This is a genomic window from Peteryoungia algae (assembly GCF_030369675.1).
Taxonomy (GTDB): Bacteria; Pseudomonadota; Alphaproteobacteria; order Rhizobiales; family Rhizobiaceae; genus Allorhizobium; species Allorhizobium algae.
On record NZ_CP128477.1, the window covers coordinates 3696001 to 3810177 of the forward strand.

Genomic DNA, 114177 nt, shown 5'->3' on the forward strand with positions numbered 1-114177 from the left:
GAACGGCCGAATACACCGACAGCTATGTTGAAGGCGTCACCAGGGTCGGAGAGGCTCATGCCCGCATCGGGCTGGAGCCTCGCTGGTACATCGGCGGCTATGCGCTGGTCCTGGAACAGCTGGTCCATGCGGTGGTCCGCGAGCGCTGGCCGAGCCGCTTCGGCCGCCAGAATTCCGCGCAGCTTGCCGACGAGATCTCGGTGGTGGTCAAGGCCGCCCTGCTCGACATGGACTATTCAATCTCCGTCTATCTGGACATCCTCGCCGAACAGCGCCAGGCCGCTGAGCATGCCCGCCTCACGGCCGAGGCAGAACAGGCGACCGCACTTGCAGCCCTCTCCGCTGTGCTCGCCAAGCTCTCCGCGGGTGATCTCGATGCCCGACTTCCGGCCGACCTGCCGGACAATTTTGTCCAGATGGCGAGCGACTACAACGCCTCCATCGATGCTCTGCGCTCGACTGTTGTGACGGTCCGCCAGTCGGCCGACGAGATCTTCAAGTCGACCGCTGCCATCTTCGATGCCACCGACGATCTCGCGCAGCGCACCGAGCAACAGGCCGCAGGACTCGAAGAGAGCACGGCGGCACTGCACGAACTCACCCAGAACGTCACCCTGACGGCCGACGGCGCCAAGGAAGCATCACAGGTGGTCGGCGTCGCTCTGTCGGAAGCCCGTGTGTCCGAAGAGGTCGTCGGCCGCGCGGTCAGTGCCATGGGTGCCATTGAGAAGTCTTCGGACGAGATCTCGAAGATCATCGGCGTCATTGACGAGATTGCTTTCCAGACGAACCTCCTGGCCCTCAATGCCGGCGTCGAGGCCGCTCGCGCCGGAGAGGCCGGCCGTGGTTTCGCCGTCGTCGCCCAGGAAGTGCGCGAACTCGCCCAGCGCTGCGCCAATGCCGCCCGCGAGATCAAGAACCTCATTTCGCAGAGCTCCACCCAGGTCGAGGCAGGTGTCGGCCTCGTCAACAATGCCGGCGAAGCACTCGGGAAGATCATCGTCCGCATCGGCGAAATCAATGAGATCGTCGCCAAAATCGCCCTGGCTGCAGCCGACCAGTCCGGCGGCCTGCGTGAGGTCAACACCTCGGTCGCCTCGATGGACCAGATCACTCAGCGCAATGCTGCAATGGTCGAGGAAAGTTCGGCCCAGACCGCCACTCTCCAGGAAGAGGCGGGCCGTCTGGTCCAGGCGCTTCAGGGCTTCAAGACATCAGGAGCCTGGTCGCAAAACGCAAGCCAGTCTGCTGCCGACGGTTTTCGCCGGGCTGCCTGACGACACAATCCCGATGGCGAGCTTCCAGGGAATTCGCCATCGGGCATTTAGAATCTGTTCAGCAAACCGTGACAGTTCTTTTTGTAACCAGTCAATCCCGAGAGTCCGCATCGCATCATGACCACCAAAGCCCAGAACGACCTGTCAGAACGCCTTGAATTTCTTGAGATCGACCAGAAGGCACGCAGCACGCTTGCCGAGCTGCGTCCTTCGATCAAGGAGATCATGGGCGGCGCGCTCGACAAGTTCTACGCCAAGGTGACGAAGACCGGAAAGATCGCCGGACACTTCCGCGACGGCGCCCATATGAATGGCGCGAAGTCTGCCCAGATCGGGCATTGGGACAAGGTTGCAAGCGGTCAGTTCGATGAAAACTACGTGCGAGGCGTCACCGCCGTCGGCAAGGCCCATGCCCGCATCGGGCTGGAGCCACGCTGGTATATCGGTGGCTATTCCATGCTGGTCGGCGAGCTTCTCTCCGGCATCCTCGTTAAGCACTGGCCCTTTCCTTTCGGCAGGCAACATGCGGTCTCGCTGGGCGAAAAGCTCCGTTCTGTGGTCAAGGCCGCCATGCTCGACATGGATTATGCGATCTCGGTCTATCTGGAAGAGCTCGATGCCAGGCGTCGCGCTCTGGAAGAGGAGCGCGCCCGTTTCGAGGCCGATCAGGCCATCGCCATGGAGCATCTTCGCCGCGGCCTGGAAGCGCTGGCCCAGGGAGATTTCGAAGCCCGCATGACGACGGACCTGCCTGACAATTTCAAGGAAATGGCTGGCCATTACAACGAAACCGTCGATCGCCTGAATACGTCCTTCGCCGCGATCCGCCGCGCCTCGGAAGGCATCCTCACCGGCACGGACGCGATCGCCCACGCGTCCGATGAACTCGCCAGCCGCACCACTCGTCAGGCGAGCGGGGTCCAGCAGAGTTCGACGGCCCTCCAGCAACTCTCCGTCAGCGTCAGCCAGACGGCCGCCAATGCCGAGCGCGCTTCGCACGCCGTGCGCGACACGCAACAGCAGGCGAAGACCTCGGGCACTGTGGTCTCGCAAGCCGTTTCCGCCATGGATGCCATTGAAAAGTCTTCGACCGAGATCTCCAAGATCATCGGCGTCATCGACGAAATCGCCTTCCAGACCAACCTTCTCGCCCTGAATGCCGGCGTCGAGGCCGCGCGTGCCGGGGATGCCGGCAAGGGCTTCGCGGTTGTCGCTCAGGAAGTGCGCCAGCTTGCCCAGCGTTCGGCCGATGCAGCCAAGGAAATCAAGCAATTGATCTCCCAGAGCTCAACGCAGGTCAAGGAAGGCGTCGGTCTGGTCACCGGCACGGGCGAGGTGCTGGGCGACATCATTACCCGGATTGATGAGATCGACACCTTCGTCTCCGACATCGCCGCTGCGGCCAAGGACCAGGCGATTGGCCTGAACGAAGTGAACCAGGCGACCCGCAACATGGATCTCCTCACGCACGAGAACAGTGGCATGGTCGATCGCACTTCGGACGAGACGCGCCGCCTGCGTAGCGAGGTCGCAGCCCTCGTCGAGCAGCTCTCGAAGATCCGTACCCGCGTTGACGAGGCGGGATCGCCGACCCGCCGGGCACCCGACCGCCGCGCCGCCTGACAGGACAGGAAACGGCAAAACGGCAGCGTTTTTTCCGTTTCCTCCGCCTGGAACTTGCGCTAATGGAGGCCATGACCATCAAGCCTCTCATCATCCTGCCCGATCCTCTGCTGCGTCAGGTATCCGCGCCCATCGAGCGCGTTGATGCCGAGCTTGAGCAGTTGATCGACGACATGCTCGAAACAATGTACGAGGCCCCCGGCATTGGCCTGGCGGCAATTCAGGTCGGCGTGCCGCGCCGGCTCCTCGTCATTGACCTCGCCAAGGAGGGCGAAGAGCCCGCGCCCCTCATTTACATCAATCCGGAGATCCTCAAGAGCTCCGACGAGCGCTCGGTTTACGAGGAAGGCTGCCTGTCGATCCCGGATTATTATGCCGAAGTCGAGCGTCCGGCATCGATCACGGTCAAATCGCTCGGCCGTGACGGCAAGGAAACGGTGACCGAGGCCGACGGCCTTCTCGCCACTTGCCTTCAGCACGAGATCGACCATTTGAACGGCGTGCTCTTCATCGATCACATCTCCCGCCTCAAGCGCGAGATGGTGATCAAGAGGTTCACCAAGGCCGCCCGTCAGAAGATCTGATCCCGGCCGTCGTTTAACCCGCGCGTGAAGGCAGCACCATGGCACTTCGCATCATATTCATGGGCACGCCGGACTTTTCCGTCGCGACCCTGAAGGCGCTGCATGCGGCAGGCCATCAGATCGTCATGGCCTATTCGCAGCCACCGCGTCCCGGTGGCCGCCGTGGCCTCGATCTGCAGAAGTCACCCGTGCATCTCGCCGCAGAAGACCTCGGCATCGATGTCCGCCATCCCCTGAATTTCCGCGACCTCGCCGATCGCGAAGCTTTCGCTGCCCTGCAAGCCGATGTCGCCGTCGTCGTGGCATACGGCCTGCTGCTGCCTGAAGCCATTCTCACCGGCACGCGTCTCGGCGCCTATAACGGTCATGCCTCGCTTTTGCCGCGCTGGCGTGGGGCAGCCCCCATCCAGCGCGCCATCATGGCCGGCGATGCCGAGACGGGCATGATGGTGATGAAGATGGACAAGGGCCTCGACACAGGCCCCGTGGCGCTTACCCGCAAGGTGACGATCGGTCCCGACGTGACCGCCGGCGAGTTGCACGATGCCTTGAGCGTCGTCGGCGCCGAAGCCATGGTCGAGGCGATGGCCCGGCTCGAGGCCGGCACGCTCGAAACGGTCGCGCAAGTCGAGGAGGGCGTGCTCTACGCCGCCAAGATCGACAAGGCCGAAACCCGCGTCGATTTTACCCGTCCGGCAGTCGAGGTGCATAACCACATCCGCGGCCTCTCGCCCTTTCCGGGTGCCTGGACTGAAATGGATGTCAACGGCAAGCCCGAACGCGTCAAGCTCATCGCGTCGCATCTTGCTGAAAGGGATGGAGCATTGGCTGCTCCCGGTACGGCGCTCGACGACGGCCTGACGATCGCCTGCGGCACGGGCGCCGTCAGCCTCGCGCGCCTGCAGAAGGCCGGCGGCAAGGCACTGAAGGCCGAAGATTTCGTGCGTGGCACGCCTCTGCCCAAGGGCACGGTGATCGCCTGATGCCCCGCTTTCGGATGACTGTCGAATATGATGGCTCGGCCTATGTCGGATGGCAGCGTCAGGAAAACGGTCATTCCATCCAGGCGGCCCTGGAAAAGGCCATCCTGTCGCTCACCAGCGAGACGGTCGTCATTCGCGGCGCCGGCCGCACCGATTCCGGCGTTCATGCCATGGGCCAGGTGGTCCATGCCGATCTTGCGCGTGATTGGGTGCCGCACAAACTCCGCAACGCGCTCAATGCGCATCTGGCGATGGCGTCCGAGCAGGTTGCCGTGCTCGATGTGAAGGCCGTGTCTGACGATTTCGATGCGCGCTTCTCGGCGCTGCGCCGACACTATCTCTACCGCATCATCACCCGACCGGCACGGCTCGCGCTCGAGGACAAGCGCGCCTGGTGGGTGCCGAAGCTGCTCGATCACGAGGCCATGCACGCGGCTGCCCAGCAGCTCATCGGCCATCACGACTTCACCACCTTCCGCTCAGCCCATTGCCAGGCGAAAAGCCCTGTCAGGACGCTCGATCGCCTGGACGTCACGCGCTCAGGCGAACTCATCGAGATCCGCGCCACGGCCCAGAGTTTCCTGCACAACCAGATCCGCTCGTTTGCTGGCACGCTGAAACTGGCGGGTGAGGGCAAGATGACGCCTTCAGATGTCCGGGCAGCCCTCGATGCCCGCGACCGGTCGGCCTGTGGACCAGTGGCTCCGCCGGAAGGGCTCTTCTTCATGGCCGTGGATTATCCCGACGACGAGCCGGCAGAAGGCTGAGGCGCGCTCAGCCCGGATAGACGCCGAGATAGCGTTCCAGCACCTCGGCGATGATCATCGAGGGGATCAGCAGCACCATGATGACGGTCGAGACCATCAGCAATTGATCGCCCACGATCATCCGCATGATGCGGAACAGCACGGCGATCAGTGTGATCATCAGAAGAAGCCACAGGAAGGCGACGACTCCGGAAAGCGCCGGCACGAACATCATCAACAGAACCAGCAGGCCGTACGAGTAGGAAACCGGCAAGGCGAGCCAGTTGGTCACCACCACCATCGACGCGTATTTCTCGCCGATCCCGATCATCCAGCAGAGAATGCCCAGCAGTATCAGCGGAAACAGCCAGTTCGACGCCTCAACCAGCGCGAGCCGGAAGAAGAAGACGGCGCCCGGTCCAGTATCCTCGGGAAGGCCTTGGAGATAGAGCAGACGCCACCAGGCGAAGGAGATCAGGATCGCCGGCAGTGCCCAGAGGATGGCCCAGAAAGAACGCACGGCGCCGCGGTCGGTGAGGTCGAGATAGGAAAAGCCTGATGGATCCTGCTTGAACAGCAGCCAGAGGCCCCTGAGATAGAACTCGACCTCTTTAAGCGTCGGCATGGGCAAACCACTGTTCGATGAAGGTCTGGTAGATCACGGTCAGGGTTTCCAGATCCGACACGGCGACCCTTTCGTCGACCATGTGCATGGTCTGGCCCACGAGGCCGAATTCGACGACCGGGCAATAATCCTTGATGAAACGCGCATCCGAGGTGCCACCCGTGGTCGAGAGCTTGGGTGTCTTGCCGGTGACCGTCTCGATCGCACCCGACAGCGAGGCGATCAGCGCATTGTTGCGCGTCAGGAAAACGTGGCTCGGACGCTCCGACCAGACGATATCATAGCCGATCGCTGCACGCTCCGGACGAAGCTCGGGATCAACAGCGGCTGCATCGAGACGGCGCACGATCTCGGCCTTGACGCTGTCGGCGGTCCAGAGATCGTTGAACCGGATGTTGAACTTGAACCGCGCCGAAGCCGGAATGACGTTCGTTGCGGCATTGCCGACATCGATCGTGGTGACCTCGAGGTTCGACGGCTGAAAGTTCTCCGTGCCCTGGTCGAAAGCCGGATACATCAGGCTTTTTGCCAGCGACAGCGCGCCGCGCACCGGATTGTCGGCCAGATGCGGATAGGCCGCGTGACCCTGCACGCCCTTCACCGTCACCGTGGCCGAGACAGAGCCACGCCTGCCGATCTTGATCATGTCGCCGAGTGTGTCGGGATTGGTCGGTTCGCCGACCAGGCAGGCATCCCAGCACTCGCCGCGCCCGGCCGCCCATTCGAGCAGTTTCACCGTGCCGTTGACGGCAGGGCCTTCCTCGTCGCCGGTGATCAGCAGAGAGACCGAGCCTTTCGGCGCCTTACCGGCTTCGACCAGTCGCGCATAGGCGGCGATGAAGCAGGCGATCCCGCCCTTCATGTCGACAGCACCGCGGCCATAGAGCATTCCGTCGCGGACATCGCCCGAAAATGGCCCGGCGCTCCAGTCGCTCTCGGCACCGACAGGCACGACATCGCTGTGGCCGGCAAACATCAGATGCGGGCCGTCGGATCCGGCACGGGCGTAGAGGTTCTCGATGTCGGGCGTGCCCTCATCTTTCGCAATCATCCGATCGACGTGGAAGCCGAGCGGCGAGAGCAGGCCTTCCAGCACATCAAGCGCACCACCTTCGGCTGGCGTGACGGAAGGGCAGCGAATGAGGGCCTGGAGAACATCGACGGGATTGGTAGCGGTCATGAATACTTTTACGGGCTTGGCCGAGTGCCGGTTCAGCCCGACCGTCGGTACCTTGAGAAGATTTGTGAGACTTAGCCGATCTGCCCGGACCTGTCACCCACCGGTCAGGACGATCGCAAGTCGGGCCCCGGTCCATAACGGTTGTCATCCTCGACGGATGGCCAGACGCAGAGCACGAAGAAGAGGATCAGCGAAAAGGCAGGCAGGAGCAGAAGGACTGAGACCGGCCCCGGCATGCCGATATCGTGCAGTCGCTTGGTGCCGAGCATCAGCAGGGAGACAAGCGACAGGCTTGCAGTCGTCAGGAAAAGCGAGAAGGAACCGGGCGAGATGTCGTCGGCCGATTGCCCGGTGACGAACGCGATCACCGCCGCGTTCGTCATCATCCAGAACAGTGTGCCGAGGATGAAGACGCGTCGCCCGATGCGCCCGTCCCAGAGGAAGAGCGCCCAGCCGACCGATATCTCCCGCCCCGGCAAGGCCATGAGGGCTTAGTCTCTGAGCAGTTCGTTGATGCCGGTCTTCGAGCGGGTCTTTTCATCGACGCGCTTCACGATGACGGCGCAGTAGAGATGCGGCGCCGGCAGACCATTTGCCATCACGGCATTGCCTGACGGCATGGAGCCCGCAACGACGACGGAATAGGGCGGCACTTCGCCATACATCACTTCGCCGGTTGCGCGATCGACGATCTTGGTCGACTTGCCGATGTAAACGCCCATGCCGAGCACGGAGCCTTCGCGGATGATGCAGCCTTCGACAACCTCGGAGCGGGCGCCGATGAAGCAGTTGTCCTCGATGATCGTCGGGCCGGCCTGCAGAGGTTCGAGCACGCCGCCGATGCCGACGCCGCCGGAGAGGTGAACGTTTGCACCGATCTGGGCGCAGGAGCCGACGGTGGCCCAGGTGTCGACCATGGTGTTTTCACCGACATAGGCGCCGAGATTGACGAAGGACGGCATCAGCACGACGCCCTTGGAAACATAGGCCGAGCGGCGCACGACGGCGTTCGGCACGGCGCGGAAACCGGCGGCGCGGAACTCGTCCTCGCCCCAGCCTTCGAACTTCGACGGCACCTTGTCCCACCAGGTGGAGGCACCCGGGCCGCCCTTGACGACTTCCATGTCGTTGAGGCGGAAGGAGAGGAGCACCGCCTTCTTCAGCCACTGCTGTACGGTCCAGTTGCCGTCTTCGCCCCGGGCGGCAACCCGCACCTTGCCGCTGTCGAGCAGGTTAAGTGCCGTTTCGACAGCATCGCGGATCTCGCCCTTTGTCGCCGTCGTGACGGTATCGCGATTGTCGAATGCCGCTTCGATGACGTGTTCGAGCTGGGTGAGATCGGAGGCGCTCATCTGAATTCCTTAAACTTCGTTGTCTACCTTGGGGATTGAAACGATCAGGATCTGATCGAAAATTCGCGCAAAGCTCTAGCGCATAAAGGGCTGGAAGAAAACAGCCGCGGCAGCCCCGCAGGCTGGAAAGGAAGAGGCATGGCACAGTGGAAGAACGGCAAGCACAGGCGCAAGGACGGATCCTGGGATCCGCTGAAGGATAGCTCGACCGACAAGCAGACGGCGCAGGTCGTTCCGCGTACCCCGCAATCGGTGTCTTCGTCCTACACGCTCGCCTATGTCGATGAGGAATTCCTCTGCCGCGAGGAGCTTCGCCCCGTCCGCTTGCAGCTCGAACTTCTGAAGACGGAAATGATCCTTGCCGAGCGCAACATCAAGTCGACGGTGGTGATGTTTGGCGGAGCGCGCATTCCTGCACCGGGTGAAGCTGCCTGGGCCGCCAAGAACGACGTCCAGAAGACGAACCTCGAAAATGCATCGATCTATTACGACGAAGCCCGCAAATTCGCGCAGCTCTGCTCGAAGCGGGCGCTTCTGAGCGATTACCAGGAATTTGTCGTGGTGACCGGCGGCGGGCCGGGGGTGATGGAAGCCGGCAATCGCGGTGCAACCGAGGTCGGCGCGCCCTCGATCGGTCTCAACATCGTCCTGCCGCACGAGCAGGCGCCGAATCCTTACGTCACGCCGGAGCTCAGCTTCAACTTCCACTATTTCGCCATCCGCAAGATGCATTTTTTGATGCGCGCGAAGGCGATAACCATTTTCCCCGGCGGTTTCGGGACGCTGGATGAGTTTTTCGAGACGATCACGCTCATCCAGACCAAGCGCATGGCGCCGATCCCGCTGATCCTCTTCTCCCGCGAATTCTGGGAGGACATCATCAACTTTGAGGCGCTCGCTGCCTTCGGCACGATCGCGCCCGCGGATCTCGACCTCTTCCAGTTTGCCGAAACGGCCGAAGAAGCCTGGAAGATCATCGAGGATTTCTACGACCTGAACGACGAAGCGGCCCCGTGAGGGGCCGCCTGTTTGGTCATCTGGGGCTCTGATCTTCCGATCAGCGCATCATCATCGGCCGCTTCGGCATGTCGTCGGCGCTGATGACGCCGTCATTGTTGCGGTCCATCCGCGTGAACATCTTGTCGACCATGGCGGTTGCTTCCGCCTGGCTGATCTGGCCGTTCTCGTCGGTATCCGCGACCCGCATCATCCGGCCCTCGCCACGCATGCCATCGGGACCACGACGATTTTCACCGCGCTCTGCACGCTCGTTTTGCGCGCCGTGGCGCTTGCCGTGCTGGCCCTTGCCCTCGCCACGAGGACCATCGCCATTCATGGCCTTTTCCTGAGGGGCATCACCCGGAGGCGGTGTCGGGGCGTCGGCCTTGGCCGCTTCCCGTTCTGCCTGGCGCTCGGCCCGCATGGCGTCACGGTTTGCCTTGTGCTCTTCGCGCATCGCTTCACGGTGCTGGCGCATCTCGCCAGGAGTCAGCACGCCGTCCTTGTCGGCGTCGATGGCGGTGAACATGACCGCACCCGCAGCCGTCGCCTCTTCCTTGCTGACCTTGCCGTCCTTGTTCGTGTCGTGCTGCTGCAGCATCTGCACGAACATCGTTTCCGGACCGCCACGGCCGGCGCCACCACGGCGCTCGCTACGGTCCTGCGCAAATGCGCCGCCGGCAGTGGTGCCGATGAGGAGAGAGGCTGCTACTGCCGCCAGCGTCAGGGTCTTGCCGTTCATTTGGTAATCCTTTCGAGTGTCTGCTTCGATGGGATAACCGTAGCGGCGGGAAGGTCCCGGACCTACTTAACTCTCCGTAAGCTGCATGAAACTTTCGTAAGCTTCCGCTCACGTGTCGTCAGCGAGCAGCCTCTGCAGGAAGGTCGTCAGATCATCGGTGAGATAATCGACGATGTCAGCATCGACATGCTCCACACGCTCCCAGGTCTCCAGGATCGCAGTACCCAGATTGCGCGGCACGAGCAGCACGGTTTTCATCCCGAGTGCCTTGGGCACCATCAGATTGCGCGGCAGATCCTCGAACATCACAGCATGTTTCGTGTCGATCCGGTTAAGGCTCGCAAACTTGTCGTATGTGGCTCCGGCCGGCTTCGGCACGTAGTCGGCAGCGACGATGTCGAAGATATCGTCGAAATGGTCGAGGATGCCGAGCGCCCGTGCTGCCGCCTCGGCATGCGCAACGGTTCCATTGGTGAAGATGAACTTCCGTCCCGGAAGCCGCTTGATCGCCGAGCCCAGCGCCTCGTCCGGGATCAGCGCCGAATAGTCAATGGCATGCGCCCGCTCCAGAAACGCGTTCGGATCGACCTTGTGATGCAGCATCAAACCGGCGAGTGTCGTGCCGTGCTCGTGGTAGTAGCGCTTCTGCAGCACCTTCGCCTCGGCCGGCTCCATTTGCAGGATCTCCGCTACGAAGGCGGTCATATTCGAGTCGATCTGCTCGAAAAGGTTGATGTGATGCGGATAAAGCGTGTTGTCGAGGTCGAAGACCCAGTCGCGCACATGGGCGAAATCGGCGGGCGAGGGGATCTTGGCTGGGGTGTTCATCAGGTCCTCTTGGATGGTGCGGATCGCCTGATGACATCAGGCGCGTTGTCCCTAATTAGCATTGGTCGCCGCTTCGGGAAGTGCTATCTGGGAAAGATGGGAAAGAAGATGCCGATTTCGACAATGGAACGCGTCGTGGTCCTTCAGGACCGCAAGCGCTTGCCGTCGCGGTTTCACCCGGTCAGTGCGGGCACCATTCGCCACCGCGCCGGTTGATATACGCGGCCTTGAGCCTCAGGCGCTCTGGCGAATTTCACCACTTCATCGATCTCCCGCCGCAAGCCGGGTAAACCGCGCTGCGGCTCTTCTGGACGCTTTCCCATGGAACTCTGGGCCATCATCACGGTTGGCAGTGCCTTCCTGCAGAACCTGCGCTCGACGCTGCAAAAACACCTCAAAGGCCTGATGGGCACGACAGGCGCCACCTTCGTGCGCTTCGGATTCGGTCTGCCATTCGCCTTTCTTTATCTTGCCATCCTGCATCTTGGCCTCGGCCGCCCACTGCCGGCTCCGGGGCTGACCTTTGCGGTCTGGGCGGTCATCGGCGCGCTCGCCCAGATCAGTGCCACCTTCCTGCTCGTGCACCTCTTCTCCTTCCGCAACTTTGCAGTCGGAACGGCCTATTCGCGCACCGAACCGGCCCAGGCGGCATTGCTGGCACTCATACTCTTCGGCGAAACGATTGGCTTGGGCACCGCAGCGGCAATCCTCGTCTCCATCCTCGGTGTCATGCTGATCTCTGTGGCCCGTACGGCCTTCACGCCCTTGAGCCTCGTCACTTCGGTCACCAGCCGCACCGCGCTGATCGGCCTCGCCTCAGGCTGTTTCTTCGGCGTCTCCGCAATTGCCTACCGCACCGCCTCGCTTTCGCTGGCGCCGAGCCTGCCTGCGCCGGATGCCTTGGTCCAAGCCGGCTACACGCTCTGCGTGGTGATCACCCTCCAGACGCTGTCCATGCTTGCCTGGATGACCTGGCGTGACCGCGCCGAACTCGCCCGCGTCCGTGCCGCCTGGAAGATCAGCGCCCTCGTCGGCTTTGTCGGCGCTACGGCCTCCTTCGGCTGGTTCACGGCGATGACCCTGCAGCAAGTGGCCGTGGTCAAGGCCTTGGCCCAGGTCGAGATGCTCTTCACCTTTGCGTCCTCGGTCCTTTTCTTCAAGGAAAGCATCAACCGGCTGGAGATCGCGGGCTGCGTGCTGATCGTGTTCGGGGTGTTGCTGCTGGTTCTGGTGTGAGCCCTCATGCTGGAGTGCCCAAGCAACGCGGGCCTCGAAGCATGCTTTCGGCTGACACGTCTAAGTCCTCGTAATCCAAGGAGCGCGGTGCGTCCCTCTCAGCATGAGGGAAAAGTTTGCGCTGCCGTTTTCTCCATATGGTTGCGACCCATTCCCCAGCGCGATACACCGGATTCCGCAAGCGTGCCGAAGGCGGGAGACAAGATGATGACCGAGACGCCCGTCGTAAACCGCCCTGCCGATGCACCGCCAATGTCTGCGTCCCATCCCTACCCGAAGCGTTGGACGGCTCTGGCGGTGATGATGCTGGCGAATTTCATGAACCTGCTCGATGTCACCATCGTCAATGTCGCGCTGCCCAGTCTGCAGTCGGAACTCGGGGCAACCTCAAGCCAGATCGAATGGGTGGTGGCCGGTTATGTGCTGGTCTTCGCACTCGGTCTCCTGCCCTTCGGGCGGCTCGGTGACGTCCGGGGAAAGAAGCAGGTGTTTCTCGTCGGGGTCGCGGCCTTCACCTTTGCCTCGCTGCTCTGCGGGCTGGCGCCCGATATCGGCTGGCTTGTGGTGGCACGCCTGCTGCAAGGGGCAGGGGCGGCGGTGATGACGCCGCAGGTGCTGGCGATCGCCCAGATGATGTTTCCGCCGAAGGAGCGGGCCGCGGCCTTTTCGCTGTTTGGCCTGAGTGCGGGACTTGCGGCAGTCTCTGGGCCGATCCTCGGGGGATGGCTGATTGCTCTTGATCTCTTCGAGCTCGGCTGGCGGCCGATTTTCCTGATCAACATCCCGGTTGGCATCGTAACCATCCTGCTCGGCTGGCGGTTGATCCCGGCACTTGCGCCAAAGCCCGGTCTCAGGAACGATTTCGGTGGCATCGTGCTGGCGGCGGCCGCGATCTTCTGCATCATCTTTCCGCTTATCGAGGGGCGTGGCTTCGGCTGGCCCCTCTGGTGTTTCGCCATGCTCGCCATGGCCGTTCCACTAGGTGTCGCCTTCGGTCTCTGGGAGCGGCGCCAACACCGCTTGAAGGCGCCCGAACTCTTGCCGGTCGCGCTGATGAAGAACCGGAACTACGTCATCGGCGCGCTGATGACAGCGACCTTCTTCTCGACGCTGCCCGGCTTCTTCCTGATCTTTGCGATGTTCCTGCAGCAGGGTTATGGCCTGACGCCCCTCCAGTCCGGCATGACGACCGTGCCCTTTTCCGTCGGCATCTTTATCGCCTCGCTGATCTCGGGACGTCTTGGCAATATCGCGCCCCGAATCCGCGTTATCGTCGGCGTGGTGATGGTGGCGATCGGCATGGGCCTGCTGCGGAGCGAGATCCAGACGGTCGGCGAGATCGTTGACCGTATGGCGCTTCTGCCCTGGTTCCTGTTGAGCGGCCTTGGCATGGGCATTGCGATCGCACCGATGTTCCAGCTGGTGCTGGCGGGCGTGCCGCCGCAGGATGCAGGTGGTGGATCGGGCGCGCTTCAAGCGATCCAGCAGGTTGGCAGCGCGCTCGGGATCGCGATCGTCAGCGAGATCTTCTTCTCAGACCTGGCGCGCAATGCGGCTGAAGGACTGAGCGGCAAGGCGGCCTATGCCGAGGGCATGAGCCTCGGCTTGATCTACAACTTCGTCGCATATGCGATCGTGCTGGGCGCGGTCCTCTCCATGCGCACTGTTACGCCCGCGAGCGAGAAACTGGAGCGCCCGCTGCCGATCGAGTGACCGGCGGCAGGCAGAAGCATTGTCGGCTCAAGGGACGAGCAACGTGCCGGCACCGGTTTCGGTGAAGAGCTCGAGAAGCACGGAATGAGCAGTCTTGCCGTTGAGGATGACAACGCCCTGAACGCCGGCCTGGATCGCCTCGATACAGGTTTCGACCTTGGGAATCATGCCACCTGAAATCGTGCCGTCGGCGATCAGCGCATGCGCTTCGGCGACCGAGAGTTCCTTGATCAGCGTGCCGTTCTTGTCGAGCACGCCGGGAACGTCGGTCAGGAAAAGCAGGCGCGAGGCGTTGAGCGCACCCGCAATGGCACCGGCAAAGGTGTCGGCATTGATGTTATAGGTATGTCCATCACGGCCCGGGGCAACGGGGGCAATGACCGGGATCATTTCCGACCGTGCCAAGAGATCGAGCAGGGTGCGGTCGACTTCGACAACCTCGCCGACAAAGCCGAGATCGAGCACGCGCTCGATATTGCTGTCAGGGTCACGGACCTTCTTCTGCGCCTTTTCGGCAAAGACCATATTGCCATCCTTGCCGCAGAGCCCGATCGCCCATTCGCCGGTCTGGTTGATCAGCGCGACGATTTCCTTGTTGATCGAGCCGGCCAAGACCATTTCGACGATCTCGACCGTTTTCTGGTCGGTGACGCGCAAGCCGTTCTCGAAACGCGATTCGATGCCCATCTTGGCGAGCATGGCGCCGATCTGCGGGCCGCCGCCATGCACGACGATCGGGTTGACGCCGGACTGCTTCAGAAGCCCGATGTCGGCGGCGAAAGCCTTGCCGAGCTCGGGATTGCCCATGGCATGACCGCCATATTTGACCACGATGGTCTTGTTCTCGTAGCGCTGCATGAAGGGCAGTGCCTGGACGAGAAGGCGGGCCTGGATTTCGCTTTCGGAAGCTGACATGGAAAACCTCGCTGTGGATCGCGGCCTTTTAGCGCATGTGTCGCCGCGATGGAATAATCGCCCGGCAATATAAGCGGCGCGTGACATGCTTCTTCTTCTCGTTGCATTGTCCGCTGCTGATGATGCGCTATATGATCGGCGGTGGCGTGAGGGGGCTGAATGGAACGCGACGACATCGGCGGATTGCTGGCCCGGGTATCCCTGCGGGACCGGAATGCCTTCTCCTTGCTCTATAGTGGTGTTTCGGCGAAACTTTTCGCCATCTGCATCCGTATGCTCAAAGACAGGGGCGAGGCCGAAGAGGCGCTCCAGGATGTGTTCGTGAAGATCTGGCACAAGGCCGGCAGCTATACGGGCGACGGAGCCAATGCCTATCCATGGCTATGCGCCATCGTCCGCTACCATTGCATCGATCGCCTGAGGGCGCGTCGACCGCAGGGGGAGGATATCGAGGCTGCGGTGGATATCGCTGATCTGGCACCCGATCCGGAGCAGAATGCCGTGCTTCGATCCGAGGGCGGCCGCATTGACACCTGCCTGGAGGCATTGGATCCTGACAGGGCGCTGGCGGTACGCCAGGCCTATGTCGAAGGTCTCTCCTACCAGGAGCTGGCGGATCATTTCGCCGTTCCGCTGAACACGATGCGCACATGGCTGCGGCGAAGCCTTTTGAAACTGAGAGAGTGCATGGATGAGCACGCCTGACCAAAGCAAGGGAGACCGGTCGCGGGATGAAGTTCTCGCGGGCGAATATGTCCTCGGCGTCTTGAGCGGATCAGAACGCCAGAAGGTGGACGCGCGCCTGCGCCACGATTGGCAGTTCGCCGCCATGGTCCGTCGCTGGGAAGAGAACCTTACCCAGTTCAACGACGACTACGCCGAGGTGACGCCGCCGGATCAACTGTTTTCGACGATCGAGGATCGGCTGTTTGCATCTCCGGCCACAACGGCTGGGGTCAGAGGCAGCCTGTGGAATTCGCTGGTGCTCTGGCGCGGGCTGAGCCTCGCCTCGATCGCAGCCCTCGGTCTCGTCTTCGGCCTCGATTATGCGGAGCAGATCCGCCCGAAGCCGCAAGCGGCGCTGATGGCAGATCTCGCCGGAGACAATCAGGCCATCGCGCTCCATGCCCGTTACGACGGAGCATCCGGACGCCTTTCGGTGACGCCGGTGGCCAGTGGCGGTGCAGAGGAGCAGTCTCTGGAACTCTGGCTTGTCGAAGGAGAGCAGGCGCCGATCTCGCTCGGCGTCTTGCCGCAATCGGGGCTGGGGGAACTCGACGTTCCCGAGGATCTGCGCGCCCGCCTGACCGAAGGCGTCGTCCTGGCCGTCAGCCTCGAACCATTTGGCGGGTCGCCGACGGGCAAGGCGACAGGTCCCGTTGTGGCGGTCGGTGAAATACGGCCCTGACGAAGAAATCCCCTCGTAGAATCAATGCAATGAATGCCAGGCGGCCGGATATTTCGAGCCGCCTGAAACTTAGATGACCGCGCCTCCGTCCTTGAAGGTGTTCCCGCTGAGGAACGCCCCCGATGTCCCGCCCGAACCGCAGGGACACGATCGAGAACACCAAGGATAAGAGGAAACCGCAATGTTCAAGACCGCTCTTCGCCCGCTCGCATTCTCCGCAGCCATCCTGGCAGGCGCTGCCGCAGCCTATGCCGCCAATCCGATGGTCGGCGGTGGTGAAATGCTCGAAACCAAGAACATCGTTGAAAACGCCGTTAACTCGAAGGATCACACGACGCTGGTTGCCGCCGTTCAGGCCGCAGGTCTCGTTGAAACCCTTTCGGGCGCCGGCCCGTTCACCGTTTTCGCCCCGACCAATGACGCCTTCGCCAAGCTGCCGGCCGGCACGGTCGACACCCTGCTGAAGCCGGAAAACAAGGACCAGCTCACCAAGGTTCTGACCTGCCACGTGGTTGCAGCCGACGTGATGTCTGATGCCATCGTCAAAATGATTGCTGATGACGGCGGCGAGCACGACGTTACCACCGTTGGCGGTTGCGTGCTGAAGGCCAAGGCCATGGACGGCAAGGTCACGCTGACCGATGAAAATGGCGGTGTCTCCACCGTGACCATCGCCGACGTCAAGCAGTCGAACGGCGTGATCCATGTCGTCGACACGGTCATCCTGCCGAAGATGTAAGGCTAAGGGGGCTTAACCGCCCCTGACGCGACGACAGGCGCCTGAGCGTCAAAGGCCCTGTTTGACGGCCTCGGTGATTGCGCCCCGCAACTCTTCGAGGCCGTCTGCCTTCTCGGACGAAGTCGACAGCACTTCCGGGAAAGCGGCCGGATGCTTCTTGATCTTCTCAAGCGTTTCGGCGATCAGCCGCGGTACGCCGGCTTCCTTGATCTTGTCGGTCTTGGTGAGCACGATCTGGTAGGAAACGGCGGCCTTGTCGAGCAGGGTCAGCACCTCGTCGTCATTCTTCATGATACCGTGGCGGCTGTCGATCAGCACATAAACCCGCTTCAGTGTCGCGCGACCGCGCAGATAATCGAAGACCAGCCTGGTCCAGGCGTCGACCTGTTCTTTCGGCGCCTTGGCATAGCCGTAGCCAGGCATGTCGACGAGCGCCATCGGCGGCAGGTCGCCGGCATTGCCGGAATAGCCGTCGGGCACGAAGTAGTTGAGTTCCTGGGTGCGACCCGGCGTGTTCGAGGTGCGGGCGAGGCCAGCCTGACCGACCAGCGCATTGATCAACGACGACTTTCCGACATTCGAACGACCGGCGAAGGCGACTTCGAGCGGGCCTTCCGGCGGCAGGAAGTCCATCGATGGCACGCCGCGGATGAAGATCCACGGGCGGACGAACAGGGGATAGTCACTTCTCTGATTGGGGTCGCGCATGGCTTGGGTCTCTCTTGAACCCGGTCAAATCAGGGTTTTGCGCGGCAAAGTCAAGCCGCTGCTGCATCTGGGTGCCTCGGCCCCTGCCGTGCGTGGTTGATGAGATAGGTGAAGAGGGCCGCCATGACGAGTGCGCCCCCGATGATTGTGCGGCCGGAAGGGATCTCGTTGTGCAGGATCACCATCCAGACCGGGGCGAGGATCATTTCGGCTGTACCGATCAGGGCGGCGAGCGCCGAGGGGATCATGCGCGCGCCCGTGACATAAAGCGCCATGCCGAGCCCCAGATTGAGTGCGCCGAAGCAGAAGAGAAGTGCGAGGTCGTGTCCGCTGACGGCAAAGGTGCCGGCCTGGCTGGCGGCTATTGCGGACGCGATGAACGAGCCGCCACAGGCCGCGGGCGTCATGCGGATGCCGGGATAGCTGCGGGTGACCACCGTCATGCAGGCAAAGATCGCCGGAATGGCTGCGGCAAGCGCCAGCCCGAGGATTGAGCCGCCGTCGCCGATCGATGATGACACCATGATACCGACGCCAAGGATGACCGCGAAGATGGCGCCCCAGGTGACGGGCGAAATCGGCTCTTTCAGCACGATCCGCGCGAGAAGGGCGGCAAAGAGCGGGATGGAGGCCAAGAACAGCACGACATTCGCGACCGGCGTCATCGTCACTGCCAAGACAAAGAAGGTGGAGACGAGGGCAAAGCCGACGGCGATGAAGAAGCCGGGCCAGCCCATGGAGCGGAAGAGACGGATGGTGCCGTCGAACCGATCGCGCAGCAGCATGAAGGCCAGAAGGAAAAGCCCGGCGAACTGGCAGCGCCAGAAGACGATGGTCCAACCGTCCTCCACACCGATGAAGCGTTGGATTGCACCGCCATAGCTCCAGGCCAGGGCAGAGCCGGCAACGAGCGCGATGCCGAGCCAGGCGCGTGGAGTGGGGGCAGTGATGTCCGTCATTGGCGATCTCGTTCCAAAAAGCAGAAAGCCCCGGCTTGGGCCGGGGCTTTCTGATCGTTATTTGGTCGTTGCGGGCTTTCGCCGGAACATTCGACCAATGTTCTTGAACAGTTCGATCTCGACGCCGTGGCGCTTCATGATCAAGCCCTGCTGCAGGATCGACAGCGTGTTGTTCCAGGCCCAGTAGATCACCAGACCTGCCGGGAAAGTGCCGAGCATGAAGGTGAAGATCACGGGCATCCAGTTGAACAGCATCGCCTGGGTCGGATCCGGCGGCGTCGGGTTCATCCGCATCTGCAGCCACATGGTCACGCCCATGATGATCGGCCAGACGCCGAGATGCAGGAAGGACGGCGCATCGAAGGGCAACAGGCCGAAGAGGTTGATGAAGGTCGTCGGATCGGGCGCCGAGAGATCCTGGATCCAGCCGAAGAACGGCGCATGACGCATTTCGATCGTGACGTAGATGACCTTGTAGAGGGCGAAGAAGACCGGGATCTGCAGGAGAACCGGCCAGCAGCCGGCAACCGGATTGATCTTCTCTTCCTTGTAGAGCGCCATCATCGCCTGCTGCAGGCCCATGCGGTCGTCGGCGAACTTGGTCTTCAGCTCTTCAAGCTTCGGCTGCACGCGCTTCATGTTGGCCATGGAGGCGTATTGCTTGCTGGCGAGCGGGAAGAACAGGAGCTTCACGACGATGGTGGTGAGCAGGATGGCCACGCCGAAATTGCCAACGAGATGGAAGAAGTAGTCCATCAGGTGGAACATCGGCTTGGTGATGAAATAGAACCAGCCCCAGTCGATCATCAGGTCGAACTTCGGAATGCCCAGGCTTTCCTGATAGCTGTCAATGACCGGAACCTGCTTGGCGCCGGCGAAGAGAAGTGTCTTCACCGAGGTGCTCTGGCCGGCGGGAATGCTGACGGCGTCGTTCTTGTAGTCGGCCTGGAAACGGGCCTGGCCATCAGTGAAGTACGAGAAGCGCGATTCGTAAGGGAGCGTCTGCTGCGGGATGAGCGACGTTGCCCAGTACTTGTCGGTGATGCCGATCCAGCCGCCGGTCGCCTTGGCATTGGCGATCGCCTCTTCCTCGACATCCGTGTAGTCGTGTTCGGCGAGGCTGCCTTCGGTTCCAAGGACGCCGAGGAAACCTTCATGCAGGACGAAGATCGAGGGCGTTGCGGGCTTGTTATAGCGCGTGACACGGCCATAGGGCGCAAGGCTTGCGGCAGCCGTGCCATTGTTGACGATCTCGTCTTCGATGGTGAACATGTAATGTTCGTCGACGGTGATCTTGCGGGAGAAGGTCAGACCGGCTTCGTTCGTGAAAGTCAGCGTGACAGGCGTCGTCTCGGTAAGCTTGGAGCCGTCCGCTGCGGTCCAGACGGTGTTCGGACCCGGAACGGACCCGGCATTTTCCCCGGCGATGAAGCCGAGTTCGGCAAAATAGGCGTCGCGGGTTTCAGCCGGATTGAACAGGGTGACGATCGGGCTCGCCGGATCCACGGTCTCGCGATATTGGCGCAGCTTCAGATCGTCGAGGCGGCCGCCGGTCAGGTTGATCGAACCAACCAGGTCCTGCGTCTCGATCGCAACACGCGCCGTCTTTGCGACGGCTGCTTCGCGGCTGGCTTCCGCAGTGGCGACACCACCGGCCGGAAGGCTGCCATCGACGGTCGCGGCCGGTGTGGTGACCTGCTGCTCGGTCTGAGCCTGCTGCTGTTCGATCTGGGCTTCCTGGACCTTGCGCTGGGCTTCGATCCGCGGGTTCATGTAGAAGAACTGCCAGGCGAGGACGATCACCACCGATAAGGCAATCGCGATGAAATAGTTGCGGTTGTTCTGCATCACTCTTTCCTGGGAGCGGTCTTGTCGGACCGGCTTTTGTTCGACGGGCGGTTTTCGATGCGGTGGACCAATTGCCGGGACAATTGATCAAAGGGAATACCCAGCACCTCGCGCCGGGCGACAATGACATAGTCGTGTCCCGGCTGCATTGCAAACGCCGCATTCAGTCGCACGGCTTCCTTCAACCTGCGCCGCATGCGGTTTCGCTCTACTGCATTGCCGTGTTTCTTGGTGACGGTGAAGCCCACACGGGGCGGCGCGTCGTCCTTGCGGTCGAGCACTTCGAGAAGGAAGATGCGACCCTTGCGCGCTTCGCCGTGTCTCACGGCGAGAAACTGGGGCCGGCTTTTCAGCCGGCCGACAGGATTTTTGGAGTCCGTGGACGTCATGGGCCCGTCATCTCGTCGGGCTCATCTGGCCGTTAGGCCGAAAGCTTGGCGCGACCGCGACCGCGGCGAGCGTTCAAGACCAGGCGGCCGCCCTTGGTGGCCATACGCGCACGGAAGCCGTGGCGGCGCTTGCGAACAAGCTTGGAAGGTTGGAAAGTACGCTTCGACATTTATTTAATACCGCGGTGTGCGGCCCTTCTTGGATGTGCAAATTGCAACAGCGTTTTAGTTCTTCGCACGGGTACGCGCCGCCGGGCGCATGTTTCCGAACGTGCGCGGCTTATAGTGTCAGGGGGCCTAGGAGTCAATCAGCCGGGCAAGAACCGTCTCCAGTCTTGCGAATTCGTGATATATGGCGGCTTTGCCGACGTCCGTCATGCAATCTCTCTCCTTAACATGAACGAAGTTTCATGTTTCTTCGCGACTTACACATGGCATGTGCGATCGCGCTGCATTAGTCTTGTGACGCTGCCTTGATGTTTGTGAAGCTCGGGCAGTGGACAGGGCGATAGGAACCAGGGCTGATGTTCGACCGGCAGGACAGTGATCTGCAGGACAGTGATCTGCAGGCAGACCTCTCCGGAGGTTACGCCATGCCGTCCCGCATCCGCGGTTTGTCGGGCAAGCTGCTCTGGCTGACGATCGCCTTTGTCATGCTGGCCGAAATTCTCATCTTTGCGCCTTCTGTGGCGACCATGCGCCAGCGCTGGCTGCAGGACCGTCTCAACACGGCGGCGGCCGCAAGCGTCGTGATCGACGGCCTGCAACCGCTGGAATTGCCCCGTGGCGTGCAGGACCTTACTCTTGCGACGACAGGGACCAAGGCGATCGTTCTGCGTAAGGACGGCACGTCTCAGTTGCTCGCTGTCACGGAGATGCCGAGCGAAGTGGATGCCGCCTTCGATCTCGCTGACTATTCCGAATTCGGCTCCATCCGCGATGCCCTCTACACGCTTTTCTTCGGCGGCGATCGGCTGCTCCGGGTTTATGGCCCGATTGCCGAGACGAGCGAAGTGACCGTCGAAATCGTCATCGACGAGGCGCCGCTGCGCAAGGCTATGCTGGGTTATGCGCGCAACATCCTCGTCGTATCCCTGATCATTTCGGTCATCACGGCCTTCCTGATGTTCCTCGCCATCAACCGGGTGATGATCATGCCGGTCCGACGGCTCGCCCGCAGCATGCAATTCTTCGCGGAAGCCCCCGAGGATCCGACCCGTGTGCTGCCGACGCCCGAAGGCAAGGATGAGATTGCCGTTGCGGGGCGCCATCTGTCGCGCATGCAGGTCCAGTTGCAGAAGACGCTGCGCCAGCAGAAGACGCTCGCCGACCTCGGTCTCGCAGTCTCGAAGATCAATCATGACATGCGCAACATTCTGGCTTCGGCCCAGCTGATGTCCGACCGGCTGGTGGATGTGGACGATCCGCTGGTGAAGAGCTTTGCACCGAAGTTGTTGCGGACCATTGACCGTGCTGTCGGGTATACGAGCGAAGTTCTGTCCTATGGGCAGACATCGGAGGCCGCGCCGCGCCGGCGGCGATTTCTCCTGGCGGAGCTCTGCCAGGAAGTGCGCGACCTCCTGCATCTAAGTCCGGAAACCGGCATTGAATTTGTCGACAGCGTCGGCACGGATATCGAAGTGGACGCCGACAGCGAGCAATTGTTCCGCGTGGTTCACAACATCTGCCGCAATGCGGTTCAGGCCCTGGCCGGCTTCTCGACCGACGATCCCGATCATGTCCGGCGCATCACCATCTCGGCGCAGCGCACCGGCTCTGTCGTCGGCATCGTCATCGACGACACGGGGCCAGGCATGCCGCGCAAGGCCCGCGAAAACCTGTTTGCCGCCTTCCGCGGCTCTGCCCGCTCCGGCGGCACGGGGCTCGGCCTCGCCATTGCCCGCGAACTCGTGATCGCCCATGGCGGCACCATCGCGCTGGTCGAAAAACCCGGCCCGGGCACTATGTTCCGGGTCGAGATCCCTGACAGGCCAGTGGCTCTCGACGATTGGCGCGCCCGCGCCTGAGCGAAGCCTGGCCGGGACGTGACAGGAAAAAGACTCTTTTTCGAAATGGACGCTTGCATTCCGGATCGTCCCGTTTTAGAGGATCGCCACACGCCGACGAACAGTCGGTTGGCACGCACCCGTAGCTCAGCTGGATAGAGCACCAGACTACGAATCTGGGGGTCAGGAGTTCGAATCTCTTCGGGTGCGCCATTCTTTCTCTGATTATATTATTGCACCAACCTGACACTGTACGTGTCCTGGCTGCATCTATGCAGACAGCGGCGCTTGCCCGTAGTGGCGGGCTCGCTGGGTGAGACTGCACAGTCCAGGGAGATGCGGTTCTCAGTTCCGCAACGGCTTCTGTGCGAGCACATATAGAAAATGCAGGCTGCTGGGCCACTGATGCCCAAGGACGCTTCCGTCCCTGTCCATGAGTAGCGGATCGCTTGCAAAGCCCGCCTGTGCGAGTTGATCCAGAAGATGTCGGCGCGTGGTCGCATGCACCATGATGCCGAAATCATGCGCGCCATGCATCAGGATCGCATGGTCCTCTGCGCGCAGCTCGAGCGTTCGATGCTTCCTGAGGCGAATGGCCTTGAGGATGCCACCCTCGACATAGCGATAGAGCCTGAACCCCAGCCGTAGCGGATCCATAGTCCATGCCACCCGCCTGTAGTCGGGCAGGGCCTCGAATCCCTGCCAGTCCTTGTGAAAGGTCGAGAAGACGAAGTGCCCGCCGGGGGAAAGCACCCGGGAGACTTCTTCCAGCACCCGCACTCGACCAGCCGGATCGACCGAATCGATGCCGTTGAAGCTGAAGACGACCAGATCGAACGATGCGTCGGCAAAGGCGCTTAGATCGCGCGCATCCATATGCTCGAACCGCAATGCCGGGTGGTTGGCCCTTGCCCGCTCCACCATGGGCGCCGTGTAGTCGATGCCGATATAGTCCCGACCGTTCGCGAGCAGGCCTGCGGTCCGGCCGCCACCGACCCCGATATCGAGAACGCGCCTGCCGACCTGTGCCGTCCCAAGGTCGAATGCTGTTCGCTCCCCTTCGTCGAGGAAGCCTTCGCTGCGACTGTATTCGCGGATCGACCAGGCGTTTTCCCAGGTCTTGCGATTGATCGTCTCCATCCGGTGCATGGCGGTCTCCAGTCTAGATCTGGACGAAAGCTAACACTTATGGCGGTCCGCTTCGGGAGAGAGTTAATAAAGGGTTAATTTCAGGATCGGGCTTCAGTGATGCGTTAAGCAAAAGAAGACCAGACGGCGCTCCCTCTCGACTCCCCATTGGCCCTCCGCCCCCTTGATTGTCTGTCGAACTGTTCAACAAAAGCACTTGGATGTGACACAGTGCTGATTTACAGGATGCTGCAACGTTGCAGATCGAGAACCGTTAGGCGGCCTCTTGAGCTCTCAGGTGTCCTTGTGATCTTGAATGGCAACGCTCCGCTTCGGGGCGGTGAATTCGACCGAGTGTGGGATAGAAGACATGAGATGGAAGCGCACACTTCAACTGCTCGATGTGCATGCCGAGGGTGAAATCGGCAGGGTCGCCACCGGTGGCGTCCCGAAGATCCCGGGTGAGACCGTGGCGGATCAGTTGCTCTGGCTAAACACGGACCCGAAGGGTGAGGCGCTCCGGCGCATGCTCGTGCTGGAACCTCGCGGTGCGCCGATTGGCTCCGTCAACCTGCTGTTGCCGCCGAAGAACCCGGCGGCCGATGCGGCCTTCGTCATCCTACAGCCGGACCAGGCCCATGCGAGCTCGGGCTCCAATTCCATCTGCGTCACGACAGCACTTCTCGAAAGTGGCATGGTCGAGATGCAGGAGCCGGAGACGATCGTGATGCTGGAAACAGCGGCCGGACTCGTCAAGGCGACGGCCACCTGTCGCGACGGGCGCTGCGAGCGGGTGAAACTCACCATGGTCCCCTCCTTCGTCCACGACCTGGATGTTTCGCTCGAGACCGAGCAATGGGGTCGCATCACCTTCGACCTGAGCTATGGCGGCATTTTTTATGCGCTGGTCGATGTCGATCAGGTGGGACTGACCATCGAAAAGGGCAATGCAAGGGCGCTGGTCGAAGCCGGCATGATCCTCAAGGAGGAAATCAACCGGAAGATCCCGGTGGTTCATCCCGAAATCCCGGCAATCTCGGGCGTGGCCTATGTGATGTTCCGCGATGTCGATCCCGATGGCGCGATCCGCACATGCACGACCATGTGGCCGGGACGTGTCGATCGTTCCCCCTGCGGCACAGGCAATTCAGCCAATCTCGCGACACTTCATGCGCGTGGCAAGGTCAAGGTCGGCGACGTGATGCTGTCCCGCTCGATCATCGGTTCAGAGTTCGAGGTCGGTCTCGCCGCCGTTTCGGAGGTCGCCGGACGCCCGGCCGTCATTCCGACGATCAGCGGCCGCGGTTTCACCTTCGGCCTGCATCAGGTGGCGCTGGACCCCTTCGACCCCTTCGAGCACGGTTTCGCCCTGACCGATGTCTGGGGCCCGTCGTCAGGTTCGATTGGTTGACTGTCTCAACTTGGTTTCCGCGTTGTTCCAAATTGAATGAAATTCAATGATATCTGGTAGCCGAATTATAAGGGTCTTGTTTTTCGGCATCTTGCTATCGATCGACGCGACCGAATAAGTAAGATTCATAGACATGAATGCGACAAGTAATCCGTAAATGAAAGCTAACCCTTCGACAGGTTCTTCCGTGCCGCTCCCGGCAAACACGCTTCCGACACTGCGCGGATGCGCGATATTTGCTGGGTTGACCCCGGAGGAAGACCGCGAGTGGCTGGCTCGCTGCCATTCGCGCACCTTGAGTGCCGGCGAAAGTCTCGTCGATTTCGAAGACATGTCCAAGGATGTCTTTATCGTGCTGACCGGGGAGATCCGCGCCGTACTGCGGTTTTCGGTCGGCAAGGAAGCCATTCTCGGTAGCTTCAAGCGCGGCGACATCCTGGGCGAACAGTCCGCCATCGACGACATGGCCCGCTCGGCGAGCTTGATGGCCGTCAGCGACGCCACGGTGACCGTGATCCCCTGCATCGTCTTTCACGATATCCTGCAGCAGAGAGCCGACGTGGCGCTGGCACTGCTCCAGCTCCTGTCCAAGCGCATCCGCGCCATGAACGACCGCCTGTCGGAACTCTCCTTCCTGGACACAAAGCACCGGCTCTACAACACCCTGCTCAGGCTTTCGCGCGTGCGCAACGACGGTGGCCGCGAACGCATCATTTCACCGCCGCTCGTGCATGCGGAACTGGCGGAGCATATCGGCGCAAGCCGTGAAACGGTATCGCGCGAAATGTCGAGGCTGGCGCGCGAGCAGCTGGTGGAGCGCACCAGCCGCGCCATTGTTCTCAAGAACCCTGTCGAGTTGTCCCGGCGTATCTCCCGCGCCCTCGAAGGGTAGAGCTTACGGGTAGATCACGCCCTTGCGCAGGATGACATTGGCGTAGAGGCGCGGCTCTCCGGTCTGTACGACCGTATGGGCGGCCTTCACCCGGTTGTAGAAATCAGCGCCGATCAGGTTCGTGACGGGTACTGACGGCTCATGGCTTGCGCAGCAATCGATGATTTCCCGATGGACGGGGTCAACCTGGTCCGGCTTGCCGCCCACGACGGAGCGGAAGATCGCTTCCGGTACAAAGTCGTCGATTGGCATCACGCTCAGGATCGCATTCAGCACGGGAACGAGCGCATGGCCATCAAGCCGCACGAGCCGTCTGGCGTGCTCCAGCGCCGGATAGTTGCCGTCGACGATGGCGATTTCGTCGCCGTGGCCCATGGCGCGCAGAGTGGCGAGAAGCTCGGGGCTCAGGAGGGGATCAATTCCCTTCAGCATGGGTGGTATCCTTGAACAGCACGGTTTGATCGATCAGGTAGCGGTCGAAGATCGGCAGGCTGGCGCCGCCGATGGCGCGGGCCTGGGCGCCGACTTCGCCCTCGACGATGTCGGGAATGACGACGCCCTGCAGATCGAGACGGTTCATCGCCTCGATGGTCGCCCTGACCAGCCGATGGCGCACCCAGGCGGGGAAGCCGCCGTCGATGATGGCTGCGGCAAAATCGATGATCGAGGCGGCGGCGATGATTGCCTGAGCAAGTGCGGCTGCCGTATCCTGCAGCCAGATCTCCAGCGGTTCACCGAAGTCGATCCAGTCCTCAGCCGCATACCACAGCGGCTGCGGATCGATGCCACGCTCGCGAAGCAGGTTTTCCAGCACGAAGATCGAGGCGATGTCGAGCAGCTGGCGCGTCTCGCCATGCTTGTCGCGAACGGGGAGGGGGCCGATGGCACCCGCCGTTCCCGTGCGCCCGACGAAGAGCGCCGAATTCACGACGATGCCGCCGCCGATGAAGGAGCCGATGTAGAAATAAACGAAGTCGGGATAGCGCTGGCCGGCCCCGAAGACGAGTTCCGCACCGCAGGCGCTGGTGGCGTCGTTGCGCAGATAGACGGGATGCGACATCCGGGTCTGAACCTGGACCTGCAGGTCGACTTGTCGCCAGATGTCCATCGCGCCCTCGGGCGCGCCGACTTCTTCCGCCCAGTTCCACAATTCGAAGGGCGCAGCGATGCCGATACCGGCAATCCGCGTGCGCAAGGTCGTGTCCATGTCCGCTTCCATCTCGGCAATGCCGTCGCAGATGAAGGGCAGCAGATGATCCGGATGGGGGTAGCGATAGGTCCGGTGCCGCTGCTTGCGTATCTTGCCGGCAAAATCCATGAGCACGACGTCCGCGCTGCGGCGGCCGATCTTGACCCCGAAGGAAAAGGCGGCGTCCGGATTGATGAACATCGGCACGGAGGGTTGCCCGACCCGGCCACGGATCGGTTCGCCGCGCATCAGCAGTTCGTCGCTTTCGAGCGAGCGCATGATGACCGAGACCGTCTGAGCGGAAAGTCCCGTCAGGCGGGCGATGTCGGCCTTGGAGCATCCCGGATTCTGCCGAACGAGCGACAGCACCAGCCGCTCGTTATAGGCGCGCACACGCACCTGGTTCGAGCCGCCGCCGGCACTCACCCGGGGCGCCGGATCCGCCAGTCTTCCTTGATCATCTTGTGGCACTGAGGTCGCTCCTCCCGACCGCTTCCTTTTACGAAAGCCTCTGCAGGATGTCACACTGATTTAATAATTCAACTGGATTTATTTATTGACAGCCGAAATGTTCTGATGTTCTAAATGGGGGCGTGGAGGAATGGGGGCCGACAGGCACCCGATCGGATTGCTAGGAGGCGATCCGTGCCGAAGCATTGCGGCCGGAGGAGCTGGCCGACACCATTCGGGAGGATACCAAATGAAAAAGTCTCTGATTACTGCTGCTCTCTCGGCCCTGGCCCTCGGCGTTGTCTTCGCCGCGCCGGTACAGGCCGCCGACGTTTCTGCATGCCTCATCACCAAGACCGACACCAACCCCTTCTTCGTCAAGATGAAGGAAGGCGCGACTGCCAAGGCCGCCGAACTCGGCGTGACCCTGAAGGCCTATGCCGGCAAGGTCGACGGAGACTCGGAGAGCCAGGTTGCGGCGATTGAAACCTGCATCGCCGACGGCGCCAAGGGCATCCTGCTCACCGCATCCGACACCAAGGGTATCGTTCCAGCCGTCCAGAAGGCCCGCGACGCAGGTCTGCTCGTCATCGCCCTCGACACGCCGCTGGAGCCGATTGACTCCGCTGACATGACCTTTGCCACCGACAACCTTCTCGCTGGCGAACTGATCGGCAAATGGGCGGCAGCAACCCTCGGCGATGCCGCCAAGGACGCCAAGATCGCCTTCCTGAACCTCACGCCGTCGCAGCCGTCGGTCGACGTCCTGCGCAACCAGGGCTTCATGAAGGGCTTCGGCATCGACACGGTCGACATCAACAAGATCGGCGACGAAACCGATCCGCGCATCGTCGGCCACGATGTCACCAACGGCAACGAAGAAGGCGGCCGGACCGCCATGGAAAACCTTCTCCAGAAGGATCCCTCCGTCAACGTTGTGCACACCATCAACGAACCGGCTGCTGCTGGCGCCTACGAAGCGCTGAAGGCTGTCGGCAAGGAAGGTGACGTGCTGATCGTCTCCGTCGACGGCGGTTGCCCGGGCGTCAAGAATGTCGCCGAAGGCGTCATCGGTGCGACCTCGCAGCAGTATCCGCTGCTGATGGCATCGCTCGGCATCGAAGCGATCAAGAAGTTCGCAGACACCGGTGAAAAGCCCGCGGCCTCCGAAGGCAAGAACTTCTTCGACACGGGCGTCGCGCTCGTCACCGACAAGCCGGCTGCTGGCGTCGAGTCCATCGACACCAAGGCTGGCACGGACAAGTGCTGGGGCTGATCCCCGCCTTGCGCGCCTGAACTGCAGCACTGGCGGATGGTCTCCATCCGCCAGTCGGCTGATCGCCCGGCCTTGTGCGCAGCCATGTCCGGCGTATCCTTCACGGAATGACAAAAATCGACAACGGCAGGGAGGATGACTCATGCAGCCGGCCAATCCCGAAACGCGAAATCCGCAGGAATTCGAGAAGGTCCTCTCGGGCAGTTCCACCCAGGTCGCGTCTTTCGACAGACACGAGCGCACGGCAATGGAGCGCTTCCAGCATTTTCTTCATTCAAGCCCCGCAGCCGTCGCCCTGATCGTGCTGGTCCTGTCGGTTGCGGCCTTCGGCTTCATTCTCGGCGACAAGTTCTTCTCGGCCTTCACATTGACGCTGATCCTTCAGCAGGTCGCGATCGTCGGCATCGTCGGTGCCGCCCAGACATTGGTGATCCTGACCGCCGGCATCGATCTGTCGGTTGGCGCGATCATGGTTCTGTCGTCGGTGGTCATGGGCCAGTTTGCCTTTCGCTACGGCCTGCCACCCGAACTGGCCGTGATCTGTGGTCTGGCCGTCGGGGCCTTCTGCGGCTTTATCAACGGCGTGCTCGTGGCGCGCATGAAGCTGCCGCCCTTCATCGTGACGCTCGGCATGTGGCAGATCGTGCTCGCCACCAACTTCCTCTATTCCGCCAACGAGACGATCCGCAGCCAGGATATCGACGCCAATGCGCCGATCCTCAAGTTCTTCGGCGAAAACATCCGCATGGGCGGTGCCGTGCTGACCTATGGCGTCATTGCCATGGTGCTTCTGGTTGCGGTCCTCTGGTATGTGCTCAATCACACTGCCTGGGGCAGGCACGTCTACGCGGTCGGCGACGATCCGGACGCGGCGGAACTCGCAGGTGTCAACGTCAAGCGCATGCTGATCTCCGTCTACACGCTGTCGGGCCTCATCTGTGCACTCGCCGGCTGGGCACTCATCGGCCGCATCGGTTCGGTCTCCCCGACCGCTGGCCAGTTCGCCAACATCGAATCCATCACGGCGGTGGTCATCGGCGGCATCTCGCTCTTCGGCGGACGCGGCTCGGTCCTCGGCATGATTTTCGGGGCGCTGATCGTCGGTGTCTTCCAGCTCGGTCTGCGCCTGATCGGTACGGACCCGCAATGGACCTATCTCTTGATCGGCGTTCTCATCATCGCCGCCGTCGCAATCGACCAGTGGATCAGAAAGGTAGCAGGCTGATGACCCAGGAACCCATTCTCACCGCCCGCGGTCTGGTCAAGCGTTACGGCCGCGTCACGGCCCTCGATCAGGCCGATTTCGACCTCTATCCGGGCGAAATCCTCGCCGTCATCGGCGACAACGGTGCCGGAAAGTCCTCGCTGATCAAGGCGATCTCCGGTGCTGTCACGCCTGATGAGGGCGAGATCAAGCTCGAGGGCCGAGCGATCAACTTCCGCTCGCCGATCGAGGCGCGCAAGGCCGGTATCGAGACCGTCTACCAGAACCTTGCTCTGTCGCCGGCCCTTTCGATCGCCGATAACATGTTCCTCGGTCGCGAACTGCGCAAACCGGGCATCATGGGCTCGGTCTTCCGCAAGCTTGACCGGCCGGCGATGGAGAAGATCGCGCGCGACAAGCTCTCCGAACTCGGCTTGATGACCATCCAGAACATCAACCAGGCGGTGGAGACGCTGTCGGGCGGCCAGCGCCAGGGTGTGGCGGTCGCGCGTGCGGCGGCCTTCGGTTCCAAGGTGATCATCCTCGACGAACCGACGGCGGCGCTCGGCGTCAAGGAAAGCCGCAAGGTGCTGGAGCTGATCCTCGACGTGCGCTCACGCGGTATGCCCATCGTGCTGATTTCCCACAACATGCCGCATGTCTTCGAAGTGGCCGACCGCATCCATGTCCACCGCCTGGGCAAACGGCTCTGCGTGATCAATCCGAAGGACTACACCATGTCGGATGCCGTGGCCTTCATGACAGGAGCGCGTCCGGCGCCGGACACCGAACTTGCTGCATGAGTTCAGAACTCGACGATCTTCTGTTTGAAATCGAGCGGCGGGCGCATGGTGGCGCCCGCTTGCTCGTCGGCGTTGCCGGACCTCCCGGCGCCGGAAAGTCGACGCTTGCGGATCGCCTGCATGCAGCCCTCGGCGAAAGAGGCCATCGCAGCGCCGTGCTGCCGATGGACGGCTTCCACCTCGACAATTCCATTCTCGACGAACGCGGCGATCTTGCCCGCAAGGGTGCGCCGCACACATTCGACGTGCGTGGACTTGCCGATCTGCTTCGCGCGGTGAAGGCAGGCGGCGAAGTCTTCGTGCCGGTCTTTGACCGCGCCCGGGAGCTTGCGATCGCGGCGGCCCGTTGCATTTCGCCAGAGGATCGCATCGTGATCGCCGAAGGCAATTACCTGCTGCTTGATCAGGGGCCGTGGGCAGACCTCGCCGATCTCTTCGACCTGTCCGTCATGGTGGCGCCGCCGATCGAGGAACTGGAGCGGCGGCTCATTGCCCGATGGGTTGGCTACGGTCTCACTCCGGCACAGATCGAAGCGAAAGTCGAAAACAACGATCTGCCCAATGGCAGGCTCGTGCTGCAACGCAGCCGTCCGGCCGATTTCACTTTCGACCAGTTCTGAATGGACATTTCACAGGGCTTCGCCGAGTCTGCGTAAATTCTTAAGATCTAATTAAATGCGCCATCGGTAAAATTGTACGGGTTCGGTTCAGCGAATATCAGCCTCTCCCTGATACAACTTCTCCATGAAAGGTTAACGCCGTTCCCGCCGGGCCAAAAGGGCTCCGGGGTTTCAAGCTGGCGTTTTCAAAGGGTGAAGGTAATGGCGGTATTGATTGTCGAGGACAACCCGACCAATGCGATGATCATAAAGCACCTCGCCAAGAAGGTGACGTCCAAGGAGATCAAGGTCGCCGGCGATGGAAACACGGCATTGATGCTGTGCCATACGGAAAGCTTCGAAATTCTGATCGTCGATTACCAGTTGCCCGGCATGTCCGGGCTGCAGTTCGTCAAGGCCGTGCGCCTGATGGATCGCTACTGCGACACTCCCGTGGTGATGGTGACGGCAGACGATCAACCGCGTCTGTGTGAGGAAGCCAAGGCCGCGGGTGTCACGGATTTCCTCCGCAAGCCGGTCGAGGCTGTCGCTTTCCGCAAGTTGCTGGCCGATCATCTCGGCGCCGAGGCCGTCCATCCCGAACTCCGTTCGGCGTAAGAAGGGAAACATCGGTCATGAGAAGCTTTGTAGGCGCACTTCTCGCAAGCCTGATCAGCGCCACCTCCGTTCCTGCGCTGGACGCGCCGACCGGCCCGGTCGTGCTGACCGTGAAGGGTGAGATCTCCAATACGAATGCGGGTGATACGGCGCAGTTCGACCTGGCGATGCTGGACGGTCTGAAGCATCGCAAGGCCGAGATGGAAACACCCTGGACGGAAGGCAAGGTGACCTTCGAAGGCCCACTGCTGCGCGAGATCCTCACCGCCGTCGGCGCGACAGGCACGATCCTCAAGGTACGCGCGCTCAACGACTACGCGGCAGACGTGCCGGCCGACGACGCCAGGCTCCAGACGATCCTCGCCACGAAACTCGACGGAAAGCTGATGTCGGTGCGGGACAAGGGGCCCCTGATGCTGGTCTATCCCTTCGACCTCGATGCTGACCTCTACAACGAGAAATACTTCTCGCGCTCTGTCTGGCAGATCAAGGAAATCGAGGTCGGCCGGTGACCATGACGCGCGCCACAGCACGGAAATTTGCAGGCGGAGGCACGATTGCCATCGTCCTGCAGACGCTTTCGGCTGTGCTTGTCTTCGTGCTGCTCATCCTGTTCGTCGACATTGCCCGCCAGTATCGCATTATGGAAGATGGCGTGCGGGAAAACTCGCTCTGGTCTGTCTACCAGCTGGATCGGGAAGTGCGCCAGCTGACTCACAGCCTCTCGAATATGCGTGACGAAGAGCAGAACCCGAAATTGCTCGACGAGCTATCGCTGCGCTACGATATTCTCTTCTCCCGCGTTTCCATCCTCGACCAGGCAAAGTTCGGCACCTACTTCTCCGGTGACGAGAAGATCAACGGCTACATCGCCGGCATCACCGAGGGCGTCCGCGCCGCACAGCCGATATTCGATGCGTATGCCGCCGGCACCCCGCCGACGCAGGAGCAGTTGCGTTGGCTCGAAACAGATCTTGCCGGCATGGGGCGTGTGGCCGAGGACTTCCTTCTTTACACCAATACGCGCGTCAGCCATGAGCGGGCGGACAGCCGGGCGACGATCCTCAACCTGGAGCGCACCTCGACGGTCATGCTGGCGCTCCTGATGGTCTCGGTCGTGTTCCTCGTCATCATCCTGAACCGCCAGCTCCGTTCGGTGCGTCGGTCGAGCCATGACTTGCAGGTGATGGCGACGCAGCTGAGCGAGGCTTATGAAGGCGCCGACGCCGGAAACCGCGCCAAATCTCAATTCATGGCGACCATGGGTCACGAGATCCGGACGCCGCTGAACGCGATCCTCGGCATGTCGGAACTGCTCGAGCTCTCAGACCTTCCCGATGACGCGATCCAGAGCGTCAAGACGATCCGCTCCTCGGGCGAGGCACTGCTTGAGATCATCAACGAGATCCTCGACTTCTCCAAGATCGAGCATGGCAAGCTGGAACTGGAAGAGCGTGCCTTCGACGTCTGCGCGCTTGCGGAAAGCAGTGTCAGCATTATCAGAGGTCGTGCCGACGACCACGGCAATACGGTGATCCTGGACCTTCCGGACTCTCTGCATGCCCTCTACGTCAAGACAGACCCGACGCGCCTGAGGCAGGTTCTTTTGAACCTGCTATCGAATGCGGTGAAGTTCACCCAGCAGGGAACCGTCACGTTGCGCCTGCGCGACTTCTATCGCGAAGGCAAGCTGATGATCCGCTTCGAGGTGGAGGACACCGGCATCGGCATTGACGAGGCGGGTCTCGACAAGCTCTTCAAGCCCTTCTCGCAGGTCGATGCCTCGATCAGCCGCCGCTACGGTGGCACCGGTCTTGGCCTCACCATCTGCAAGCAGATCGTCGAGATCCTCGGCGGCGAACTCGGTATGAGCAGCACCGTCGGCGTCGGCTCCATCTTCTGGTTCGAACTGGCAGTTGTTCCCGTGACCCGCCTGGAGGCGAATGGTCTCGCCGCCCAGGTGGTGGCCGAGGAGACCCTGCCGCGTCGCCGCATCCTTCTGGTGGAAGACAACAAGGTCAACCAGATCGTTGCCACCCGCTTCCTGGCCCGGCTCGGGCAGGACGTGGAGATCGCCAATGACGGCGCCGAAGCCGTCTCCCTTTCCCGCGAACAGGCCTTCGATCTGATCCTGATGGATATGCAGATGCCCGTCATGGACGGCATCGAGGCGACGAAGCGGATCATTGCCGAAGGCGGCCCCTCGGCCGAAGCGCCGATTATCGCGATGACCGCCAACGCATCGGACGACGACCGCCGCCGCTGCCTCGACGCTGGAATGAAAGGCTTCGAGTCCAAGCCTGTGACATTGGAGAGATTGCGAAAGATGATTGCTCACGCCACGTCGACGGATCGCGAAACCAGGCCGGTCCCGGTCCCGGCGCCGACGACTGCGCCCCAGAAACTGGAATTGCCGGACCTGGATCTTGCCGCCATGCCACTTCAGTCCATGCCAGAGCTCGGCATTGAGGGGTTGGACGAGGCGCGCCACGCCGAACTCGTCGACGCGCTTGGCGAAGATGTCTTCCAGGAACTGGTCGAATCCTTCTTCGACGATGCGACCGGCCTGCTCGATGAGCTGACCGAGGCGCTCCACCGGAACGATCCGGACAAGATCGACCGCGTTCTGCACACGATCAAGGGGGCAGCCTCCAATGTCGGGTTCAACGACCTGGCGGTGAAGGCGAATGCGCTCAGGAGCCAGACCCCGGCGCCTGAAGATATCGAATTGCTCGGCGAGGAAATCCTCGCGCTTAAATTTAAACTGGTTGCCTGAGAAGCAAGGAGGCGTTCATGCGTATTTTGTTGGTGGACGACAACAGCACCAATCTGAAGCTCCTGACGAAACTCGTCGGCAAGCTCGACAACTGCGAGGCTCTGCCATTCGCGAGCCCCGACGCCGTGCTCTCCGCATTGCCGGAGCTTGAGTTCGACATTGCCATCATCGATTACCAGATGCCGGTCTATAACGGTGTCGAGCTCTACACGGAAATCGTGCGCTTCGAGAAGTATGCCGATGTTCCCGTTGTTTTCGTCACGGCCGACAAAGACATGACGACCCGCATGGCCGCTCTCAACGCCGGTGCGATCGACTTCCTGACCAAGCCGGTGAACCCTGTCGAGTTCCAGGCCCGCGTCCAGAATATCGTGAGCCTTTCAAGGGCTCGCCGCCAGCTCGCCGATCAGGCCGAATGGCTGCGGCGCGAGGTCGAACGTGCGGTGGGTGAACTGCGCGAGCGCGAGCAGGAGATTATCCATCGCCTGACGCTGGCCGCTGAGTACAAGGATCCCGAAACCGCTCGCCATACCCTGCGCGTCGCGGCCTATTCGGAAGCGATCGCGATTGAACTGGGTCTGCCGAGCCATGTCTGCCACGATATCCGGCTGGCGGCCCCGATGCACGACATTGGCAAGGTCGCGATGCCAGACACTGTTCTTCTCAAACAGGGCCGATTGACGGAAGCCGAATATCGCCAGATGCAGTCGCATGCCGAAATCGGCAGCGACATCCTCGGACGCTCCCGTTCGTCGCTTCTGCAGCTCGCCTCCGAGATTGCCGCCAGCCACCACGAGCGCTGGGACGGGCAAGGCTATCCGAACCGTCTCGTCGGCACGGCCATCCCGATCTCCGGGCGGATCGTCTGCATCGCGGACAACTTCGATGCCCTGACGACAGAACGCCCTTACAAGCCGGCCTGGAGCTTCGAGCGTACGGTCGAGCATATTCTCGGCCGTGCCGGCACCCAGTTCGATCCGGACTGCGTGGCTGCCTTCGAGCGCGCGCTGCCTCGCATTCGGGCGATCTTGGAACAGGACCGGCGCGAGCAGGCGGAAGAGGCAGAAAAGGCCGTGGGATCGGCAAGCGATCGGGTCGCCTGATCCTTTGATCCCCGTGGGTGGACATGCTAAGGGCGGCGAGTACTCGTCAAGCCGGAGGCCTATTCATGTCATCGCTCATCATCCGCCGCCCCGACGACTGGCACCTGCATCTGCGCGACGGCGCCATGCTGGAAGGCGTGATCGGCGATACCAGCCGACATTTCGCCCGCGCCATCATCATGCCGAACCTCGTGCCGCCGGTGGTGACGACGCAGGACGCACGCGCCTATCGCGAGCGCATCCTCAAGGCAGTGCCTTCAGGCGACCGTTTCGAACCGCTGATGACGCTCTATCTGACCGAGCACACAAACCCTGACGACGTGGAAGAAGGCAAGCGTTCCGGCCTGATCACGGCCGTCAAGCTTTACCCCGCCGGTGCCACGACCAATTCCCACGGCGGTGTACGCGACATGGACAAGGCCATGCCGGTGCTGGAGCGGATGGCGAAGATCGGCCTGCCGCTTTGCGTCCATGGCGAAGTGACGACGCCCGAAGTTGACATTTTCGACCGCGAGAAGGTCTTCATCGACACCGTCCTCGATCCGCTGCGCAAGCGTCTCCCGGAGCTGAAGGTCACCATGGAGCATGTGACGACCGAAGATGGCGTTCAGTATATCCGCAGCGCCGATCGCAACCTCGCGGGCTCGATCACCACGCATCACCTGATCATCAACCGCAACGACATTCTCGTCGGCGGTATTCAGCCGCACTACTATTGCCTGCCGGTCGCCAAGCGCGAGAACCATCGCCAGGCGCTGCGCAAGGCGGCCGCTTCAGGCGATGCCCGCTTCTTCCTCGGCACCGACAGCGCGCCGCATGTCGATCCGCTGAAGGAATGCGGCTGCGGTTGCGCCGGCATCTATACCTCGATCAACACCATGAGCTGCCTTGCCCATGTCTTCGAGCAGGAAGACGCTCTGGACAAGCTCGAGGCCTTCACCTCGCTGAACGGCCCCGCCTGGTATGGCCTGGCGCCGAATGAGGAGACGATCACGCTCGTGAAACGGGATCAATCGGTGACGTTCCCGCCGAAGATCGTCACCGGCGCTGGTCCGGTGACCGTCTTTAATCCGAAATTCCCACTGCACTGGGATGTTGCCTGATGCGCCAAAGGCCTCGTGCGGGTGCACGAGGCCTTTGATGTGGCCGATCTGGACGCGTTGTCCGTCCGATCAGGTGCCGAGCGAGCCAAGCTGCGGCCAGAGACCGAGCACGCCGATTATGATCAGATAAATGGCAACGACATAATTGAGCAGGCGCGGCATGATCAGGATCAGGATGCCGGCGATGAGGGCGACAAGCGGCTGGATGACGAGCATGTTGTCCATGGGTTATTCCTTCGTGTGTGGCCAGCCGTAAAGATCTGGCGAAGCGGATTGTTCCACACGGTTGATCTGGCGGGCGGCACGGCTTGCTGCTATTGCGCTTCTGACCGTATCTGACAGGAGAGCCCCATGATCCAGACCCCCTTCACCGACCCCGCCGTGATGGCCGACCTCGTGGCGAAGATGCTCTGGGAGATCAAGGCGGTGCATTTCAACGCCAGCGAGCCCTACAAGCTTTCCTCGGGCATGAAGAGCCCTGTCTATATCGACTGCCGCAAGCTTCTCTCCTATCCGCGCGTGCGCTCCGCGGTGATGGATTTTGCCGCCGCCACCCTGATGCGCAATGCCGGCTTCGAGCAGTTCGATTGCATCGCCGGCGGCGAGACGGCCGGCATTCCGTTTGCGGCTCTGCTCGCCGATCGCCTCGGCCTGCCGATGATTTATGTCCGCAAGGCGCCCAAGGGCCATGGCCGCAATGCACAGATTGAAGGCAACATGCCGGAGGGATCGCGCGTTCTCGTCATAGAGGACCTGACAACCGCTGGCGGCAGCATGTTCAAGTTTATCGACGCGATCAGGGTTGCCGGCGGCGTCGTCGATCACGGCATCGCGCTCTTCTTCTACGGCATCTTCCCCGAGGCCCAGCAGCGCTTCGACAATGGCAAGGTGAAGTTGCACTACATCGCGACATGGCGGAACGTGCTCGCCGTTGCTCGCGAGCAGAAACTGTTCGACGAGAAGACGCTCTCCGAGGTCGAGGCCTTCCTCGATGCACCGCTCGAATGGTCGGGACGGAACGGTGGGGTTTCGTCATTGGCCTGAGCAAATGCTCGCCGGCGCACTGGAAATCGAGCGCGACTTGGTTTAAATCGATTGAAACGGAAGACTGGGAGGTCGAAATGATCCTGTGTTGCGGCGAAGCGCTGATCGACATGTTGCCACGCGAAACCACGCTCGGCGAGCGGGCCTTTTCGCCCTATGCCGGCGGCGCGATTTTCAACACGGCGATTGCCCTTGGGCGCCTCGGCATCGAGACGGGCTTCTTCACCGGCCTTTCCGACGACATGCTGGGCGACATCCTGCGCGACACGCTGAAATCATCCGGCGTCGATTACAGCTATTGCGCGACGCTTTCGCGCCCCTGCACGATCGCGCTGGTCAAGCTCACCAACGGCCAGGCATCCTATGCCTTCTACGACGAAAACACGGCAGGCCGGATGATCACGGAAGCCGACTTGCCCGCGCTCGACGACAGCTGCGAAGCCCTGCATTTTGGCGCGATCAGCCTGATCCCGGAACCTTGCGGCTCGACCTATGAGGCGCTGATGACCCGCGAGCACAAGACCCGCGTCATCTCGCTCGACCCGAACATCCGCCCCGGATTCATCAAGGACAAGGCTGCCCACCAGGCCCGCATCGCCCGCATGGCCGACATGTCCGACATCCTGAAATTCTCCGACGAGGACCTCGACTGGTTCGAGCTGTCGGGCACGCAGGACGAACGCGCCGCCTATTGGCTGACGCGCGGCGCCAAGCTCGTGGTGCTGACCAAGGGCGCGGAAGGGGCGACAGGCTACACCGCAAACTTCAAGGTCTCGGTTCCCTCGAACAAGGTCGAGGTGGTCGATACCGTCGGCGCCGGCGACACTTTCGACGCGGGCATCCTCGCCTCGCTGAAGCGTCAGGGATTGCTGACCAAGGACAAGGTCGCGACGCTCTCGGAAGAGGCGGTGCGGGAGGCGCTGACGGTAGGCGCCAAGGCTGCGGCCGTGACGGTGTCGCGGGCAGGGGCCAACCCACCAACGGCGGCCGAGATCGGGTTCTAAGGGGGCTCGGGATGCCACAACGCCTCTCACAGCACGAACGCTGAACTAGGCGCCACTGATCATCAGATTCGGCATGCCGTTTGACGTCTTTTCTGCGGAGTGACCGCTGTCATCGACGACACCTCTTGCGACGCGCCGCATATTGGTAAAACCTTCGAAGGTGACGGTGTCCACCGGCTGGTCAAATCGGATGGACACCGAGTGGCCGCTGCTTGAAGACGTAATCGCGGTAATCTCCCCCTCGAATGCCATACCGAGATAATGTCCCCTGACCCTCTGGTGCAGATGAAACCGGGTTGGAGCCGCCTTCGCGAGTTGGGCTGACAAGGTGTTCCAGTCGCGCGCGCCGTTTTGATGCGCGACCAGTTCAAGTGCTTTGGCGTGTCCGACAATGGTCCCCTCCGCAGCGAGGGTGGCACGCAGCGCCTTTGCATGCGCCTTGGCTTCCGCAATGGTTCTAACGGTCATGACCGGGCTCCCCTTGCTGCCAGACCGATGCCGGCATGGCCCCGTGTCTTCATCGCGGTCGCGAGGATGAGAGCGCTGGCCGCCGCAGCGAGGATGTCGGCCGCTGGATAGGCAAACCACAATGCGTTTCCACCGAGCAGGATCGTTGCCGCCGTCACCAGTGACGGCACCAGTATGATGGGCTTGACGACCGTGAGCAGTGCGGCGCGGGCCGGCTGGCCCACCGCCTGGAAATAGAGGCCGAGCACGAGGATAGGGCCTGAAAACAGGTAGAGCGCGCCCATGATCCGGAGGATCCGGCCCACCTCGCTGATCACATCCGGGTCGGTGACAAACAGGGCGCCGAGCAGGCTTCCCTGGCTGAGGAGCAGACCCTCCACAGCAATGCAGTAAAGCAGTGCCGTTGTAGCCCCGATCCGCAGCACCGCATCGGAACGCGTATAAAGTCCGGCGCCGACATTGTTGCCGACAATGCTTTGCATGGCCATTCCGACAGCGATATTTGGCATGAAGGCGAACCCGAAGATGCGTGTCGCTATCCCATAGGCTGCGATGGTTTTAGCATAGTCGGCACTTGCCGCAAAGCGCAGGGCCATAACGACACTGGCAGCGGAAAGCGCCATTCCGGCAAAACCCAGGCAGAGAGGCGCCCCGAGAATCGCGATCCGTTTCCAACAGCCAGTCCACCGGCTTCGCCAAACCATGCTCAATAGCAGCATATTGGGCAGAAGCCGGCGCAAGATGACGAGCAGGATCAATCCAAGTGTCTGCGCAAAGAGCGTAGCGAAGGCCGATCCCGCTACGCCCAGCTCCAGCCGAGCCACCAGAATGTAGTTCAGCAGGATGTTGGCGAGTGTAACACCAAGTGACATGAGGGCCATCGTTCCGGCATGACCTTCATTGCGACAGGCATCGGCATGGACACCCAGGAGGAACTGGACGGGAGTTCCGAACAGGGTAATCGCCAGGAAGACCCAGACCATGTCGGCAATCGGTCCGTCGGAGCCGGCAAGCTTGATCGAGAAACCTCTGCCACCGGCACAGAAGAGCAGGATAAGCGCAGACGCAATGAAGAGGGCAAGGCCATGTGCGCCTGCAAAGGTCGCTGCGGCTGCATCGCGATCTCCGGCGCCAAGCTGACGCGCCAGCAGGCTCGACATCCCGCCACCCACAAGGGTCGACAGCGCGATAGTGACCATGAGGATCGGGAAAGTCATGCCGACCGCCGCCATGGCCTCGGCGCCGACGAACTGGCCGAGGAAGAAGGCGTCGACGATGCCGAGCACGCCATTCATGCCCATGATCGCGATCATGGGCAGTGCGGTTGCGGCAAAGATCTTGCCAGGAGAGGCAGTCAGAAAACGATTTTCGGGCGATTGTCGCAGAGACATCACTCACTCCTCCGAAGAGGCATTTCGATTGTGATGGGGGCCTGCATTGCCCACCGACGAAATGCTTCGAGGGTGAGAAGAATACTGCGTACCGGCTTTACCGTGACTTTCGTCTGCAGGCGGCAGGTGCTCGGAACCTGCGCGCCAAGAACCATTGAAAGGGGAGATTGTCAATGACGGTCCGCAGGGATCGGGTCACCGGAGGGAGGGCGTGCGGACAGCCGCATCCATTCGACGGTTTTCTTGGCGCCGCCCCTCGGCCGTGTGGCGCGTAAGCGCTCGGGGGCCTTTCCAGTCTCACCCCATCTTCCGCTCCGAAAGCGCCGCGACAAGCCCTGCCGTCGAGCTGTCATGTCCGGTTGCCGCGACCTTGCCCTGCACCACCGGCAGAAGCCCCGTCGCCAGTTCCTTGCCGAGTTCCACGCCCCATTGGTCGAAGGAATTGATGCGGAAGATCACGCCTTCAACGAAGACGCGGTGTTCATAGAGTGCGATCAGGCGACCGAGCGTAGACGGGGTCAGCTGGTCATAGACGAAGGTGATCGAGGGGCGGTTGCCGGAGAAGACGCGGTGCGGGGCGAGGAAGTCGGCCTCTTCGCCGGCAATGCCCTTGGCGGTGAGCTGGCTCTTGGCCTCGGCAAGTGTGCGGCCCTTCATCAGGGCTTCAGACTGGGCGAGGCAATTGGCGATCAGCAGCTCATGCTGGTGACGCAAGTCAGGTTCGAAACCATTGGCGGCGATCATGAACTCGGCCGGGATGACGCTCGTGCCCTGGTGGATGAGCTGGTAGAAGGCGTGCTGTCCGTTCGTGCCGGGTTCGCCCCAGACGACGGGGCCGGAGGCGCCGGCAACCGGCTTTCCGTCGACCGTCACGCTCTTGCCGTTTGATTCCATGTCGAGCTGCTGCAGGTAGGCCGGGAAGCGCGACAGCCTCTGGTCATAGGGCAGGATCGCGCGCGTCGCGTAGTTCAGAACCTTGCGATGATAGACGCCGAGCGCGCCGAGAAGCATCGGCAGGTTGTCGCGGAAGGGGGCGGTGCGAAAATGCTCGTCCATGGCGTGAGCCCCATCGAGGAACTCTCCGAAATGGTCCGAGCCGATCGCGATCATCAGCGGCAGGCCGATGGCCGACCAGATCGAATACCGTCCGCCGACCCAGTCCCAGAAGCCGAAGACGCGGGTCGGATCGATGCCGAAGGCGGCAACCTTGTCGAGGGCTGTCGAGACGGCGCAGAAATGATGGCCGACGGCAGCCTCGCCGAGCGCATCGGCGACGAAGGCGCGCGCCGTCTGCGCGTTTGTCATCGTCTCGATCGTGGTGAAGGTCTTCGATGCCACGATGAAGAGCGTGGTTTCGGCAGACAATGTCTTCAGCGTGTCGGCAATATGGGCGCCATCGATATTGGAGACGAAATGCAGGCGCGGGCCGTCATGGAAGGGGGCGAGTGCCAGTGTCGCCATGACAGGACCGAGATCCGAACCGCCAATGCCGATATTGACGACATCGGTGATGGCCTTGCCGGTGGCCCCCTTGGTCTCGCCCGAGCGAATGCCCTCGGCGAAGGCGCCCATGGCTGCGAGAACGGCATTGACGTCTGCCATCACATCGCGGCCATCGACCATGACAGGGCGGTTGGAGCGGTTGCGCAAGGCGGTGTGCAGGACCGCGCGACCTTCCGTGAAGTTGATCGGCGCGCCCGAGAACATCTGGTCGCGCTTGTCGGCCACGCCGGCTGTTGCTACGAGTTCCTCGAGCAGGTCGAGCACCTCGTCGTTCACCGCGCATTTGGAGTAATCCATCAACAGGTCATCGAGAGCTGCGTTAAAACGGCTGAAGCGCTGCGGATCGGCCGAGAATGCGGCACGCAGGTCTTCCGCACGGGTGGCCTGGACCGTCTTCGTCAATGTGTCGATGATGGATTGCATCGGAATGTCCCTGGTTCGGCGATGATGCCGGGGACCTTATTAGCGACTTGAGACAGGATCAAGATGAAGGGGAGGACTCAGCCTCCCCAAATTTAAATCGATTTATTTCCCGTCCCGCAACTCGCGCCGCAGGATCTTGCCGACATTGGTCTTGGGCAGGTCCGTGCGGAACTCGATATAGCGGGGCCGCTTGTAATTGGTCAGGTTTGCGGCGCAATGGGCCTTGAGTTCCTCGATGGTGAGGTCCTCGTCCTTCTTGACCACGAAGAGCTTGACCGCCTCGCCCGAATGCTCGTCCGGCACGCCGACGGCAGCGCATTCGAGGACGCCGGCATGCATGACGGCCACTTCCTCGATCTCGTTCGGATAGACGTTGAAGCCGGAGACGAGGATCATGTCCTTCTTGCGGTCGACGATCTTCACATAGCCGCGTTCGTCCATCAGGCCCATGTCGCCGGAGCGGAAGAAGCCGTCATCGCTCATCACCTTGGCCGTCTCTTCCGGACGCTGCCAATAGCCCGCCATGACCTGCGGACCCCGGATGCAGATTTCGCCCACGTCGCCGACCGGCAGCGTATTGCCGTCCTCGTCGCGGATCTCGATGTCCGTCGAGGGGAGGGGCAGGCCGATCATGCCGGTGAACTCGCGCGCATCCAGTCGGTTGACGGTCGCGACCGGAGAGGTCTCGGAGAGCCCGTAACCTTCGGTGATGGGTCGTCCCGTCATCTCCAGCCAGCGCTCGGCCACCGGCCGCTGGATAGCCATGCCGCCGCCGAGCACGAGCATCAGCGAGGAGAAGTCGAGCTTCTTGAACTCCGGATTGTTCATCATCGCATTGAACAGCGTGTTGAGACCCGGGAAGATATGCGACTTGAAGCCCTGCAACTCCTTGATGAAGCCCGGGATGTCACGCGGATTGGCGATCAACAGATTGTGGCCGCCGAGCGCAATGCCCATCAGCGAATTCACGGTGAGGGCGAAGATATGGTAGAGCGGAAGCGCGCAGACGAAGTTCAGCACCTCGGGGCGCGACTGGCCCGCAAAGGCGGCCTCCAGCCACAGCGCGATCTGCTGCTTGTTGGACAGGAGATTGGCATGGGTCAGCGTCGCCCCCTTGGAAACGCCGGTCGTGCCGCCGGTATATTGCAGGAAAGCGACGTCGCTCGAAATGACATCGACCGGCTTCAGCGCAAGCTTCTCGCCTTCCGACAGCATGGCCTTGAAGCTCTTGTGGCCGGGGATGGACCAGGCGGGCACGAGCTTCTTCACCTTGCGCACGACGAGGTTGACGATGTGGCCCTTCAAGCCCAGCATGTCGCCCATGGCGCAAACCACGACATGCTTGACCTCTGTGCGGGCGACGACCTGTTCGACCGTGTGGGCGAAGTTTTCGAGGACGACGATCGCCTTGGCGCCGGAATCCTTGAGCTGGTGTTCGAGTTCGCGCGGCGTGTAGAGCGGGTTGACGTTCACCACGATCATGCCGGCACGAAGGATGCCATAGACGGCCACCGGGTTCTGCAGGATGTTCGGCGTCATGACGGCGACACGGTCGCCCTTGGCGAGACCCTTCGACTGCAGCCATGCGCCAACCTTGCGCGATTGCAGTTCCAGTTCGCGGAAGGTCATGCCGCGGCCCATGCTGGAAAAGGCCAGCCTGTCGGCGAACTTGGCGCAACTCGCTTCGAAGAGCGCGCCGAGCGATTGATGAGCATGCGGTGCGATCTCGGCCGGCACGGAGGCCGGATACGACTTAACCCAGATCTTGTCGGCGGCGCGGCCGCTCAAGCGGCTCATAGTTTCCGTCATCGTGTTCCTCCCGAAACCTTCGTTGTCTGCATGCCCGTCGCGGGGGCCGATTCCTCCTCAGGTCCCCAGAACTTATGCGTTCTCACGCCGGCAGTGCAACTGTGGCAAAGCTATCTAACCTTGACGTAAACGTCAACAATCCTGTCGGTCCTCCGTGGCGTTTTGAAAGGAACCATGCTCCCGCATGCGCAGTTATCCGTTCATCGAAAAGCAAGACGGAGGATATCTCAATGTTGCAGGAAAATCGAACGACCACCAGTGGCCAGGATCCCTATGTCAAGGATACCCCAAACCTGATTGCCAGCGACAAGGTCGAAGGCACTGCGGTCTACGGCCGCGACGGCGAACGCATCGGCTCGATCCAGCGTATCATCCTGGAAAAACGTGGGGGCCGCGTGGCTTATGCAATTCTGAGCTTCGGTGGTTTCTGGGGTATCGGAGACGACTATTACCCGCTGCCCTGGGAAAAGCTGACCTATGACGAGGGCCTCGACGGCTATCGAATCGATCTCACCAAGGAGCAGGTCGAGGCGGCGCCGAAGCACCGAGATGACAGCGAAGATTGGTACCGCGACAACGGCCGCTCGGTCTATGATTACTACGGTGTTCCGCCGTACTGGATCTGATTGGGTATCGTCATAACGCCACCATCGAAGGGCCTCGTGAAGCGGGGCCCTTTTTCGCGTCTTCAACGAATGTAAATTGGCAAATGGACGGCAGCGTAATCGCGCTGCAGCAGGAGAGACGTCAATCAACCCGCCCGAGTCCGTACTAAAGTTTACGGCACTCGCGCCCGACGGCGCTCATTGCACAGAAAACTTCGGCGGGGAAGGCCGGAGCCTCAGAATTTCTTTGAGAAATGGTGCCGCTTGCAGGACTCGAACCTGCGACCCCATCATTACGAATGATGTGCTCTACCACCTGAGCTAAAGCGGCCTACGTCGAGCAGGAATTTGGCCTGCCGCGTTTGGTGAGGGGCTGATACAAGGATTGCCTGCTGATTTCAAGACGCATTTCGGCAGCGGGGCAAAAAATCACCGGCCGCAACCGGGCGCGCGCTTCTGGTTAAACGGCCAAGTCTTGGGCCAGCTGTCCAAATGCGACCGTGTCGTCCTCCTCGAACTGCGAGGGCAGTTCCGGAAATCCTCCTTGATTGGCGCCGAACTGCAGTCCCGCCTCGTCCTCGACTTACCGTTCGCCAGTTATTCGCCCGCTGAAGAAGGCGGAGGATGGATGCGGCGAGTGCAGGCGGGGTCCGAAAGCTGATGCTGGGGTCCCCGAAACTTGGATCTTCGGGGACCCCAGCAATGATGATCTCAGCCGCAAATCGCCTTTTTTGCGCTCCTGTATTCGCGCTCCAGCCGGTCGACCACGGCGGAAACCGGCTCGACGGCCTTGACCGCGCCGATGCCCTGACCGCAGCCCCAGATGTCCTTCCAGGCCTTGGCGCCGGTGGTCGCCTTGTCGAAGTCCATTTTCGACGGGTCGGCCTCCGGCAGATTGTCCGGATCGAGGCCGGCAGCCGCGATCGAAGGCTTCAGGTAGTTGCCGTGAATGCCGGTGAAATAGTTGGAGTAGACGATGTCATTGGCATGGGCATCGACGATCGCCTGTTTGTAATCGGCCGAGGCGCGAGCCTCTTCGGTCGCGATGAAGGGGGAGCCGATATAGGCCATGTCGGCCCCCATCGCCTGGGCGGCGAGCACCGCGCCCCCATTGGCGATCGCACCGGCAAGAAGAAGCGGGCCGTCGAACCACTCGCGGATTTCCTGGACGAGGGCAAAGGGCGAAAGCGTGCCGGCATGGCCGCCAGCCCCGGTCGCAACAGCAATCAGGCCGTCCGCGCCCTTGCGGATCGCCGAGTTCGCGTGACGGTTGTTGATGACGTCATGCAAGACGATCCCGCCGTAGGAATGTACGGCAGCATTCACTTCCGGCACGGCCCCGAGCGAGGAGATCACGATAGGAACCTTGTATTTCACACACATCATCAGGTCATGCTCGAGCCGCTTGTTCGACATGTGCACGATCTGGTTGACCGCAAAGGGGGCGGCCGGACGATCCGGGTTCTTCGCATTATGGGATGCGAGATCCTCGGTAATCTCGGCGAGCCACTCATCGAGCTGCGCCTCGGGCCGGGCATTGAGTGCCGGGAACGAGCCGACAATACCGGCCTTGCACTGGGCCAAGGTCAGTTTCGGATGTGATATGATGAAGAGCGGCGAGGCGACGACGGGTAGTCTCAGAGTGTCTTTCAGGATCGGCGGCAGGGCCATCACTTCACCTCCCAGGAAGTTTACGTTTACGCAAACGTCAAATATCAGATCCTTCGCCGGGAGGAAAGCCGGGCTGCACAATTCGCGCTGTGAACGGGCAAAACCGCCTTCGTTGGCCCGCGCGCGGCCGGGGCGATCTGGCCTCATTCCTGTGTTTATTGCGCTGCATACGGGGTTTCCGGGCTTGTGCTGGAAAAATCGAGCGTTTACCGAATCTATACGATGATTGCGATGTGGCTTGGGCGACCCCCGAAGGAGTATGGCGGCCAATGAGTGGATTGGAAACAGCCATCAGGAACGCCCTCGAGCGTTCCGACCGCGCCAATGCGGAGACGCGCGCCCGTGTCTATCAGTCGGCGCGACAGGCCCTGGAGACGGGGCTGGGCAAGCAGAACATCGATGACCCCGAGGCGATCAATTATCAGCGGCGCCGGCTTGAGGCGCTCATCCATTCGATCGAACAGGAAGAGCGCGCCCGGCTGGAGGTAAGGCCGGAGGTTTCTGCTCCGCAAGCTGCTGTTCCGGTGGCGCCGACGCTGCGCGCGGCGCCGGAACCGGCAACAACACCTTTGCCGGAGCGTCGCGGAGGCCGCGTCGAACCGGGTTTTGCATCCCTTGACCCACCGGTCTCCCGGGCGGCGGGTCAGGGCGATCCCTCCTTCGGCGATGAGATCGAAATGTCATCCACATTGGCGCACGACGCCCATGCGAATGACGAGGGTCCCATGCCCGACATGCGCTCGGAGCGGCCGCTGAAGGCACCGCGACGTCGGCGCGGCCTCGTGGCGCGCCTCCTGATGCTTTCGGTCTTTGTCGCGACCCTCGGGATCGGCGCGTGGTGGGTCTATTCGTCCGGCCTGCTGCTGTCGGATGCGGAGCGCGACACGTCCGTGCCCAATCCGCCCCCGCGTGTCGAGTCCGAGGACTTCTCCGGAACGCCCGATCCGGCATTGTCGCAAGGCGCGGCCGGTCCCCAGGCGCTCGATGCCCGCGGCGGGTTTCCCGATGACTGGATCGAGGTGTTCGAGCCGCAGCAGGTCTCCGCGATCCGGCCGCGCGCCAATGCCCTGGTCGATATCGTTGCGGCCGGCGATGGCAATGCCGCCCAGATCGTTTCGCGCAGCCGTGACGCAGCGGGTGCCGTCGAAGTGACCGTGCCGGCAGACGTCCTTCGGGAAATGGCCGGCCGTACGTCCACCATTGCGCTTACACTGCAATCGACAGACGACAAGCCGGTCCAGATATCGGTGGAATGCGACTTCCCACGCATGAGCGATTGCCCGCGCCACCGCTTCACGGTTAATCCGCAAAAGCTCGACGCGCTCTTTCGCGTTTCCTTCGAGAACGACATGGCGCCCTCCACGCCGGGGCGCCTCCTGATCAATGCCGACATCGAGGGCGGCGGACGCGGTGTCAATCTCTATGCCATTCGCGTCCTGCCCGGACAATGATCGCGGCAGCGGGCAGGGCGGTCTCGGGAGGCAACTCTCTCAGGCCAGAAAGTCCGGCCCGCTACCGATGATCTTCTTGTCCAGCTTGCCGATGTTTTCCAGGTCCTTGCCGTCGTAGTCGAGTGACAGCAGCATATGGCGGATCAGATTCAGTCGTGCGCGGCGCTTGTCGTTGGCATGCAGCACGGTCCAGGGCGCCCGCTCAGTATGCGTCTCCTTCAGCATCCGGTCCCGCTTCATCGTATAGTCGTCCCACTTGTTTAGTGCGGCGATGTCCATGGGTGACAGTTTCCAGCACTTCAGCGGGTCGTGCCGGCGATCATGGAAGCGCTTCAGCTGCATTTCCTGCCCGGTGCCCAGCCAGAACTTGAAAAAGCGAATGCCTTCCCGTTCGATCAGCTTTTCGAAACGCGGCACCTGCTCCAGGAAGCTTTCATATTCGTCCGGCGTGCAGAAGCCCATGACCGGTTCGACGCCGGCACGGTTGTACCAGGAGCGGTCGAAGAGGACGAATTCCCCCGCCGTCGGGAAGTGCGAGATGTAGCGTTGGAAATACCATTGGCCACGCTCCGTCTCCGTCGGCTTGGTCAGGGCGACGACCCGGGCGGAGCGCGGGTTCATGTAGGAGAGCGTTGCATGGATCGCTCCACCCTTGCCTGCCGCATCGCGGCCCTCGAACAGCGCCATGACCCGTTCGCCGGTCTTCTGCATCCAGAACTGCACTTTGACGAGTTCGATCTGCAACTGCTCCAACTCCGCATTGTATTTCTTCTGCGAGAGTTTCTTGTTGTAGGGGAAGCCTCCGGACTTCAGGGCTTCGTCTTCGATCCAGTCCGGCAGGTCTGGCTGGTCGACATCGAAAACCTGTTGCTTGCCTCCGACCGTCAGTGTCACTGCCCGGCTTTCCGTCTGCGCGTCCATCGTCTTCCCCGTCTGCTTTGTTGGATTTCTGCTACTTGAGCCTATGCCGAAATGAAGTTCAAGCGGGTCGGTTCCAGGTCTGGTCGAATGCACAGGCGGGGATAAGCCGCGTGGTGCGATGGTGGAGTGGTGTAACTTCTGTCATGAATCGCAGTTATCAGGCATCCAGTGATGACGAGGCGGAGCGCGCGGCGCGCAATGGCAGACGACAGCGGGGCAAAGGATATGAGGACCGGCGGCGCCGGATCGGGCGACGGTTGGCGCGCCGAACTCAGGCGGGTATTCTCCGCCTGGCTCTACATTCTGTCCGCGGCGATCCTCGCAGTCGGCGCCTGGGCGACCGGGGCCGCCACCGGCTTGGCCGTCACTCTCTTCGTGCTCCTGTTCCTGCTCGCGGTCTTCCGGCAATGGCCGTCAAAGGACGGTCAGAGCGTGATTGCGCCGGCTCTCGCTGCGCCCGAGCCGCCGCCAGACCCGCTGCCGCTGATCCTTGCTTCGCTCGATGCGCTCGATATGCCGATCTTCGTGCTGAATGCGGCTTCCGAGCTGATTGCCGGAAATCAGGAGGCTGCCAAGGTCTTCGGCACGCCGCCGGCCGGACTGCATGTCTCGACGCGCTGGCGCTCGCCCGGCATTCTCGACATGATCCGCGAGACGATCGAAACCGGCGAGCCGAACCAGATCGAGCACTCCGAACGCCTTCCCTCGGAAAGAGTCTATATCGTCCGCGTCGCCCCCGTGCTCTCCGACGGGGCGGAAGCGACAGCCTATTTTCTTCTCTCATTCCGCGACATTTCGGAACTGCGGCGCCTGGACCGGATGCGCAGCGATTTCGTCGCCAATGCCAGCCACGAACTGCGCACGCCGCTCGCCTCTTTGCGCGGCTTCATCGAAACCATGCAGGGACCGGCCCGTGACGACGCGAAGGCGAAGGACCGTTTCCTCGCCATCATGCTCGATCAGGCGAACCGCATGAGCCGTCTCGTGGACGATCTCCTGTCTCTGTCCCGGTTGGAACTGAAGGCCCATTTGCCGCCGGATCAGAAAGTGGAACTCGCGCCGATCCTCGGGCATGTGCGCGATAGCCTCGCACCGCTCGCAGCCGACCTCGGGGTCGAGATCAGGCTCGATCTGCCGGACGAAAAGGTCGAGGTGATGGGCGAGCGCGACGAACTCGTACAGGTCTTCGAAAATCTGATCGAGAACGCCTGCAAATATGGCCAGGACGGCAAGGTGGTTGAGGTGTCGCTGCGTCGTGAACCGGGCGGCGCGACAGAAGTGAGCGTGCGCGACCATGGTCCGGGCATTCCGGGCGAGCACGTGCCGCGCCTCACGGAGCGCTTCTACCGAGTCAGTGTCGAGGACAGCCGGTCGAAAAAGGGCACCGGTCTGGGGCTCGCCATCGTCAAGCACATCCTGACGAGGCACCGTGCGCGCCTGATTGTGAAGTCCAAGATCGGCTCCGGCAGCGAATTTACCGTGCGCTTCTGACATAAAACGGCAATGTCCAGAGCTGTCGACCGAATATGTTGTTGTTTTTCAACGACTATCTTTGTCACAAATGTTTCACCCAACTGACATAAAAGCGTGAGCCTAGAGCCGCTAGAACGCAGCGGTCGACGCTTGGCACTCGCCGCGACGGCCGCAAAGACACACAAGCCCATTCCGGGAGATGATCATGAACGCTCTGAAACTTTCCGTAGCTGCCTTGGCGGCCTCCGTGGCCTTCGCCGGCGCTGCTGTAGCCCGCGACCAGATCCAGATTGCTGGTTCCTCCACCGTTCTGCCCTATGCCTCTATCGTTGCCGAAGCCTTCGGCGAGAACACCGACTTCGGAACTCCGGTTGTTGAGTCCGGCGGTTCTGGCGCTGGCCGCAAGAAGCTCTGCGAAGGCGTGGGCGAGAACACCATCGACATCGCCAATTCGTCGTCGCGCATCTCCAAGTCTGACATCGAGCTCTGCAAGACCAACGGCGTGACCGACATCCAGGAAGTTCGCATCGGTTACGACGGCATCGTCTTTGCCTCGGACATCAATGGTCCGGAATATGCCTTCACCGCCGCTGACTGGCACAACGCTCTCGCGGCCAAGGTCGTCAAGGACGGCCAGCTGGTCGACAACCCCTACAAGGCCTGGAATGAAATCCGCGCCGACCTGCCGGCTCAGCCGATCCTGGCCTTCGTTCCGGGCACCAAGCACGGTACCCGCGAAGTGTTCGACACCAAGGTCATCATTGCTGGTTGCGAAGATAACGGCACGTTTGAAGCCCTGAAGACGGCAGCCGGTGGCGACGAAGACAAGGCTGAAGAAGGCTGCATGGCGCTCCGCACCGATGGCGTATCGGTCGACATCGACGGCGACTACACCGAGACGCTCTCCCGCGTCGACGCCAACAAGAACGCGATCGGCGTCTTCGGTCTGTCCTTCTACCAGAACAACACCGACAAGCTGCGCGTAGCAACCATGGGCGGCGTCGTGCCGTCGGTCGAAACCATCGCCAAGGGCGAATACCCGGTTTCGCGTCCGCTCTACTTCTACGTCAAGAACGCGCATCTCGACGTCATCCCGGGTCTCCAGGAATACGTAGAGTTCTTCGTCTCGGACGAAATGGCCGGCCCGGATGGCCCGCTGGCTGCCTACGGTCTCGTTTCCGACCCGGAACTGGCCAAGACGCAGGAAGCCGTCAAGGCCCGCACGCCGATGGCGCCGCTGAACTGATCTGACGCAGCGACCGGCGGCACGAAGCGTGCCGCCGGTTTCTTTCTGCTGGGGAAATGGCGGGTAACATGAACGCGAGCATCATCGTCCTCTGTATTCTAGTGCTTGCGGCACTCGGCTTCGTTCTCGGCCGGCGGCAGGCTCTTTCCGTTTCGGCCGCACGCGGCACGAAGCTTCACTCTCTGCCCGGCTATTACGGACAGGTCGTCGGCCTTGTCACGGCTGTCCCGGCTCTGTTGTTGCTGATGGCTTGGCTCTTCATTCAGCCGGCAATCGTTGAAGGCCGCATCGCGGCGACCATTCCCGACAGCATCGTGCCCGAGGGTGGTGCCCAGAGTCTGGTCATGGCGGATGTCCGGCGCATAGCGGATGGTCTGAGCGCTGTCGAGGCTCGCGCTGCCGAGGCCGGTGCCGACGTCAATGTCGAGGCGCTCGACGCCGGCAATGTCCGCGCTCGGCTCGCCGAGGTCGGCGTTGCTCTCGGCTCAGACGTGCCGGTGGAAGTTTTCGAGGCGGCCAAGTCTTACCGTAGCCAGTCCGATTTCGGTCACCTGCTGATGACGATCGCCGTGCTGGCGCTTGCCATTGCCGCTTTGCCGCTGGCCTATGTCCGCATCAACCCGGAACTGCGCGCACGCAATCTGAGCGAAAGTTTCGTCAAGACGGTGCTCCTCCTCTCGTCGCTGGTCGCCATTCTGACGACCGTCGGGATCGTCGGATCGCTCGTCTTTGAAACCTACGTATTCTTCACCATGTATCCGGCGAGCGAGTTCTTCTTCTCGACCGTCTGGAACCCGCAATTCCGTGGTGGCTCTGAACTTGGCATCCTGCCGCTGCTCTGGGGCACCTTCTACGTCTCCATCATCTCGCTGATCGTCGCTGTTCCGATCGGTCTGATGATCGCGGTCTATCTGTCGGAATATGCCGGTCCGACCACCCGCAGCATCGTCAAGCCGGCAATCGAAGTTCTGGCGGGCATTCCGACCATCGTCTACGGTCTGTTCGCCCTGGTCACTGTCGGTCCCTTCCTCCGTGATTATTTCGCCGAGCCCCTCGGCCTCGGGACGTCTTCGTCTTCCGTCCTGACTGCGGGCCTCGTAATGGGCGTGATGATCATCCCCTTCGTCAGCTCGCTGTCGGACGATATCATCAACGCCGTGCCGCAGACTTTGCGCGATGGCTCTTACGCGCTGGGCTCGACCCAGTCTGAGACGATCAGGCAGGTGGTTCTTCCGGCGGCACTTCCGGGCATTGTCGGTGCGATCCTGCTGGCCGCGAGCCGCGCCATCGGTGAGACCATGATCGTGGTTCTCGGAGCCGGTGCATCTGCCAAGCTCGACATCAATCCCTTCGAGGCGATGACCACGGTAACGGTCAAGATCGTCAGCCAGCTGACCGGTGACACGGAATTCGCAAGTCCCGAGACCCTCGTCGCCTTCGCCCTCGGCCTCACCCTCTTCGTCATCACCCTCGGCCTCAACGTCGTGGCCCTTTACATTGTCCGCAAGTACCGGGAGCAGTACGAATGACCGATCTCACCGCTATCGGAGCCCCGATGCCTGCGGAAAAGAAGTCGATCCTCACGGTCGATGATCGCACGCGCAACCGCAACAAGGCCGAAGTCCGCTTCCGCATGTGGGGCAAGGCAGCCGTCACCTTCGGCATCGTTGCACTGATCGGACTTCTGCTCTCCATCATGTCGAACGGCTTGTCCTCGTTCCAGCAGACCTTCGTCACGCTGGACGTCTATCTGGATCCGGCAAAACTCGACAAGGCTGGCAATCGCGACCCGGCGGACATTGCCAAGGTCACCACGTTTGGCTATGCGCCGCTCATCGAGCAGGCCGTGGCCAGGGCGCTGGAAGACAAGGGACTTGCTGCCGAGGGCCTGACGCCCAAGGCTGCTGCCGAGCTCATCTCGAAGGAAGCGGCCGCCGATCTGCGCCGCTTCGTCATCGCCGATCCCTCCGTGATCGGCCAGACCTACCCCTTCGACTTCCTCGCCGGTGGCCGTATTGACGGCTACTACAAGGGTCGCGTGACGATGGAGAGCGCGGCTCTCGATCGCAATGTCTCGCCGGAACAGCTCGTTCTTGCGGACAATTTGAAGGAAGCCGGCATTCTGGTGACGAAGTTCAATTGGGGCTTTTTCACCGCGCCTGACGCATCCGATACGCGTCCGGAGGCCGCAGGCCTCGGTGTCGCCATCATCGGTTCAGCCTATATGATGCTGATCGTGCTGGTGCTGTCGCTACCTCTCGGTGTCGCGACGTCGATCTATCTCGAGGAGTTCGCGCCGCAGAACTGGTTCACCGACCTGATCGAGGTCAATATCGCCAATCTCGCCGCCGTGCCCTCGATCGTCTTCGGTATTCTGGGCCTTGCCGTCCTGATCAATTTTGTCGGCCTGCCGCAATCGGCTCCGATCGTCGGCGGTCTCGTTCTCACGCTGATGACGCTGCCCACGATCATCATCGCCACCCGCTCGGCACTCAAGGCCGTGCCTCCGTCGATCCGCGATGCTGCACTCGGCGTCGGCGCCTCGAAGATGCAGTCGATCTTCCATCACGTCCTGCCGCTTGCCATGCCGGGCATCCTGACTGGCGCGATCATCGGTCTCGCCCGTGCGCTCGGTGAAACAGCGCCGCTGCTCCTGATTGGCATGGTTGCCTTCGTGCGCGAATACCCGGCCGGTCCGCCGGACGGCTTCTTCCAGCCGGCCTCCGCTTTGCCGGTCCAGGTCTATAACTGGACCCAGCGTGGCGACCCGGCCTTCGTGGAGCGTGCCTCCGGTGCGATTATCGTGCTCCTCGTGTTCCTGATCCTGATGAACCTGATCGCAATCATTCTTCGTCGCCGCTTCGAGCGTCGCTGGTAAGGAGTTATATGATGATGAACAATCTCGCGACCAAGATGACCACGACGAAAGCGCCACCCATGACTGAAAGCAAAATCACCGCCCGCAACGTGCAGGTGTTTTACGGTGACAAGCACGCCCTCAAGGACGTCAACATCGACATCCGCCCCCGCTCCGTTACGGCCTTCATCGGACCGTCGGGCTGCGGCAAGTCGACCTTCCTGCGCTGCATCAACCGCATGAACGACACGATTGCGAGCTGCCGCGTCGAGGGAAACATCCAGATCGATGCGGAAAACATCTACGACCCCAAGGTTGACCCCGTGCAACTGCGCGCCAAGGTCGGCATGGTTTTCCAGAAACCCAACCCCTTCCCGAAGTCGATCTACGAAAATGTCGCCTATGGTCCGCGCATTCACGGCCTGGCCCGCAACAAGGCCGAGCTGGACGAGATCGTCTCGATCGCGTTGCAGAAGGCCGGCCTCTGGAATGAGGTGAAGGATCGTCTCGACTCTGCCGGGACCGGCCTCTCCGGTGGTCAGCAGCAGCGTCTCTGCATCGCGCGTGCCGTTGCCGTCAGCCCCGAAGTCATCCTGATGGATGAGCCCTGCTCGGCGCTCGACCCGATCGCGACTGCAAAGGTCGAGGAGCTGATCCATGAACTGCGCGAGAACTTCACGATCGTGATCGTAACCCACTCGATGCAGCAGGCCGCCCGCGTTTCCCAGCGCACGGCTATGTTCCACCTCGGCGAGCTGGTCGAGGAGAACGACACTGACAAGATGTTCACCAACCCGGATGACCAGCGCACCCAGGATTACATCATGGGCCGCTTCGGCTGAGCCCTGACGTCATTCACGGTTGAACTCAATTTCAAGGACGTTTCAAATGGGCTCCTCTCACATCTACTCGGCCTTCGACGAGGAACTGAAGTTCCTGATGCGCCGCATCTCCGAAATGGGCGGTCTTGCGGAACAGATGGTCGCCGAAAGCGTGCGCTCGCTGGTCAATTCCGACGCCGCACTTGCGCAGAAGGTCATTTCTGACGACGTCGTCATGGATGCCATGGAACGCGAGATCGGTGACAAGGCGATCGTGACCATCGCCAAGCGCCAGCCGGTCGCATCAGACCTGCGCGAAATCATCGGCGCTCTTCGCATCGCTGCGGACCTCGAGCGTGTCGGCGATCTCGGCAAGAGCAACTCCAAGCGTGTGGTGGCCATTCAGGCGACCGGCGTTCCGCGCAAGCTCGCCCGTGGCCTCGAACATCTCTCGGACCTGGCGCTTGCCCAGCTCAAGGAAGTGCTCGACGTCTATACGACGCGCTCGGCCGAGAAGGCCAAGTCGATCCGTGATCGCGACGAGGAAATCGACGCAATCTACACCTCGCTGTTCCGCGAACTCCTGACCTACATGATGGAAGATCCGCGCAACATCACGAGCTGCACGCATCTTCTGTTCTGCGCCAAGAACATCGAGCGTATCGGCGATCACGCGACGAATATCGCGGAGACGATCTATTACATGACGACCGGCGCACAGCCGGAAGGCGAGCGCCCGAAGGAAGACCTCACCTCTTCCGTCGGTGCGATCACCGAGTGATGTTGGCCAGCGAGGTTGGTTTTTGATGCAGCCGAAGATAGCCGTGGTGGAAGACGAGGAGGCCCTGTCGGTCCTCCTCCGTTACAACCTTGAAGCCGAGGGATACGAAGTCGAGACGATCCTGCGGGGGGACGAGGCAGAGATCCGCCTGCAGGAGCGGGTTCCCGATCTCTTGATCCTCGACTGGATGCTCCCGGGCGTCTCGGGCATCGAGCTCTGCCGGCGCCTGCGTGTGCGCCCCGAAACCGAGCGCCTGCCAATCATCATGCTGACCGCCCGTGGCGAGGAAAGCGAGCGGGTTCGTGGCCTGGCGACGGGAGCAGATGACTATGTCGTGAAGCCCTTCTCCACGCCGGAACTGATGGCTCGCGTCAAGGCCATGCTGCGGCGTGCCAAGCCCGAGGTTCTCTCCAGCGTCCTGCGTTGCGGGGACATAGAGCTCGACCGTGAGACACATCGTGTTCATCGCAAGAGCCGCGAGGTTCGTCTCGGTCCGACGGAATTCCGGCTCTTGGAATTCCTCATGGCCTCCCCGGGGCGCGTCTATTCCCGGTCTCAGCTGCTGGACGGTGTCTGGGGACATGACATTTATGTCGACGAGCGCACCGTCGATGTGCATGTCGGCCGCCTGCGCAAGGCGCTGAATTTCTCCAACATGCAGGATGTCATTCGCACGGTTCGCGGTGCGGGCTACTCCATGGAAGCCTGAACCGGCTTGCCAGACGATCGAAGGGGCCGCGCGGATCATCCGCTGCGGCCCCTTTTCCTTGTTGGTGCGGGCGCCAAAAGAAAACGGGCCCCGAAGGACCCGTTGGATGTCTCTGTCTCTGGCCGAGGGATCAGCGAGCCTTGCGGCGTTCACTGACCGGCTGATAGGCGAGCTTTGCATGGTAAGTGCAGTAGGGCGCGCTGTCGGCGATTTCGCAGCCGCAGAAGTGGAAGTCGTCCTTCATCGGATCGCCGATCGGCCACTTGCAGGTCCGCTCGGTCAGTTCCGTCAGTGCCAGGCGGCGCGAAATCGGAACAACCACGTTCAGGGAACGCCGAACTTCGACCTCTTCGTAGGCCTCGACCTCGATCTCTTCCTTCAGCATCGTGGCGCCTGCAGCGCGGGTGACGGTGCGGGTGGTCGTGCTGGCTGCCGGGCGGTTCTGGAAACTTGCCGGACGCTGCGTCTGTGCAGGGCGCTTGGCCGGACGTGCTGCAGACGAGTTGCCGCCTGCCTTGGCGCGACCCGGAAGGTTAAGCCGGTGCACTTTGCCGATTACGGCGTTTCGGCTTACGCCGCCCAGTTGCGCTGCAATCTGGCTTGCGCTCAGGCCTTCGGCCCAGAGGCGCTTGAGTCTTTCAACCCTCTCATCAGTCCAGTTCATGCCATTCATCTCCGCCGCTCGCGTCTGTCATGGCAGAATCCGTCACCGTTGCTTCGAATGAATCCGAAACAAAACCGCCTCGATATTGTCGGTGAGCACTTCCGCCGCATGCAATCTGTTAATAAAATTTAACCTAGAGGTCGGCTGACTCCGTGACAAGAGTCGCGGGAATCATCTGGAATCGATTTCGCGGTTTTCCCCAACTTGCTTCCCGAGTGAGTCAAGTATGCAACAGATGGAATCTTCGCCGGCACTCGTCCTGCGCGTGTTGGCCGAAATCGCTCCAACTGCCGCGATTCCTGCAGAAAACGTTGACATTGCAAGGGTGAGTGGGGATAGTGCCCGCGCCGCCGCAAGGCGGCATTTTTAATTTTTTCGGAGCCTCGTGGAGGCCGCACCGTCCGGTGTGACGGATTGTCGAAAAGGATCGTGAACGCCATGGCCGAAGCTACGCCGCTCTACCAGACCTATAATCGGGCGCCGCTGCGTTTCGAACGAGGCGAGGGCGTCTGGTTGGTGACGGAAAGCGGCGAGCGCTATCTCGACTTCGCAGCCGGTGTCGCCGTCACGTCTGTCGGTCATGGTCATCCGCATGTCGTCGGTGCCCTCAAGGACCAGGCCGACAAGGTCTGGCACCTGTCGAACCTCTACGAAGTGCCGGGTCAGGAGGCGCTGGCCAGGCGCCTGGCGGAGGTCACCTTCGCCGAGCGCGTCTTCTTCACCAATTCCGGCGCAGAAGCGCTGGAATGCGCGATCAAGACTGCCCGCCGTTACCACTTCGCCAAGGGGCATCAGGAGAAATTCCACATCATCACCATGGAAGGCGCCTTCCACGGCCGAACCATTGCGACGATCGCCGCAGGTGGCCAGGAGAAATATCTGGAAGGTTTCGGTCCCAAAGCGCCTGGCTTCGACCAGGTGCCGTTTGGCGATCTTGAGGCACTCAAGGCCGCGATCACGGATTCAACGGCTGGCATTCTGGTCGAGCCGGTCCAGGGCGAGGGCGGCATCCGTCCGATCCCTGTCGAAATGCTGCGGGCGCTGCGCGACCTCTGTGACGAGCACGGCTTGCTGCTGATCCTTGATGAAGTCCAGTGCGGCGTCGGCAGGACCGGCAAGCTTTTCGCGCATGAATGGGCCGGCATCACCCCGGACCTTATGGCGGTTGCCAAGGGCATCGGCGGCGGGTTCCCGCTCGGTGCCTGCCTTGCGACCGAGGAAGCCGCTTCTGGCATGAAACCCGGCACCCACGGCTCGACCTATGGCGGCAACCCGCTCGCCATGGCCGTCGGCAATGCCGTGCTCGATGTCGTGCTCGCGGACGGTTTTCTCGACAACGTGCGCGACACGGCGCTGGTCTTCCGCCAGGGCCTCGCTTCGCTGAAGGACCGTTTCCCGGATGTGATCGAGGATGTGCGCGGCGAAGGCCTGATGCTGGGGATCAAGGCCAAGGTTCCGAATACCGACCTTCTGATGGCAATGCGTGACGAGCATCTGCTCGGTGTTCCCGCCGGCGACAACGTGATCCGCCTGCTGCCGCCGCTGACGGTTACGGCAGAGGAAGCGCGCGACGGCCTCGCCCGCATCGAACACGCAGCCGAACAGATCCGCGCCAAAGCTGCAGTCGCAGCCTCTGCCTAAGACAGGACGCTCTCTCATGGCCTCTTCCAAGCATTTTCTCGATCTCTCCGCCATGACGTCAGGGGATCTGCGCAGCATTCTAGAAGACGCAAAGACCCGCAAGCAGGCGACGAAAGCCGGCACCGCCGACAAGCCGCTCGCCGGCAAGATGCTCGCGATGATCTTCGAGAAACCCTCGACGCGCACGCGTGTTTCCTTCGATGTCGGCATGCGCCAGCTGGGCGGCGAGACGTTGTTCCTGTCCGGCACCGAAATGCAGCTCGGCCGTGCGGAGACGATCGGCGACACCGCCAAGGTGCTGTCGCGCTATGTGGATGCCATCATGATCCGCACGACCGACCATGCCCGCCTTCTGGAAATGGCGGAACACGCGACGGTGCCTGTCATCAACGCCCTGACGGATATGACGCATCCCTGCCAGATCATGGCCGACATCATGACGATCGAGGAGCATCGGGGCTCCGTCGCCGGCAAGACGCTGGCCTGGACCGGCGATGGCAACAATGTCCTTCATTCGCTGGTCGAAGGCGCTGCCCGCTTCGGCTACCGCATGAACATGGCGGTGCCGCTCGGCTCCGAACCGGATGACAAGATCCTCAACTGGGCTCGCAACAATGGCGGCGAGATCATGCTTTGCCATGATGCCGACCGCGCGGTGACCGGTGCCGATGCCGTCATTACCGACACCTGGGTGTCGATGAACCAGGAGCACAAGGCGCGCGGCCACAATGTCTTCCAGCCTTTCCAGGTCAATGCGGAGCTGATGAAGAAGGCGAATGACGAGGCACTCTTCCTGCACTGCCTGCCGGCGCATCGCGGCGAGGAAGTGACCGACGAGGTGATCGACGGCGCGCAGTCGGTGGTCTTCGACGAGGCGGAGAACCGCCTGCATGCGCAGAAATCGATCCTCGCCTGGTGCCTCGGCGCAATCTGAGGCCGGTTTCAGGCAATTTATGTCCGACTTGACGTTTGGCGCAGGTGATCCCATCTGTGCCCTTTCTGATCGGGCCGCTCAGGCGGCCAAGCGTATGGCACCCCGTGTGCCGGGAGTACATTCATGGCGATGAAACAAGCAGAACTCGGCGAATTCGGTTTCGCCGGCGACGATCGTGTGGTCCCCTTCCAGGTGGACGGTCTCGACGTGCGTGGTCGCGCCGTGCAGCTCGGACCGCTGGTCAATTCCATCCTCGACCGTCACGCCTACCCGGCGCCGGTTGCACGGCTTCTCGCCGAAGCGATCGTGCTGACGGTGCTGATCGGCACTTCGCTGAAGTTCGAAGGCAAGTTCACGGTCCAGACCAAGGGTGATGGCCCGGTCGACCTGCTCGTCGCCGATTTCAGCTCGCCCGAAAGCGTGCGCGCCTATGCCCGTTTCGATGAACAGGCTGTGGCGGATGCGGTGGCTTCCGGTCGCGCATCGCCCGAAGAACTGCTCGGCGAGGGCATGTTGGCCTTCACCATCGACCAGGGCGCCTACATGCAGCCATATCAGGGCATCGTCCCGCTCGACGGGACCTCGCTTGAGGACATTGCCGGGGTCTACTTCCGCCAGTCGGAACAGATCCCGACCAGGGTGCGTCTGGGCGCTGCCGAGCTCTTCGACCGCGACGAGGATGGCAAGCCCCGCCGGACCTGGCGCGCCGGCGGTCTCATCGCGCAATTTCTGCCGGATGCACCGGAGCGCATGCGCCATCCGGACCTGCATGGTGGCGACGGCGACGACCGCGATACGGACCTGCATGGTGACGAAGCCTGGGACGAAGCCCGGATGCTGGTCGATACGATCGATGCCGACGAGCTCACCGATCCCTTGGTCGGCGTCGAGCGGCTGCTCTTCCGCCTGTTCCATGAGCGCGGCGTTCGTGCCTATGCGCCTCAGGTGGTCCACGATCGATGCAGCTGTTCCCGGGACCGCCTGAAGGGCGTTCTCCAGGGCTTCACCGCTGAGGAGATCGAAGCGAGCACGGAAGACGGGCAGATCACGGTGACCTGCGAATTCTGCTCGACCGACTACCACTTCGAGCCGGCAGAGCTGACGCCGGCTTGAAAGCAGGCACGGAAGAAGACACGAAACGCCGGAGCGATCCGGCTTTTTCAATGCCCGGCAAGATCCGGTTCTTGCAGATTGGAAGCGACGGGAAGGCCCTGTCGCATGGCTTGGACATGAGGCGTGCATCGATTTTCACGCCGCCTGGTCGCCGACGGTTCGTCAGGCTTCCGTGGTGAGCTTGTCCGCCTGGAGCGCTTCGGCGACGGCGATGTCCGCCATGGCGAGGATAGCCTCGCGCGAACGCGCTGCTGCGATGAAGCGAGCGTTGTGGCAAAAGCTGGCGCCTTCGACGCCGCACACGGCTTCAAGGTCGCCATTGCTCAATCCCGCCCATGCCGCAGGCAGGTCGGCGCGTTGCTCGAAACTGTTCTCCGATTTGCGGATGCCAGTGATGCACCAGTCCTTGTCGCGGGGGTGCACGACGAAGAGCAGGTGGTCAGCGCCTGCTTTCACGATCGCGGGACGGAAGGGCATGCCCATCTGCAATTCCAGCACATGCCGGTCTCCCGTTGCTGCGATCGCCTCGAGGACCATGCTCTCGGCCCTGAGCTTGGAGGCCCGTTGCGCAATGCCGGCTTCGACGATGGCGCGGGCGATCGAGAGCGCCGCTTGAAAACCCCGGTCGTCCGAGCCTGGCGCCCTGTCGTCGAAGACGGGTTTCAGGGTTTCCAGGAGGCTCGGCAGTGTGAGGTCGGCCAGAGGCCCGGCCGTCGCGGGGCTGAGGGCGCCATTGTCTAGCAGATCGATCGGGAGAACGAACTTGGTGTCGAAGCTCTCGTGGATTGCATCGACATGGCCGACCGGAACGCCGAGAACGGCGAGATAGTCCTTCCCATAATGCTTCCAGACGAGGCCGAAGGAGCTGAAGGGCTGGCCATCCTCGCGGAGCGGAGCGCCGCGCTGATGGTGATCAAAGATTTGGGCGTTTGCATCATAGGCGCCGCCGACATCGTAGATGATGCGGTCTGTCGCGGGCGTGATCCAGTCGGGCGCCCGGCTGCGCACGATCTTCGCATCCGGGAAAAGGCGCGTCAGGATGACGGACGACAGCAGTTCGTCGGCATGGAAGCCGCCACTATGGGTGACGAGATACTGGATGCTCATGCCGGATGGTGCCCCTGGCTGGAAGTACGGATCTGACCTTCCAGATAGCGGCTGGGCACGCGCAACTCAACCGCAAAGCGCTAATTGAGCGTGCGAACCATGCCCGGACTGTCCAGAGAGAAGGCGGGGATTTCGACATCGAATGCCTCGCCGTCGTCGGTCTCCATGCGATAGGTGCCATACATCATGCCCGACGGCGTATCGAGCGGGCAGCCGGAGGCGTATTCATAGGTGTCGCCGGGGGCGAGGCAGGGCTGTTCACCGACGACGCCGGGGCCGCTCACTTCGTCCACCTGGCCGTTCTGGTCGGTGATATGCCAGTAGCGATGCGTCAGGCGCACAGTCTTCGCCGAATGATTGGAGATCACGATCCGGTAGCCCCAGACGTAGCGGCTGTCATCCGGGTCAGACTGTTCCTCGAGATAGTAAGGTTCGACCAGAACCTCGATGTCCCGTGTCAGTGCGCGATACATGCATGGACCCTGCGAAAGCGTGTCTTCATTCCCATAGAGATGGCGTTCTTTGTGGCGGCAACAAGATCCGCCGCGGAACGTCACATTGCCTTGAAGGGATAACGACGCAGCCCGTCGCGTCAAGGGCAAGGGGGCAGTCGCGACGCCACTCGCGGCTGATAATTTTTGTATGCCGAAGCGCTTCGGTGTCGGCTCAGATGGCCCTGAACGCCTTTTCGAAGTCTTCGATCAGGTCCAGCGTGTCCTCGATCCCGCAGGACAGACGGACAGTGCCGCCCGAAATCCCGAGCTCGGCGCGGGCTTCGTCGGTGAGGTTCTTGTGGGTGGTGGTGGCCGGATGGGTGATCAGGCTCTTGGCGTCGCCGAGATTGTTGGAGATCTTGATGATCTCGAGCGCATTCTGCAGCTTGAAGGCCGCGTCCTTGCCGCCCTTCAGCTCGAAGCATACCAGCGTCGAGCCGCCGGTCATCTGCTTGGCGATGATATCGGCCTGCGGATGATCCTTGCGTCCGGGATAGATCACCTTCGCCACGGCACCCTGTTCCGCGAGGAAATCGGCGATCGCTGCGGCACTCGCCGTTTGCTGCTTGACGCGCAGCGGCAATGTCTCGACGCCCTTCAGAAGCGTCCAGGCATTGAACGGCGACATGGCAGGGCCGGTATGGCGGAAGTAATCGTGCAGATTCTCGTCGATCCACTCCTTCGACGACAAGACGACGCCGCCGAGGCAGCGGCCCTGGCCGTCGATATGCTTCGTCGCGGAATAGACGACGACATGCGCGCCGAGCTCCAGAGGCTTCTGGAAGAGCGGGGTGGCAAAGACGTTGTCGACGATCAGCTTGGCACCGATCTGGTCGGCGAGCTTGGCGACGCCCGCGACGTCGATTACTTCGAGCGTCGGGTTGGTCGGGCTTTCCAGGAACATGACCTTGGTATTCGGCCGGATCGCGGCTTCCCAATTGGCGAGGTCCCGGCCGTCGACCAGTGTGCATTCCACGCCGTAACGAGGCGCCAGCGTCTCGACGACGTAACGGCAGGAGCCGAAAAGCGCGCGGGCAGCGACGATATGGTCGCCGGCCTTGACCTGGCACAGTACGGCGGCGGCGACGGCAGCCATGCCCGACGCCATGGCGCGGGCATCTTCGGCGCCTTCCATCATGCACATGCGCTTTTCGAACATGTCATTGGTCGGGCTGCCGTAGCGGGCGTAGATATAGCCTTCGTTCTCGCCCTTGAAGCGGGCCTCCGCCGCTTCCGAGCTGTCATAGACGAAGCCCTGGGTGAGGAAGATCGCTTCGGACGTCTCGCCATAGGGAGAGCGTAGCGTGCCGCCATGGACGAGGGTGGTTGCCGGGCGCCAGTTCTTGCTCATGCGCGTGCCTTTCGAACACAAAAAAACCGGTCGCGTGAACGGACCGGTTTCGTAAACCCGGTCTATTTAGCCACTTGTTTAACGTGGCTGCAAGCCGACCGGCCAAATCACCACGGGATAAGGCTGCCTTACGCCTTCGCGGGTCTTGCGTCAATTGGTGGGCTTTGGTTTTGTCTGGCCCAAACAGGATTGAGATCATGACCTTGAAACCCGGGATTTTGTCCGATCGTGCGATCGGCGCCTTGTTCGGTGGCGGCCAGCTGAAGAGCGAGGTCATGCTGGACAAGGACCAGATCCAGCCCGCAAGCCTCGATCTGCGCCTAGGGGGCAAGGCGATCCGCGTGCGCGCGAGTTTCATGCCGGGCCGGGGGCATACGGTTGCCGAGAAGCTGGAGCGGCTGACCCTTCACGAGATCGATCTCGAAAACGGTGCGGTTCTCGAAACCGGCTGCGTCTACATCGTGCCGCTGATGGAAAGCCTCGACCTGCCGGCCGAAATCTCGGCTTCGGCCAATCCGAAGAGTTCGACCGGCCGCCTCGACATCTTCACCCGCGTCATGGTCGATTACGCCCAGGAATTCGACAAGGTCCCTGCCGGCTACAAGGGCCAGCTCTTTCTCGAAATCTCGCCGCGCACCTTCCCGATCATCGTGCGACGCGGCTCCCGCCTGTCGCAGATCCGTTTCCGGGTCGGCCATGCCCTACTGGGCGAGGCCGAACTCTTTGACCTGCACAAGGCCGAGACGCTGGTTGCGAGCGACATGCCAAACGTCTCGGGCGGCGGCATTGCGCTGTCGATCGACCTGAAAGGCTCGGGCCCGCAAGGCCTGATCGGCTATCGCGGCAAGCACCACACCTCGGTTATCGACGTCGACCTGAAGGGTGCCCATGAGGTCTTGGATTTCTGGGAGCCGCTCTACAGCCGTGGCCGCGACGAACTCATCCTCGATCCGGACGAGTTCTACATCCTCGTCTCCAACGAAGCGGTGCATGTGCCGCCGCTCTACGCCGCCGAAATGACGCCATACGATCCGCTTGTCGGCGAATTCCGCGTCCACTATGCCGGCTTCTTCGACCCCGGCTTCGGCCATGCGCCGGCCGGCGGCTCGGGCAGCCGCGCGGTGCTCGAAGTCCGCAGCCACGAAGTGCCCTTCATCCTCGAACACGGCCAGGTGATCGGCCGCCTCGTCTACGAGCATATGCAGGAGCGCCCGGAGGGCCTCTACGGTACGGGCCTTGGCTCCAACTATCAGGCACAGGGCTTGAAACTCTCCAAGCACTTCCGCCTGCCCTGACAAAGAGGGGCGGCATTCGCGCCCCTTTCCGTCCCATCCGGCTTGACACTCCGGTCGAACTGTTGGATTTCTCATCCCCGTTGCGGGTGTAGCTCAATGGTAGAGCAGCAGCTTCCCAAGCTGAATACGAGGGTTCGATTCCCTTCACCCGCTCCAGCTTTCCTCACCTACCACCCGCAAACCGCGCAAACGCTGCCAGCAGATCGCCCAGCCGCTTGGCCGTGGCCTCGTCGGTGAGATTGCCCTCGGCGTCGAACAGCGTATGTGCCCGAGACACCATCAACCGCTTTTCCGCAAACACCTGGCAACCGAGCGTGTGCAGGACCGAGAGCCAGGCGTTCTGGCTAAGCAGCGTGCCGAAATTGCCGGGCGAGGCGCCGACCAGGGCGAAGGGCTTGTTGCCGAAGACCTTGGCCATGTCGGAGGAAGGGCGTGACAGCCAGTCGATGGCATTCTTGAAGGCACCGGGTATGCCGTTGTTGTATTCGGGGGTGAACAGGATCACGCCGTCGGCGGCGATGATCTTCTCCTTGAGAGTGGTGACAGCGGCCGGGATGCCCTCTGCTTCTTCGAGGTCTCCGTCATAGAGTGGGATGCCGTGGATGCCTGAAGCCTCCAGCGCATAGCCCTCGGCCTTGATTTCTGTCGCGGCCTTCAGCAGCGCTGTATTGAGCGAGCCCTTGCGCAGGCTTCCCGAAATGCCGAGCAGTGTCACCATGATTTTTTCCTCGTATGGATTTGTTGTAAGGGAGGGTAGAACAGGGAGAATGCGATGACCAGCGGCCTGCACCACATCACGGCGATCACCCGGAAGATCCAGGCCAATGTCGACTTCTATTGCGGTTTTCTGGGCCTGAGACTCGTCAAGCGCACAGGGGGCTTCGAGGATGCCGCCCAGCTCCATCTGTTTTACGGCGACGCCGTCGCAGGTCCCGGCTCGCTGGTGACATTTCTGGCCTGGGAAGACGGTTCCCCCGGCCGCGTCGGCCATGGGGCGGCAAGCGAAATCGCCTTTGCCATTCAGCCGGATGCGATCGGCTTCTGGCTGACGCGTGCCTTGCAGTTCGGTGTTGCAGCGACCGGCCCCGCAACCGAATTCGCCGAGCCTGTGCTCAGGCTCATCGACCCTGATGGCGTCATCGTCAAGCTCGTCGGCACGAGCGCGGTTGAGCCGGGCGCGGCCTGGCCGGTGCGCGGCATTGAAGCGAGGGATGCGATCACCCGTCTGCGGGCAGCGACCCTGCTGTCGGAGCAGCCTCAGCAGACCGCCGACTTTCTCACCCGCCATGCCGGTTTCCGTGTGTCGGCGACTGAGGGCACGATCACCCGCCTCACGTCTGAAAGCGGTCAGGGTATCGATGTGCGCGACGCCAGTGGCTTCTGGCCCGCAGCCCCCGGCACTGGCGCCATCGATCATGTGGCGCTGCGCATGGCTGATCGCGCCGCCGTCGAAGCGCAGGCGACCGAGCTGAAGTCGAGCGGTGACGACACGATCAACATGCATGACCGCAAATACTTCTATTCCCTCTATGTCCGCGAGCCCGCAGGCTGTCTGATCGAACTCGCCTCCGATGGTCCGGGCTTTGCCATCGACGAGCCGCTGGAAACCCTCGGAGATCAGCTCTTCATCCCCGAACACTTTCACCTGCGCCCGCAAGACATCGTGCCGATGCTGCCGCAATTCGCGCTTCCGGGAGAGCCTCGGACCATATACCGCGACCTGTCCTTCGTGCACCGCATCCACGAGCCGGATGCCGGTGATGGCTCGACGCTCGTCCTGCTGCACGGAACCGGCGGCAATGAGGCGAGCCTTCTGCCCTTCGCGCGCAAGATCGCGCCGTCGTCGACCCTTCTCGGCCTTCGGGGCCGCGCGACGGAGGAAGGTGTGGCCCGCTTCTTTCGCCGCTTCGGTCCGCGCGATTTCGACCAGAAGGACATCGTCGCGGAGGCCGAAGCCTTCGCCGCATTCATCGAGGATGCCAAACAGGCCTATGGCATTGACGAAATGCGCCTGCGTTTCGCCGGCTATTCCAACGGCGCGAATTTTCTCGCGGCCACGATCATGTTGCATCCGGGTGTCGTTCGAGAAGCGATGCTTCTGCGGCCCATGCCGGTTCAGAGCGATCCGCCGAAAGCCGATCTCTCGGGCACGCGCATTCAGATGGTCATCGGATCGGACGATCCCGCAGCCGGCGAGAGTGAGATCCTGGCCAAGCAATTGAGAGACCGCGGCGCCCGGATCACGCTGACGCGGGTCGCCGGGGATCACAACCTCTCGGACGAGGACGTGACGGCGGGGACTGCCGGGTTTGTCTGAACAATTCCGAGCGCCAGGGATGTGCTGCGTCTCGGCTGGTGCGGTGTCTTGTTCCAGTGAAAGGGCTTGAGCCTGAGCTCGACCACGGCCTTCCAGGCTGCCAGCGATACGGCCATCCAGTAGACGGGGATCATCGTCCATTTCCACCCCATGCCCTTTTTCTCCCGGTCCGTCATCGGTGTGGCCCCAAGCGCGAAGAAGACGGCATAGCTGCCCAGAATGTTGAAAATGTCCATGGCGAGCATCATCGTGGTGAAGACATTCGGTTGCGGCGCCGGAATCTGCATCAGCGACAGGACAGAGAGCGTGATGAAGATCAGCAGACCGGGATGGCTGAGCGCTGCGACCAGCATGCCGCCGACAAGCAGCTGGAAGACAAAGAAGGAAAACGGCCCCATGTCGCGCGCGGTGCGCAGGGGATGGCGCATCAGCACCAGCCATGTTTGCAGCCAGCCTTTGTACCAGCGGGTGCGCTGTGCGAGCCAGATGGCAAAATCGGTCGGCGCATCCTCATAGGTCGGAAGTGTGAGCGTCGAGGAGCGATAGCCCATGCGACAGAGCCGCATGCCGAGATCCGCGTCCTCGGTCACATTGTAGGGGTCCCAGCCTCCGCTGGCCTTGAGCAGGGCGGTCTTGAAATGGTTCGACGTGCCGCCGAGCGGCAAGGGCAGGCGATAGAAGCCGAGTGCCGGCAGGAGACGGCGGAACAGGGCGGAATATTCGAGCGCGAAGATCGCGCTGATCCATCGGTCGCCGGCATTGTCGATCACCAGTGGTGACTGCAGACAGGCGAGCTCGGAAGGGCCGAGACGGAAGGCATGATAGGCCTCCCGCAGTTGCCGCGGATGCGGTCGATCTTCGGCATCGTAGATGGTCAGGAACTCGCCGCGCGCGCCTGATAGCGCATAGGTCAGCGCTTTCGGCTTGGTGCGCGGCGCCATGGCCGGCACCTCGACCACTTCGATATGCGGTCCAGGCTGCGCCCGCCTTATGGCGTCCAGCGTTTCGAGGTCATCCGCCTCGCAGACCAGTTTCACATCGAGCAGGCTGCGTGGCCAGTCGAGTGCATCGAGGGCCGCGATCAGTTGCGGCACGACGGCCGTCTCGCGATAGAGCGCGACCATGACCGTATAGATCGGAAGCGTGCCCGCGGTACTCTCAAAGGAAACGTCCGGTCGCGGATGATGCCGGCCGTGGGAGACCGCAGCCATCCTCAGGAAGAGGGCCGCTGTGTGGAAGAAGGACAGCATCATGTGGGCGAGCACCACCGCGACCATCGGCGCATAGATCAGGAGCAGACTGAGCAGGCAAAGGCTGGCGCCGGCGAAAAAGCCCTGATCACCCGTGACCACGAGCCGCGCCGAAAGAGGTTGCTGATGATCGAACAGACCACGCACCGCATGGTTGACGCGACGGTTCTCGCCTGCTTTCCAGGCGGCTCGACGGATTGCGGACGGCGTCGTCACCACCAGGCTTCCGGCCCCATTTCCACTACGACCGAAGCGTTTCGCCAGACCGTCCATGTGCAGGATGTTCGCCGCCACGGCCATGACCGGAGGCCTGTCCGTGTGATGCAGTCGCAGCATGCGTGGTTCGACGAGCTGTGTGTCGCCATGGACGTGGTCCACGACGAGCGCCGGATCAATCTCGGAAAGAAAGGGCAGATCGTACATGCGCGCCAGACCGGCGAAATATGCGTCCTCGTTGACCGCGCCGCTCGCGAGAAGTTCCGCCTCGACGCTGGTTCCGTTAATTGCCGCTTGCTGCGCCATCTTGGCGATCAGCGGCTTGGAAATGCCGAGTGTATGGAGCCGCCGTGCTTCCGCTTTCAGCTGCGCGCAATCGATCATGCCGGGCGCGCTTGTGGCACTCCGCCTGTCATGCACCGGTGTTCGCCCCTGGCGCGCGGCAACGATCCGCGGGCCGTATTCCCTCGTCCACACCAAGCTGCTACACGTCATCTGACTGAACGACGCCCCGCTTTGACCCCAGACGATGATGATAGAGATGCGCGCAAAAGTTACATCCCTAGATTTAATGGGGTTGTGGAGGCTGTTGGTGGCCCTTCTGCTGACCTGGGGGCTCGTGGCACCGTCGGCCAGAAGTCAGGAGCCGGAATTTCCGGTGCTGTTCGATGCTCGTGAACGGTTGGTCCGGCCCGATGTCAGTGGCGCTCTGCGCCTGCGCTTCCTGACGACGACAGATTTTCCGCCGTTTAACTTCACCGACCAGAACGGCAGGCTTTCGGGCTTCCATATCGATCTCGCCCGGGCGCTATGCGAGGAACTCGGGCTGCAGACCCGCTGCCAGATCCAGGCGCTGCCCTATGCGCAGCTCACTCAGGCGCTCGAAGCCAAGCAGGGGGAGGCGGTCATGGCGGGCGTGGCGGTCACGCCGGATTTGCGCGAGCGCTTCAATTTCACCCGCCCTTATTTGCTCTTGCCGGCCCGTTTTCTTCTGCGCAGCGACGAAGTCTTGCCACGCCAGGATGCCGGCGGGTTGTTCGGGCGCAAGGTCGGTGTGGTCAAGGATACGGCCCATGCCGCGATGCTGGAGGCCTTCTTCCCGAATATTGAGCGGGTCCAGTTCGAGGATCGCGATGCCGCAATGCAGGCTCTGAAGGAGAAGGAGGTTTCGGCCGTCTTCGCCGACGCCCTGCAGCTGTCCTTCTGGATGGTAAGCCCGCAATCAGCCGGCTGCTGCCGTTTCCTCGATGGACCCTTCCTGTCGGAGCGTCATCTCGGCGAAGGCATGACGATCATGGTCGGCGGTCAGGATGGCGCGCTGGCAGGCGCGCTCGAAAGCGCGCTGGCCGCGCTTTCGAAGGATGGGCGGCTGGAGGAAATTTATCTGCGATATTTCCCGGCCGGTCTTTTCTGAGCGAGATCAGATCTGGCGGTAACGGGCAGACGCGCTGCGTTCGATCGCGGCACAGGTGAGCTTGTCGAGCCCGAGGCGATCACGCAGAAGCTGAAGCAGACGCACTTCCTCGGCCCGGACAGTGAGATCGACGGCCACGATTTCGACGGCGAGTGCATAGGCCGTCTCGTGCAGCCATGCCGGCAGGGCGTCGCGTATGGTCTCCAGGACGATGTCGAGACCTTCCGGCCCTGAAAGCAGACCGGCGCAGCGTTGCGAGACCTCAATCAGCCTTTCCTTCTCGAAATTGTCGAAGACCGGCAGGATGTCGATCAGCTGACCGATACGGACAAGTTCCTTTTCGGCCATGGCATTGTCGACGGCAGACGCCATGACCATGACGAAAATCAGGGACTCTTCCGGAGAAACGGGCTTGTTCATGAAGGATGCTTTCCAGTTGCGATGGCCAGAGAGTAGGAGGTGCGGCGGAGCGTTTCAAGGGAAGGCGCTGGCCGAGCGACAGTCTGGCGGGCGGCATCGTGCTCAGCGCACGGGGTCACCAAAAAGCCCGCGTCTGGCGAGGCGGGCTTCTTCCGTCAATGCGACCAGGGCAGAGCCCGGCTCTGCCTCTGCCCACCCATATTTCGCAAGCCATGACGCGACATCCTGGACGCCAACCCAACAGCGTGTCCGGATCTCCCCCTGCCAGGCCGTGGCGCTCGTCTCGCAGGCAAGCGATCTGTTGCGCAGGAAAACGCGTTGCTGGGTGCGTGCCATGGCGCCGCAGGGCCACGATGTGCCGTCGCTCGCAACACATCGTCGCTCTGTCGGGGTCTCGATGATATCGGCAAGCCGCACGCGCTGGTCGGCACCGAAGGCGACGATGCCGGCGGAAACGCTGACTGGCCGATGGAGAAGGACCACCTTGGGTTTTGTCTTTGTCTCCACCTCGGACAGAGGCGCGCGCGCCGCGACCCGTTCAAGGTCGCCGGTGTCGGTGAAGGCCGGCGAGCCGAAGGCTTTGGGCTCGATGGCCCTGACCCGACGTCGCGCCTCGGTCTGTGGGGCGGGCTCGATCGCTTCTTCGGCGGCTGCCCCGACTTCCGGCAGATCGAGCTCGGACGGATCCGGCACATCGAGGTCCTCGATATTGTAATCAACCGGATCCTCCCGGAAATGTTCACCGGCCTGCACCACGAGATAGGCCCAGAGAAGGAGGCCGATCGCGCCTGCAATGAAGGTGCCGATGCGTTGCATAGGTGCGTTTTCCTACTGGCTCGCCCAGATGATGCGCGCCACCCACTCGACGTCGCTCATGTCGAGCATGCGCGGCGGATGTTCGGGATTAAGCGACTGCAACTCGACCGACTTGGCGCTCTGGCGCGCGAGGATCTTCGCCATGACCTCGCCTTCGCGGGTCTTGACGACGACGCGGTCGCCGCGCCGCACCTGGGCGCCGGGCTCGACGATCAGGATGTCACCATCGCGATAGAGTGGTTTCATGCTCTCGCCCTGGACTTCCAGTGCATAGACGCCGTTATTGCGCCCGGGCGCTGCTGGAAACTCAACGAGATCCCATCCCTGGCCTGCGGGGAAGCCGCCATCATCGAAGAAGCCGCCGGCACCCGCCTGGGCCATGCCGAGCAGGGGTATGGAGCTTGCCTGGGGCGGGAAGGCGCCTTGCGGCAAGGCATGGCCGCGCATGCCGTCCGGCGAAACATGGCGCATGAACTGATCGAGACTGGCGCCGGTCGCTTCCAGCACCTTGGCGATGGATTCGGTCGAGGGCCAGCGCATGCGGCCATCCGCGCCGACGCGCTTGGATTTGTTGAAGGATGTAGGGTCGAGGCCCGCCCGGCGCGCAAGACCCGATGGCGTCAGCGAATGCTGCTCCGCCAGCCGATCGATCGCGGCCCATATGCTGTCATGCGAAAGCATGTTCGCGCCTCTTCAGCGCCGGAACGCATTGGATCCCCGGTCCGGCAATGGCACAAATCATAGACGAGCGGCCAGGCTTAGTAAAGTCGAAAAGGAATAAAATCCTCTACGACTCGCCGGCGGTCAGGCGACCATCGCCATGTTGATCTTGCCCAGCTGGATGACGGCCTGCGTGCGACTGTCGACTTTCAGCTTGAGCAAGATGGCGGAGACATGCGCCTTGATCGTCGCTTCCGACACGCCGAGTTCATAGGCGATCTGCTTGTTGAGCAGGCCCTCGCCGAGCATGCCAAGCACGCGGCTCTGTTGTGGCGTCAATGTACGAAGGCGATTGATGAGGTCGGCGACGTCGGGGTCGGTTTCCTGGCCACCCTGATAACTCGCCGGCGTCGCGATATCCCCTTCAAGCACCGACTGGATCGCGGCCCGGATTTCGTCGATGCCGGCTGATTTCGAGATGAAACCGGAGGCGCCGAGTTCGAGCGCACGCCGAATGGTGACGGGGTCATCTGACGCCGACACGATCACCAGCGGCAGGCTGGCGAATTCGGCGCGCAGTGCCATGAGCCCCGAAAAGCCGGAAGCGCCAGGCATGGCCAGATCGAGCAGCATCAGGTCGGCGTCGGAATGGCTCGCCGCTGCCTTGCGCGCGGCTTCGAAATCACCGGCCTCGATGATCGTCTGCATGCCGTCGATACCGCTGACAGCCTGGCGCAACGCGCCTCGGAACAGCGGATGGTCGTCGGCAATGATGAAGGTGGATGCAGCCATGTCAAAGCCCCCTCCCAAGAGCGATGTCATATTGCGCACGAATGCGTGCAGTCCTTTTAACGTTTGCCGCGGCACTAGACAATGGTCGTGCAGCGAATGAAAGAATAGCCCTTGACGAACGTCAGGTCCGGTCGGGAATTTTCTCTGGTTCCGATCGCTGTTCTTCTCCCTGGAACTCCTGCACGAGGTTGAAGAAGGCGCGCATGAAGCGTTCCATGATGCCGATCGATCGGTCGATCTCGGCATCGCTGGGCATGTCGCCACTCTTTCCGGGCATCGCGCCGGCGATCTGGCTCTCCAGCGCCTCGACCCGTTTTTCAAGCCGCGCGAGATCCGCATCATAGGCCGCCCGCTCGTCGGCGGCCATCCGGCAGGTGAGCGTTCCATCGGCCTCCGTGCAGAGCGTCACCGCCCCGGTCTGGCGGTCGAGCCGCACGAAGCCGCCCTCGGACCGTTCCAGACTGTAGCGATCCGGATTGGCTTCCTGCGCAACGGCCGCCGTGATCGGGAGCGAAAGGACCGCAAGCGAGAGCATCGTTTTCCTGATGGCCATCTGTGTCTCCTCCTGTCGTCCGTCTCGCCGGGCGTGGACATTTGCCGGCGTTTGCGGCAAACCCGCCACAACCCTCATGATCTGCGAGAGACGGGACCTTGGACAAGAGCATATACAAGATCGTGCCGCGAGAATTATGGCAGGAGGCCCGGGTGGCCGGCCTTTTCAAGGGCGCTGCCATCGATCTCCTCGATGGCTACATCCATTTTTCCACTTCTGCCCAGGCCGTCGAGACCGCGCGTTTGCATTTCGCCGGGCAGGCGGGGCTCCTGCTTGTCGCCGTCGACGCCACGATGTTCGGCGAGGCGCTGAAATGGGAAGCATCGCGCGGGGGGGATCTCTTCCCGCATCTCCATGCCGACCTTCCGCTCGACGCCGTGATCTGGGAAAAGCCCCTGCCACTCGGGGATGATGGGCTTCATGTCTTTCCGCCGATGCAAGAGGATCCTCGCTGATGTCCGATCTCTTTTCCCTTGGCCGCCGCGGCCTCTTTCTCTTCGATGCGGAAACCGCCCATGGTCTCTCGATCGCGGCACTCAGGACCGGCCTCGTTTCGGCTTGCAAGGCGCCTGCCGATCCGCGCCTCGCCCAGACCGTAGCCGGCATCCGGTTCTCCAACCCGCTCGGCATGGCGGCTGGTTACGACAAGAATGCTGAGGTTCCGGATGCACTGCTGTCCCTCGGTTTCGGCTTCGCCGAGGTCGGCACGCTGACGCCCAAGCCGCAGGCAGGCAACCCGAAGCCGCGCATCTTTCGTCTCGAACGCGACAATGCCGTGATCAACCGCCTCGGCTTCAACAATGAAGGCCACGCCGCAGCCCTTGCGCGCCTGTCTGCTCGTCGCAGCCGCCCGGGCATCGTCGGTGTCAACATCGGCGCCAACAAGGATGCGACGGACCGGGTCGCGGATTACGTGGCCGGCATTCGCCAATTCTATTCCGTTGCCACCTATTTCACCGCCAACATTTCGTCGCCCAACACGCCCGGCCTGCGCGATTTGCAGGCGAAGGAGAGCCTCGATGCGCTGCTCTCGGCCGTGCTCGCCGCCCGATCGGAAGAGGGCTTGCGCGCCGGCAAGCGCTTGCCTGTCTTCCTGAAGATCGCGCCCGACCTTACCGAAGAAGGCATGGATGACATCGCCGAGGTTGCGGCCGCACACGATCTCGACGGCCTGATCGTCTCGAATACCACGCTGTCACGCGACGGCCTGACCGACACCACGCTTGCCGGTGAGGCGGGAGGCCTGTCCGGGGTCCCGCTCTTCGACAGGTCGACCGCCGTACTCGCCCGCATGCGCAAGCGTGTCGGCCCCGACTTGCCGATCATCGGCGTGGGTGGGGTTTCCTCGGCCGAAACGGCGCTCGAGAAGATCCGCGCCGGTGCCGACCTCGTGCAGCTTTATTCCTGCATGGTCTATCAAGGGCCTGCTCTGCCCGGCCGGATCCTGCGCGGGCTGTCCGCCCTGCTTGACCGCGAAAAGGTCGCCAATATCCGCGAGCTTCGCGACTCGAGGCTGGGTCACTGGCTGTCGGTGAAGGTCTGATCGGTTTTCGGCTTCAGCCTCATGAGCAAAAGCAGGCCGCGCAACCCGAGAAACACATTGAGCGCGATCCAGAGGCCGTGATTGGAAAACAGCGGCACAAGGACTGCCACGCTCGCGAGATAGCCTGTCAGTGCGAGCAGCATCATGTTGCGCATGTCGGATGACCAGGTCGCGCCGATGAAGACGCCGTCCATGTGGAAGGCCAGCGCTCCCGTCAGTGCCGTGAAGGCAGCATAGACGAGATAGGTTTCAGCGACGCTGCGCACATCTCCGGCGGTGGTGATGAAGCCGATGATCGCGCTTCCGAATGCGAGGAAGAAGGCGAGGCTGGCAAGCGCCAGGCCGAAGGACCAGAGACCCGTCAGTTTGACTGCACGCTCGAAGGCCGGGCGTTGCCGGCCGCCGATTGTCTCGCCGGTGATCTGTTCGGCCGCCGTCGCCATGCCGTCGAGATAGAAACTCGCGATCATGAAGAAATTCATCAATACTGCATTGGCAGCCAGGGTTACCGCACCAAAGCCGGCCCCGATGCGGGTCATGACGGTGAAGGCCGTGATCAGCGAGAAGGTGCGGATGAGGATGTCCCGGTTGAGCCGGAGGAGTGCCATCAGCTTTACACGGTCGGTGACCATCGAGACCTGCGGGACGGCGTCGCGACCGTAGCGCCAGAAGATGAAGGCGAAGCCGGCGACCATGGCGACGAACTCGCCGATCACCGTTGCCCAGGCAACCCCTGCAATGCCGTAGCCGTAGGTAAGGCCGAGCAGGATCGACATGGCAATGTTGACGCCATTGAGCAGGATCTGCAGGGCAAGGCCGACGGAACCCAGTCCGCGTCCAAGCACGAAGCCGAGCAGGGTGAAGTTGGACAACGTCACAGGGGCGGCGAGAATGCGGATGCCGATATAGGTCGCAGCCGCCGCCTGAACGTCGCCATCTGCGCCCATGAGCGGCGGTCCGAAGCCGACGATGGCGGGGGAGGCGATGAGGATCAGCAGGCCAAAGCCGAGCGACAGAACGATGGAGCGCCAGAAGACGGCAAAGAGTTCGAGCGCTTCTCCGCGTCCCTGCGCCTGGGCGACGAGCGCCGTGGTCGAGGCTCTCAGGAAATTGAGGCTGGCGAAGAGCAGGTCGAAAAGCGCCGCCGCAATCGCAAGCCCCGCGAGCTGGGCAGCTTCGCCACTTCTCCCCACGACAGCGGTATCGGTGAGGCCGAGCAGCGGCGTGGTGATGAAGCCCAGCGTCATGGGCACCGCGATCGCAAGCACGGAGCGGTGGCTGACCGTAATCGGCCTTGAAACGAAAGATGATGGGCTGTGCATAAATCGCTCCGGTGGGGACCGGAGCGGGAGAATCACTCAGGCCGAGAGCACCATGGCCCAGTAGGGGCGGTTGCCGGAAGAGGAATCCCAGGCGACGGCGACGCCGAGTCCGTTGAAGCCACCGAGCATATTGTCGAGATGCCGCTTCGAATCGATCCAGGCTTGTACGGCCCGTTCGACCGTGTCCTGGCCAGCCGCGATGTTTTCCGCTGCCGGCAAGGGCACGTCATGGCCCTTCATGCGGGCACCGAAACTGTCATTGAAGCCTATCAGATGCGACATCTGACCGGCGCGTGCCATGCGCTTGGCTTGAGCAACCGCCGCGACCTCTGCCGATCGGCCGCGCGAGAGCGACGAAAGACCGCGTGATTGCCGAAGCCGGTTGACCAAGGGCAACGCTGCCGCGGTCTCGGCCCGCGACTGGCCCTCGCCAGGATTGAGAATGTCCGTCGAGCGGCAGCCGGCGATCGTGGCTGTCAGGAGACCGGCCGAGATCAGAAGCAGCCGGCGACGGGGAAGGGTGATCTCGGCCATCGGCGGCTCAGTTCCGGGACGCAAAGAGGCGCAGCAGAATAAAGGCCGGAATGACGACCGTTGCGCCGATCAGCAGATATTGACCGACGCGACCCAGCGCATCGAAGCCCGTGTACCAGATGTCGAGGATGAAATGGCGGATACCGTCAAGGAGGTCGACCGGATCGAGCCCGAAGATCGACATCACGAAGCCGACGATGAGCGAAACGACGATCAGCTTGACGAGCGTGCGGCCCGGAGTGTCGCCGAGAAATCGATTGATGCCATCCGCCATTCGTATCTCCTGTTGTCGTCCGCTGATATGGGCGCGGTCCGCCCGCCCCGCAAGCCGGCGAAGCAGGCACCCATTAGCACTTGAGTTTTTTCCGGCGATCGGTCAAGACCGCGCGCCGTCTCCATGCTGGAAGGCGCGAGGATCTCTTCGATGCAGCCTACCCAGTTTTCGTCCGGCGACGTCATCGCCGACCGTCGTGCCGACTATGCCCGCATGCTTGCCGAGAATGGCGAACATGAGGCAGCGGTGGAATTGATGGAGCAGGCGCTTGAACTCGTGCCTGACTGGCCGGCCGGCCTTGTCACGTTCGCGGACTATGCCGAAAAGGCGAGCCTGGTGGAAAAGGCGATCCTTGCCCTGAGGCGCCTGCTCGACCTGGACCCTGAAGATCTTTTCGGCGCACAGCTGAAACTTGCGCTTCTGGGGGCGGAAGAAGTTCCTGACCAGCCGCCCTCCCGTTATGTGGAGGCTTTATTCGATGAGTATGCCGACCGCTTCGATGCAGCACTCGTGGAACGGCTGGGCTACGCGGTCCCGGCCGAGCTCGCACAGCTGATTGCCGAACATGCCGACCGGCACTTCGAGATTGTCGCCGATCTCGGCTGTGGTACAGGCCTCTTCGGCGCTGAGATCCGCGACAGGGTCACTCGCCTCGAGGGCTTCGACCTCTCGGTCAACATGCTGGCCAAGGCTGAGGAAAAGGGCCTATACGATCTACTGGCCAAGTCCGACCTCTCGCTTGATCCGCCAGGTTCAGGACTTTTCGACGATGGCCTCGCAGAAGGCCGCTGCGACCTCATCTCCGCTGCCGACGTGCTGATGTATCTCGGCGATCTCGCCAATGCCTTCACGCTGGCGGGTCGGCTTGCAAAACCTGGTGCGCTATTCGCATTTTCGGTCGAAGATGCCGGCGAGGGAGACGGGTTTCTGTTGGCGCCGAGCCTGCGCTATGCCCATACCGAACAGCATGTTCGGCAGCGTCTCGCTGAAAATGGCTTCGATGTGCTTATTCTGACCCGGACCACCATTCGCATGGATGGCGGAGAACCGGTCTTCGGCATTCTGTTTCTTGCGAGCCGAATAGGCTGAGAAGCAGCTTTCTTGCGATTTGCCTCATAGGTCAGCTTTGCTGACCTATCGTTCTTGTTTTCCAGGGGATCTCGGGTACCATTTCACTTGGGAGGTCAGTTCTGGAGAGCGAGATGGCGCAGTTGACGAGCATGCTGGGAATCTGGAATTCGAATCCGACCCGCCACACACCTGCGGAAGATCTGCAGGGCCTCGTGGCCGGTAGTCTCATCGCCGCACTTGGCCTCTACTTTTTGGCGCAGGTTGGCCTTTTGACTGGCGGCATGGCCGGTCTCGCCTTCGTCCTGCACTATTGGAGCGGCTGGAGCTTCGGTCTCCTCTTCTTCCTGCTCAATCTGCCATTCTACCTCCTGTCGCTGCGTCGCGTCGGCCTCGATTTCACCATCAAGACCTTCGTGGCCGTCGGCCTCACCTCCTTTATCGTCGAAATCGAAAGCCGCTTCCTGGTCATCCAGAGCATCGCACCGGTCTGGGCGGCTGTTCTCGGCGGCCTGCTGCTCGGCTTCGGCCTGCTGGCGCTTTACCGCCACCGCGCCAGCCTCGGCGGCCTTGGCATACTCGCCGTCTATATCCAGGACCGCTTCGGCATCCGCGCCGGCCTCGTACAGCTCGTCTTCGACCTCTGCGTCATGGCGCTGGCCTTTGCCGTCGTCAGCCCCTCGGTGGTGCTCTATTCGGTGATCGGTGCCGTAGTGCTGAACCTGTTCCTTGCGATCAATCACCGCTCGGATCGATACATCGCGCTGCGATGATGCCCGGGGGGATGCTTTCGCCTCTTCTCTTTCGTCGTCCGTCCACTACCTTGGGGCGGTGACGACAGCTGATTCCACCCATTCCCTTCTGCCTGCCCCCTTCCTCCGCTGGTTCGGTGAAAAGGGCTGGCAGCCGCGTGACCATCAGCTGGAGCTGCTGGCCCGGGCGAGATCTGGGGAGGATGGCGGCGAAAGCCTTCTGTTGATCGCCCCGACCGGCGCGGGCAAGACGCTCGCCGGCTTCCTGTCGTCGCTGACCGAATTGACGGAGCGCGGGCGCAAGAAACCGGGGGAGGCCTTCACCGGGATACACACGCTCTACATCTCGCCGCTCAAGGCGCTTGCCGTTGATGTTGAGCGCAACCTGATGAAGCCCGTCACCGAGATGGGACTTCCGATCACGATCGAGAACCGGACCGGCGACACCCCGGCGCACAAGCGCCAGCGGCAGAAGACCAATCCGCCGGATATTCTTCTGACGACCCCGGAGCAGGTGGCGCTCTTGCTCTCCCATTCCGATGCTGTCCGCTTCTTCAAGGATCTGCGCTACGTCATCTTCGACGAACTGCATTCCCTGGTCACCTCGAAGCGCGGCCATCTGTTGTCGCTCGGTCTCGCGCGCTTGAGGAAGCTCGCCCCCGGTCTCAAGACCATTGGCCTCTCCGCGACCGTCGCGCAACCGATGGACCTGCGCCGCTGGCTGGTCGCCCAGCCGGAGGAGGGTGAGGCGGCGGCCGGTCTGATCACGGTCGAGGGCGGTGCCAGACCCGATATCACCATCCTGCAAACCGAAGATCGCATTCCGTGGTCCGGGCATCGCGCGGTCTATGCCATTCCCGAGATCTACCGGATACTCAAGGACTTTCAGACGACGCTGCTCTTCGTCAACACCCGCTCCCAGGCCGAAATGCTCTTCCAGGAACTCTGGACGGTCAATGATGACAACCTGCCGATCGCGCTGCATCACGGCTCGCTCGATGTCTCGCAACGCCGCAAGGTGGAAGCGGCCATGGCCGAGAACCGGTTGCGGGCTGTCGTTGCGACCTCCACGCTCGATCTTGGCATCGACTGGGGGGACGTCGATCTCGTCATCCATGTCGGTGCGCCCAAGGGTGCCTCCCGGCTTGCCCAGCGTATCGGTCGCGCAAACCACCGCATGGATGAGCCGTCGCGGGCAATCCTGGTGCCGGCCAATCGATTCGAGGTGATGGAGTGCCAGGCGGCTCTCGATGCGAACTATATCGGCGCACAGGACACGCCCCCGGTCGGAGAGGGTTCGCTCGACGTGCTGGCCCAGCATGTGCTTGGCATGGCCTGTGCGGATGCCTTCGACGAGGAAGAGCTGTTCCGCGAGGTGACGACGGCGCTGCCCTATGCCTCCCTGCCGCGTGAGACCTTTGCCCGCATCGTCGATTTCGTCGCGACCGGCGGCTATGCGCTTCGAACCTACGAGCGCTACGCCCGCATCCGCCGCCGCAAGGACGGTTTATGGCGCGTCTCCAACCCGCAGGTCGCTCAGCAATATCGCCTGAACCTCGGCACCATCGTCGAGATGCCCATGCTGAATGTCCGGCTGGTCAAGCGCAATCATCTCGGCTCGATCGGGCGCGGCGGCATGACGCTCGGCAAGGTCGAGGAGTATTTCTTCGAGCAGCTGACCCAGGGCGATACCTTCCTCTTTTCCGGCAAGGTGCTGCGCTTCGAGGGTATCAGGGACAATGAGTGTCTCGTGTCGAACGCTTTCTCGATGGATCCGAAGATTCCGGCTTATGCCGGCGGCAAATTTCCGCTCTCGACCTATCTCGCCGAGCAGGTTCGCGCCATGCTCGACGATCCCGGGCGTCGTTCTAGCCTGCCCGATCAGGTGCGCGACTGGCTGTCGCTGCAGGCGGAGAAGTCGGTTCTGCCAAAGCGCGGCGATTTGCTGATCGAGACTTTCCCGCGCGGCGAGCGCTTCTACATGGTGATCTATGCCTTCGAGGGCCGGCTGGCGCACCAGACGCTCGGCATGCTGCTCACCCGCCGGCTGGAGCGCATGCGGGCAAAGCCCTTGGGCTTCGTCGCGACGGATTATGCACTCGCAATCTGGGCCTTGGAGGACATGGGCTCGCTGATCGCGCGGGGAGCACTCAGCCTCGCAGACCTCTTCGATCAGGACATGCTGGGCGACGATCTCGAGACCTGGCTCGACGAGAGCTTCATGCTGAAGCGCACCTTCCGCAATTGCGCCGTGATTGCCGGCCTGATCGAGCAACGCCATCCCGGCAAGGAGAAATCAGGCCGGCAGGTGACGGTCTCCTCCGACCTGATCTACGACGTGCTGCGTACCCACGAGCCGGATCATATCCTGATGCAGGCAACGCGACAGGATGCCGCTGCCGGACTTTTGGACATCGCCCGCCTTGCCGATATGCTGGAGCGAATCAAAGGGCATATCCTGCACAAGCGCCTGAGCCAGATTTCGCCGCTCGCCGTACCCGTGATGCTGGAGATCGGCAAGGAACCCGTGGCGGGAGAGGCCCAGGAACATGTACTGTCCATGGCGGCAGACGATCTGATCGCCGAAGCCATGGCGTGAACCATGCGGAGCGGCTATGACGGCACCGGGCACTGCGGAATGAGCAAATGACGGGTATGATGGCGAGGCGCCTTGCGCCGATCGAGACAGTGGAGACGACGACCGAGATTGCCGTCTCGGGCGTGGCCGCAGTCTGTGATCTCACCGGCGCCATGTACCTGCCTGATCACCGCACCCTCGTCGTGTCCGACCTGCATCTCGAAAAGGGGGCTGCTTTCGCCAGACGAGGTCAGCTGCTGCCGCCCTATGACACGCTTGCCACGCTGCGCCTGCTGGAGAGTGTGGTTGCGCGCTACCAGCCGGCGACGATCATCAGTCTGGGTGACAATTTCCATGACCGCGTCGGTTCGGCCCTGATGCCCTCCGTGTTCCGGGAAATGATCCTGGGCCTCGCCGGTGGACGGGAGATCGTCTGGATCAACGGCAATCATGATCCGGATGGCACCACCGCTCTGCCAGGGACGTCGATGGATGAGTTCTCGCTTTCTGGCCTCACCTTTCGTCACGAGCCGTCGCTCGCCCATGGCAAGGGCGAGGTGGCCGGTCATCTTCACCCGTCCGCCACCGTCCGCCGCCGTGAAAAATCAGTTCGGCGCCCGTGCTTTGCGACTGACGGACTACGCATGGTCATGCCATCCTTCGGCGTCACAACGGGTGGCCTCGACCTTCGCCACAAGGCCTTCACAGGCCTCTTTGCCCGCACGGAACTGATCGCACACCTTCTCGGCCGCGACCGGATTTATTCGGTGCGCTTCGGCAACCTCCTCGGCTGAGCTTGCCGTTCAGTTCGACTTGACCGCATAGCGCAGGATCACGGCACCGGTGTCGACCGGCCGCGCCTCAAGCAGCGCCAGCTTCTTTTCAAAGCCCGGTTTGAACAGCGGATTGCCCTTTCCGAGCAGCACGGGCGCCAGGCAAATCCGGATCTCGTCCATCAGTCCCGCCTCCAGCAAAGTGTGCTGCAACTCTGCGCTGCCGAAGACGAAAATGGTCTCGCCCGGCAGCAATTTCATCGCCTGCAGGTCGGAAACGGCATCCGAGAGAACGCGCGTGTTGTTCCACTGCGCTTCCGTCAAGCTTCGACTGGCAACACCCTTGGCCTTGGCATTCATATAGGCCTTGATCTCAGGTTCTTCCGTCGTTTCCTGCCAGTGGGCGGCCATGCCTTCATAGGTCTTGCGACCGAAGACGATGAAATCGGTCTCCTCGCCCAGGGACACTGCATAGCGGCGCAGGTCCTCTCCCCAGACGGTGTGGTGGAAGGACAGGTCCCAGGGCGTCTCGCCCTCGAAAAATCCGTCCAGCGACATCAGGTTCCAGCCAATCAGCTTACGCATCTCGATCCTCCCAAAACCGATTGCATATTGAAACTGGTTGATCGGTAGCGCATCTGGTGGCAAGACGCAATCAGTTTCGGGAGGCGGGAAATGACATCGCAACGATCGGGCTGCCCCATCAATCTGACATTGGAAGTGCTCGGCGATCGCTGGAGCCTGATCGTCATCCGCGACGTGATGTTCGGAAACCGCCGGCATTTCCGCGAACTCTTGCAGAACTCCGAAGAAGGTATCGCCTCGAACATCCTGGCCGATCGGCTGAAGCGTCTCGTCGCCCAGGGGCTACTTGCTCGCGCCGACGATCCGACACATCGCCAAAAAGGCATATACACCCTGACCGAACCTGCCATCCAGCTGGTTCCCATGCTCGCCATGATGGGCGCCTGGGGGCGGAAGCACCGTCCGGTCAGCGAAGATCTGGCCGTCCGCGCCGAAATTCTCGAACGTGGCGGCGCGCCGCTCTGGGAAGCATTCATGGCAGAGCTCAGGGTGATCCATCTGGGCGCCGAGCGCGAAGCCGGAGCCCGCGACGTTCTGCGCGAACTGACGGAAGCCTATCTCGACGTCAAGGCACGCATGGCCGCCGGGTGAGCCCTCAGTCCCGTCGGAAGAGCAGGCTCGCGGCCCAGCCGGTGATCAGCGCCAGCACGACGGCAAAGGCGCCATAGGTCAGCGGCTGCTGGTGGGCGGCTTCGGTGATCGCTTCCTCGAGGCCGGTCTTGATCACGCGCAGAGGCAGTTCCTTTTCCGCGATGAACTCCCCGGACTTGAAGAGATAGGCACGCACCATGTGGACGCCGTTCGGGATGTTGGCAGGCAAACGAAGGGTCGCCTTGAAGAGGCTCGATGAGACGAAGCGCACGCCGCCCGTGTCGCGCTGGTAGAGCCCGCCCGTCTGTTTCAGCCGGCGGAACGCATCGCGAAATTCGCCGAGATTGGCGGCGTTGCTGATGAAGCCCGTGGGCGTCAGCGCCAGGTGGTCGATGCCGATCCCCAGAGATGTCAGCACATCGTCGGCCGCAATTTCCTCGACCGGTCGCGTGCTGGCGAGCGAATAGGAAATCGGCATCTGTTCGAAGGTCAGCGAGGTACGGTTGACCCAAATGCCGAAGAGACGTTCCTTGCGCCGTACGGTGGTCCAGTCACGCGGTCCTTCAAGCATCACCACGACGTCATATTGGCCGATCGCAAGCAGAAGCTGGTCGGTTCTGGTCAGGGCACCGAAGATGGTGAGATCGGCGCCGGAGAAATCCGAGGTGATCGCGATTTCGCTGGTCGAAGTGCCGATATCCATGCCTTCGCGTTCCGCAAGCTGCGTCGTCAGCGGATCCTGCGCCACAGCCGGCGCAAAAAGACCGATGAAGGCGGAAAGCATGAGGGCGAGCAGACACGTTCTCATGTCAGCCTCCGATCGCCAGCGAGTAGAAGTCGTCGGGTGTCACGACGAGTTCGATCGCAAGACGCACGCCGACGGCGAGAACGAGCAGGCCGAGAAGCGCACGCAACTGCTCGCCGCGCAGCTTCTGTCCGACCCGCACGCCATATTGCGCGCCGATGACACCGGCCACCATGAGAACGAAGGCAAGCACGATGTCGACGGAATAGTTGGTCGCCGCCTGGACGATCGTGGTGTAGGCGGTGGTGAAGATGATCTGGAACAGCGACGTGCCGACGACGACGTTGGTCGGGATCCGCAGCAGATAGATCATGGCTGGCACCATGATGAAACCGCCACCGACACCCATCACCGAGGTCAGGATGCCGATGCCGAAGCCGAGCGCCAGGATGGGAATGACGCTGAGATAGATCTTCGACTTCTTGAAGCGCATCTTGAAGGGCAGGCGGTGCACCCAGTTGTGCTGGCCGGGTCGCTTCAAGGGGGGCGCTTCGTTGCGCGCCGCACGCCGCAGCGCCCGCAGGCTCTCTGCCAGCATCAGTCCGCCGACCGTGCCAAGGAAGACGACGTAGAGCAATGAGATGATCAGGTCGAGTTGGCCGAGGCGTCTCAGCCAGGAGAAGATGAAGACGCCGATCGTCGCTCCCACGAGGCCGCCTATGAGCAGGACAGTGCCGAGCTTCATGTCCAGCGTTCCGCGCCGGAAATGCGAAATGGCGCCCGATACCGATGAGGCGACAACCTGGTTTGCGCCGGTCGCGACGGCGACCACGGGCGGAATATTGTAGAAGATCAGGAGTGGTGTGATCAGGAAGCCGCCACCCACGCCGAACATGCCCGATAGGAAGCCGACAGCCGCGCCCATGCCGAGGATGATGAACACGTTGACCGACAACTCGGCGATCGGCAGATAGATCGTCACCTTCGGACCTCAAATGCAGGTATCCGCACTCTCTGGCGCGGTCGCTATCGGGCCTTTGAGCCCTTGCTGGCTTTCATGCTGGGCGGTCGCAAGTCCTTGATCGCACTTGCTACCGTTCGAATTCTTTCTTGCGCCTCAGAGGCTGCCAAGTCAATTCAACAGCCCCTCATAGACCGCCAAACGCGGTCTTTTATGACAGTCGCATCATTTGTTGCGTTCGAGCAACTCCGTCACCAGCTTGTCTGTCACCTGTCCGGTCGGCTGCTCGCCGATGGAGGTCTGGAAAGCCTTGATCGCCGAGACTGTCTTGGCGCCCATCAGGCCATCGGGCGTGCCGGCATCGAAGCCGTTCTTGTTCAGGATCGCCTGAATGTTGCGGATCGCCTTTTTCATGTCGACGCTGGCCGTTTTCAGGCCCTTGCCCGCCCATTCGTCCGGGGTATTGGCCGAGTTGGCGTCTGGGTTCAGCTCCTTGGCCTTCCAGAGATCGACTTCGGCGCGAGCGCGCTCCAACTGATCCGGTTTGAGTGCATTGGCGACTTCGTCGCGCTTCTGGGCGGCGTCGCTATCGCCACCCTTGGCCGCGATTGCGAACCACTTGTAGGACGTCACCAGATCCTGCGATGTGCCGTTGCCGCGTGCGCTGAGGATGGCGAGGTTGAACTGGCTGTCGGAGACGCCGTAGTCGGCAGCCTTGGTGAACCATTCCACCGCCTTGGCATAGTCCTGCGCACCGTCTTTTCCGGAAGCATAGATGACGGCGAGGTTGTGCATGGCGCTGGCATTGCCGGCATTGGCCGCCAACTCGTAATAGCGCTTGGCTTCATCGATGTTTGGCGCGACGCCCGTCCCCTTTTCAAGGAAATTGGCAAGGCGATACTGGGCGAGTGCGAGCCCCTTGTCAGCCGCCATGCGGTACCACTTGGCCGCTTCGGCAAAATCACTCTTCACGCCGCGACCCTCGGTATAGCGCGCGCCGATTTCAAAGAGCGCGAGCGGATCGCCATTCTTGGCGGCGAGGGACAGAGAGGGTGGCGTGATGTCTGCAGGAACGATGATGTCCGCTGAGGGAGCCTGAGCCGTGACCTCTTCGGCGACCACGACCTTGGTCGCTTCTGCCGTCTGCGGTTGCGCCGATCCAAGCGTGGCGGCGACCGGGGCGGAGGCTGTCGTTTCGAGGCTCTGGGCGGGCGTGCCCGAAACGGGGGCCACCAAGGCGCCGACCGGCGCAGCGAGGGAAGCATCCGGCGTTGCCACCGACGGCTCAGCTGCGAGCTCTGCCTGCATCTTGGCCGGAGCGTCACTGTTGACCGCCCCGGCGCCCGGTGCTGCAAGTTCGGCAATGGCCGGCGCGGTGTCGACGGGCTGGTCGATGGGCGCGATTTCGCTCGTCTCGTCCGGAGCCACGTCCTCGACCACCGGAGGGGCTTCGCTCCTGGTCAGGGTATTGACCAGCGGCATGGCCATGGCGGCAAGCAGGATGGCGCCGACGGCCATCAGGATCGGACGGCGATACCGGGCGAAGAGGGAGGGGCCAGCCGCTCTCGACTTGGCCTTGACATCGGACAGCGTCTTGCTGGCAGCGGGAGCTGATTTCTGGGCGCGGTCCATCTCCATGGCTGCTGCCTGGGCAGCACGGCGGGCGGCGGCGATGTAATCGGTCCTGTCGGCGCTGTCCTCGGTGGATGTGCTGGTTTTTGTGGCCTGCTGGCTGGCGCGAACGCGTTCCAGGATCTTGCGCACGTCCGGAGCGCCCGAGCCCGGCTCCAGCAATTCGTTGGCATCGTCAGGCGGGAGCAGGTCCACCGGATCGAGCGAGGGAGCGGGGTCGATCGTCTGACGCGCCTCTGCAACGGCCTTGGTGGCCTTCTTGCCCGGAATCAGCTTCTTGCCGAGGCCGGCAAGCAGGCTCGGCTTGGTCGCCTTCTTCTCGCGTGCGGCATCGATGACCGGCAGCGCGGTCATGGTCTGGGCAAAATCATCGGCAGCCGCGAGCAGTTCCTCATCGATCGGATGCATGGCCTCTGCGGCCGGCTCTGCGACCATGCGCGGCGTCTGCTGTGCCATGGGGACGGCGCTTTCGTCCGCGCGTGCGGCCTGCGCCGGGGCGATCGGAGACTGCGCAAAAAGCGGAGCCGCCTCCTGGGGCTGGCCCAGATGATGCAGCTCATCCAGCCGTCCGGCGATCTGGACGAGCGTGTCGTGCAGCGCTTCGAAGGTACGGTGTGTACGCTCTTCGGAATGGCGCGTATGGTCTTCAAGCTGCCTCAAATGCTCCGACAGCGCCGTCAGTGCGGAAATGTCCGCCGACTCTGCCTGGCTGCCCGCTGGGAAGCGATGCGCGAAGTTGGCCATGACAGTCTCGGCTGCCTGACGGGCGGCTTCGATGATGTATTCGTCGCTGGTCGCGACATAGTCTTCAAGCGCGGAGATGCGGCCTGCGACCTCGGGATTCTGAGCCGGCGGCTGGCTGATCAGGGCGGAGAGGTGGGCGATCTGGTCTTCGAGCCCCCGGAGGCTGGCGCTTTCGCTGGCCGGACCAGAAGAATTCGTTTCCTCCAGCCGGTCGACCACGGCATTCAGCCGATCCTCAAGGTTGCGAAGCGCGCTGTCGTCGAACATGGCGACCGGCTGCGGCGCATCCAGTTCCTCGATCCGCTGTGCAAGGTTTTCGAGCCGATCGGCAAGGCGATCATTGCCGGCACCGCTGTCGAGCGCGTCGATCTTGCGCGAGATGTCGGCGAGATATCCGGTGAGTTCCGGGGCCGGCACCGGCGTTTGCGCCCGTTCCAGCATGTAGGACATCTGGTCGAGACGCTCTTCCAGGCGCGCGGCACCCTGTTCGGCCGACAGCTGTTCGATCCGTGCGGTGAGCAGTTCCAGCCGTTCCGCCATCTCGAACGACGCGTCGTTCTGCGGCGCGCGGTGTTCGGAGAGGCCTTCGATCTGTCGGGCAAGGCCGGAGAGCCGCTCTTCCAGGCGGTGGAAGGTGGCCGGGTCATTGCCCGGGCCGCTGTTGCGGCTGCCGGCGGCGATTGCCCGGGTGATCTCGTCGAGGCGCATGTCGAGCGAGGAGAAATGCTCCATCACCATGCGCTCGTTCGGATCGATATGCGCGCCGATATGCTCAAGTGCCGCCGCGACCGTGATCAGTTTCTCTTCGAGTGCGCGGATGGCGCGCGTGTCACCTATGCCGCCGAGCTGGGACTTGATGTCGTCCAGCCGGTCGGCGATGCGGATGATCTCGTCACGCATGGCACCGGTGTCCAGCCCCTCGAGGCGCACTTCAACATCGTCCCAGCGGCGTTCCATGCGGCGCATGGAATCCTCGCGCGCCAGACCGTCCATCAGCGAGCGCAATTCGTTGAAGTCCTCGCGCAGTCCGTCCGTGCCGGGTGCCTTCACACCTTCGAGCCGCTGGAGGCTCTCGGCGAGCCGGGCGATATCCTGGTGCAGGTCATCTCGCGGCCGGCTTTCTTCGGCCAGTGCGCGCAAGGAGCGCATTTCGTTGCGGAGGCCGGCGATCTCGTGCGACAGGCTTTCGGCAATGTCCTGCTTGAGCTCCCGGCGCAGCCCGCTCAACGCTTCGGCAATGTCCTCACTGGCGCGTGCGGCAACAGCGGCCGGAGCGGCTGCGCGTGCCGGATAGGATGGCAGCGGGTCGGAAAGCGGCGGCAGGGGCTGGCGCAGCGGCGGGCGCGCCGGCTGCTCCTCACTGCGGCTGTAGAGGCTGCGATCACCACCCCGACTGCGGCCCTCTTCGAGTGCGCGCTGGCGCTGGCGGATTTCAGCCAGCGGATCCGGGCGCTGATCGCGCTCGTTGCGCAGCACATCGTCCGCGCGGCGGCCGGGCAGGGGCCGCGATGCTGGCTCGTCCAACCCGCGGCTGCGAGCGGCCTGCTGGCCGATCAGTCCTTCGATCCGCGCCTCAAGCCCTTCAATGGTGCGACTCAACGCATCCAGGGAGGATGGGCTGCCGGGCCTTTGCGTCTCAGATCGCGATCCGTTCATGGTTCTGCTCGCTTCGATGATGCCGGGCGGATCATGCCGTCCGAATGCGTCCGAGTGGTCCATCTTCGCTTCGGCCGAGGCGCTGTGCGTTAAAGCGCGCAGGCGACGTTGGAATCACGGATGGATCACCAGCTTTCAAACGCAACCATTCATGAAACATGGTAAACAAGCCGTTAATCATGTGCTGAAAAACATGAAGAAGCCCCGATAGATCATGCTGCGCTCCTGCCCCGCGCAAGCGGCGTATGGGAGTTTGGCAAGGGGAGGGTGTCATCCAGACGAGCGGGCGAAAATGCCGCGCCTGGAAATTTTGACGTTTACGCGCACGTCAATTATTTGTATAAGCCAGAACAGTCCGATCCCGTCGGAACCGAAGTCTTTGGAGGAAGATGACCGATGCCTGTCTACAAGGCCCCTGTGAACGACACGCTTTTCATTCTCAACGACGTGCTTGGCCTGGAGCGGTACAACAACCTGCCGGGTTTCGAGGACGCGACCCCCGACATGATCGAGGCGATCGTCGGTGAGGCGGCGAAGCTCGCGGAAGAGCAGCTTTTCCCGCTCAATCTCTCCGGCGACCAGGAAGGCTGCGTCCGTTCGGATGACGGTTCGGTCAAGGCGCCGAAGGGCTTCAAGCAGGCCTATGACGCCTACTGTCAGGGCGGCTGGCTGGGTCTCGCAGTGCCGGCCGAATACGGCGGCCAGGGCCTGCCTTACATCCTGCATTCGGCAGTCGGTGAATACATGTCGTCGGCCAACATGGCGCTGATGATGTATCCGGGCCTCACCCAGGGCGCGATCGCCGCGATCCTGGAGCACGGCTCCGACGAGCAGAAGCAGAAATACCTGCCGAAGATGGTCGAGGGTGTCTGGACCGGCACGATGAACCTCACGGAGCCTCATTGCGGCACCGATCTCGGCCTCCTGCGCACCAAGGCCGTGCCGAACGGTGACGGCTCCTACAAGATTTCCGGCCAGAAGATCTTCATCTCGGCCGGCGAACACGACATGTCGGACAACATCATCCATCTGGTCCTTGCCCGTATCGAGGGTGCACCTGAGGGCACCAAGGGCATCTCGCTCTTCATCGTGCCGAAATTTATGGTCGGCGACGACGGTTCGGTGGGCGACCGCAACACCGTCACCTGCGGTGCGATCGAGCACAAGATGGGCATCCACGGCAATGCCACCTGCGTGATGAACTATGACGAGGCGACCGGCTATCTCATCGGCGCCGAGAACAAGGGCCTGGCGGCCATGTTCGTCATGATGAATGAAGCCCGCCTCGGCGTTGGCCTTCAGGGTCTGTCGATCTCCGAAATCGCCTATCAGAACGCTGCAAATTATGCGCGCGAGCGCATCCAGGGCCGCTCTCTGTCCGGCGTCAAGGCGCCCGAGAAGAAGGCCGATCCGATCATCGTCCACCCGGACATTCGTCGTGTCCTGCTGACCATCAAGTCCTTCAACGAAGCCGGTCGCGCCTTTACGCTGTGGACGGCGCTCAAGTCCGACATCGCGCACCGCTCGGGGGATGCCACGGAGAAGCAGCTTGCCGACGACGTGCTCGGCCTGATGACGCCGATCCTCAAGGGTGTCTTGACCGACAAGGGCTTCGACCATGCGGTCATGGCCCAGCAGGTCTACGGCGGCCACGGCTACATCGAAGAATGGGGCATGAGCCAGTATGTCCGCGATGCGCGCATCGCCATGATCTACGAAGGGGCCAACGGGATCCAGGCGCTCGACCTCGTCGGCCGCAAGCTCGGTCTCAACGGCGGTCGTGCGGTCATGGCGCTGTTCAAGGAAATCGGAGATTTCTGCGAAGAAAACCGCTCGGACGAGAACCTCTCGGCCTTCACCAAGAGCCTGAAGAAGGGCTTGAACGACCTGCAGGCCTCGACCATGTGGTTCATGCAGAATGCCATGGCAAAGCCCGACAATGCCGGTGCCGGTTCGACCGACTACATGCATCTCTTTGGCCTCGTCGTGCTCGGCTATATGTGGGCGAAAATGGCAAAGGCTGCGAACGAGAACCTCGCCGCAGGATCCGGTGATGCCGACTACTACAAGAACAAGCTGCTGACCGGCCGCTTCTACATGGAAAAGATCATGCCGGAGACGGCATTGCGCAAGGCCCGCATCGAAACCGGTGCCGACAGCCTGATGGAAATGGCCGCCGAGGCGTTTTGAGTTTTGCCCCTCACCCTACCCTCTCCCCGCATGCGGGGAGAAGGTGCCGGCAGGCGGATGAGGGGCGTCGCCCCGTCAAGATCAAGGCGCCCCGTGCGCCCAAGGGAGAGAGACGATGACTGAAGTCTTCATTTACGACCACGTGCGCACGCCCCGCGGGCGCGGCAAGAAGGACGGATCGCTGCACGAAGTGCCGACGCCGCGTCTGGCCGCCAAGACGCTGGAGGCGCTTCGCGACCGCAATGGCCTGGACACCTCGACCGTCGACGACATCATCTTTGGCTGCGTCGATCCGGTCATGGAAGCTGGCGCCGTCATCCCGAAGGCGGCTGCTTTCGAGGCTGGCTATGACTTTTCCGCCCCCGGCATCCAGATCTCGCGCTTCTGCGCGTCTGGCCTCGACGCGATCAATCTTGCGGCCGGCAAGGTCGTGGCGGGCTCGGACGACATCGTCATCGCCGGTGGCGTCGAGAGCATGTCCCGTGTCGGCATGGGCATGTCGGGCGGCGCCTGGTACATGGACCCCTCGGTCAATTTTCCCGGCTATTTCATGCCGCAGGGCGTGTCGGCCGACCTGATCGCGACAAAATATGGCTTCACCCGTGACGACGTCGACGCCTATGCCGTCGAAAGCCAGAAGCGCTCGGCCGCATCCTGGGCTGCCGGCAACTTTGCCAAGTCGGTCATCCCGGTGAAGGATGGCAATGGTCTCGTGATCCTCGACCGCGACGAACACATGCGCCCCGGCACTGACATGCAGTCGCTGGCAAGCCTCAATCCCTCGTTCCAGATGCCGGGCGAAATGGGCGGCTTCGAAGCCGTTGCCATCCAGGCCCATCCGGAAATCGAGCGCATCAACTACATCCACCACGCTGGCAACTCGTCCGGTATCGTCGATGGTGCCGCCGCTGTTCTGGTTGGCTCCAAGGCAGGCGGGGAATCGATGGGCCTGAAGCCCCGCGCCCGCATCCGTGCCTTCACCAATATCGGCTCGGATCCGGCGCTCATGCTGACGGGCCCGGTTGACGTGACCGAAAAGCTCCTGAAGCGCACCGGCATGAAGATCTCCGACTTCGACCTGTTTGAACTGAACGAGGCCTTCGCCGCCGTCGTGCTGCGCTTCATGCAGCATTTCGAGGTCGACCATTCGAAGATGAACGTTGCCGGCGGCGCGATCGCCATGGGCCATCCGCTCGGTGCCACCGGCGCGATGATCCTCGGCACGGTGCTCGACGAGCTGGAACGCCGCGATCTGAACACGGCCCTCGTCACCCTCTGCATCGGCGCTGGCATGGGCACTGCCACCGTCATCGAACGCGTCTGATTTCCGGGAGAAGTAAGATATGACTTACAAGAACTTCACCATCGAGACCGACGCAGACGGCATTGCCCTCGTCACCTGGGACATGCCCGACAAGTCGATGAACGTCTTCACCGTCGAAGTCATGGACGAGATCGAGAAGATTCTCGACCAGACCGTTGCCGATGACGGCATCAAGGGCGTGGTCTTCACCTCCGGAAAGTCCTCCTTCTCCGGCGGCGCCGATCTGACCATGATCAAGGGCATGTTCTCCATGCTCGAAGAAGAAAAGGCCAAGGACCCGGCAGCTGCCGTCCAGAAGCTCTTCGACGCGGCCGGTCGCATGACCTGGCTCTGGCGCAAGATCGAGACCAATGGCAAGCCTTGGGTCTCGGCGATCAATGGCACCTGCATGGGTGGCGCGACCGAGCTGTCGCTTGCCTGCCATGGCCGCGTGGCGTCGAACGCGAAGTCGGTCAAGATCGGCCTGCCGGAAGTCAAGGTCGGCATTTTCCCCGGTGCCGGTGGCACACAGCGCGTGGCACGTCTCGCCAACACGCAGGATGCCCTTCAGATGATGACCACCGGTCAGACACTGTCGGCCGCTCGCGCAAAGGCCATGAACCTGGTGCATCAGGTCGTCGAGCCCGGCGAATTGATCAATGCTGCCAAGCAGATGATCAAGGACGGTTTGAAGCCGGTCGCCCCCTGGGACGAAAAGGGTTTCAAGGTTCCCGGCGGCGGCATCTGGACCCCGGCTGCCGCCCAGCTCTGGCCGGCTGCCTCCGCGATCCTGCGCCGTGAAACCGCGGGCAATTATCCGGCAGCACTTGCCATCTTGAAGAGCGTCTATGAAGGCCTGCAGGTTCCCTTCGACACGGGCCTGCGCATCGAACAACGTTATTTCACCGAGATCGTCCAGACTACCGAAGCCTATTCGATGATCCGCTCGCTTTTCGTCTCGATGCAGGAGCTGAACAAGGGCGCCCGCCGCCCGGCTGGTCAGCCGAAGTCCGAGATCAAGAAGGTCGGTGTCGTCGGCGCCGGCTTCATGGGCGCCTCGATCGCTTATGTCACGGCCGCAGCCGGCATTAATGTCGTGCTGATCGATCGTGACATGGAAGCCGCTGGCAAGGGCAAGACCCATTCCGAAGGTCTTGTCGCCGGCGCTGTCGGTAAGGGCAAGCTGACCAAGGACGATGGCGACAAGCTTCTGTCGCTGATCACCCCGTCCGACGACTACGGCACGCTGGCCGATGCCGACCTCGTCATCGAGGCCGTCTTCGAGGACCGCGATGTCAAGAAGGCCGTCATCGAGAAGGTCGAGGCCGTGCTGCCGGAAGGCGCGATCTTTGCCTCCAACACCTCGACGCTGCCAATCACGGGTCTTGCCGGCAATTCCAAGCGTCCGGTCGATTTCATCGGCATCCACTTCTTCTCGCCGGTCGAGAAGATGATGCTGACCGAAGTCATCCTCGGCAAGGAAACCGGCGACAAGGCACTCGCCGTGGCACTTGATTACGTTGCTGCGATCAAGAAGACCCCGATCGTCGTCAACGACACCCGTGGCTTCTTCGTCAACCGCTGTGTCCTGCGCTACATGGCCGAGAGCTACAACATGCTCATCGAAGGCGTGCCGCCGATCATGATCGAAAATGCGGCCAAGTTCGCCGGCATGCCGGTCGGTCCGCTCGCACTGAACGATGAAGTCGCGATCGATCTCTCCTACAAGATCCTGAAGGCCACCGTTGCCGATCTCGGTGAAAAGGCAGTCGATCCGCGCCACATGGAGCTGGTTGCCCGCATGGTCGAAAAGGAAGAGCGTTTCGGCCGCAAGAACGCCAAGGGTTTCTACGACTACCCCGCAAAGCCGGCCAAGAAGCACATCTGGCCGGGCCTGAAGGATCTTTATCCGCAGCAGAAGCCGGATGACGTCAACGTCAAGACGCTGCAGGAACGCTTCCTCGCGACCATCGCACTGGAAGCCGCCCGCACAGTCGAAGAAGGCATCGTCACCGACCCGCGCGAAGCGGATGTCGGCTCCATCCTGGGCTTCGGTTTCGCACCTTACACCGGTGGGGCGCTGTCCTATATCGACGGAATGGGTGTGAAGACCTTCGTAAGCCTCTGCGAACGCCTCGCCAAGCAATACGGCCCGCACTTTACCCCGACGCCGCTCCTGAAGGACATGGCAGCCAAGGGCGAGACCTTCTACGGCCGTTTTGACCCCTATGGTGAAGCCGCAAAGGCTGCTTGAGCCTGGGGATCTGAATGCATTGGAAAAGGCGGCTTTCGAGCCGCCTTTTCTTTTTCGGGTCGTGTAGTCGGTCTCAGTTCGTCAGTTCATAGGAGCGCCGCAATCCCTGACGATCGAGCCACGCAATGACCGCCTCCGGTTCGTCCGTCTGGATGATCGTCACGCCGCGTTCGACAAAGAAGCCCCAGACATCCTCCGGGCGGCCTGTCGAGAGCGCGAGATAGTCGCCGCGCCCGCCGGCGACCATGCCCTCCGGACGATCGGCGATCGGATAGGTGTTGATCCATAGATGTGCATCATTGCGGATTGCAGCGGCACGTGCGAGCGGCGACAGCAGCGGTCCGCCATCCGTGGTGATGGGTTGCGTGGCATCGCGGTACCAATGGACAAGCTCCGCAGCGGGCGCCCCGAGCGCCGACTGTGTACGGTCGATGAAGGCCGGTTCGGTCACGGCATCGTCGGCAAGGATCGGCATGAAGGCGATGTCTGGGCCAATTGCATGGCGGATGTCTCGGGCAAGCTGCAACCTTTCCGCGTTCCAGACTGCGAGCTTGAGCAAAACGCCCTCCGTCATGTCGAGGCTGCGCGCGAGATCGGCGACCTCGACCAGGGCTTCCGGTTCAAGCTTGTTGTCGATGTTGATCAGGATCCGGCCGCGCGCATGCAGCATTGCCTCTTCCAGCGTAAAGACACGCTCCTCGGTCAGCGTTTGCTGACCTTCCACAATCAGCCGACATGACCTGAGTTCGGCAAGCGTATGGTCTGCGACCTTGCCGCGACAGGTCGTGGTTCGGTCCAGTGTCTCGTCATGCATGATGACCAGCACGCCGTCCTTCGATCGGCGCACGTCAAGCTCGACCAATTCCACGCCGGTTGATGCAGCATGATCCATCGCCGCGAAGGAGTTTTCGGCGCGGACGGCAAGACCGTCCTTCTTCCACCCTGCACGATGGGCCACGACCATGATATGGTCGCGGTTGAGATTAGCCTGGACAAGGCGGTCATGTATGAGGGCCGCCCGGTTCGACGGGGGGAGGGGCGCGAGACTGGCGGCCCCGGTAACGAGGGAGAGCAGCAGGGCAGGGACGAGAACCGCGAGACGCATGAGCAGGGCTCCGATCTACAATATCGTTCCTGCCGCATTAGGTGCTTCGGATGAAGCGCCCGTGACGGTTTTCTGAAGCCTCTGTGACAGGCAAGCATGGAACAGCCACGTAGCTCGTCCCGTTGAGCGCTGGCCTAGAAAGAAAAGAAGGGAAACCTGCATGACGACAGCGACCGCCATACCGGATCACTACAGGGCCATCGAAGTCGAACTTCCTGTAAACGCTGTGCTGCATCTCTGGCTGAAGGCAGTGACGCCGGATGAACCAGGGGCGGTGTCCTTGTACAGTTCAAACGGCAAGTTCGGCGAAGTGCAGGCTTCGAATGCCGAGGAGAACTCCTTCCGCATCTACCAGGTCTTTGGCGGTGGTACGGTGACATTGGCCTACGACATGGCGGTGACGTCGCTCTCGGTCGCCTATTGGTTCACGCCGTCAGACGTGCTTGAAACCGGCATTGCGGTCATCCATACCAACCCGTCCAATGAGCCGCCGGACTTGCCCTACGGCTATCATTTCCGCCCGCCCTTCGGTTGGATGAACGACCCCAACGGCTTCGGCCGCTTCGGCGGACGGCCGCATCTCTTCTATCAGCATTATTCGCATGGCCGGATCTGGAACAACATGCACTGGGGCCATGCCGTCTCTTCCGACTATCTGCGCTGGCGCCACCTGCCGGTCTTCCTCTTCCCGTCGGAGGAGCTGAGTGTCAGGCCCGACAAGCGTGGTGGCGCATTTTCGGGCTCAGCGATCGCGCGCACCGATAGTCCCGGAATCAGGGTGTTCTTCACCGAAAAGATCGCCGACCGCACGCCGGAGCAGGAGATCCAGCTCACGGCGATATCGACGGATCTGTTCAGCGCGGGCGCCGCGGAAGTCTTTCTGCCCCATCGACCGGATGGCGAAGGCCTCACATTTGATTTCCGCGATCCCTACGTGTTTCGAGGGCCGGACGGTCTCTGGAAGATGCTGCTCGGCAGCCAGAGCACAGGGGGTGGCGTAATCCTGCTCTATGAGACGCAAGATAATACGGCAGCCGGTGGCTGGACCTATGTCGGCAAACTCTACACCGAAACCCGCTTTGAGACCTCGGCGCTCGAATGCCCCTGCCTCCTCCCGATCGGCGGCGACCACCGCGATCCTGCAACCCGCTGGGCGCTGATCTACGGCTTGATGAATGGCGAAGACAAGGAGACGGGCCGGCGCAATCTGACCATGATCGACATCGGCTGGTTTGATGGCAGAAGCTTTGCCAAGTCCTTCGGGCGGGAACTGGATTTCGGCACTGACAATTATGCCTTCCAGGCCTTTGTCGATGGAGGAACACCGGTTGGCATCGGCTGGCTCGGCAATTGGGCCGATACGGGACCCAGCATCGATTTTCCTTCGGCAATGACCCTGCCGCGCCATCTGGTTCTGGACGGCGACACGCTGCTGACCCCGCCCATCGGTGCTGCCGAAAGTCTTCGCGCCCGCATGCTCGACAGAACGCGCCTGTCGAGCGGCCAGTCGGTTGTCCTGCCCACCGGCGCCGCCGAGATCGCCTTCGAGCTTTCGGAAGCGGGCAGCGCATTCCGGCTGGAACTCGATCACCCTGATATCCGTCTCGCGATTGTCCAGCATGACGAAGGGCTGGAGATCCTGCACGGCTATCTCGATCGTCCGGACGAGCCGCCGGGGCCGCGTTATCTTGCGCGCGGTGCCGATGCCCGCCGCCTGCGCATCTTTCTCGATTATGGATCGCTCGAAATTTTCGCCGATGATGGCCGGATTACCGGGACCAAGCGGATTGCAGGTTTCGAGCCTGTGCGCGAAATCAGGCTCGTCGCCGAGCCGGGTGTCGTCAGCAACGCCACTGTCTGGTCTCTGAGGCTCTGACATCCCGGCGCATCGCCTCTCATTGGCCTGTTAACGAGCGCAGAATAGGTTTGCCGAAAGTCAAACGGGGCCGGCAAGGTATCCGTCGTCGGCTACTGAAATTATTCAGCGGCAGCCCGTCGCTGTGACGAAATCTGGGTGATGAAGGCTCTGAGAGCAGCGGGCCGGACAGGTTTGTGCTGCAGCGTGATCGAATGACGTTCCGCTTCGGCCCGCACCTCGGCCGAACGGTCGGCAGTGACGAGCAGAGCCGGTACGTCGGTCTTGGTCAGCGCCCGCAGTCTGAGGATGGCGCCGATGCCGCTCCCGTCATCGAGGTGATAATCGCCGATGACGAGATCCGGCGGTTGGCTGGTTTTCAGGATGTCGTCCATCTCGGCGATCGAGCCTGCGCATTCGACGCTACAGCCCCAGCCGGAGATCAGGAGGTGCATGCCTTCGAGGATCTTCGGCTCGTTGTCGATGCACAGAACGCGGAAGCCCTGCAGCGATGGCGTCGTGCGACTGCCGCCATCGAGCGGCAAGACACTCTTCGCAGCAGGCTTGGCAATGTCGACCGGCATCACGACCTTGAAGGTCGTGCCCTTGCCGGGCTGTGACGAGAGTTCGACCGGGTGCTGCAGGACCTTGGCGATGCGGTCGACGATGGAAAGGCCGAGTCCGAGACCGGAGGCTGAGCGCATGCCCTCCTCCAGGCGGGCAAATTCCTTGAACACAGTGCGGAATTTGGAGGGCGGAATGCCGATACCGGAATCCGTCACCTGGATCACCACTTTGTCGCCCAGGCGCCGCGCACCGACGACGACCCGGCCGGATGGCGTATACTTGATCGCGTTGGAGACGAGGTTCTGCACGAGACGTCGTAGCAGCGTCGGGTCGGAGCGCACCGAGAGCGTCGTCGGCATGACCACGAGCTTCAGGTTTTTCTCCCGCGCCATGGGGGCGAAATCGGTTTCGATACGCTGCAACAAGTTGCTCAGGGGCACACTGGAGAAACGCGGTTTCATCGCACCCGTATCGAGGCGTGAAATGTCGAGCACGGCGCCGAGAATGCTCTCGACCGACTCGAGAGCCGAATCGATGTTCTCGACCAAGGCACTGTTTTCGGACACGCCCAATCGCTCCACCAGTGAGGAGGAGTAGAGACGGGCGGCATTGAGCGGCTGAAGGATGTCGTGGCCCGCAGCGGCGAAGAAGCGGGTCTTGCCGATATTGGCTTCATCGGCAGCCGCTCGCGCTTCGGCCAGCGCGTGGTTGACCCGCGTGAGTTCGGCCGTCCGTTCGCTCACGCGTTGTTCCAGCGTCTCGTTCGCCTGTTTGAGGGCCTGATCTGCCGCCACGCGGGCCGTGATGTCGCTGAAGGTCGCAACCAGACCCTTGTCCGGCATGAGGTTGCAGCGGACCTCGATGATCCGCTTGCCGCCGGCCAGCACCATCTGGAACGGGCTGTCGAACTGGTGGAAACTGCGGATCACCGCCTGCGTGTCGCCGGATGGTACGTCGCCCCGTTGAGACAGCATCGCGATCATGTCGAGCAACGGAAACCCGACCTGGCCGACGTGTTCCGGGAGATCCAGCAGCGTTCGGAACCTCCGGTTCCAGATTGTCAGCCGATCGGAGGCGTCGAAGACCGCGATACCCTGTTCCATCTGGGCGAGCGCCGTCTGCATCATGTCCTGGTTGTACTGCAGGGCCTCGGATGCCTGGTCGAGCAGCCAGACCGTATCGGCAGACGGATCCTCTGCCTTTTGCAGGATCAGCGAAAGGACGAGACGCGCCGAGGAGGAGCCGATGGCGCTGCCGAGAAGTTGTTCGGAGAAATGGATGAAGGTCATGTCCGCCGGACTGTCATCCGCCAGTTTGTGCCCCACTGTCTGCTCATAGGAGCGGAAGGAGCGCTCCATGCGCTCGTTTCCGAGATAGCGCGCGATTGCAGCCTTGAGATCGCCGACCGCGACGCTGGTTTTCCAGCCACGCGTCGCGAAGTTGGAACGCGGCTGCCGTTTGATGAAAATCGCCGACTGGATACGTTCCACAGGACGGGGATTGCGGCTGAGCGAGCCGATGACGAAGGCGAGCGAGTTGATCAACAGGCTGAAGATCGTCGCATTGACAAGGGGATCCGCATATTGCGGCTCGAACATGGAGAGCCCGGGCAGGAGGAAGCCGAGAACCGTGGACGCGATCCACGAGTGATCCTCGGTGCCGAGACTGGGCAGGAACAGCAGATAGGCCCAGACGAGGAACCCGGTCGTGAGCCCGGCAATGGCACCTCGCGCATTGGCCCGCCGCCAGATCAACCCGCCAAACATGGCCGGCGCGATCTGGGCGATGGCGGTAAAGGACAGGAGGCCGATCTTGGCGAGGCCGGTCGTGTTATCGGCCGAGCGGTAATAGACATAGCCGAGAAGCAAGACGCCGAAGATTGCGGTGCGGCGAATATGCAGCAGCGTCTTGGCGAAATCTTCCCGCTGGCTCGGTCGTCCCAGGAGCTTGTGCCGCAGGAAGATCGGCAGGACCATGTCGTTCGACACCATGATCGCAAGTGCCACGGAGGCCACGATGACCATGGCCGTCGCTGCCGAGAAGCCGCCGATGAAAGTGAGCAGTGAGACGAAGCCTGATTCTGCCTGCAGCGGCAGCGACAGCACGTAAAGGTCGGCATCGCCCGTGCCACCGAAGACTAGAATCCCGGCGATGGCAGCCGGCAGCACGAAGATATTGATCGCAATCAGGTAGATCGGCATCAGAATGCCGGCGAGCTTCAACTCTCGCGGTGTCCGATTTTCCACCACGGTGACGTGGAATTGGCGGGGCAGCATGATGATGGCAAACGCCGAGAGCGCGATCAGGAGGATCCAGCGACTGGCTGGCGTCTCATGAGTGAGCGCCGCCATGACGGCCTCGCTCTCGGTCGCCTTCTGCCAGAGATCGGCCGGGCCGTCGAACATCGTCCAGATGACGAAGATGCCGAGGGTCCAGAAGGCGACCAGCTTGACCACCGACTCCATCGCGATGGCGAGAATCAGGCCGTCCTGGTGTTCAGTGGCATCGGTATGGCGCGTGCCGAAGATCACGGCAAAACAGGCGAGAATGAAGGCGACGATCAGCGGCAGGTCAATGAAATAGAGATTGCCTGTGCCGATGCCGTAGGCCGTCGGATCCATGACGGCAGCGACGGAGCTCGACACCGCTTTCAGCTGGAGGGCGATGTAGGGAATGATGCCGACGAGATAAATCACCGTCACCAGCATGCCGACGACGGGATTCTTGCCGTAGCGCGCCGCGACGAAATCGGCCCCGGAGGTAATCTTTTCCGTCTTGGCGAGCTCGACGATCCGCCTCAGGACCGGCATGCCCAGCGTATACATCAGGATCGGCCCGATATAGATTGCCATGAATTCGAGGCCGTACTGCGCCCCCAGTCCGACCCCGCCAAAATAGGTCCAGGACGTACAATAGACCGCCAGGCTGAGGGCGTAGACCACAGGCCGGCCACCGGCGGGAACGCCGTGCACACGGGTCTTGCGGTCGCCGAAGCTGGCGACGGCGAACAGGAACAGCAGGTAGCCTAGTGCCGACGCTACGATGATCCAGCCTGGGAACACCTTCTCCTCCTCGACATCCTCGGACGGAACCTTAGGGCAAGTCTCGGCCTTTTGAAATCGCTCGCATCATTGACCTTAGTCGAAACCCTGACATCGGAATGTGCCGATTTACCATTTCCGAAAACGTTAAGATTGATTAACCATAACGCGGGCAACCGTCGCCCGGACGGGTCCGGACCACAAAGGAGCAGGGGACAATGTTACAGGAATTCAAGACATTCATCGCGCGCGGCAACGTCATGGACCTTGCCGTCGGCGTGATCATCGGCGGGGCCTTCGGCCTCATCGTCAATTCGCTGGTACAGGACATCGTGATGCCGATCGTCGGCGTCATCTTCGGTGGATTCGACTTCTCCAACTACTTCATACCGTTGAGCAGCAATGTCACGGCAAACTCGCTGGCGGCGGCCCGCGAGCAGGGCGCGGTCTTCGCCTATGGCAATTTCATCACCGTCGCCATCAACTTCTTGATCCTCGCCTGGATCATCTTCCTTATGGTCAGGGGCGTAAATGCACTGCGCAAGTCGATGGAAAAGGAAGAAATGGTAGCCGATGAAGCCGCGCCGCCACCGGCCGACGTTCAGCTTCTGACCGAGATCCGCGATCTCCTCAAGACCCGCTGAACCGCCGTTCCTCGTCCGCTTGGCGGGCGGGGAACCTATCAGCAGGATCGATCCTGTCCTCAAGGAATATCATGGGATTTTTATCCATTGATCGGCTAGACAAAGCACACCGATCGAAGGAGTGAAGACCCGATGCCCTTGCTGGACAGCCTCAGCCCCCGCGCACTTGCCGCACCGGAAAGCGGTATCGTCGAGATCATCAACTATGCGCGCGGCCGCGATGGTCTGCTTCCACTCTGGGCTGGCGAAGGCGATCTTCCGACGCCGGATTTCATCAATCGTGCCGCAAGCGATGCCCTGCTCGGTGGAGAAACCTTCTACACCTGGCAGCGCGGCATTCCCGAACTGCGGCAGGCTCTCTCGCGCTATTACCAACGCCACTTCGGCGCCGACCTGCCGGTCGAGCATTTCTACCTCACGGCGTCAGGCATGCAGGCGATCGCGCTTTCCGTACAGGCTCTCACCTCGCCGGGTGACGAGATGATCTATCTTTCGCCCTGCTGGCCGAACATCGTCTCCGCGATCGATCTGGCGGGTGCCAAATCGGTCTGCGTGCCGCTTTCCTTCACGGAGGGACGCTGGGTTCTCGATCTGGACCGGCTGGAAAAGGCGATTACCCCGAAGACCAGAGCACTCTTCATCAACACGCCGTCCAACCCGACAGGCTGGACGGCAAGCCGCGAAGACCTCAAGGCGATTCTGGAGATTGCCCGACGCCACGGCATCTGGATTCTCGCCGATGAAATCTATGCGCTCTACTACTACGGTGGCGCCGAGCGAGCCCCTTCCTTTCTCGACGTGATGACGGAGGGCGACAAGGTGATTTTCGCCAATTCCTTCTCGAAGAACTGGTCGATGACCGGTTGGCGTGTCGGCTGGATCGTGGCCCCGCCGGAACTTGGCCAGGTGCTGGAAAATCTCATTCAGTATTCGACGTCCGGCGTCGCCCAGTTCATGCAGCGCGGAGCCGTCGTCGCCCTCGATCAGGGTGACGATTTCGTTCGCGAGAACATTGCAAGGGCCATGGCCTCGCGCGACATCCTTTGCGATGCCCTGATTGCCACCAACAGGGTCGAGACACTGAAGCCGGAAGGTGCGCTCTACGCCTTCCTCAAGATTGATGGCATCACCGACAGCCGACAGGCAGCGCTCGACATCGTCGACAAGACCGGAGTCGGAATGGCGCCGGGGACGGCATTCGGCGAGGGAGGGTTGCCCTTCTTGCGGGCTTGCTTCCTGCGCAATCCCGCGCATATCGCGGACGCCGCCGAGCGTCTCGGCAGCTACATCAAGGCGCTCTGAGACAGGTTTGGCGGGTCGCTAAAATTTGAATGAAACGGCTTAGAGCCGCTTAACGATGAATCCAGATAGGCAAGCTATTTCAGAGGCTTGGGTGCGCTTCATAAGCACTCCGTAAGAAGCACGTGCTTTCCTCCCGATAACAAGAACAACGGGAAGAACTGTCATGGCGATCTTGGTGACGGGGGGCGCAGGCTTCATCGGCAGCCACATGGTTTGGGCTCTGCTCGACGCGGGCGAGGATGTTGTCGTCGTTGATCGACTGTCCACCGGATTTCGCTGGGCCGTAGCGCCGGGTGCGCGCTTTTATCTGGGCGACATTGCCAAGCCGACGGTCCTGAAACAGATTTTCGCTGAAAACGAGATCGAGGCGATCATCCATTTCGCCGGCTCGATCGTGGTGCCGGAATCGATCGCCGATCCGCTGACCTATTACGAGAACAACACCGAAAATACTCGTCGTCTTCTGTCAGCGGCCGTGAAAGCCGGCATCGACAAAGTCATCTTTTCCTCGACGGCTGCAGTCTACGGATTGCCCGACAAGCCGCTGCCCGTGCGTGAGGACGCCCCTCTGCGTCCGGAATCGCCCTATGGCCAGTCGAAGCTGATGAGCGAGATGATGTTGCGCGACACGGCGCGCGCCCATGGTCTCTGCTATGTTGCCCTACGCTATTTCAACGTCGCCGGTGCAGATGTGAAGGGCCGCGCTGGGAATTCGGCGGCGGGTGCCACGCATCTCCTCAAGGTCGCTTGCGAGGCGGCATTGGGCAAGAGATCCTATATGTCGGTCTACGGTACGGACTACGATACGCCTGACGGTACAGGCGTGCGGGACTACATCCACATCAACGATCTCGTCGATGCTCACCTGCAGGCGCTCCGCTACCTGCGGAAAGGCGGCGGCCCCCTTGTCGCCAATTGCGGTTATGGCAAGGGCTATTCGGTCCTCGACATCGTCGAGGCCGTGCGCCGCGCCACGAATGTCGATTTCAAGGTGGATTATGCTCCGCGTCGTCCGGGTGACGCATCGCTCGTGGTCGCCGACTCGACGCTGGCCAAACAGGTTCTCGGCTGGGTGCCGCGCTATGATGACCTCGGTGTCATCGTGGACACGGCCCTGTCCTGGGAGCGCCGCCTCGAGGAAATTGCCATGCCCGATATCAAGGATCTCCGCCGCAAGCTCGCCAGCGGCTTCTGAATACATGGTTCGTTGCGCCAGAGAGACGCCACCCCGGCCTGCCGGGGTGGCGTTTTGGCGAGCAGATCGCGCTGTCCGCAGCAATCTCCAATTGACGTGGATCAAGTTGGCCTGCGGCCTTGCCGCCTATGACTATGAAAAGGCCGTCGGGACTGGGGCCCGGCGTGTCAGACGGATCATGGAGATGGCTGATGGCGAAGCGCCCGAGCGGCTGGTTGGCCGCCCTGCTGGTGGTCGTAATAGGCGGTGGCGCTTACTACGGCTGGAAGACCTATGAAGGCGATGGCCTACCCGAGCATATTGCCCACGGGAACGGCCGCATCGAGGCGGTCGAGATCGATATCTCCACCAAGACCGGCGGTCGGGTGAAGGACATTCTCGTCGGCGAAGGCGATTTCGTCACGGCAGGGCAGGTGCTTGCCGTCATGGAAACCGATCAGCTCGATGCGGGCCGCCGGCAGGCGGTGGCGGAACACCGCCGGGCAATGGTCGCCGTCGATACGGCAGGCAGCGTTGTCGACCAGCGACTGGCAGAGCGAGAGGCGGCAATCGCGACCGTCGCGCAACGCGAGGCGCAACTCAGTGCTGCCGAAACCAAGCTTGCCCGGACCGAACGCCTGATTGAAAGCCGAACGACCAGCCAGCAGGTCGCAGATGACGACAAGGCCGCAGCCGCAGGTGCACGCGCGGCGCTCGCAGCGGCAAAGGCTCAGGTGTCGGCCGCCGAGGCCGCGATCGGCGGCGCGCGCGCCCAGGTGATCGACGCTGAAGCAGCCGTCGCCGCAGCGGCAGCTGCCCTTGAACGAATAGAAGCAGATATTGCAGACAGCACGCTGCGTGCGCCGAGGGACGGTCGTGTCCAATATCGCGTCGCTCAGCTCGGCGAGGTCCTGGGTGCTGGCGGCCGGGTGCTGAACATCGTCGATCTCTCCGACGTTTACATGGCCTTCTTCCTGCCGACAGCAGAGGTCGGACGTATCGCCCTCGGCAGCGAAGCCCGCATCGTGCTCGATGCCGCCGCCGCGTATACCATCCCGGCGCGGGTCAGCTTCGTCGCGGATGTTGCACAGTTCACCCCGAAGACCGTGGAGACCGACGAGGAACGCGAGAAACTGATGTTCCGGGTCAAGGCGCAGATCCCGGAACCTCTGCTCAAGAAATATATCCAGCAGGTCAAGACGGGGCTGCCGGGCATTGCCTATGTCAATCTCGATTCCGAAGCCCCCTGGCCCGAAAGCCTGACCACAAACCTGGTGCAGTGAAATGGACGGGGTTTTGGAGACGCTGAGGGGGGATCCGGTCATACGGCTCGACGGCGTCGGCCTCTCTTATGGCAAGACGCAAGCCCTGCGGGACATCTCGCTTGACGTCTCCGCCGGCCTTATGGTCGGTCTGATCGGACCAGACGGTGTCGGCAAGTCGAGCCTGCTTTCGCTCGTCTCCGGCGCCCGCGCCATTCAGGCGGGCCGGATCGAGGTCCTGGGTGGCGACATGGCGCGTGCCTCTCATCGCCAAAAATCCTGCCCGCGTATTGCCTATATGCCGCAAGGCTTGGGCAAGAACCTCTACCCCACGCTCTCGGTCTTCGAGAATGTCGACTTTTTCGGCCGGCTCTTCGGCCAGGCTCGTGGTGAACGGGAACATCGGATCTCGGGCCTGCTGCATGCAACGGGCCTTGCAGCCTTCGCCGATCGGCCGGCCGGTAAACTGTCGGGCGGCATGAAGCAGAAGCTGGGCCTCTGCTGCGCCCTGATCCATGATCCGGATCTTCTCATCCTCGACGAGCCGACCACTGGCGTCGATCCGCTGTCGCGCCGGCAATTCTGGGAGCTGATCGACGGCATCCGCGCGCAGCGGCCTGGAATGAGCGTCATCGTGGCGACAGCCTATATGGAGGAGGCCGAGCGTTTCGATTGGCTGGTCGCCATGGATGAAGGCCGCATCCTGGCGACGGGAACGCCGGCTGAACTTCTTACCCGGACCGGAGCCGGTACACTCGATGCTGCCTTTGTCGCTCTATTGCCCGCAGACAAGCGCGGTCGCGCAGAACCGCTGCACATCCCCTCTCGACAGGTGGGCGTGGAGGATGAGATTGCGATTCGGGCCGACAACCTGACCATGCGCTTTGGCGACTTCACGGCCGTTGATAACGTCAGCTTTCAGATCCCGCGCGGCGAGATTTTTGGCTTTCTGGGGTCCAACGGCTGCGGCAAGACGACGACCATGAAGATGCTGACGGGGCTGCTGGCCGCGAGCGAAGGTAGAGCCGAGGTCTTCGGCCATCTCGTCGATCCCAAGGACATCGCGATCCGCCGTCGTGTCGGCTACATGAGCCAGGCCTTCTCGCTCTATGGCGAGCTGACGCTGCGTCAGAATCTGGAACTGCATGGCCGGTTGTTCGGCATGGCGGCAGCCGAGATCGAGCCACGTATTGCAGATCTTGCCGCGCGCTTCGGCCTTGCGCGGGTGCTGGATGAGTGGCCGGACGCCCTGCCGCTTGGCATGCGCCAGCGTCTTTCCCTGGCCGTCGCACTGATCCATCGGCCTGATATCCTGATCCTCGACGAACCGACTTCGGGCGTGGACCCGGTGGCGCGTGACGGCTTCTGGCAATTGCTCGCCGATCTCTCCCGGCGCGACGGTGTGACGATCTTTGTCTCGACACACTTCATGAACGAAGCGGCACTCTGTGATCGCATTTCGCTGATGCATGCCGGCAGGGTACTCGTGACGGATGCACCCGAAGCGATCGTTTCAGGTTGCAAGGCGCAGGACCTGGAACAGGCCTTCATCCAGTATCTGGAGACTGCGATCGGTGAAGAAGCCACGCCCAGTTTCGCCGTCGGACAGGACGAACCGGGGTCCTCAATAGACGAGCCGCAAGCCGCAAGACGACGCAGGCCTCTCCTCGATCGGCGCCGCCTGCTGGCCTTCAGCCGTCGAGAGGCGCTCGAGCTCGTCCGCGACCCGATCCGTGCGACCCTGGCCATGGTCGGTAGCCTCATCCTCATGTTTGTCATCGGCTATGGCATCAACCTTGACGTCGAGAACCTCACCTTTGCAGCACTCGACCGCGACGACACAGTGCTGAGCCGCGAATATGTCGCCGAGATTGCCGGCTCGCGTTATTTCATCGAGCGGCCGCCGATTGCCAGCTACGAAGAACTCGATCGGCGCATGCGCTCCGGCGACATCAGTCTCGCCATCGAAATTCCGCCTGGCTTTGGCCGAGACCTCGCGCGTGGCAACCGCAGCGTGGAGGTCGGCGCCTGGATCGACGGCGCAATGCCGTCGCGTGCCGAGACCGTGTCTGGTTATGTCCAGGGCATGCACGCGACCTGGCTGGCCCGAAAGGCCCGCGAACTCTACGGCGACGAAGCAATGGCGACGGCTTTCGAGATCGAAATCCGCTATCGGTACAATCCGGGCCTGGAGAGCTTGGTATCCATGGTGCCGGCCGTCATTCCGCTTCTCCTGATGCTGATCCCGGCCATGCTTTCGGTGCTGAGCGTGGTGCGGGAAAAGGAACTCGGCTCGATCATCAACTTCTATGTCACGCCCGTCACGCGGCTGGAATTTCTGCTCGGCAAGCAGCTGCCCTATATCGGCATTGCCTTCCTGAACTTTTTGATGCTGACCGCCTTTGCCGTCTTCGGCTTCCAGGTGCCGCTGACGGGCAGCTTCGCCGTTCTGGCACTGGGCGCCTTTCTCTATGTCTTCGCCGCCACGGCGCTTGGTCTCCTGCTCTCGAGCTTCATGAAAAGCCAGATCTCGGCGATCTTCGGAACCACGTTGCTGACCATCATTCCGGCGGTCCAGTTTTCCGGCATGCTTTCGCCAGTCTCGGCATTGCAGGGGGCGGGCGCTCTGATCGGCCAGATCTATCCGGCGAGCCACTTCGTCACCATTTCCCGCGGCGTCTTCTCAAAAGGGCTGACCTTCGTCGATCTCGGCCCGCAACTCCTGGCGCTGGCGATCGTTGGACCCCTGCTGCTTGTCGCCGGCACCCTTCTCCTCAAGAAGCAGGCGGCGTGAACCATGCGTCTGGCAAACATCTTCGAACTCGGCATCAAGGAACTTCGCGGTCTCGTACGCGATCCGGCCCTGATGCTTTTGATCGTCTATGCCTTCACGCTGAACATTTACACGGCCGCAACGGCCGAACCCGAAACGCTGAACAAGGCGGCGGTCGCCATCGTCGATGAGGATCGCTCGCAAGTGTCGGCGCGGATCGAAAGCGCGCTCTATCCGCCCTATTTCCTGCCACCGAAGATGATCGCCTCCACCGAGATAGACCGGCGCATGAACGCCGGCCTCGACACCTTCGTGCTCGACATTCCACCGGAATTCCAGCGCGATCTTCTGGCCGGACGAAGTCCGCAGATCCAGCTCAACATCGATGCCACGCAGATGACCCAGGCTTTTTCCGGCGGTCGCTACATCCAGGAAATCGTCACCGGGGAGGTGACGGATTTCCTCAACCGGGGAGAGGCCGAGGATCGGGCGACAGTGTCTTTGTCTCTGAGGGCGCGTTTCAACCCTGAGCTCGACAAGGGCTGGTTCGGCGCGATCAATGAGGTCATCTCGGCGGTGACCATGCTCTCGATCATCCTGACGGGGGCGGCCCTCATCCGCGAACGGGAACATGGCACGATCGAACATCTTCTCGTCATGCCGGTAACACCCGCCGAGATCATGCTAAGCAAGATCTGGTCGATGGGTCTCGTCGTGCTCCTGGCGACCGTCTTTTCCCTCTTTGTCGTCGTGGAAGCCGCTCTCGATGTCCCGCTGCGGGGATCGATGTCCCTCTTTCTGGTCGGAGCGATCCTGCAACTGGTCGCCGCCACCTCCATGGGGATTTTCCTGGCGACAGTGGCCGGTTCGATGCCGCAGTTCGGGCTCTTGCTGATGCTGGTTCTATTGCCGCTGCAGATCCTGTCCGGCGGTATGACCCCGCGTGAAAGCATGCCGGAGGTGATCCAGTGGATCATGTCGGCGGCGCCCAACACCCATTTCGTCATCATGGCTCAGGCGGTCTTGTTTCGCGACGCGGGCATTGGTGTCGTCTGGCCACAGATCCTGGCGCTGGTCGCGATCTCTGCCGTTTTCTTCGTTCTCTCGCTCAAGCGTTTCCGCGCATTCCTGCGCTGACTGGTCCAGGTCCAGACCACGAAAAAGCCGGAGATGCGGCGGCATCTCCGGCTTGCTCTGGCGGTCGTTAAGGCTCGCGCACGAGTTCTAGCGTCGCAAGGTTCAGGCTTCGAGGTCGAAGCGGTCGGCGTTCATCACCTTCACCCAGGCGGCGACGAAGTCCTTCAGGAATTTCTCCTGGTTGTCGTCCTGTGCATAGACTTCAGCATAGGCACGCAGGACCGAGTTGGAACCGAAGACGAGGTCTGCGCGGGTTGCGGTGAACTTCTTTTCACCGGTCTTGCGGTCGCAGATGTCGTAGGAGTTCTTCCCCGTCGGCTTCCAGGTGAAGCCCATGTCGGTCAGGTTGACGAAGAAGTCGTTCGTCAGCTGGCCTTCGCGGGTGGTGAACACGCCATGCTTGGTGCCGCCGTAATTGGTGCCGAGCACGCGCAGTCCGCCGAGCAGGACAGTCATCTCAGAGCCGGTCAGACCCATGAGCTGTGCACGGTCGAGCAGCATCTCTTCGGGGCTGACGACGTAGTCCTTCTTGGTCCAGTTGCGGAAGCCGTCTGCCAGAGGCTCGAGCGCAGCGAAGCTTGCGGCATCCGTCTGCTCGGCGGTGGCGTCGCCACGGCCTGCAGCAAAGGGAACGGTCACGTCGTAACCGGCAGCCTTGGCGGCCTTCTCGATGCCGACATTGCCGGCCAGCACGATGATGTCGGCGACGCTGGCACCGAAGTCTTCGGCAATCAGTTCGAGCACGGACAAGACCTTGCCGAGACGGGCCGGCTCGTTGCCTTCCCAGTCACGCTGCGGGGCCAGACGAATGCGGGCACCGTTTGCACCGCCGCGCATGTCGGACTGGCGATAGGTGCGAGCGCTGTCCCAGGCGGTGGCGACGAGCTCGGCGATCGAAAGACCGGACGCGGCGATCTTCGCCTTGGCGGCACCGACATCGTAGTTGACGGGGCCGGCCGGTATCGGATCCTGCCAGATCAGGTCTTCGGTCGGGGCTTCCGGGCCAATGTAGCGGACGCGTGGGCCGAGATCGCGGTGGGTCAGCTTGAACCAGGCGCGAGCAAACGTGTCCTGGAAATAGGCCGGATCCGCCATGAACTTCTCGCAGATCGCGCGGTAAGCCGGATCGACCTTCATCGCCATGTCGGCATCGGTCATCATCGGCATGCGGCGGATCGACGGGTCGGTCGCATCGACCGGCATGTGTTCTTCCGTAATGCCGATCGGCTGCCACTGATGGGCACCGGCCGGGCTCTTGGTGAGTTCCCAGTCATAGCCAAAAAGCAGCTCGAAATAGCCCATGTCGAAAACGGTCGGATTGGCGGTCCACGCACCCTCGATGCCAGAGGTGACGGCCAGGGTCGCCTTGCCGTTCTGGTTCGGGTTCAGCCAGCCAAGGCCCTGGTTGTCGAGTTCGCCGGCTTCCGGCTCGACGCCGAGTGCCTGCGCATCGCCATTGCCATGTGCCTTGCCGACGGTGTGGCCACCGGCGGTGAGGGCCGCGGTTTCCTCGTCGTTCATCGCCATGCGGGCGAAGGTTTCGCGCACCTGGGCAGCCGTTGCGAGCGGATCAGGCTTGCCGTTCACGCCTTCCGGGTTGACGTAGATGAGACCCATTTGCACAGCGGCGAGCGGGTTTTCCATCGTGTCAGGCTTGGTCACATCGTCGTAGCGGCTGTCGGAGGGGGCAAGCCACTGCTTTTCAGCACCCCAGTAGACGTCCTTTTCCGGACCCCAGATGTCGGGGCGGCCGAAGGCGAAGCCGAAGGTCTTCAAGCCCATGTCCTCATAGGCGACGGTGCCGGAGAAGAGGATGAGGTCGGCCCAGGAAATCTTGTTGCCGTATTTCTTCTTCAGCGGCCAGAGAAGGCGACGGGCCTTGTCGAGGCTGGCATTGTCAGGCCAGGAATTGAGCGGCGCGAAGCGGATATTGCCGGTGCCGCCGCCGCCGCGGCCATCGGCCAGGCGATACGAGCCGGCGGAGTGCCAGGCAAGGCGGATCATCAGGCCACCATAATGCCCCCAGTCGGCTGGCCACCATTCCTGACTGTCGCGCAACAGGGCCTTCATGTCGGCCTTGAGCGCTGCGACGTCGAGCTGCTTGACGGCCTCACGGTAGTCGAAGCCCTTGCCCATCGGGTCGGTCTTCGCATCGTGCTGATGCAAAATGTCGAGGTTCAGCGCATTCGGCCACCAGGCCATGACGGTTGCGCCGCTTTCCGTATTGGAGCCATGCATCACCGGACATTTGCCGGCGCCATTGTTGCTCAGGGTATCCATGATGTACCTCCTTGAAGAACCCGCTTATCCAGAATCGAATTGCTGAGAGGCTCTGCAAGAGCACGTCCACATCACAAGCCGATGAACTGGCGGCAGGACATTGCACCGTCCTGCCTGATCCGTCGCCTGCCTGTCCTCTCGAGAAACGAAAGCAGTTGAACCGCCTCCCTTAAGGCGGCCGCCGACATCATCTGGAATTGTTCTAGCAAAGCACATCGATTAATGTAAGTTGGAAATTGTGATCAGTTCCATAGGATTAGGTTATGATCAATTTTACACTTCGGCAGCTGCGATATTTCGATGCCTTGGCGCGTCACGGCCATTTCGGCCGGGCGGCGGAAGCCTGCTCGATCTCCCAGCCAGCCTTGTCGGTGCAGATCAAGGAACTCGAGGAAGCGCTGGGCGCCGAACTGTTCGAGCGCGCCGCCCGCCAGCTGCGGCTCTCGGCATTCGGTGAGGAGTTTCTCCTGCGGGTGCGCGATATTCTGCGGTCAGTTGATGAACTGGGCGATCTTGCCCGCGCCCACCGCAAGCATCTCGTCGGACGCCTCAGGATCGGCGTCATTCCGACCGTTGCTCCCTATCTGCTGCCCGGTATGATCTCGGCTCTCACCCGCAAGAATACCGATCTCGACATCCATGTCCGGGAAAGCGTGACCCCGAAGCTTTTGCAGGAGTTGTCGGAGGGGCGGCTCGATACGGCGATCGTGGCATTGCCGGTTTCGGAGCCGGCGATGACCGAAATGCCGCTGTTCGAGGAGAATTTCGTCCTTGTCCGCCCAAAGGACGATGCCGACAAGCCTGTTCCCAGCGGCGAGATGCTGCGCGAGATGCGTCTCCTCTTGCTTGAAGAGGGGCATTGCTTCCGCGATCAGGCGCTTTCCTTCTGCGATATGGGTGCCGTGC

Annotated in this window: 101 protein-coding genes, 3 tRNA genes and 1 riboswitch (2 of these 105 cut by a window edge); of the genes, 60 read left to right on the forward strand and 44 right to left on the reverse strand. The window is 62.0% G+C overall.

Annotated features, from left to right (window positions below; genetic code table 11):
- The 5 genes from QTL56_RS17525 to truA all read left to right on the forward strand — a co-directional run.
- Positions 1-1277 carry the 3' portion of a globin-coupled sensor protein gene (locus tag QTL56_RS17525; RefSeq protein ID WP_245134464.1) on the forward strand. The gene continues 235 nt to the left of window position 1, outside the view, so the window shows 1277 of its 1512 coding nt (coding positions 236-1512); the start codon falls outside the window, past its left edge; its stop codon occupies positions 1275-1277.
- 117 nt (positions 1278-1394) lie between these two features.
- Positions 1395-2900 (forward strand): globin-coupled sensor protein, encoded by a 1506-nt coding sequence (locus QTL56_RS17530; protein ID WP_229573417.1) that lies wholly within the window; start codon positions 1395-1397, stop codon positions 2898-2900.
- Between the two features lie 71 nt (positions 2901-2971).
- Complete coding sequence (gene def / locus QTL56_RS17535; RefSeq protein WP_229573416.1) at positions 2972-3484, forward strand: peptide deformylase; 513 nt, start codon at positions 2972-2974, stop codon at positions 3482-3484.
- 38 nt (positions 3485-3522) lie between these two features.
- Positions 3523-4467, forward strand: a complete 945-nt coding sequence (gene fmt, locus QTL56_RS17540; protein ID WP_245134465.1) for a methionyl-tRNA formyltransferase — start codon at positions 3523-3525, stop codon at positions 4465-4467.
- Entirely contained in the window at positions 4467-5234 is a 768-nt protein-coding gene (gene truA / locus QTL56_RS17545) for a tRNA pseudouridine(38-40) synthase TruA (protein ID WP_245134467.1), read from the forward strand. Before fmt ends, truA begins: the two co-directional genes overlap by 1 nt.
- 7 nt (positions 5235-5241) lie before the next feature.
- On the opposite strand, the gene QTL56_RS17550 is transcribed toward truA, so the two are convergent.
- The 4 genes from QTL56_RS17550 to dapD all read right to left on the reverse strand — a co-directional run bounded on the left by QTL56_RS17550 (position 5242) and on the right by dapD (position 8370).
- Positions 5242-5838, reverse strand: a complete 597-nt coding sequence (locus tag QTL56_RS17550; protein WP_229573401.1) for a hypothetical protein — start codon at positions 5836-5838, stop codon at positions 5242-5244.
- Entirely contained in the window at positions 5825-7018 is a 1194-nt protein-coding gene (gene dapE / locus QTL56_RS17555) for a succinyl-diaminopimelate desuccinylase (protein ID WP_245134469.1), read from the reverse strand. Before dapE ends, QTL56_RS17550 begins: the two co-directional genes overlap by 14 nt.
- Before the next feature lie 104 nt (positions 7019-7122).
- Positions 7123-7503 (reverse strand): DUF805 domain-containing protein, encoded by a 381-nt coding sequence (locus tag QTL56_RS17560; RefSeq protein WP_245134470.1) that lies wholly within the window; start codon positions 7501-7503, stop codon positions 7123-7125.
- A 6-nt stretch (positions 7504-7509) separates the two neighbouring features.
- Positions 7510-8370 (reverse strand): 2,3,4,5-tetrahydropyridine-2,6-dicarboxylate N-succinyltransferase, encoded by an 861-nt coding sequence (gene dapD, locus QTL56_RS17565; RefSeq protein WP_245134472.1) that lies wholly within the window; start codon positions 8368-8370, stop codon positions 7510-7512.
- A 138-nt stretch (positions 8371-8508) separates the two neighbouring features.
- On the opposite strand from dapD, the gene QTL56_RS17570 reads away from it, so the two are divergent.
- Entirely contained in the window at positions 8509-9387 is an 879-nt protein-coding gene (locus QTL56_RS17570) for an LOG family protein (protein WP_245134473.1), read from the forward strand.
- Between the two features lie 40 nt (positions 9388-9427).
- On the opposite strand, the gene QTL56_RS17575 is transcribed toward QTL56_RS17570, so the two are convergent.
- Both QTL56_RS17575 and QTL56_RS17580 read right to left on the reverse strand, forming a co-directional pair.
- A complete protein-coding gene (locus QTL56_RS17575) occupies positions 9428-10111 on the reverse strand; it encodes an EF-hand domain-containing protein (RefSeq protein WP_245134474.1) in 684 nt (227 codons plus the stop codon).
- Positions 10112-10219: 108 nt separating this feature from the next.
- Entirely contained in the window at positions 10220-10939 is a 720-nt protein-coding gene (locus QTL56_RS17580) for a pyrimidine 5'-nucleotidase (RefSeq protein ID WP_245134476.1), read from the reverse strand.
- Positions 10940-11260: 321 nt separating this feature from the next.
- On the opposite strand from QTL56_RS17580, the gene QTL56_RS17585 reads away from it, so the two are divergent.
- Positions 11261-12175, forward strand: a complete 915-nt coding sequence (locus QTL56_RS17585) for an EamA family transporter (RefSeq protein ID WP_245134477.1) — start codon at positions 11261-11263, stop codon at positions 12173-12175.
- 207 nt (positions 12176-12382) lie between these two features.
- Positions 12383-13888 (forward strand): MFS transporter, encoded by a 1506-nt coding sequence (locus tag QTL56_RS17590; protein ID WP_245134479.1) that lies wholly within the window; start codon positions 12383-12385, stop codon positions 13886-13888.
- Positions 13889-13915: 27 nt separating this feature from the next.
- Here QTL56_RS17590 and argB read toward each other — a convergent pair whose 3' ends face one another.
- Positions 13916-14803 carry an acetylglutamate kinase gene (gene argB, locus QTL56_RS17595; RefSeq protein WP_229573389.1) on the reverse strand — a complete coding sequence of 296 codons (888 nt, stop codon included), beginning with the start codon at positions 14801-14803 and terminating at the stop codon, positions 13916-13918.
- A gap of 159 nt (positions 14804-14962) precedes the next feature.
- On the opposite strand from argB, the gene QTL56_RS17600 reads away from it, so the two are divergent.
- The 3 genes from QTL56_RS17600 (at position 14963) to QTL56_RS17610 (ending at position 16950) form a co-directional block, all read left to right on the forward strand.
- Positions 14963-15508 carry a sigma-70 family RNA polymerase sigma factor gene (locus QTL56_RS17600; protein ID WP_229573388.1) on the forward strand — a complete coding sequence of 182 codons (546 nt, stop codon included), beginning with the start codon at positions 14963-14965 and terminating at the stop codon, positions 15506-15508.
- The gene (locus QTL56_RS17605) at positions 15495-16211 is read left to right on the forward strand and encodes an anti-sigma factor (protein WP_245134481.1); all 717 of its coding nucleotides are present in this window, start codon (positions 15495-15497) and stop codon (positions 16209-16211) included. Before QTL56_RS17600 ends, QTL56_RS17605 begins: the two co-directional genes overlap by 14 nt.
- Positions 16212-16392: 181 nt before the next feature.
- Positions 16393-16950, forward strand: coding sequence for a fasciclin domain-containing protein (locus tag QTL56_RS17610; RefSeq protein WP_229573385.1), 558 nt, complete (start codon positions 16393-16395; stop codon positions 16948-16950).
- A gap of 48 nt (positions 16951-16998) precedes the next feature.
- Here the strand turns inward: QTL56_RS17610 and yihA are convergent, their stop codons facing one another.
- From yihA to rpmH, 5 genes are read right to left on the reverse strand one after another with little or no spacing between them, the layout of a single operon-like run.
- The gene (gene yihA, locus QTL56_RS17615; RefSeq protein ID WP_229573383.1) at positions 16999-17658 is read right to left on the reverse strand and encodes a ribosome biogenesis GTP-binding protein YihA/YsxC; all 660 of its coding nucleotides are present in this window, start codon (positions 17656-17658) and stop codon (positions 16999-17001) included.
- Positions 17659-17708: 50 nt separating this feature from the next.
- Positions 17709-18617, reverse strand: a complete 909-nt coding sequence (locus tag QTL56_RS17620) for a DMT family transporter (RefSeq protein WP_245134483.1) — start codon at positions 18615-18617, stop codon at positions 17709-17711.
- 57 nt (positions 18618-18674) lie between these two features.
- Positions 18675-20465 (reverse strand): membrane protein insertase YidC, encoded by a 1791-nt coding sequence (gene yidC, locus QTL56_RS17625; protein ID WP_245134485.1) that lies wholly within the window; start codon positions 20463-20465, stop codon positions 18675-18677.
- The gene (gene rnpA, locus QTL56_RS17630) at positions 20465-20854 is read right to left on the reverse strand and encodes a ribonuclease P protein component (protein ID WP_245134487.1); all 390 of its coding nucleotides are present in this window, start codon (positions 20852-20854) and stop codon (positions 20465-20467) included. Before rnpA ends, yidC begins: the two co-directional genes overlap by 1 nt.
- Before the next feature lie 32 nt (positions 20855-20886).
- Complete coding sequence (gene rpmH / locus QTL56_RS17635) at positions 20887-21024, reverse strand: 50S ribosomal protein L34 (RefSeq protein WP_102020813.1); 138 nt, start codon at positions 21022-21024, stop codon at positions 20887-20889.
- A 423-nt stretch (positions 21025-21447) separates the two neighbouring features.
- Between rpmH and QTL56_RS17640 the strand changes: the two genes are divergently transcribed.
- Positions 21448-22881: a sensor histidine kinase gene (locus tag QTL56_RS17640; RefSeq protein ID WP_245135480.1), complete on the forward strand. Its 1434-nt coding sequence runs from the start codon at positions 21448-21450 to the stop codon at positions 22879-22881.
- 115 nt (positions 22882-22996) lie between these two features.
- Positions 22997-23073 (forward strand) — tRNA-Arg (locus QTL56_RS17645).
- A gap of 132 nt (positions 23074-23205) precedes the next feature.
- Here the strand turns inward: QTL56_RS17645 and QTL56_RS17650 are convergent.
- On the reverse strand, positions 23206-24009 hold the full coding sequence (locus tag QTL56_RS17650; protein ID WP_245134489.1) for a class I SAM-dependent methyltransferase: 804 nt from the start codon (positions 24007-24009) through the stop codon (positions 23206-23208).
- A gap of 349 nt (positions 24010-24358) precedes the next feature.
- Here QTL56_RS17650 and QTL56_RS17655 point away from each other — a divergent pair, with 349 nt between their 5' ends.
- Together QTL56_RS17655 and QTL56_RS17660 are read left to right on the forward strand one after the other, a co-directional pair.
- The gene (locus QTL56_RS17655; protein WP_245134491.1) at positions 24359-25399 is read left to right on the forward strand and encodes a 4-hydroxyproline epimerase; all 1041 of its coding nucleotides are present in this window, start codon (positions 24359-24361) and stop codon (positions 25397-25399) included.
- A 157-nt stretch (positions 25400-25556) separates the two neighbouring features.
- Positions 25557-26291 (forward strand): Crp/Fnr family transcriptional regulator, encoded by a 735-nt coding sequence (locus tag QTL56_RS17660; RefSeq protein WP_245134492.1) that lies wholly within the window; start codon positions 25557-25559, stop codon positions 26289-26291.
- Between the two features lie 3 nt (positions 26292-26294).
- On the opposite strand, the gene QTL56_RS17665 is transcribed toward QTL56_RS17660, so the two are convergent.
- Entirely contained in the window at positions 26295-26723 is a 429-nt protein-coding gene (locus tag QTL56_RS17665; protein ID WP_245134494.1) for an RbsD/FucU family protein, read from the reverse strand.
- Positions 26707-27951, reverse strand: coding sequence for an ROK family transcriptional regulator (locus QTL56_RS17670; RefSeq protein WP_245134496.1), 1245 nt, complete (start codon positions 27949-27951; stop codon positions 26707-26709). The genes QTL56_RS17665 and QTL56_RS17670 overlap by 17 nt, the downstream gene beginning before the upstream one ends.
- Before the next feature lie 229 nt (positions 27952-28180).
- Here QTL56_RS17670 and QTL56_RS17675 point away from each other — a divergent pair, with 229 nt between their 5' ends.
- The 9 genes from QTL56_RS17675 (at position 28181) to pyrC (ending at position 37412) form a co-directional block, all read left to right on the forward strand.
- Positions 28181-29206, forward strand: a complete 1026-nt coding sequence (locus QTL56_RS17675) for a sugar ABC transporter substrate-binding protein (RefSeq protein WP_229573367.1) — start codon at positions 28181-28183, stop codon at positions 29204-29206.
- Between the two features lie 142 nt (positions 29207-29348).
- Positions 29349-30431 carry an ABC transporter permease gene (locus QTL56_RS17680; protein WP_245134498.1) on the forward strand — a complete coding sequence of 361 codons (1083 nt, stop codon included), beginning with the start codon at positions 29349-29351 and terminating at the stop codon, positions 30429-30431.
- On the forward strand, positions 30431-31213 hold the full coding sequence (locus QTL56_RS17685) for an ATP-binding cassette domain-containing protein (RefSeq protein ID WP_245134499.1): 783 nt from the start codon (positions 30431-30433) through the stop codon (positions 31211-31213). The genes QTL56_RS17680 and QTL56_RS17685 overlap by 1 nt, the downstream gene beginning before the upstream one ends.
- Positions 31210-31833, forward strand: coding sequence for a nucleoside triphosphate hydrolase (locus QTL56_RS17690; protein ID WP_245134501.1), 624 nt, complete (start codon positions 31210-31212; stop codon positions 31831-31833). Before QTL56_RS17685 ends, QTL56_RS17690 begins: the two co-directional genes overlap by 4 nt.
- A gap of 201 nt (positions 31834-32034) precedes the next feature.
- A complete protein-coding gene (locus QTL56_RS17695; RefSeq protein ID WP_229573361.1) occupies positions 32035-32430 on the forward strand; it encodes a response regulator in 396 nt (131 codons plus the stop codon).
- Between the two features lie 17 nt (positions 32431-32447).
- Positions 32448-32942, forward strand: coding sequence for a putative pterin-binding protein (locus tag QTL56_RS17700; RefSeq protein ID WP_245134503.1), 495 nt, complete (start codon positions 32448-32450; stop codon positions 32940-32942).
- A gap of 2 nt (positions 32943-32944) precedes the next feature.
- On the forward strand, positions 32945-35206 hold the full coding sequence (locus QTL56_RS17705; protein WP_245135482.1) for an ATP-binding protein: 2262 nt from the start codon (positions 32945-32947) through the stop codon (positions 35204-35206).
- Between the two features lie 17 nt (positions 35207-35223).
- Positions 35224-36309, forward strand: a complete 1086-nt coding sequence (locus QTL56_RS17710; protein ID WP_229573358.1) for a response regulator — start codon at positions 35224-35226, stop codon at positions 36307-36309.
- A 65-nt stretch (positions 36310-36374) separates the two neighbouring features.
- Positions 36375-37412, forward strand: coding sequence for a dihydroorotase (pyrC, locus tag QTL56_RS17715; RefSeq protein WP_245134505.1), 1038 nt, complete (start codon positions 36375-36377; stop codon positions 37410-37412).
- 69 nt (positions 37413-37481) lie between these two features.
- Here the strand turns inward: pyrC and QTL56_RS17720 are convergent, their stop codons facing one another.
- Positions 37482-37637 carry a DUF3096 domain-containing protein gene (locus tag QTL56_RS17720; protein WP_229573355.1) on the reverse strand — a complete coding sequence of 52 codons (156 nt, stop codon included), beginning with the start codon at positions 37635-37637 and terminating at the stop codon, positions 37482-37484.
- A gap of 126 nt (positions 37638-37763) precedes the next feature.
- Here QTL56_RS17720 and QTL56_RS17725 point away from each other — a divergent pair, with 126 nt between their 5' ends.
- Positions 37764-38456 carry an orotate phosphoribosyltransferase gene (locus QTL56_RS17725; RefSeq protein WP_245134507.1) on the forward strand — a complete coding sequence of 231 codons (693 nt, stop codon included), beginning with the start codon at positions 37764-37766 and terminating at the stop codon, positions 38454-38456.
- 77 nt (positions 38457-38533) lie between these two features.
- The gene (locus tag QTL56_RS17730; protein WP_245134509.1) at positions 38534-39460 is read left to right on the forward strand and encodes a carbohydrate kinase family protein; all 927 of its coding nucleotides are present in this window, start codon (positions 38534-38536) and stop codon (positions 39458-39460) included.
- Between the two features lie 45 nt (positions 39461-39505).
- On the opposite strand, the gene QTL56_RS17735 is transcribed toward QTL56_RS17730, so the two are convergent.
- The 4 genes from QTL56_RS17735 to QTL56_RS17750 all read right to left on the reverse strand — a co-directional run bounded on the left by QTL56_RS17735 (position 39506) and on the right by QTL56_RS17750 (position 45054).
- Entirely contained in the window at positions 39506-39928 is a 423-nt protein-coding gene (locus QTL56_RS17735) for a glyoxalase superfamily protein (RefSeq protein ID WP_245134512.1), read from the reverse strand.
- Positions 39925-41319: an MATE family efflux transporter gene (locus tag QTL56_RS17740; RefSeq protein ID WP_245134514.1), complete on the reverse strand. Its 1395-nt coding sequence runs from the start codon at positions 41317-41319 to the stop codon at positions 39925-39927. Before QTL56_RS17740 ends, QTL56_RS17735 begins: the two co-directional genes overlap by 4 nt.
- Before the next feature lie 297 nt (positions 41320-41616).
- The gene (gene pgi, locus QTL56_RS17745; RefSeq protein ID WP_245134515.1) at positions 41617-43245 is read right to left on the reverse strand and encodes a glucose-6-phosphate isomerase; all 1629 of its coding nucleotides are present in this window, start codon (positions 43243-43245) and stop codon (positions 41617-41619) included.
- 102 nt (positions 43246-43347) lie between these two features.
- Entirely contained in the window at positions 43348-45054 is a 1707-nt protein-coding gene (locus QTL56_RS17750; protein ID WP_245134517.1) for a long-chain fatty acid--CoA ligase, read from the reverse strand.
- Between the two features lie 230 nt (positions 45055-45284).
- Here QTL56_RS17750 and QTL56_RS17755 point away from each other — a divergent pair, with 230 nt between their 5' ends.
- The gene (locus QTL56_RS17755) at positions 45285-45680 is read left to right on the forward strand and encodes a PRC-barrel domain-containing protein (RefSeq protein WP_229573344.1); all 396 of its coding nucleotides are present in this window, start codon (positions 45285-45287) and stop codon (positions 45678-45680) included.
- Between the two features lie 234 nt (positions 45681-45914).
- Here the strand turns inward: QTL56_RS17755 and QTL56_RS17760 are convergent.
- Positions 45915-45990, reverse strand: a tRNA-Thr gene (locus QTL56_RS17760).
- 380 nt (positions 45991-46370) lie between these two features.
- Complete coding sequence (locus QTL56_RS17765; protein ID WP_245134519.1) at positions 46371-47330, reverse strand: NAD(P)H-dependent flavin oxidoreductase; 960 nt, start codon at positions 47328-47330, stop codon at positions 46371-46373.
- Between the two features lie 269 nt (positions 47331-47599).
- Here QTL56_RS17765 and QTL56_RS17770 point away from each other — a divergent pair, with 269 nt between their 5' ends.
- The gene (locus tag QTL56_RS17770) at positions 47600-48781 is read left to right on the forward strand and encodes an FUSC family protein (protein ID WP_245134522.1); all 1182 of its coding nucleotides are present in this window, start codon (positions 47600-47602) and stop codon (positions 48779-48781) included.
- A 39-nt stretch (positions 48782-48820) separates the two neighbouring features.
- Here the strand turns inward: QTL56_RS17770 and ppk2 are convergent, their stop codons facing one another.
- Entirely contained in the window at positions 48821-49702 is an 882-nt protein-coding gene (gene ppk2, locus QTL56_RS17775; protein ID WP_229573339.1) for a polyphosphate kinase 2, read from the reverse strand.
- A gap of 198 nt (positions 49703-49900) precedes the next feature.
- On the opposite strand from ppk2, the gene phoR reads away from it, so the two are divergent.
- From phoR to phoB, 7 genes are all read left to right on the forward strand, one after another.
- On the forward strand, positions 49901-51193 hold the full coding sequence (phoR, locus tag QTL56_RS17780; protein ID WP_245134524.1) for a phosphate regulon sensor histidine kinase PhoR: 1293 nt from the start codon (positions 49901-49903) through the stop codon (positions 51191-51193).
- A 187-nt stretch (positions 51194-51380) separates the two neighbouring features.
- The gene (locus tag QTL56_RS17785) at positions 51381-52421 is read left to right on the forward strand and encodes a substrate-binding domain-containing protein (protein WP_229573337.1); all 1041 of its coding nucleotides are present in this window, start codon (positions 51381-51383) and stop codon (positions 52419-52421) included.
- A 68-nt stretch (positions 52422-52489) separates the two neighbouring features.
- Positions 52490-53950 (forward strand): phosphate ABC transporter permease subunit PstC, encoded by a 1461-nt coding sequence (pstC, locus tag QTL56_RS17790; protein WP_245134526.1) that lies wholly within the window; start codon positions 52490-52492, stop codon positions 53948-53950.
- Positions 53947-55299: a phosphate ABC transporter permease PstA gene (gene pstA / locus QTL56_RS17795; protein ID WP_245134528.1), complete on the forward strand. Its 1353-nt coding sequence runs from the start codon at positions 53947-53949 to the stop codon at positions 55297-55299. Before pstC ends, pstA begins: the two co-directional genes overlap by 4 nt.
- A 35-nt stretch (positions 55300-55334) precedes the next feature.
- Positions 55335-56120 carry a phosphate ABC transporter ATP-binding protein PstB gene (gene pstB / locus QTL56_RS17800; protein ID WP_229573893.1) on the forward strand — a complete coding sequence of 262 codons (786 nt, stop codon included), beginning with the start codon at positions 55335-55337 and terminating at the stop codon, positions 56118-56120.
- A gap of 46 nt (positions 56121-56166) precedes the next feature.
- Positions 56167-56880 (forward strand): phosphate signaling complex protein PhoU, encoded by a 714-nt coding sequence (gene phoU, locus QTL56_RS17805; protein ID WP_229573335.1) that lies wholly within the window; start codon positions 56167-56169, stop codon positions 56878-56880.
- 25 nt (positions 56881-56905) lie between these two features.
- A complete protein-coding gene (gene phoB, locus QTL56_RS17810; protein WP_076391845.1) occupies positions 56906-57589 on the forward strand; it encodes a phosphate regulon transcriptional regulator PhoB in 684 nt (227 codons plus the stop codon).
- Positions 57590-57719: 130 nt separating this feature from the next.
- Here phoB and QTL56_RS17815 read toward each other — a convergent pair whose 3' ends face one another.
- The gene (locus tag QTL56_RS17815; protein ID WP_229573334.1) at positions 57720-58253 is read right to left on the reverse strand and encodes a GcrA family cell cycle regulator; all 534 of its coding nucleotides are present in this window, start codon (positions 58251-58253) and stop codon (positions 57720-57722) included.
- 438 nt (positions 58254-58691) lie between these two features.
- On the opposite strand from QTL56_RS17815, the gene QTL56_RS17820 reads away from it, so the two are divergent.
- From QTL56_RS17820 to QTL56_RS17830, 3 genes are all read left to right on the forward strand, one after another.
- Positions 58692-59894 (forward strand): aspartate aminotransferase family protein, encoded by a 1203-nt coding sequence (locus QTL56_RS17820; protein WP_245134530.1) that lies wholly within the window; start codon positions 58692-58694, stop codon positions 59892-59894.
- Between the two features lie 16 nt (positions 59895-59910).
- Complete coding sequence (argF, locus tag QTL56_RS17825) at positions 59911-60828, forward strand: ornithine carbamoyltransferase (protein ID WP_245134533.1); 918 nt, start codon at positions 59911-59913, stop codon at positions 60826-60828.
- A gap of 123 nt (positions 60829-60951) precedes the next feature.
- Positions 60952-61941: an Hsp33 family molecular chaperone gene (locus QTL56_RS17830; protein WP_245134535.1), complete on the forward strand. Its 990-nt coding sequence runs from the start codon at positions 60952-60954 to the stop codon at positions 61939-61941.
- Positions 61942-62103: 162 nt separating this feature from the next.
- Here QTL56_RS17830 and QTL56_RS17835 read toward each other — a convergent pair whose 3' ends face one another.
- The 3 genes from QTL56_RS17835 to QTL56_RS17845 all read right to left on the reverse strand — a co-directional run bounded on the left by QTL56_RS17835 (position 62104) and on the right by QTL56_RS17845 (position 64893).
- On the reverse strand, positions 62104-63048 hold the full coding sequence (locus tag QTL56_RS17835; RefSeq protein ID WP_245134537.1) for an MYG1 family protein: 945 nt from the start codon (positions 63046-63048) through the stop codon (positions 62104-62106).
- Positions 63049-63128: 80 nt separating this feature from the next.
- Positions 63129-63521 carry a Co2+/Mg2+ efflux facilitator ApaG/CorD gene (apaG, locus tag QTL56_RS17840; RefSeq protein ID WP_229573326.1) on the reverse strand — a complete coding sequence of 131 codons (393 nt, stop codon included), beginning with the start codon at positions 63519-63521 and terminating at the stop codon, positions 63129-63131.
- A 193-nt stretch (positions 63522-63714) separates the two neighbouring features.
- Complete coding sequence (locus QTL56_RS17845) at positions 63715-64893, reverse strand: O-succinylhomoserine sulfhydrylase (protein WP_245134539.1); 1179 nt, start codon at positions 64891-64893, stop codon at positions 63715-63717.
- A gap of 45 nt (positions 64894-64938) precedes the next feature.
- A riboswitch (SAM riboswitch) is annotated at positions 64939-65017 on the reverse strand.
- 73 nt (positions 65018-65090) lie between these two features.
- Here QTL56_RS17845 and QTL56_RS17850 point away from each other — a divergent pair.
- Together QTL56_RS17850 and QTL56_RS17855 are read left to right on the forward strand one after the other, a co-directional pair.
- On the forward strand, positions 65091-66188 hold the full coding sequence (locus QTL56_RS17850) for a 2'-deoxycytidine 5'-triphosphate deaminase (RefSeq protein ID WP_245134540.1): 1098 nt from the start codon (positions 65091-65093) through the stop codon (positions 66186-66188).
- Between the two features lie 82 nt (positions 66189-66270).
- Positions 66271-66344, forward strand: a tRNA-Gly gene (locus tag QTL56_RS17855).
- A 7-nt stretch (positions 66345-66351) separates the two neighbouring features.
- On the opposite strand, the gene QTL56_RS17860 is transcribed toward QTL56_RS17855, so the two are convergent.
- Positions 66352-66906, reverse strand: a complete 555-nt coding sequence (locus QTL56_RS17860; RefSeq protein ID WP_245134542.1) for an NADPH-dependent FMN reductase — start codon at positions 66904-66906, stop codon at positions 66352-66354.
- Between the two features lie 54 nt (positions 66907-66960).
- Here QTL56_RS17860 and QTL56_RS17865 point away from each other — a divergent pair, with 54 nt between their 5' ends.
- Positions 66961-68505: a VOC family protein gene (locus tag QTL56_RS17865; RefSeq protein WP_245134544.1), complete on the forward strand. Its 1545-nt coding sequence runs from the start codon at positions 66961-66963 to the stop codon at positions 68503-68505.
- Here QTL56_RS17865 and QTL56_RS17870 read toward each other — a convergent pair.
- Positions 68454-70448, reverse strand: coding sequence for a glycosyltransferase (locus QTL56_RS17870; RefSeq protein ID WP_245135484.1), 1995 nt, complete (start codon positions 70446-70448; stop codon positions 68454-68456). The genes QTL56_RS17865 and QTL56_RS17870 overlap by 52 nt on opposite strands.
- Positions 70449-70512: 64 nt before the next feature.
- Between QTL56_RS17870 and QTL56_RS17875 the strand changes: the two genes are divergently transcribed.
- Entirely contained in the window at positions 70513-71385 is an 873-nt protein-coding gene (locus QTL56_RS17875; RefSeq protein ID WP_245134545.1) for a transporter substrate-binding domain-containing protein, read from the forward strand.
- A gap of 6 nt (positions 71386-71391) precedes the next feature.
- Here the strand turns inward: QTL56_RS17875 and QTL56_RS17880 are convergent, their stop codons facing one another.
- From QTL56_RS17880 to QTL56_RS17900, 5 genes are all read right to left on the reverse strand, one after another.
- Positions 71392-71805 (reverse strand): tellurite resistance TerB family protein, encoded by a 414-nt coding sequence (locus QTL56_RS17880; protein WP_229573317.1) that lies wholly within the window; start codon positions 71803-71805, stop codon positions 71392-71394.
- Positions 71806-71907: 102 nt separating this feature from the next.
- Positions 71908-72621, reverse strand: coding sequence for a thermonuclease family protein (locus QTL56_RS17885; protein WP_245134547.1), 714 nt, complete (start codon positions 72619-72621; stop codon positions 71908-71910).
- 12 nt (positions 72622-72633) lie between these two features.
- Positions 72634-73302 carry a S24 family peptidase gene (locus tag QTL56_RS17890; protein WP_229573314.1) on the reverse strand — a complete coding sequence of 223 codons (669 nt, stop codon included), beginning with the start codon at positions 73300-73302 and terminating at the stop codon, positions 72634-72636.
- A 123-nt stretch (positions 73303-73425) separates the two neighbouring features.
- A complete protein-coding gene (locus QTL56_RS17895; protein WP_229573312.1) occupies positions 73426-74073 on the reverse strand; it encodes a response regulator in 648 nt (215 codons plus the stop codon).
- A gap of 121 nt (positions 74074-74194) precedes the next feature.
- The gene (locus QTL56_RS17900; RefSeq protein ID WP_245134549.1) at positions 74195-74626 is read right to left on the reverse strand and encodes a hypothetical protein; all 432 of its coding nucleotides are present in this window, start codon (positions 74624-74626) and stop codon (positions 74195-74197) included.
- A 98-nt stretch (positions 74627-74724) separates the two neighbouring features.
- On the opposite strand from QTL56_RS17900, the gene QTL56_RS17905 reads away from it, so the two are divergent.
- Positions 74725-75081: a DUF952 domain-containing protein gene (locus QTL56_RS17905; RefSeq protein ID WP_245134551.1), complete on the forward strand. Its 357-nt coding sequence runs from the start codon at positions 74725-74727 to the stop codon at positions 75079-75081.
- On the forward strand, positions 75078-76169 hold the full coding sequence (locus QTL56_RS17910) for a quinone-dependent dihydroorotate dehydrogenase (RefSeq protein WP_370660371.1): 1092 nt from the start codon (positions 75078-75080) through the stop codon (positions 76167-76169). Before QTL56_RS17905 ends, QTL56_RS17910 begins: the two co-directional genes overlap by 4 nt.
- Here QTL56_RS17910 and QTL56_RS17915 read toward each other — a convergent pair.
- From QTL56_RS17915 to QTL56_RS17925, 3 genes are read right to left on the reverse strand one after another with little or no spacing between them, the layout of a single operon-like run.
- The gene (locus QTL56_RS17915; RefSeq protein ID WP_245134555.1) at positions 76145-77491 is read right to left on the reverse strand and encodes an MATE family efflux transporter; all 1347 of its coding nucleotides are present in this window, start codon (positions 77489-77491) and stop codon (positions 76145-76147) included. The genes QTL56_RS17910 and QTL56_RS17915 overlap by 25 nt on opposite strands.
- Positions 77492-77527: 36 nt before the next feature.
- Positions 77528-78025, reverse strand: coding sequence for a CAP domain-containing protein (locus tag QTL56_RS17920; RefSeq protein WP_229573304.1), 498 nt, complete (start codon positions 78023-78025; stop codon positions 77528-77530).
- Positions 78026-78032: 7 nt separating this feature from the next.
- On the reverse strand, positions 78033-78299 hold the full coding sequence (locus tag QTL56_RS17925) for a DUF6460 domain-containing protein (protein WP_245134557.1): 267 nt from the start codon (positions 78297-78299) through the stop codon (positions 78033-78035).
- Between the two features lie 150 nt (positions 78300-78449).
- On the opposite strand from QTL56_RS17925, the gene QTL56_RS17930 reads away from it, so the two are divergent.
- From QTL56_RS17930 to pdeM, 4 genes are all read left to right on the forward strand, one after another.
- Positions 78450-79388, forward strand: coding sequence for a methyltransferase domain-containing protein (locus tag QTL56_RS17930; RefSeq protein ID WP_245134559.1), 939 nt, complete (start codon positions 78450-78452; stop codon positions 79386-79388).
- Positions 79389-79501: 113 nt separating this feature from the next.
- Positions 79502-80140 carry a DUF6198 family protein gene (locus QTL56_RS17935; protein WP_245134561.1) on the forward strand — a complete coding sequence of 213 codons (639 nt, stop codon included), beginning with the start codon at positions 79502-79504 and terminating at the stop codon, positions 80138-80140.
- A gap of 58 nt (positions 80141-80198) precedes the next feature.
- Complete coding sequence (locus tag QTL56_RS17940; protein ID WP_245134564.1) at positions 80199-82718, forward strand: ligase-associated DNA damage response DEXH box helicase; 2520 nt, start codon at positions 80199-80201, stop codon at positions 82716-82718.
- Positions 82719-82774: 56 nt separating this feature from the next.
- Entirely contained in the window at positions 82775-83491 is a 717-nt protein-coding gene (gene pdeM, locus QTL56_RS17945) for a ligase-associated DNA damage response endonuclease PdeM (RefSeq protein WP_245135486.1), read from the forward strand.
- Positions 83492-83500: 9 nt separating this feature from the next.
- Here the strand turns inward: pdeM and QTL56_RS17950 are convergent, their stop codons facing one another.
- On the reverse strand, positions 83501-84055 hold the full coding sequence (locus QTL56_RS17950; RefSeq protein ID WP_245134566.1) for a dihydrofolate reductase family protein: 555 nt from the start codon (positions 84053-84055) through the stop codon (positions 83501-83503).
- Between the two features lie 90 nt (positions 84056-84145).
- Between QTL56_RS17950 and QTL56_RS17955 the strand changes: the two genes are divergently transcribed.
- A complete protein-coding gene (locus QTL56_RS17955; RefSeq protein ID WP_245134568.1) occupies positions 84146-84646 on the forward strand; it encodes a winged helix-turn-helix transcriptional regulator in 501 nt (166 codons plus the stop codon).
- Between the two features lie 4 nt (positions 84647-84650).
- Here QTL56_RS17955 and QTL56_RS17960 read toward each other — a convergent pair whose 3' ends face one another.
- The 3 genes from QTL56_RS17960 to QTL56_RS17970 form a co-directional block, all read right to left on the reverse strand.
- Positions 84651-85454: a TIGR02186 family protein gene (locus tag QTL56_RS17960; protein ID WP_229573283.1), complete on the reverse strand. Its 804-nt coding sequence runs from the start codon at positions 85452-85454 to the stop codon at positions 84651-84653.
- A 1-nt stretch (position 85455) separates the two neighbouring features.
- Positions 85456-86373: a sulfite exporter TauE/SafE family protein gene (locus QTL56_RS17965; RefSeq protein ID WP_229573282.1), complete on the reverse strand. Its 918-nt coding sequence runs from the start codon at positions 86371-86373 to the stop codon at positions 85456-85458.
- A gap of 204 nt (positions 86374-86577) precedes the next feature.
- Positions 86578-90384, reverse strand: coding sequence for a peptidoglycan-binding protein (locus QTL56_RS17970; RefSeq protein ID WP_245134570.1), 3807 nt, complete (start codon positions 90382-90384; stop codon positions 86578-86580).
- Between the two features lie 396 nt (positions 90385-90780).
- Between QTL56_RS17970 and QTL56_RS17975 the strand changes: the two genes are divergently transcribed.
- From QTL56_RS17975 to QTL56_RS17985, 3 genes are all read left to right on the forward strand, one after another.
- Positions 90781-92574, forward strand: a complete 1794-nt coding sequence (locus QTL56_RS17975; RefSeq protein ID WP_245134572.1) for an acyl-CoA dehydrogenase C-terminal domain-containing protein — start codon at positions 90781-90783, stop codon at positions 92572-92574.
- Positions 92575-92689: 115 nt separating this feature from the next.
- The gene (locus tag QTL56_RS17980; protein WP_229573272.1) at positions 92690-93898 is read left to right on the forward strand and encodes an acetyl-CoA C-acetyltransferase; all 1209 of its coding nucleotides are present in this window, start codon (positions 92690-92692) and stop codon (positions 93896-93898) included.
- A gap of 19 nt (positions 93899-93917) precedes the next feature.
- Complete coding sequence (locus tag QTL56_RS17985; protein WP_229573270.1) at positions 93918-96131, forward strand: FAD-dependent oxidoreductase; 2214 nt, start codon at positions 93918-93920, stop codon at positions 96129-96131.
- A gap of 73 nt (positions 96132-96204) precedes the next feature.
- Here QTL56_RS17985 and QTL56_RS17990 read toward each other — a convergent pair whose 3' ends face one another.
- The gene (locus QTL56_RS17990; protein WP_245134574.1) at positions 96205-97236 is read right to left on the reverse strand and encodes a glycerophosphodiester phosphodiesterase family protein; all 1032 of its coding nucleotides are present in this window, start codon (positions 97234-97236) and stop codon (positions 96205-96207) included.
- A gap of 160 nt (positions 97237-97396) precedes the next feature.
- Here QTL56_RS17990 and QTL56_RS17995 point away from each other — a divergent pair, with 160 nt between their 5' ends.
- The gene (locus QTL56_RS17995; protein ID WP_245134575.1) at positions 97397-99112 is read left to right on the forward strand and encodes a GH32 C-terminal domain-containing protein; all 1716 of its coding nucleotides are present in this window, start codon (positions 97397-97399) and stop codon (positions 99110-99112) included.
- 101 nt (positions 99113-99213) lie between these two features.
- Here QTL56_RS17995 and QTL56_RS18000 read toward each other — a convergent pair whose 3' ends face one another.
- Positions 99214-102720, reverse strand: coding sequence for a PAS domain-containing hybrid sensor histidine kinase/response regulator (locus QTL56_RS18000; RefSeq protein ID WP_245134577.1), 3507 nt, complete (start codon positions 102718-102720; stop codon positions 99214-99216).
- Between the two features lie 197 nt (positions 102721-102917).
- Between QTL56_RS18000 and mscL the strand changes: the two genes are divergently transcribed.
- The 6 genes from mscL (at position 102918) to QTL56_RS18030 (ending at position 110991) form a co-directional block, all read left to right on the forward strand.
- Positions 102918-103343, forward strand: a complete 426-nt coding sequence (gene mscL / locus QTL56_RS18005) for a large conductance mechanosensitive channel protein MscL (RefSeq protein ID WP_229573264.1) — start codon at positions 102918-102920, stop codon at positions 103341-103343.
- Between the two features lie 132 nt (positions 103344-103475).
- The gene (locus QTL56_RS18010) at positions 103476-104645 is read left to right on the forward strand and encodes a pyridoxal phosphate-dependent aminotransferase (RefSeq protein ID WP_245134580.1); all 1170 of its coding nucleotides are present in this window, start codon (positions 103476-103478) and stop codon (positions 104643-104645) included.
- Positions 104646-104808: 163 nt separating this feature from the next.
- Positions 104809-105840, forward strand: a complete 1032-nt coding sequence (galE, locus tag QTL56_RS18015; RefSeq protein WP_229573261.1) for a UDP-glucose 4-epimerase GalE — start codon at positions 104809-104811, stop codon at positions 105838-105840.
- A 191-nt stretch (positions 105841-106031) separates the two neighbouring features.
- The gene (locus tag QTL56_RS18020; protein ID WP_245134582.1) at positions 106032-107102 is read left to right on the forward strand and encodes an HlyD family secretion protein; all 1071 of its coding nucleotides are present in this window, start codon (positions 106032-106034) and stop codon (positions 107100-107102) included.
- Position 107103: 1 nt separating this feature from the next.
- The gene (gene rbbA / locus QTL56_RS18025) at positions 107104-109875 is read left to right on the forward strand and encodes a ribosome-associated ATPase/putative transporter RbbA (RefSeq protein WP_245134584.1); all 2772 of its coding nucleotides are present in this window, start codon (positions 107104-107106) and stop codon (positions 109873-109875) included.
- A gap of 3 nt (positions 109876-109878) precedes the next feature.
- The gene (locus QTL56_RS18030; protein ID WP_245134586.1) at positions 109879-110991 is read left to right on the forward strand and encodes an ABC transporter permease; all 1113 of its coding nucleotides are present in this window, start codon (positions 109879-109881) and stop codon (positions 110989-110991) included.
- A 102-nt stretch (positions 110992-111093) separates the two neighbouring features.
- Here the strand turns inward: QTL56_RS18030 and katG are convergent, their stop codons facing one another.
- On the reverse strand, positions 111094-113271 hold the full coding sequence (katG, locus tag QTL56_RS18035) for a catalase/peroxidase HPI (protein WP_245134588.1): 2178 nt from the start codon (positions 113269-113271) through the stop codon (positions 111094-111096).
- A 263-nt stretch (positions 113272-113534) separates the two neighbouring features.
- Between katG and QTL56_RS18040 the strand changes: the two genes are divergently transcribed.
- Positions 113535-114177: the 5' portion of a hydrogen peroxide-inducible genes activator gene (locus tag QTL56_RS18040; protein ID WP_245134590.1), read on the forward strand. It continues 284 nt past the right edge of the window; 643 of the gene's 927 nt are visible here — the first part of the coding sequence; its start codon is at positions 113535-113537; its stop codon lies beyond the right edge, outside the window.

What these genes read in the sequence shown, in the direction of transcription:
- pgi (WP_245134515.1), bottom strand. Translation starts at nt 43,245, where the DNA reads ATGCAATCCATCATCGACACATTGACGAAGACGGTCCAGGCCACCCGT.
- QTL56_RS17770 (WP_245134522.1), top strand. Translation starts at nt 47,600, where the DNA reads ATGAGTGGATTGGAAACAGCCATCAGGAACGCCCTCGAGCGTTCCGAC.
- QTL56_RS17705 (WP_245135482.1), top strand. Translation starts at nt 32,945, where the DNA reads ATGACGCGCGCCACAGCACGGAAATTTGCAGGCGGAGGCACGATTGCC.
- QTL56_RS17915 (WP_245134555.1), bottom strand. Translation starts at nt 77,491, where the DNA reads ATGCACAGCCCATCATCTTTCGTTTCAAGGCCGATTACGGTCAGCCAC.
- QTL56_RS17850 (WP_245134540.1), top strand. Translation starts at nt 65,091, where the DNA reads ATGACCTTGAAACCCGGGATTTTGTCCGATCGTGCGATCGGCGCCTTG.
- QTL56_RS17895 (WP_229573312.1), bottom strand. Translation starts at nt 74,073, where the DNA reads ATGGCTGCATCCACCTTCATCATTGCCGACGACCATCCGCTGTTCCGA.
- QTL56_RS17925 (WP_245134557.1), bottom strand. Translation starts at nt 78,299, where the DNA reads ATGGCGGATGGCATCAATCGATTTCTCGGCGACACTCCGGGCCGCACG.
- QTL56_RS17655 (WP_245134491.1), top strand. Translation starts at nt 24,359, where the DNA reads ATGAGATGGAAGCGCACACTTCAACTGCTCGATGTGCATGCCGAGGGT.
- QTL56_RS17730 (WP_245134509.1), top strand. Translation starts at nt 38,534, where the DNA reads ATGATCCTGTGTTGCGGCGAAGCGCTGATCGACATGTTGCCACGCGAA.
- QTL56_RS17830 (WP_245134535.1), top strand. Translation starts at nt 60,952, where the DNA reads ATGGCGATGAAACAAGCAGAACTCGGCGAATTCGGTTTCGCCGGCGAC.
- apaG (WP_229573326.1), bottom strand. Translation starts at nt 63,521, where the DNA reads ATGTATCGCGCACTGACACGGGACATCGAGGTTCTGGTCGAACCTTAC.
- QTL56_RS17920 (WP_229573304.1), bottom strand. Translation starts at nt 78,025, where the DNA reads ATGGCCGAGATCACCCTTCCCCGTCGCCGGCTGCTTCTGATCTCGGCC.
- phoU (WP_229573335.1), top strand. Translation starts at nt 56,167, where the DNA reads ATGGGCTCCTCTCACATCTACTCGGCCTTCGACGAGGAACTGAAGTTC.
- QTL56_RS17765 (WP_245134519.1), bottom strand. Translation starts at nt 47,330, where the DNA reads ATGGCCCTGCCGCCGATCCTGAAAGACACTCTGAGACTACCCGTCGTC.
- QTL56_RS17740 (WP_245134514.1), bottom strand. Translation starts at nt 41,319, where the DNA reads ATGTCTCTGCGACAATCGCCCGAAAATCGTTTTCTGACTGCCTCTCCT.
- QTL56_RS17585 (WP_245134477.1), top strand. Translation starts at nt 11,261, where the DNA reads ATGGAACTCTGGGCCATCATCACGGTTGGCAGTGCCTTCCTGCAGAAC.
- QTL56_RS17530 (WP_229573417.1), top strand. Translation starts at nt 1,395, where the DNA reads ATGACCACCAAAGCCCAGAACGACCTGTCAGAACGCCTTGAATTTCTT.
- ppk2 (WP_229573339.1), bottom strand. Translation starts at nt 49,702, where the DNA reads ATGGACGCGCAGACGGAAAGCCGGGCAGTGACACTGACGGTCGGAGGC.
- fmt (WP_245134465.1), top strand. Translation starts at nt 3,523, where the DNA reads ATGGCACTTCGCATCATATTCATGGGCACGCCGGACTTTTCCGTCGCG.
- pstC (WP_245134526.1), top strand. Translation starts at nt 52,490, where the DNA reads ATGAACGCGAGCATCATCGTCCTCTGTATTCTAGTGCTTGCGGCACTC.
- QTL56_RS17970 (WP_245134570.1), bottom strand. Translation starts at nt 90,384, where the DNA reads ATGAACGGATCGCGATCTGAGACGCAAAGGCCCGGCAGCCCATCCTCC.
- pyrC (WP_245134505.1), top strand. Translation starts at nt 36,375, where the DNA reads ATGTCATCGCTCATCATCCGCCGCCCCGACGACTGGCACCTGCATCTG.
- QTL56_RS17890 (WP_229573314.1), bottom strand. Translation starts at nt 73,302, where the DNA reads ATGCTTTCGCATGACAGCATATGGGCCGCGATCGATCGGCTGGCGGAG.
- QTL56_RS17975 (WP_245134572.1), top strand. Translation starts at nt 90,781, where the DNA reads ATGCCTGTCTACAAGGCCCCTGTGAACGACACGCTTTTCATTCTCAAC.
- QTL56_RS18020 (WP_245134582.1), top strand. Translation starts at nt 106,032, where the DNA reads ATGGCGAAGCGCCCGAGCGGCTGGTTGGCCGCCCTGCTGGTGGTCGTA.
- QTL56_RS17610 (WP_229573385.1), top strand. Translation starts at nt 16,393, where the DNA reads ATGTTCAAGACCGCTCTTCGCCCGCTCGCATTCTCCGCAGCCATCCTG.
- QTL56_RS17580 (WP_245134476.1), bottom strand. Translation starts at nt 10,939, where the DNA reads ATGAACACCCCAGCCAAGATCCCCTCGCCCGCCGATTTCGCCCATGTG.
- rpmH (WP_102020813.1), bottom strand. Translation starts at nt 21,024, where the DNA reads ATGTCGAAGCGTACTTTCCAACCTTCCAAGCTTGTTCGCAAGCGCCGC.
- truA (WP_245134467.1), top strand. Translation starts at nt 4,467, where the DNA reads ATGCCCCGCTTTCGGATGACTGTCGAATATGATGGCTCGGCCTATGTC.
- QTL56_RS17700 (WP_245134503.1), top strand. Translation starts at nt 32,448, where the DNA reads ATGAGAAGCTTTGTAGGCGCACTTCTCGCAAGCCTGATCAGCGCCACC.
- QTL56_RS17680 (WP_245134498.1), top strand. Translation starts at nt 29,349, where the DNA reads ATGCAGCCGGCCAATCCCGAAACGCGAAATCCGCAGGAATTCGAGAAG.
- QTL56_RS17735 (WP_245134512.1), bottom strand. Translation starts at nt 39,928, where the DNA reads ATGACCGTTAGAACCATTGCGGAAGCCAAGGCGCATGCAAAGGCGCTG.
- QTL56_RS17550 (WP_229573401.1), bottom strand. Translation starts at nt 5,838, where the DNA reads ATGCCGACGCTTAAAGAGGTCGAGTTCTATCTCAGGGGCCTCTGGCTG.
- QTL56_RS17785 (WP_229573337.1), top strand. Translation starts at nt 51,381, where the DNA reads ATGAACGCTCTGAAACTTTCCGTAGCTGCCTTGGCGGCCTCCGTGGCC.
- QTL56_RS17820 (WP_245134530.1), top strand. Translation starts at nt 58,692, where the DNA reads ATGGCCGAAGCTACGCCGCTCTACCAGACCTATAATCGGGCGCCGCTG.
- katG (WP_245134588.1), bottom strand. Translation starts at nt 113,271, where the DNA reads ATGGATACCCTGAGCAACAATGGCGCCGGCAAATGTCCGGTGATGCAT.
- argB (WP_229573389.1), bottom strand. Translation starts at nt 14,803, where the DNA reads ATGTCAGCTTCCGAAAGCGAAATCCAGGCCCGCCTTCTCGTCCAGGCA.
- QTL56_RS17685 (WP_245134499.1), top strand. Translation starts at nt 30,431, where the DNA reads ATGACCCAGGAACCCATTCTCACCGCCCGCGGTCTGGTCAAGCGTTAC.
- QTL56_RS17935 (WP_245134561.1), top strand. Translation starts at nt 79,502, where the DNA reads ATGGCGCAGTTGACGAGCATGCTGGGAATCTGGAATTCGAATCCGACC.
- QTL56_RS17665 (WP_245134494.1), bottom strand. Translation starts at nt 26,723, where the DNA reads ATGCTGAAGGGAATTGATCCCCTCCTGAGCCCCGAGCTTCTCGCCACT.
- QTL56_RS17990 (WP_245134574.1), bottom strand. Translation starts at nt 97,236, where the DNA reads ATGCGTCTCGCGGTTCTCGTCCCTGCCCTGCTGCTCTCCCTCGTTACC.
- QTL56_RS17650 (WP_245134489.1), bottom strand. Translation starts at nt 24,009, where the DNA reads ATGCACCGGATGGAGACGATCAATCGCAAGACCTGGGAAAACGCCTGG.
- pdeM (WP_245135486.1), top strand. Translation starts at nt 82,775, where the DNA reads ATGATGGCGAGGCGCCTTGCGCCGATCGAGACAGTGGAGACGACGACC.
- QTL56_RS17605 (WP_245134481.1), top strand. Translation starts at nt 15,495, where the DNA reads ATGAGCACGCCTGACCAAAGCAAGGGAGACCGGTCGCGGGATGAAGTT.
- def (WP_229573416.1), top strand. Translation starts at nt 2,972, where the DNA reads ATGACCATCAAGCCTCTCATCATCCTGCCCGATCCTCTGCTGCGTCAG.
- phoB (WP_076391845.1), top strand. Translation starts at nt 56,906, where the DNA reads ATGCAGCCGAAGATAGCCGTGGTGGAAGACGAGGAGGCCCTGTCGGTC.
- mscL (WP_229573264.1), top strand. Translation starts at nt 102,918, where the DNA reads ATGTTACAGGAATTCAAGACATTCATCGCGCGCGGCAACGTCATGGAC.
- QTL56_RS17880 (WP_229573317.1), bottom strand. Translation starts at nt 71,805, where the DNA reads ATGAACAAGCCCGTTTCTCCGGAAGAGTCCCTGATTTTCGTCATGGTC.
- QTL56_RS17570 (WP_245134473.1), top strand. Translation starts at nt 8,509, where the DNA reads ATGGCACAGTGGAAGAACGGCAAGCACAGGCGCAAGGACGGATCCTGG.
- QTL56_RS17980 (WP_229573272.1), top strand. Translation starts at nt 92,690, where the DNA reads ATGACTGAAGTCTTCATTTACGACCACGTGCGCACGCCCCGCGGGCGC.
- QTL56_RS17985 (WP_229573270.1), top strand. Translation starts at nt 93,918, where the DNA reads ATGACTTACAAGAACTTCACCATCGAGACCGACGCAGACGGCATTGCC.
- QTL56_RS17750 (WP_245134517.1), bottom strand. Translation starts at nt 45,054, where the DNA reads ATGACGGAAACTATGAGCCGCTTGAGCGGCCGCGCCGCCGACAAGATC.
- dapE (WP_245134469.1), bottom strand. Translation starts at nt 7,018, where the DNA reads ATGACCGCTACCAATCCCGTCGATGTTCTCCAGGCCCTCATTCGCTGC.
- QTL56_RS17620 (WP_245134483.1), bottom strand. Translation starts at nt 18,617, where the DNA reads ATGACGGACATCACTGCCCCCACTCCACGCGCCTGGCTCGGCATCGCG.
- QTL56_RS17960 (WP_229573283.1), bottom strand. Translation starts at nt 85,454, where the DNA reads ATGAGAACGTGTCTGCTCGCCCTCATGCTTTCCGCCTTCATCGGTCTT.
- QTL56_RS17845 (WP_245134539.1), bottom strand. Translation starts at nt 64,893, where the DNA reads ATGAGCAAGAACTGGCGCCCGGCAACCACCCTCGTCCATGGCGGCACG.
- yihA (WP_229573383.1), bottom strand. Translation starts at nt 17,658, where the DNA reads ATGCGCGACCCCAATCAGAGAAGTGACTATCCCCTGTTCGTCCGCCCG.
- yidC (WP_245134485.1), bottom strand. Translation starts at nt 20,465, where the DNA reads ATGCAGAACAACCGCAACTATTTCATCGCGATTGCCTTATCGGTGGTG.
- rnpA (WP_245134487.1), bottom strand. Translation starts at nt 20,854, where the DNA reads ATGACGTCCACGGACTCCAAAAATCCTGTCGGCCGGCTGAAAAGCCGG.
- pstB (WP_229573893.1), top strand. Translation starts at nt 55,335, where the DNA reads ATGACCACGACGAAAGCGCCACCCATGACTGAAAGCAAAATCACCGCC.
- rbbA (WP_245134584.1), top strand. Translation starts at nt 107,104, where the DNA reads ATGGACGGGGTTTTGGAGACGCTGAGGGGGGATCCGGTCATACGGCTC.
- QTL56_RS17930 (WP_245134559.1), top strand. Translation starts at nt 78,450, where the DNA reads ATGCAGCCTACCCAGTTTTCGTCCGGCGACGTCATCGCCGACCGTCGT.
- QTL56_RS17590 (WP_245134479.1), top strand. Translation starts at nt 12,383, where the DNA reads ATGACCGAGACGCCCGTCGTAAACCGCCCTGCCGATGCACCGCCAATG.
- argF (WP_245134533.1), top strand. Translation starts at nt 59,911, where the DNA reads ATGGCCTCTTCCAAGCATTTTCTCGATCTCTCCGCCATGACGTCAGGG.
- QTL56_RS17955 (WP_245134568.1), top strand. Translation starts at nt 84,146, where the DNA reads ATGACATCGCAACGATCGGGCTGCCCCATCAATCTGACATTGGAAGTG.
- QTL56_RS17950 (WP_245134566.1), bottom strand. Translation starts at nt 84,055, where the DNA reads ATGCGTAAGCTGATTGGCTGGAACCTGATGTCGCTGGACGGATTTTTC.
- QTL56_RS17710 (WP_229573358.1), top strand. Translation starts at nt 35,224, where the DNA reads ATGCGTATTTTGTTGGTGGACGACAACAGCACCAATCTGAAGCTCCTG.
- phoR (WP_245134524.1), top strand. Translation starts at nt 49,901, where the DNA reads ATGGCAGACGACAGCGGGGCAAAGGATATGAGGACCGGCGGCGCCGGA.
- QTL56_RS17875 (WP_245134545.1), top strand. Translation starts at nt 70,513, where the DNA reads ATGCGCGCAAAAGTTACATCCCTAGATTTAATGGGGTTGTGGAGGCTG.
- QTL56_RS17725 (WP_245134507.1), top strand. Translation starts at nt 37,764, where the DNA reads ATGATCCAGACCCCCTTCACCGACCCCGCCGTGATGGCCGACCTCGTG.
- QTL56_RS17815 (WP_229573334.1), bottom strand. Translation starts at nt 58,253, where the DNA reads ATGAACTGGACTGATGAGAGGGTTGAAAGACTCAAGCGCCTCTGGGCC.
- QTL56_RS18010 (WP_245134580.1), top strand. Translation starts at nt 103,476, where the DNA reads ATGCCCTTGCTGGACAGCCTCAGCCCCCGCGCACTTGCCGCACCGGAA.
- QTL56_RS17860 (WP_245134542.1), bottom strand. Translation starts at nt 66,906, where the DNA reads ATGGTGACACTGCTCGGCATTTCGGGAAGCCTGCGCAAGGGCTCGCTC.
- QTL56_RS17575 (WP_245134474.1), bottom strand. Translation starts at nt 10,111, where the DNA reads ATGAACGGCAAGACCCTGACGCTGGCGGCAGTAGCAGCCTCTCTCCTC.
- QTL56_RS17720 (WP_229573355.1), bottom strand. Translation starts at nt 37,637, where the DNA reads ATGGACAACATGCTCGTCATCCAGCCGCTTGTCGCCCTCATCGCCGGC.
- QTL56_RS17640 (WP_245135480.1), top strand. Translation starts at nt 21,448, where the DNA reads ATGCCGTCCCGCATCCGCGGTTTGTCGGGCAAGCTGCTCTGGCTGACG.
- QTL56_RS17560 (WP_245134470.1), bottom strand. Translation starts at nt 7,503, where the DNA reads ATGGCCTTGCCGGGGCGGGAGATATCGGTCGGCTGGGCGCTCTTCCTC.
- QTL56_RS17865 (WP_245134544.1), top strand. Translation starts at nt 66,961, where the DNA reads ATGACCAGCGGCCTGCACCACATCACGGCGATCACCCGGAAGATCCAG.
- QTL56_RS18030 (WP_245134586.1), top strand. Translation starts at nt 109,879, where the DNA reads ATGCGTCTGGCAAACATCTTCGAACTCGGCATCAAGGAACTTCGCGGT.
- QTL56_RS17675 (WP_229573367.1), top strand. Translation starts at nt 28,181, where the DNA reads ATGAAAAAGTCTCTGATTACTGCTGCTCTCTCGGCCCTGGCCCTCGGC.
- QTL56_RS17885 (WP_245134547.1), bottom strand. Translation starts at nt 72,621, where the DNA reads ATGCAACGCATCGGCACCTTCATTGCAGGCGCGATCGGCCTCCTTCTC.
- pstA (WP_245134528.1), top strand. Translation starts at nt 53,947, where the DNA reads ATGACCGATCTCACCGCTATCGGAGCCCCGATGCCTGCGGAAAAGAAG.
- galE (WP_229573261.1), top strand. Translation starts at nt 104,809, where the DNA reads ATGGCGATCTTGGTGACGGGGGGCGCAGGCTTCATCGGCAGCCACATG.
- QTL56_RS17690 (WP_245134501.1), top strand. Translation starts at nt 31,210, where the DNA reads ATGAGTTCAGAACTCGACGATCTTCTGTTTGAAATCGAGCGGCGGGCG.
- QTL56_RS17900 (WP_245134549.1), bottom strand. Translation starts at nt 74,626, where the DNA reads ATGGCCATCAGGAAAACGATGCTCTCGCTTGCGGTCCTTTCGCTCCCG.
- QTL56_RS17660 (WP_245134492.1), top strand. Translation starts at nt 25,557, where the DNA reads ATGAAAGCTAACCCTTCGACAGGTTCTTCCGTGCCGCTCCCGGCAAAC.
- QTL56_RS17695 (WP_229573361.1), top strand. Translation starts at nt 32,035, where the DNA reads ATGGCGGTATTGATTGTCGAGGACAACCCGACCAATGCGATGATCATA.
- QTL56_RS17600 (WP_229573388.1), top strand. Translation starts at nt 14,963, where the DNA reads ATGGAACGCGACGACATCGGCGGATTGCTGGCCCGGGTATCCCTGCGG.
- dapD (WP_245134472.1), bottom strand. Translation starts at nt 8,370, where the DNA reads ATGAGCGCCTCCGATCTCACCCAGCTCGAACACGTCATCGAAGCGGCA.
- QTL56_RS17995 (WP_245134575.1), top strand. Translation starts at nt 97,397, where the DNA reads ATGACGACAGCGACCGCCATACCGGATCACTACAGGGCCATCGAAGTC.
- QTL56_RS17835 (WP_245134537.1), bottom strand. Translation starts at nt 63,048, where the DNA reads ATGAGCATCCAGTATCTCGTCACCCATAGTGGCGGCTTCCATGCCGAC.
- QTL56_RS17755 (WP_229573344.1), top strand. Translation starts at nt 45,285, where the DNA reads ATGTTGCAGGAAAATCGAACGACCACCAGTGGCCAGGATCCCTATGTC.